Below are 115,343 nucleotides of genomic sequence, written 5' to 3'. Positions count from 1 at the left end.
AAGGACAGTACGTTGGAACCTATTTGGGAGTCGGTGTGAACAACATAGGCTGGTGGGGAGAAGGCGAGATCAAATTCTTTATGGATGGCGATAAGGATTATGCCACTATCGTAGGTACCGGATTGGAGGATTATTTCTGCGGGTCCTATAATTTTGAGAATAAGGCTACCCGTCAATATCAGGAATACTCCACAGCTTATGCCGGATTACATCAGGTCATCCGTCCGGATGGGCTATATGAATCACAACAACGGTTCGGGATGTATCGCTGGCATATCATGGATCCCGTTCGTTTTGAAGGTGATCTGAAGGTCACCATCCAAGATCTGGGCTGGCGTTCTGAAGGAAGGTATCTGCCACAAAAATCAGATATGATATCCGTGGCCTTCTGGTACCAGTCCGAACCCCATCAGAAATTCCCGAATCTTCCAGTAAAAAATGATCTAGAAGTAAATTAAAAGAGCATGAGACATCCGATAGCAATTGGTATTCTCTTCGGAATAACCGTGTTGGTGGCAGCTTGCCAACAAAAAACAGGAAAAACGACCGAAAATCAGCAAGACAGTATGAAAGTAAGCTATGAAAAAGGAAGCTTTGGCTATGATCTGGATTTCTTGAATAAGTATGATTCCGTCATCTTGTTGCAGAACGAAAGTGGATTGGGACAAATCATTGTTTCCGCGAAATATCAAGCAAAAGTTTTTACTTCCACAGCCAATGGGGCGGAGGGGAAAAGTTTTGGTTGGGTCAATTATAAGGCTTTCGATGCCGAAATAGATCCGCATATGAATGCCTATGGTGGCGAAGACCGCTTATGGTTGGGCCCTGAAGGAGGACCATTTTCTCTGTATTTCAAAAAGGATACGGAGATGGTTTTCGAAAATTGGAAGACTCCAGCTGCGATTGATACCGAAGCCTGGGATCTGGTCGCAGCAGACAGCAAAGAAGTCAACATGGAGAAACGCAGTGTGATAACTAATTATAAAGGTACGCCTTTGGATATCAAGCTGCAACGCAAGGTGCGGATATTGGAAAATGCCGAGGTTGAAAAGGAATTAGGCATCAGTTTGAGCCCAGGTTTGAAATCGGTTGCTTTTACTACCCAAAATACCATTAGCAATGTAGGCTCAGCCGCTTGGACAAAAGAAACCGGAGCTCCCTGCCTTTGGAACCTGGATATGTTCAACCCGTCTGATTCAACGGTGATCCTCATTCCTTATCAGGAAAACGCCAGCGGAAAGGTTGCTACGACCGATTATTTTGGGGAGATTCCAACCGACAGAATCGTCTATAAACAAGGGGTATTGTTCTTTAAGGCGGATGGAAAATCCCGTGGTAAATTAGGACTTACGGCACAGCGCGCTAAGCAGATTGCCGGAAGTTACGACCTGGAAAGTGGCGTGTTGACCATTACCAAATACAGTTTAGATCCTTCAAAAACCTACTTAAACCAGGAATGGACTACCAAAAAAGATCCATTTGTGGGCGATGCTGTCAATGCCTACAACGATGGGCCATTAGCAGATGGCGGTCAGATGGGACCATTCTATGAGATCGAAAGTGTTTCTCCTGCAGCATTTTTAAAGCCGAACGAAAGCCTCACGCATCAGCATGCCGTTTACCACTTTATGGGTGACAAAAAGGAGATCAATCAATTGATCAAAAGTTTATTCCAGATAGAAATCAACGATATCCGTACAGCCTTCAAAAATTAATACATATGAACAATTATCCTAAAATCGGAATCCGTCCAATCATTGATGGTCGCTGGGGAGGAATCAGGGAGTCTTTGGAGGAAACAACCATGAATATGGCGAAAGCCGTCGCACAGTTATTTGAACAAGAATTAAAGTATTTAGACGGGACACGCGTATCCTGCGTCATCGCTGATACTTGTATCGGTGGGGTGAAAGAAGCAGCGGATTGCCAGGAGAAATTCGATAGGGAACAGGTCGGCGTTTCACTTTCTGTAACCCCATGCTGGTGTTATGGCTCCGAAACAATGGACATGGACCCTTTACGTCCCAAAGCGATTTGGGGCTTTAATGGCACAGAACGTCCAGGTGCGGTATATCTGGCTGCAACCGTTGCGGCACATAACCAGAAAGGCCTGCCTGTTTTCAGTATTTATGGACATGATGTACAAGACCTTGGGGATACAAGCATCCCCGATGATGTGAGAGAAAAATTATTGGCATTTGCCAAAGCCGGGCTTGCTGTAGCCTTTTTAAGAGGCAAAAGTTACCTTTCCATTGGTTCGGTATCAATGGGGATTGTCGGTTCCATCGTCAATGCGGAATTCTTTCAGGAATACCTGGGAATGCGCAATGAATATGTGGATTCGACGGAAGTTCTCCGCAGGATACAACTGGGAATATACGATGAACAAGAATTTGAAAGAGCCATTGCTTGGACCAAGGAACATTGCCAAGAAGGCGAGGATTTCAATCAAACACATAAGGTAAAAAGCCGCCAGGAAAAGGATGAGGACTGGGAGTTTGTGGTCAAAATGACCATGATCATCCGAGACCTCATGCAAGGGAATCCAAAATTGGCGGAAATGGGCCATGCCGAGGAGGCGATGGGGCATCATGCATATATTTCCGGTTTCCAAGGTCAACGGCAATGGACAGACTTCCTGCCGAATGGCGATTTCTCGGAAGCCATGCTGACCTCTTCCTTCGATTGGAACGGTATCCGCGCACCGTATATGGTCGCTACGGAGAACGATTCCTTGAATGGAGTTTCCATGGCCTTTAATCATCTACTCACCAATACCGCCCAGATTTTTGCTGATGTAAGGACCTACTGGAGCCCAACTGCCGTCGAGCGGGTAAGCGGATGGCAACCGGAAGGAAGAGCAAAAGATGGCTTTATCCACCTGATCAATTCAGGTGCAGCTACCTTGGATGGTTCTGGACGTCAGTCAAAAGATGGGCAAGCAGCCATTAAACCCTATTGGGAAATCTCGCAGCAAGAGGTGCAAGATTGCCTGGATGCCACAACCTGGTATCCTGCAAATCGGGATTACTTCCGCGGTGGTGGTTATTCCTCCAACTTTTTAAGCAAAGGCGGTATGCCGGTGACCATGTGCCGGGTTAACCTGATCAAAGGTTTAGGCCCAAGCTTACAACTGGCCGAAGGGTGGACCATAGACCTTCCAGATGAAGTACATCAATTATTAAACGATAGGACAGATAAAACTTGGCCTACCACCTGGTTTGTCCCTCGTACCATGGGGCAAGGGGCTTTCCGTGACGTATATTCTGTGATGGCCAATTGGGGATCCAATCATGGCGCCATCAGCTATGGACATATCGGTGCAGACCTGATTACCATGGCATCCATTCTCCGTATTCCGGTTTGTATGCACAATGTTGCGGAAGATAAAATATTTAGACCAGCTACCTGGGCAGCATATGGAATGGATTCAGAAGGATCCGATTACCGCGCTTGCCAAGCCTTTGGACCATTATACCGTTAAGCAACATGGAAACTAAAAAGAAATTATTTACAGACGATCAGGGTAATCGACTACTTATACCTTTCCTGTTCATATGCAGTTTGTTCCTGCTATGGGGTTTTGCCCATGGATTTTTGGATGTATTGGATAAACATTTCCAAGACCTGCTTCATGTGTCTAAGGCACAGTCGGGTTTTGTACAGTTTTCCCTTTACATCGGTTATTTAGCCATGGCCATCCCTGCGGGATTATTCATCAAACGCTATGGATACCAAAAGGGGATAATCTTTGGGCTGGTATTATTTGCACTAGGAGCTTTTATGTTCTATCCAGCAGCAAAATTAGCAGCCTTTATCCCTTTTTTAACCGCCTTATTTGTTATTGCCTGTGGTTTGGCGTTTTTGGAAACAGCCGCTAATCCCTATTCCATTGTTCTGGGCTCGAAGGAAGGTGCCGCCAGAAGGATCAATATTTCCCAATCATTTAATGGATTGGGATGGATCTTAGGCCCGCTCATTGGTGGTTTAATGATCTTTGGCACTGAAGCAGAAGGGGAACATGATAAATTTGACTCTCTGGTAACCCCATATTTGGCCATAGGTTGTATTGTGGTGGTCGTCGCTTTGGTCTTTCTGGTCATCAAGCTGCCCGAAATAAAAGAGAAAAAAGAGGGCGGCGAAATGGAGGAGAACCCGCCGATGCGTCGACTTCTCAAACATCCGGTTTTTATTTTTGCAGTCATCGCGCAATTCCTTTACGTGGCAGCACAAACGGGAACAAATTCCTTTTTTATCAATTATGTGATTGATGCGATCCACGATCTACGAACGCCAATAGCCGGAATTATGGAACATCTGGGTTACTTTGGGGAATTTTTTATGCCCAAGAACAACGAACAGGCAGCTTCCCTGATCCTCGCAATAGGGGGAATGGGTGCCTTCTGGATTGGTCGATTAACTGGATCTTATCTGATGAAATTTGTAGCACCACAACGATTGCTTGCCATTTATGCGGTAGTCAATATCATCCTTAACATATTGGTATTTATGAACCTGGGCTGGCTTTCGGTAATTGCTTTGTTCAGCACCTACTTTTTCATGTCCATTATGTTCCCGACCATATTTGCTTTGGGGATCTCCAATTTGGGGACTTTAACCAAAAAAGGTTCCTCCTTTTTGGTCATGGCGGTTGCCGGAGGGGCATTTTGTCCACCCATCATGGGGCTGATCGCAGATCATAGTACCATGGCGAGGGGTTTTATCATTCCGGTGCTGTGCTATGTGGTCATTGCTGCATTTGCTATCTGGGGAGTTAGGAAGATAGAAGGAAAGTTAGACATGTCGAACCCAACACATTAAAAAGCTATGGAGAAGGGGTATGTTATAGGCGTAGATTTCGGGACCGATTCGGTTCGTGCCATTCTGGTAGAAGCGGAGACTGGAAAGGAGATAGGTGCTCATGTTTCCTTGTTTAAGCGATGGCGGGAAGGAAAATATTGTCAACCGAACAAACATCAGTTTCGCCAGCATCCATTGGATTATATCGAATCTTTGGAAGCCTGTCTGATGGGATGTTTGGGGGGACAGCCACAAGCGGTAAAAGACGCTGTATTGGCGATTTCTATTGATGCGACGGGCTCAAGTCCTGTGGCTGTAGATGAAAAAGGAATACCCTTAGCCCTACATCCGGAATTCGCGGAAAATCCAAACGCCATGTTTTTCTTATGGAAGGACCATTCGGCCATTTCGGAGGCTATGGAAATCAATGAGAAAGCGAAGTTATTTGAAAAAGATTATTTAAGCCATGTTGGCGGAATGTATTCGGCAGAATGGTTCTGGTCAAAATTATTGCACGTTTTACGTCAGGATAGGGAAGTGGCAGAAGCCTGTTTTTCATGGGTGGAACAGAGCGATTGGCTTCCCTATTTTTTGACCGGGACCCAAGATGCCAACCGCATGAAACGAAATGTATGTGCGGCAGGGCATAAAGGCTTATGGGCAAAGGCCTTTGGAGGATTTCCGCCCTTGGCATTTTTCGAACATATAGACCCAGCATTAACCCGGATTTACCAAAGCTTACCGAAGGATTTATATTCTGCGGATGAAATTGCTGGCCAACTTTCCAAGGAATGGGCTGATAAATTGGGTTTATCCAGCTCTGTGAAGGTGGGAGTAGGCGCCATTGATGCCCATGTAGGTGCTATCGGTGCTGAAATTCAGCCGGGCGTGCTCTGTAAAGTGATGGGAACTTCCACTTGCGATATGTTGGTGATTTCCCAGGAAGAATTGGATGGGAAATTGGTCAAAGGGATCTGTGGACAGGTAGAAGGATCGATCGTTCCGGGACTTGTAGGGCTGGAAGCTGGGCAATCTGCTTTTGGAGATGTGTTCAGCTGGTACAGAGACTTGCTCCTATTTTCGGTCAACGAATTGGATCTGGATGAAAACATTGCAGAAACATGGAAAGATCAGATATTACAGCGATTGGCTGAAAAGGCCGAAAGCCGACCGGTAGAACTTCATAATCCCATTTCGCTGGATTGGTTCAATGGGCGAAGAACACCTTACGTGGATCCACATGCCAAAGGGGCTATGGTAGATCTACATTTAGGTTCGGATGCGGTGAGTTTGTTCCAGAGTTTGGTGGAAGCCACCTGTTTCGGATCGCGCGCCATAGTGGATGATATGGAAAAACAGGGAGTAGAAATAAATTCGGTGACCGCCATTGGCGGTATAGCCAAAAAATCCAGCTATGTGATGCAGACCTTGGCCAATGTATTGCAAAGGCCCATTCAGGTGCATCAATCGTTGGAAACCTGCGCCTTAGGGGCCTGCATGTTAGCGGCTACCCTTGCCGGGATCCATCAGAATCTTCAAGAAGCCATGGAGAAGATGGGATTGGGATTTGAGAAAACATTTCTACCCGATGAATCCTTAAAAACAATTTACGAAGATAGGTATCAACGCTATCAACAGATTGGAAATGAACTATACAACAGAAATAGACCTATATAAACAGTTTAAAACAAAAAAAACCATATGACAGCTAGGCTCTCATATGGCTGATGAAAATTATCAATTTATTAATCATTAAATAAAAGATAGGTTCGGTCTGGACAATCTTGCCTATCGATTATTAATAACCAATTTCTAATATATGGAAAAAAGATCTCGCTTGTCTTTTCAGTTGCGTGTTTTTCTCCTTTTCTCGATTCTTTTAAGTAATAGTGGAAATTGTTTTTCGTTCGGAAAACATATCGCTTCGATCTCCACCAATTACCAGCAGCAATCTTGGGTTTTGAATGGACTGGTTACCAATGAGAAAGGTGAACCCTTAGTTGGTGCTAGTGTGCTGGTCAAAGGCACAAATCGTGGGACAAAAACAGATAATGAAGGCAAGTTTATCCTCGAAATTACAGCTGAAACAGAACAGCTGATGGTCTCCTACCTGAGTTATACCAGTCAGGAAATAACCGTAGGAAGCCGTAGAACCATCACCATCAAGATGGAACCCAATCTAAAGGAACAGCAGGTGAACGAGGTGGTGGTCGTTGGGTTTGGAACACAGAAGAAAATCACGGTTACTGGTGCTATTTCGGAAGTTCCCGTTCAGAATATCCAACGGATATCCACACCCTCCTTATCGAATTCTTTAGCGGGCAGTATGCCAGGTATTGTTACCCGACAGAGCTCCGGAGAACCGGGGTATGATGGTGCCGCCATCTTCATCCGAGGTTTTGGAACCTGGGAAAACCGTTCGCCACTGATTTTGGTTGATGGGGTAGAACGTGACCTCAACAATATCAATACCCAAGAAATTGAAAGTTTCTCCATTTTAAAGGATGCTTCCGCAACAGCGGTCTATGGTGTCCGTGGAGCAAATGGAGTTATCCTGATCACCACAAAAAGAGGGAAATTAGGAAAACCTTCGGTGGTATTCCGTACGGAGAATGCCCTGCTTACTGCTCAACGCCTACCGAAATACATCGATGGTCCACAATATGCCGGGTTGATCAATGAAGCCCAATTGAATGAAGGGAAGAATCCGATCTATTCGCAATTGGAACTGGAGGCATTTGCCGATGGTAGAAACCCCTATCTATACCCTAATGTAGATTGGGTAAATACCATCTTAAAAGAAAATACCTTCCAGACCATCAATAACTTAGCGGTTACCGGTGGTAGTGAAATCATCCAATATTATACCAATGTGGGATACACCGTACAGAACGGTATCTACAAACAGGATCCGGATAATTTCTGGAACAATAATGCCCAGATGCAGCGCTATAATTTTAGATCCAATGTGGATATCAAGTTATCAGAATCCATTGCTTTGCAACTGGGGCTTGGGGGAATCATCCAACGGGGTAATTACCCAGGAAGATCCGCGCCGGATATTTTCAGGGCCTTGAAAATAACCAGCCCGATCAACTTCCCGATCACCAATCCGGATGGGTCGATCGCCGGCGGACAGACTTCCTATCTCCAAGAAAATCCTTATGGATTGGTGGTGCGGTCGGGTTATAGTACACAGGATAGAAATACCCTGCAGGGAACATTTGGTGGTAAATGGGATCTTTCCAAACTACTGACTCAAGGCTTGTCCCTGCGCGGACTATTTTCCTATGACCATTATTACCAAGGATGGAACGATCGTTTCAAGCCGTATAGAATCCGACAATATCTGGGATTAGGCACCAATGGGGAAGAATTATACCGAAACCCGGATATTCGTGAAGAAGGTGCTATGGGTTATGGATCAGGTAGTTCCTCGAATAGGGCATATTACTCTGAAGCCAGTCTGAACTATAACCGTTCCTTTCAAGAGGCGCATAATGTAACGGCCATGTTCCTATACAACCAACGGGATTATGTACACCTAACGGCAGGGACCAGTTTGGCGAACCTTCCATTTCGCCGTAGAGGTTTTGCCGGACGTTTGACCTATGATTACAAGATGCGTTATCTCTTGGAGCTGAATGCAGGGTATAATGGATCGGAGAACTTTCCGAAAGGAAAGCGTTATGGATTTTTCCCGTCCGTAGCCGCAGGTTGGGTGCTCAGCAATGAACCTTTCTGGAACAGTGAAGTCATCAACCACCTGAAGATCCGTGGGTCTTATGGACAGGTCGGAAACGATCAGATTGGTGGTCGTCGATTCTTATTCCTGACCAACATTATTCGTGGTGGACAGGATTATCCTTTTGGCGAACAACAGACCTGGTTGGCCGGCTATAATGAAGATCAGATCGGAAATGAAAATGTAACCTGGGAAGTTGCGAATAAAGCCAACCTAGGCTTGGATCTCCAGTTGTTTAATGGAAAAATAAACCTTCAGGTAGATGGTTTCCGGGAAAATAGGCAGGATATCCTATTGCAGCGTGGGGTGATCCCACGAGTGGCTGGTTATTATCCTTGGGTAATTCCTTATGCGAATTTAGGAAAGGCCAAGAACTACGGTATTGATGGATTATTGGAGGTGAAGCATACGACCCAGGCAGGGTTCTACTATAATTTCAGGGGAACCATGACCTATGCAAAAAGTATCCGGGTCAAGGATGATCTTCCGAATTACCTATACCCTTACCAAAATCCCATCGGGCATTTAATTGATCAGCCATTTGGATACATCTCCATGGGAATTTTCCAAACACAGGATGAAATCGATAATAGCCCTAGACAAACGTTCATCGAAAATGTGCAGCCTGGGGATATTAAATACATGGATGTAAATGGCGACGGTGTGATTGATATCTTCGATCGTGTTGCGATAGGATACCCAAGGACTCCACAATTTATTTATGGAGCTAACTTTACGGTGGCCTATAAAGGAGCGGAGTTAAGCCTCTTTTTTCAAGGGACTTCCAAAACCTCCATTTTTATCGATGGCCCTTCCATGTATCCCTTCCAGATGGGTTTAGGTACCTACAATATCCTACAGGAATATTATGATAATCGTTGGACCACAGAAAATCCCAACGGCAAATACCCTAGGGTATCGAGCATGGATAACCTGAACAATAACCAGACATCCACACATTTCCTTCAAGATGCCAGTTTCATTCGGTTGAAGAGTGCAGAGATTGCCTATTCTTTTGCGCCCGAGTCCTTGAAGAGAATCGGTTTGAATGGGATCCGGGTATTCTCTAATGGAACGAACCTGATTACTTGGGATAAGATCAAGATCATCGATCCGGAAGCAAATTATGGTACTCCGGGATATCCGCTGCAAAGGATCGTGAATTTTGGTGCACAATTGACTTTTTAAACCTAAATGAACTAGTCATGAAAAAAAGAAATTTAATCTTCAAAATACTGATAGCTGGAGCCTGCTTACTATCCTGCGAGCGTGATTTCCTGGAAAAACAGCCGGATGAAAACCTCGATATCGATAAGGTGTTTTCCGAAAGGCAGTTTGCAGAAGGCTTCCTCTCTTCCGTATACCATAATATGCCGCCCATGCTGGAGATTTCCCGTTGGGAGGAAAGAAACCCATTTACCGGTGCCAGCGATGAAATGGAGATCACCTGGACAGGAGCCTATTCGCATCTGCTGAATTCCGGGGCTTGGAGCCCTGCCGATTTTCATCCCGATGTATGGGGTTTTATGTATGAAGGTATCCGGAAGACCAACATCTTCCTGGAAAATATAGATCGAGTTCCGATGGATGAACGGGATAAAGAAGTTTGGAAAGGAGAGGCTATATTTTTAAGGGCCTACTACCATTTTAATATTATGAAAATGTATGGCGCTGTTCCTATCGTGGATCGCACCATCAAATTGGATGAGGATTTTAGTAAGATCAGAAGAAATCCAGTGGATAAGGTTGCCGAATTTATTGCGGCGGAATGCGATAAAGCGATCGCCATTTTGGATTGGAATGTGGAACCCATAGATTATGGACGGATCACCAAAGCTGCAGCAATGGGCCTTAAATCAAGGGTATTGCTGTATATGGCGAGTCCTTTATTCAATGGGAATCCCGATTATCGGAATTTGAAGAACGATGATGGAACCCGTTTGTTTCCGGATTACGATGCCAACCGATGGGCACAGGCAGCTGCAGCAGCAAAAGCCTGTATCGATGGAGCTGAACAGAATGGTTATGGCTTATATTATTCTCCAACGAATGACCCGATGGATAACTACCAAAAGGTATTTACGATAAGAAATAATAGGGAAGTTTTATTGGCTCGGAACAATGGTGTCAAACAGCATTTTGAACGTTGTGCTAATCCCACCTCCTATGGTGGATATTCCATTTATTGTCCAACCCAAGGCTTAGTGGATGCCTATGAAATGAACAATGGCGAGAAACCGATCAGCGGTTACAATTCAGATGGTTCGCCTATTATCAACCCCCAATCCGGTTATCGCGAAGATGGATTTGTAGCAGCAAAACATCCTAAGGATTATTACCCCGCAGGAGTTAGCAATATGTACATCAATCGTGATCCACGTTTTTATGCTTCCATAACCTTTGCCGGTTCGCGTTGGAAAAATGCGGAGGTTCAGTTTTGGTTCACGGGTAAGGATGGACGTGAAAAGGCAGGTTCAGACTATTGTATTTCGGGCTATCTGATGCGCAAAATGGTGAACCATACCAGTAACATCCCTCAGAATCAATTTGGATTGAATACCTGGGTGGAAATCCGTCTGGCTGAAATCTATCTGAATTATGCCGAAGCATTGAATGAATCCCAAGGTCCTGTAGCCGATGTGTACAAATACCTCAACCTAATCCGGACACGTTCGGGCATGCCTGATCTTCCTGCCGGATTGAGTAAGGAAAGCATGCGCGAACGGATACAACAGGAAAGAAGGGTAGAGATGGCCTTTGAGGCGCAACGTTATTTTGATGTGAGACGTTGGAAAATTGCCAGATCGTATGATTCTGGACCCATCTACGGCATGAACATCATGGCCGGTACCCACCTAAAAGATCCTGCTTATTATAAAAGAACGGTGATCGAAAGAAGGGTATTTACCTCACCAAAACATTATCTATGGCCAATTCAGATCGGGGAGATCGAAAAGAATCCATATATGGTGCAGAACGTAGGCTGGTAAGCTATAAATGATATTATTATGAAAAGTAAGATAAATTATATACTCGGATTGCTTTTGATCGTAATGATGTTTTCCTGTAGCAAGGTGATCATTTACGAAACAACAGCAGAAGAAGATGCGCTTTATGGAAAATTGTACATTCCGAAAGCGGAAAGAGGAGTGGTTCAACAGGCTGTTAGCCCTAGTGGTGAGCCTATAGACCTCGATTTCAATGTGTATTTAGGTGGGCCAAAGGATGCTGGGCAGGATATCCAAATCACGGCGGCGGCAGATGCCTCCTTGCTGGATTCTTTCAACAGGGCTAATGGTACTAATTATGAATTGCTCCCCGCTTCCAATTACCAATTGACAGGCAGTAATTTATTGATTACAGCTGGCCAAAGGATGAGCAATAAATTACAGGTTCAGATCAAACCGGATGCGAACCTGCAATTGTTCAAATCTTATTTGTTGCCCATCACGATCCAATCGCAGTCTTCTGGAATTGCTACCAACCAAAAATTCCAAACGATTTATTATGTTATTCAGGTGAGTTATCCACGTGGAGAGGTACCAAGGGATAAGGTATTGAGTTTGGGCGCCAATTGGGGATTGTTTATTGGTCCAGGTTCACGCGGTAGTCTATTGCTTAAAAAGAATAACCACGATATCATGTCCTATGTTCCAGATCAGGCAGGAGTCTTCAGCGATCCGCCTAAAGTGGTCGGGGTATTCTGGGATGCTTCGGAATCCTGGTATTTGATAGACGATCAATCCATTGTTTTTAGAAATCATCCTTATTGGGCAGGATTATTTAGTTTCAGGATCAATGCGGATTATACCATGGCACAAGCCAATCCTTTCTGGTTGGGCGATTTTTGGAATAAATGGACTTTGGTCCCATTCAAGAATTACCTGTTGACCGTAGATGCCAATGGAATCATGAATAGACAACCTGTCTTGAGCAATGTTTCTGCAGCAAAAACAGAAGTGGCTACTGGCTTCAAGGGTTACAAACAACTGATGGCCTTTAAGGATGAATTATTGGCCTTGGAAAGTAATGGGAAACTGTGGGCTTATAGCATGTCGGAATTGGCTGTGCCTTCCAATAGGCGATTGATCGGTGAAGGGTTTGATATGTACCAGAAAATCATGGTGCTAAAAGGGGATCTCGTTGGTTTGGATGCAGCAGGTGATATCTATCGCTATAAGGATTTTAGAACAGATGGTTTTTACCCTTTAAAATAATTGGAAGATGAAGTTTAAATATAATATATGGGGAATCTTTTTGCTGTTGCAGCTAGCTTGCAACAAAGCAGAAAATATAGCGCCGGTAGTATTGGATCTTCAGGTAGATGTGGAAGATCAGATCCAAAAGCTAAGCTATGTCAAAAACCTAGTGGAATTCAAAGAAACAGCTGTTCTTGATGGACTGAAGTTATATTCGGTCAACATACAGAACCAAACCGATGCGCCGCTAGCATTTCATCTAATAGCGATGGATCGCGCTAAGGCAAATCTAAAATTAAAGACCATTTCCTTGACCAAGGATTCCTCGGATTATGAATTAGGTACGGTGAAGGAAATGGCGACACAATCGCCCTACGCATCCAAGATACAGTTTGCTGTAAATGGGGATTTTTTCTACTGGAAGGGGAACCCTTGGGGACCTTTTGTACAGGAGGGAAAGATCATTCATGATAAGTTTTTTGATACCTGGCATAGCTTCTTTGCGGTTAAGAAAACAGGCGAGTTTCTGATTGGAGGGAACCTGAATTATACAAAATTGAAGGATTCTATTTCGGAGGGGATTGGAGGTGTGGAAAAATTAATGAGCGATTATGCCATGGTCAGTCATGCCAATTCGGAAAGACATCCACGTACATCCTTGGGCTTTAATGCCGAGAAATTCTATCTCTTGGTGGTGGATGGCCGAAAGGCGGAACATTCCATCGGCATGAGTTTCCGGGAAATGTCTGAATTGTTCTTCAGCCTGAAGGTTCAGCATGCGCTGAATCTGGATGGTGGGGGTTCCAGTACCTTGATTCAAAAGGAAGGGACTGGTTTTCGGGAGATCAATGTGTATTCGGATGCCGAACCGCGAAAAGTTGCCAATGGTTTAGCTATTGTCGTGGATTAATTGCTTAAATTGTTTCAACATTAACCAATTGACCAAGTTTCAGAAATTATGAGAAGTCCAGTCTATTTACTGACCAGTATATGGATGTTTTTGCTGCTAGGGATTGTCCAAGCCTCTCCTTATGGAGAGAAAGGTTTTCACTTTGTGGCGGAAGATTCGATCAGCATGGATATTCCGAAGGATCTTATACCGTATATCCAATCGATAAGCTACTTTGCTCCGCAGGGGTTTAAACCAGAAGGAGAAATCCGGAAGATGGGCAAGGGGGTTTATTACATTGCTTTTGAGTGGGATTGTGCTAACGATCTATCTCTGGCTTTCTGGGAGGTACAGATCAGGCCAATGTTTATGCCTTTATTCCATTGGGCACCTCATCTGACGCCTACGGATAACCATATCATGCCGCAGCATGTTTTTCGCTCACCGGCCATGATCAATACGAGTGAGGATAGGTTCTTGGCCATCGTTCCAGATCTGGATCTGCTGCAGCATCAGGATAAAGCACCTTGGTTTATGGATATGGATGCCATGAAGAATCTACTTTCCCTAGGTTTTTCTGCATCTAAGATTACAGATCATGTGCTGTATGAAAAACTGGGGAAAACGAATTTTCCGAAAGGGAAAAATCAATTGGCAGCTTATATCCTGATCTCCGAAGAGGAAGAGGATATCCGAAACCCCTTTGCGAAAGTGAACCAGTTCTTATGGCAAAAATGGGGGGAGAAAGCGAATGAGAAGAACAAAGCCTTGCTAAAGTCGGATTTAGATACTTATGTGCAGCATACCTATAATTGGGCATTCAAAAATTGGAAGGATGCGGTTTGGCAGGAGTTTGATCTCCATGGGAAAAGGGTCGGAGCCCCCACTTTTATTGTCAATGTAACCCAAAGTCCCAATTACAAGGGCGAGATCAATGAGCGGGAATTTCGATCCATCTGGAACCAGGCCTGGTTTAACTCATTCCGTTCCGCATCTGGATTGATGCGTTATGCCTTGAGAACCCATAATGATTCCTTGAAGGGGTATGCCTTAAAAACCAAAGAGTTGGCTTTGGCATTTCCTCAGCAAGATGGATTTTTTCCTGGTTTGATTGCTACCGAAATGGAGTCTCGTGAAATAGCCGGAAAGAGTTATTGGCGGTCCAAAGGCTGGCAACATTATTATTACGGCAATTCGGATAGAAATCCTTTTGGAAAAGCGGCAAAGGAAGCGCCATTCCATGTCCTCGATATGAGTTTTACGGCCTTTCTTATGTTGGAGTGGTATCAGGATTTGGAAAAGGATGAAAGGTTATTGGACTTTGCCCGAAATTATGGGGAAGGCTTGTTGAAGATCCAACGAGAGGATGGTTTTTTCCCTGCCTGGATCGATGTACAAACGCATCAGGACCTGCAGGTCCTCAGCAAGAGTCCAGAATCGGCCATGTCCGTGACCTTTTTACTGAAACTATCTGAAATCACGAAGGAAGAAAAGTTCAAGAATGCCGCATGGCGCGCATTAAAAGCCGTTGATCAATTATGTTTGGCGCATGGACAATGGGAGGATTTCGAGACCTATTGGTCCTGTAGTAGGTTTGGATCGGTGGATTTGGTCGGGCGGAAGGTCATTCGGAATAATATGTACAAACAGAATACCTTGAGTATGTATTATTTAGCCCAGGCCCATTTTCAGGCGTACAGGATAAGCAGGGATGAGACTCATCTACGATTAGGAGAGCGTGTGATGGATGAACTATTGATGTGGCAAGCGGTTTGGCAGCCGGGATTCATCCATATTCCTGCTGTTGGCGGTTTTGGGGTGATGAATGCGGATGCCGAATGGAATGATTCGCGACAGAGTTTATTCGCCGAGCTCATTCTTCAATATGGGAAGGCCTTGAAAAGAAAGGATTACATGCAGCGGGGGATAGCGGCCTTACGGGCATCTTTTGTACTGATGTATTGCCCGGAAAATGCCCTTAGCAAAGTGCAATGGGAAAAAAGATGGCCTTTTATGAATGAACGGGATTATGGTTTTATGATGGAAAATTATGGTCATGATGGGCATACCTCGGCTGAGGGCATTGGAATTGGGGAATTTACCATCTACGACTGGGGAAATGGGGCAGCTTCGGAGGCCTATAACCGAATACTGGATAATTGGGGGGATCAAATCTTCCGGAAGTATTAACAAGTGTTTATTTTAATTTATCTTTATAACATGGCTAAGAAAGTTTCATTAAAGGATATTGCACAGCATTTGGGTGTTTCAACTGCCTTGGTATCCTATGTGATCAGTGGCAATGAGGAAAAGGGAAGAGTGGGCAAAGAAACAGCCATGCGCATCAAGCAGGCCGCTTTGGAATTGAATTACAAACCCAATCACATCGCCCAGAGCTTAAAATCAGGAAAAACAAATACCATTGGATTGATCGTTGCCGATATTTCCAATCCATTTTTTGCTTCCATTGCACGAGGGGTGGAGGATGAATCCAGCCAATTTGGGTTGACCACCATTATGGGAAGCTCTGATGAGAGCCCTGAAAAGCTCAAGAAATTAGTCGATGTGTTCATTAAAAGGCAGGTAGATGGTTTTATCATCTCTCCACCGGAAAATTCGGAGGAAACTATTGAATATATCATGTCCTTGGGCATACCACTGTGCTTGATTGATAGGCATTTTAAACATATCCATAGCAGCTATGTCATCACGGATAATTACCAATCGATGTTCGCAGGGGTAAAGAACCTGATTGAAAAAGGTTTTAAACATCTTTCGTTGATCAGTTACAATACCCAACTTCAACATATGATCGATAGGAAGGCTGGATTTAAAGATGCAGCAAAAGATATGGTAACCGATGTTTTTGAAATTGATTATGCAAATCAACATCAGGAACTGAAATCGGTGGTATATGAAATCCTGGATGGACAAAAGACGGATGTGATGGTGTTTGCCACCAACACCTTGTCGGTTGCAGGATTGAAAATATTGACCCAGAGAGGGGTTCAGATTCCAAAGGATTTAGAAGTCTTGTGTTTTGATGCCAGTGAAGTGTATGATTTTTTCTATCATCCCATCAGTCATGTGAAACAGCCTACCGATGTATTGGCAAAAGAAAGCGTTCGGATATTAGTGAATCAGATGAAGGATATTGAACGGAAGGAAGGGCTGGTATTCAACTCTAATTTGGTCAGTTACTAAGGAAAACTTTTCCTAAGGAAAGTCCTGCCCAAACCGCCAATAAACCTAAAGCCACACATAAAACCGTGTAGAGGATAGCGTATCCGATCTGTTGGTTTTGGATCAGGTTGATGTTCTCGGCTGCAAAAGTGGAAAAGGTGGTATAGCCACCACAGAAACCGGTGATCAATAGGAGTTTCCATTCATTATTTAGCCATTGCTGTCTATCCGATAGACCGATCAACAAGCCAATAAGTAGACATCCGGTAATATTGATAAGCAGGGTTCCCATAGGAATATGCGAAGGGTAATTCTTGCTGATAAATTGTGCACCAAAATACCGCATTATACTGCCGATTCCACCGCCTAAAGCTATTATTAAAACATCTTTCATCCTTCCAAGTATATGATGGACCAATTTAGGAATATCTTTTTAGATTCACTATGGAAGAAATGTCTAAGCAAGTTGTAAGTGAGTTGTAAGTGACTAAAGGCACTTACAACTCACTTACATCTCACTTAGACCTCACTTAGATGAAGAATCAAACTTGGATTCCGGTAGATTTAAAATATTTCAACAAGCTAAGAACAGTTTTCTTATTTTTTCCAATAAAAATGATTGTTTCTTAAATTTTTGACAATAAAAAGTGTAACAATAACTTTTAAGAGAAAAAAGTTCACTTTATGTTTAATCCTATGCTAATAGGATAAAAAAAAATCTTAGATTTGTTAAACTTAGTTATGAATTTTAACACCAGACTTTTAAACCATTTGAATTAAATTTTCTCTCTAGTATGGAATCGATTAAAAACATGGAGGTGAAAACACCTATCGAATTTACTGCCCCAGCGGGTGGGTCAGGATCATTTTATGTACAAGAAGATATCCTTGAACAATTTTATAGCCACTATCACCGGCATAAAGAAATTCAGATTTCATACATTGTTAGGGGTAGGGGTTCCGTGGTGATCGGGAATTTAATCCAACCGTTTGTAAAGGATGAGATTTATATCCTGAAGGCGAATGATCCACATGTTTTTATTAAAGAGAATGATTCCATAGAATTAATCCATGTTGTTCATCTATTCGTTGGGTTTGAAAAATTAAGATCCCTGTTCGAAATGTCGGAACTTCGTTCCATTCGCGATTTCTTCAAGAACTTGGATTCTTCCAAAAAATTAAGCCCTAAGCATAGTCTGGAGATTAAAGAAGTGTTCCTGGATTTATTTAGATCCCAAAATATCAGCAAACTCAAAAAGGTATTTACCGTATTTGATTTCCTTTTTACCCAGGAATCGAATATGATTTCCCTATACTCTGGATTGCAGGATTCCAATTTCAACGACCGGGTCGGTATCCGAATCAATGAGGTGTTAAGATATACCCTGGAAAATTATGCGAAGGATATTACCATTGATGAGATTGCGAAGTTAATCCACATGACCCCTTCGGCCTTTTGTAAGTATTTCAAGAAACACACCATGAAAACCTATGTTACTTTCTTGAACGAGATACGGATAGAAAAGGCTTGCCAATTATTGGTCAACCATTCTACGGAGAATATATCGGAAGTGGCCTATCTTTGTGGTTTTAATACCGTAGTTCATTTTAATAGGGTATTTAAACATATCATTGGATGTTCGCCAACAGATTTTACGTATAAAAGAAGCGTTCCTTTAAAGGAAGTGTATCGTTAAATTTAAAAGAAATATATCCCTAAATTCCCAATATTTTAGTTTAATAGCTTATTTAAAAAAAAATAAACCATTTCTTTGGAAATTGGACTGGTTTTTGCTATATTATTGCCGTAACAATAAAAGAAAGGAAATAATATGATTAAAAAAGAGAAGAAGAAAAAACAAACCCTAGTCAGAAACCCATATTTATATTATGTAACGAATTGGGGTTTTGTCGGAGATCAATCCAAACCAAATCCTAGAAGTGTTAACAATAAAAGTTAACCTTCTAAAAAACAAAAATCAATAATTAAAATTTAGATGTGCTTTTTTAACGAAAAGCATTTTGTGTTTATAGGGGGTTAGGTTTTTACCAATTCTATCATTCATCCATTAAAAACTGAACGAAGCTACTCGCTTTGGATGATCTAACTTGTAACTTTTCTTTGTTTTCTCAACCTGCACATGCATAATGTTGGATTGCCTCTTAAAATCCTGATATAATAGTTGATTGGTCACCTCCAGTCGATTAATGGAACTGATCTGTTCGGAATATAAATAACACCAAGCCACATCATCAATGATTTCATATCCTAGGTACCTGAGCTCAACCGGGTTACCATTTACTTTCATCCGAAAATTGTTCCTTATATACTGAGATATCGTAGAATCGGCCTGCTGTTTATTCTTCGGATTAATAACATCAATGCGTTGGTTCATCTGATTTTTTATGGCCAGTTCGAGATCATCATAAAAGAGCCGACAGGATATTTCTACCTGTTTCTTTTGGGGGTTGAACGTGATGGAACTGATGCTAACGTAAAATGGATGTGCGAAGGCAATGCTCGTTACAAATATTAAAACGAAACATAGGACTTTCCAATTGTATTTTAGGTTTTTCATATTTTTATCACACTAAAGTATCCAATATTCAGGAAAATTATTAATTTTCCATGCCAAAACTAATTAATTAACTGATGAACAAGCTGTTATTATTATTAAAACAAGCTAAACCTTTGAAAAATATAGTTGTACTGTTGTTGGGATGTTGCCTTTTACTGACCTTCAATTCCTGCCAAAAGGATGAAAATGACCGGATTGCCTATAAGGGCACCCTGTCGGAATCCTATATGTTGACGATTGCACTTAATGGTCTGGCAGAACCGAAGGCCGTTCTTGTGGTTAAGGATGCTGTTATCACTGTTTTTCAGGATCTGAACATCAATGTTGGCCGGCAGATCGATGTTTCCCAACCGATGCCGAACTATTTCCAATTTTCTGTGCAGCTTTCAGAACAAGAGGTTAAACTGCTGCAGGCTGATGATCGAATCAAAAAGTTAGTATTGGATAAATAATTGGTTAGTTTAAATCCTTGAACTATGTAATTATTTAGTTATAAAATATTCCTTATTAAAATAATATTAAATTTGTGTGATATTATTGGAATAACCTAAATCATGAGCGATTTCTCCATTTACTTTCAACTTGGTTGGCAACATATTCTGGACCTCAATGGCTATGACCATATCCTATTTGTCTTGGTTTTATGTTGTAGCTATACCTTAAAGGACTGGAAACGCCTGCTTTGGTTGGTTACAGCTTTTACAATCGGCCATTCCATTACCCTTGCCTTGGCAGCCTTCAAGATTATCAAGGTTGATATGAGCTGGATCGAATTCCTGATTCCTGTCACTATCCTGATTACGGCGCTTTATAACCTGCCGAAAAGAAGAAAGCAGCGAAGCGCTGCTATTCTCTACAGTATGGCCCTCATCTTTGGTCTGATCCATGGATTGGGCTTTTCCAATTATTTGCAATCACTTTTGGGAAAAGAGGCAAACATTGTGGTTCCTCTTTTATCCTTTAATATAGGTTTGGAATTTGGACAACTAATTATCGTTTTCTTTGTTATCCTACTGTCCGAACTGATGCTGAAGATCTTCCGGGTCAATAATAGGGACTGGAGTTTCTTTTTATCATCTGCAGTGATCGGTATTTCCTTTATTATGGCTATTGAACGTATTCCACTATGAAAATATTTGGCAACCTAAAAACCCAAAGCTTAGTAATCGCTGGCTCCCTGTGTTTAGCATTTGCTCAGGCTCAACAAAATCCTGGGTCAAATCATGGCAATAAATTTGAACAATTGGGCACCTTGTTGAGTGATCCGAATATCTTCCGGACCGCTTCTGGTGCTCCTGGGTCCATGTATTGGCAGCAGAAAGCAGATTATGTCATCAATGTGGAGATCGATGAAGTGAACCAAATCCTTAAAGGCTCTGAGGTCATTACCTATACCAATAATTCTCCAGACCCCTTGACCTATTTATGGGTTCAGCTGGATGAAAACGAACATGCAGATGGTTCAGAAAGCAAAAAATTCAATCAAAGTAGTTTGAGCGAACGCATGTCGATTGAGCAATTGAAAACATTAGTCCCTGAAAAGAAGGGGTTTGGCGTAAATATCCATAAGGTGACGGACGGATCCAATAAACCTTTGAAATACACCATCAATTATACGATGATGCGCATCGACCTTCCAACCGCTTTGAAGCCGGGTGCAAAAATGAATCTGCATATCGATTGGGATTATAAGATTACCAATCGCATGGAGCAGGGTGGCCGCGGCGGATACGAATATTTTGCGAAAGATGATAATTACCTCTATACCATCGCACAATGGTTTCCAAGAATGGCGGTCTATTCGGACTTCCAAGGTTGGCAGAATAAACAGTTCACCGGTAGAGGAGAGTTTGCCTTGGTATTTGGAGATTATAAAGTGAATATCACGGTTCCCGCGGACCATATCGTTGGAGCTACTGGTGAATGTCAGAATTATGGGCAGGTATTGAATGCTACACAACTTAACCGATGGAAGCAAGCCCAAAGCAGCCAGGAGCCAATTGAAATCGTGAGCTTGGCCGATGCCCAAAAAGCGATGGGTGAGAAATCCAAAGCCAAGAAAACTTGGGTTTATGAAGCCAAGAATGTCCGTGATTTTGCCTTTGTGAGTTCCCGTCGTTTGGTATGGGATGCGTTGAAGGTGAATGAAGGTGTTCCTGGAAACCAGCCCATGGCCATGTCGTATTACGGGCCAGAAGCTTATCCTTTATATCGAAAATATTCCACCAAAGTGGTGGCACATGCTTTAAAAACCTATTCCAAATTCTCGATTCCATACCCTTATCCGGTAGCCATTTCAGTGGAAGCGGCCAATGGGATGGAATATCCGATGATCTGTTTTAATTATGGTCGTGCTGATGAGGACGGGACCTATTCGGAGGCGGTGAAATATGGGATGATCGGGGTGATCATCCATGAGGTAGGACATAATTTCTTCCCGATGATCGTGAATTCGGATGAAAGGCAATGGACCTGGATGGATGAAGGTTTGAATACCTTTTTACAGTTTTTGACAGAGCAGGAATGGGATAAGGATTTTCCATCGCGTCGCGGACCGGCGCATAAGATCACGGATTATATGCGTTTGCCGAAGGATCAATTGGAACCTATTATGACCAATTCGGAGAATATTGTGCAGTTTGGGCCTAATGCTTATGCAAAACCGGCCACCGCACTGAATATTCTTAGGGAGACGGTAATGGGTAGGGAGCTGTTTGATTATGCGTTTAAGGAATATGCCCGTCGTTGGGAATTTAAACATCCTACACCGGCTGATTTCTTCCGGACGATGGAAGATGCTTCGGCGGTTGATCTGGATTGGTTCTGGCGGGGTTGGTTCTTTACAACGGATGCAGTGGAGATTGAATTAGCGAATGTTACCCAATATAGGATGACGGGTGCAGATCCGGGGAAAACGCAGAAAGATCAGAAGGAAGCCTTTGATAGGGATTTGAATACGATTACTCGGAAGCGTAATATGGAAGAAAATATGGCTTTCTTGGTAGAAAAGGATACTTCCTTGTTGGATTTTTATAATAAGTGGGACCGTTTTGCGGTGAAACCGGAGAATGAGGCAAATTATCAAGCTTTTTATGCGTCGTTAAATGCGAAGGAGAAGGATATTTTTGATGGAAAGATTTCTTTTTATGAATTGAAATTCAAGAATAATGGGGGGTTGGTTATGCCATTGATTATTGAATGGACCTTTGCTGATGGAAGTAAGGAAGTGGATAATATCCCGGCTTATATTTGGAGGTTGAATGAGAATGAGGTGACGAAGGTGTTTGCTAAGGGGAAGGAAGTGGTTTCCATTCAGTTGGATCCATGGCGAGAAACAGCAGATATTGATGAGGATAATAATGCTTGGCCAAGAAAATCGCAACCTTCTAGGTTTGAGATTTTTCAGGGGCAGGGCAGAGGGGTGAGAGGGCAGTCGTCGGAGTCAAATCCGATGAAAGAAGCGAGGAAGAGGTAACCGCGTCATTGCTGGGGGGCTTGCGTGGGCCCTGCTTAATTGAGAGGCCCTGCTTAATTGAGAGCCCCCGCGTCATTGCGAGGAACGAAGCAATCTTTCGATTAGTGCAAAGATTGCTTCGTCGTACCTCCTCGCAATGACGCAACTACTTATCAAAAATCACCTTTCAACAAACTATACACCTCCAAATCCCTAAACTCATAATTCCCTATCCATTCTGCATTTCTCTTAACCCCCTCCTTCACAAAACCCAACCTCAGCGGAATATTACTGCTCTTCACATTTCCAGTTGCACAGCAAATCTGAATCCTTTGCAAATTAAACTCCTCAAACAAATGCTCAATAACCACCTTAACCGCCTTTGTCATAATCCCTTGATGCTGTACTTCCTCCGACAACCAATACCCTATCTCCGTAGATTTATTCAAATAATCAATTTCTTTCGTTCCAATCAATCCAACCATCCGATCATCCAAACAAATCTTAAACACAAAATCTTTCATGTTCTTCCAATTCTGTATACACATCTCCACAAAACCCTTACTATCCTCCAGCTTATTGGTAAACTGCACAAAAGGCAACCATTCGCCCAAATAGTCCCGTTGGGAATCAATTATCTGATACATCCGAATCGCATCAGCCGAAACTAAGGCCCGAAGTGTAAGTTTTTCATCAATTTTGATTCTTTTTTTCATCTAATTTTTCCAAAATATCCATCAAGGTCTTTTCAATTCGTTTTCTTCCCTCTGCCTCATTGATATCAATCCCACAAAAAGTGCTTCCATTCGATTTGGCATGTATCGCCAAGTAATACAAACCGGCTGTCTGCAGAGCCAATACCGCACGGATATCCAATCCATCCTTCCCAATATTCTTTTCCAATTTTTGAATCAGTTCTTCGCCCACTTCCTCCCGCGCATCCGCCAATTTGCGAAGCGATGTATTCGGTTCGGAAAGTTCCCATTGCAAAATCCGCTGCAAAGTCTTATCCTGCAGGACCGTTTCAAATTGTCCAAACAATAAGCCATGCATTTCCTCTTTACTCATTTGGTCCTGCTCCAGCAGCTTGGCAATCTGTTTTTTAGCCTTGGATTTCCAATAATCCTGTTCGGTGATATAGGTCTCCACTAAATTATCCAAGTTTCCAAAATAAGCATATACTAATTTCCGGTCCACTTTTGCTTCCACCGCAATATTTGCGATGGTCAATCCAGGATATCCTTTTTTCTTCAACACCTTGCCAACGGCCGCCACCAGGTTTTTCATCGTTCTGGCCTTCTCCCTAATTGGTCCAGCGGTGGTTTTTCTTGGTTTCTTACCTGTTTTCGTTTGTTTCATTTCTTTTTAACTGTTCTGTTTCTCCACTTTAGGTTCCTTCTGGTATTGTTTATAAGCTCTGAACAATCTTCTTTTAATGTAGTTCTTTAGCTGTTTTGGCGCGAGCACTTCGACGCATTCCCCAAAACCTAGGATCTCCCTTTCCAATTCAAGGTTCAAGACCACATCAATGCGGAACAATGCCGATCCATCCGGATATCGCTGCACGATTTCTTGGGAATCATGTAGGGGCTTAGTTTCCACATAAGGGACATTTTTGGCGTCAAATTTTAACAAAACAGCCTGACCACGGTCTTTTTGACTTTTCGTAACGCCGATCGTATCCGAAAAATAGCGTTCAAAATCTATCCCTTCATAAGCTTTAAAAGAAGATTTTGCCATCTCTTCAATCTCCAGAATACGGTCTAATGCCAAGGTTATTAGGGTGTTTCCGTTTTTTGTATAGGTCATTAAGAACCATCGGTTCCTGTATTCTTTCAATAAATAAGGATAGTAAATCTGTTCGGTTGCAGTTTGGGATTTGAATGATTTATATTTGATCAAAAGGGGAATTTGATTTTTGATCGCTTGGTAGATCTGATTGATCCACTCCAGCCCTCGCAACAATTTATTGCCTTCCATTTGGACAATATTTGGCTTATTACTTTCATTTACCAATATTTTGTCCTCCAGTCGGATGATCATGTCACTCATCTCCTCAAAAAAGGAAAAGCCATTAAGATGCTTCAATACATCCAATGCTTCTTTCATCTTCTCCATATCCATATGGGATAATGGGGAGTTGCTGATGCTATAGGTAGGATCATCATAGGCATAAAATTTTCTATCCTTGACAACTATCGGTGCATTATAACCCAATTTGTTACTACGCATCAATTGGATGTCTCCCTGTATGGTCCTTTTGCTAACGCCAGAAGTTATCCCCTCCAATTCGTACAAGGCATCCGATACTTTTTCCATCAGGTCTTCCAAGGTCCATTTTCGATGCCGCTGCTTTAAGCATTGGTCGATCGTTTTATAGCGTATTAAGGCGAGTTTATTGCTTGACATGTTATTTCATCTGGTTATTCGCTAACATAAATGTAATGAAATGGATTTCACTACGCAATCTATTTGCGTATTTGTTCTGTTACTTTCCAAGTGATAATGAAATATTAAAATATATGTTTCATTAAATCAGGTGTTTAGCATATTTTTTAAAAATTTTTAGCATTTTCCTCTATTGCGCAATTACCCTGCGCAGTAGTAGCCCCATCTTTGTAGTGTCAGGTATGACCAAGTTCTTTGATTCATTTTACTGTTTCTGAATAGCAGGATAGTGCAGCTATAGATTTATAGACTGTATACTGATCAAGAGTTGGCTTGCTGACTCCATTCAACAAAGGGATTGTTGAATTATATGCAGGTTCGAGTCCTGTCTTTGCGAAAGCAATGTTGCTTAATTGGTAAAGCTAAAATACATGAAAAGCAGATCGATTCCTTGTTCCGTTAGGATCTTCTAACCTGCAGCAATGCGGACGAAAGGATCTGTAACAATCCATTGAATGACCAGCGGATTTGAGCTATTCCTTCGGATTTATACCCTAAATCATAAGCGTATATAATTGCAAAAGGATTTACCTCTTATCCCCGTTGTCCAAGGGATGAACAAGGAAAAGAGAAGCTGTAAAATGAAAAAGAGGTTGTCAACAAATGGAATAAAAACCAAAAATGAAATAAAATGAAAAGGATTAACATCAACAAAAACGAAGTAGGCTTGGTATTGAAAAACAATGCCGTAGAACGCATCTTAACCACTGGGAAATATTGGTTATGGATGGGCGAGAAGCTTGCTGTTTATGAAATGAGCGGAGTGGTGCAAATGCCATTCGACATGGATCTGATGTTAACCATTCCAGGCTTTGCCGAATTGGTTGATGTCATCGAGGTTCCGGATATGGAAATTGCCTTACATAGGATCAATGGTAATTTATATCAGGTCTTGGGTGCCGGACGGTATTTCTTTTGGAAAGGTTTGCAAAAGAACAGTTTCGAAAAGTATGATATAAGCACATTGGAAATCCCAACGTCTATAAAGAGAGATTTGCTTGAAAAATCCCAATTAAAGTGTTTTGTGCGAATGTTTACCATAAATCCAGAAGAGAAGGGTTTGCTTTTTGTGGATGGTATGTTTAAACAGGAATTGTTGCCGGGAAGCTATTATTATTGGAAAAACAGCATACAGATCGAAATCAAAAAAGTGGATTTGCGGATCTTACAGATGGATGTTCCTGGACAAGAGATCTTAACCAAGGACAAAGCCCAGATCCGGGTCAATTTTATCGTGCAATATCAAGTTGAAGATATCTATAAAGCCCTTTTGGATAATAGGGATTTTAACAATCAACTTTATGCATTGATGCAATTTGGATTGCGGGAATACATTGGAAACTTTAGCTTGGATGGCTTAATGGAAAATAGAGAAGGAATTTCTTCCTATTTTTTCAAGAACTTTCAATTGAAGGTGGAGGAATTGGGATTGAAATTGTTCTATGTAGGGATTAAGGATATCATTTTACCTGGCGATGTACGGGATATCATGAATCAGGTGTTGATTGCTGAAAAAAGGGCGCAAGCCAATATCATCACCCGGCGGGAAGAAACAGCTTCGACCAGAAGTTTGTTGAACACGGCTAAATTATTGGAAGAGAATAACATGTTGTTCCGGTTGAAAGAAATGGAATACATGGAGAAGATCTCCGAAAAGATCAATAACATCTCGGTTTCAGGCAATGGCCAGGTATTAGACCAGTTAAAACAATTGTTCGTAAAATAAAGAAGTTTGCTAGGGAAATTCGTCCCTAGCAATTTTAAAAAGAAGAAAGGAAAACAAAAAATGGAAAATAAACGTATAAATGGGAATGATTTATTAGCCTTAGGTTATAAAGAAAACCGTGCATTAGGTATTGCCCTAAAGATCAATAGCAAGCGTCATGGATTAAAACGTGATGAAATGCTTCAGAAATTTAAAGAGGTTTTAGCTGATCCGGAATCCTTTTCGGAAGACGCGATTTTCGAACCCTTGGCGAAAGCTTTATTGTTTCCCGAGGAAAAGGACACCAACATCATTCCATTAAAAGAATCAACGGATGCCTACGCCGTATATGGGGAAGAACATATTGAAGAGGGGGCAAGAAAGCAGATGGATGTTGCTATGCGATTACCGGTGTCGGTAGCGGGTGCTTTGATGCCTGATGCCCACCAGGGATATGGTTTACCAATCGGCGGGGTATTGGCAACGGAAAATGCCATTATTCCTTATGCTGTAGGGGTGGATATCGGATGTCGAATGGCCTTATCCATCTTTGATATGGAAGATGTTGCCTTACTGGAAAAACACGATTGGCTTAAAAAGATCATTTTGCAGAACACCCGGTTTGGAGCTGGCAATGGTTTTTTAAAGCATGAGCGATTGGATCATGAAGTGTTGGAAAATCCTTTATTCCAAGAAATCCCCTTTATTTCGAATTTGAAGGATAAGGCTTGGACACAGTTGGGATCCTCAGGAGGAGGGAACCATTTCGTAGAATTTGGGTCGATTAATTTTGAGCAAGAGGACCAGGAATTAGGTATCCCTGCAGGGAAATACCTCGCTTTGTTGACCCACTCTGGTTCTCGTGGACTTGGCGCTACCATTGCCGGACATTATACCAAATTGGCTAAAGAGCTGTGTAAACTCCCTTACCAAGCACAACATTTAGCATATTTGGGGATGGATACAGAAGCCGGTCAAGAATATTGGAACGCCATGAACCTGGCGGGTGATTATGCATCAGCCTGCCATGAGGTGATCCATGAAAAGGTGTTGAAGGATCTGGGGGTAGATAGGATGGCCAAGATTGAAAACCATCATAATTTCGCTTGGAAAGAGCAATATAAAGGCAAAGAACTGATGGTGCATCGAAAAGGAGCTACTCCTGCTGCAGAGGGTGTCCTTGGGATTATCCCAGGATCCATGGCATCCGACGGCTTCTTGGTTCGAGGGAAAGGAGTGGAGTCGTCGATCAACTCTGCTTCCCATGGGGCTGGTCGTCAAATGAGCCGTACCCAAGCCATTAAAAACCTGAAAAAACAGGACATGCTGCAAATGTTGAACGATCAGGGAGTTACCCTTATCGGTTCCAATATGGATGAGGCACCAATGGCTTATAAGGATATTCATACCGTGATGGCCGCCCAAGAAGATCTGGTGGATATTGTGGCCAATTTTTCACCAAAAATAGTTCGAATGGCCGATGACGGTTCCCGAGAGGATTAATAATTCACCGTCGTAAATCGCCAATGGTAGCCATCAACGATGGTCAGCTGGTTTATCGTAACAGGTAAACCAGCTGATATTTTTAGGGCCTGTAAAGCCATCATGTTCCCAACAATGCCTGCTAAAGGTCCTAGTACGCCGAGGCTATCACAGGTTGGCTGGTAACTTGGCTCTTCTGGTTGGGGAAATAGATCCCTCAGATTTTTTCCGCCTTGATAATTGAATACAGTTTGTTGCCCCTGAAAGCCTTCGATACTTCCATAGACTAATGGTTTTTGATATTGAACACAGCCATCATTGATCAAATAGCGTGTTTCGAAATTGTCTGAGCCATCCAAGATAATATCGTACTTATTGATTATGGATTCCATATTGGTCTGATCCAGAGCAAAAGGATAGGTGTGGACCATTAAACTGGAGTTCAATGCTTTGACAAAATCGCCTGCACTATGAGCCTTAGGATGCCCGATGTTTTTTTCTTGATGGATGATCTGCCTTTGAAGGTTATGCAATTCCAACAGGTCATGGTCCATAATTCCAATGCATCCAACCCCAGCGGCTGCCAGATAAGGAATAATAGCCGAACCTAATCCGCCAGCGCCGATCACCAGAACCTTGGAGGCCATAATTTTGCGTTGCCCAGCGACACCAATCTCCTCGATGAACACCTGACGGCTATATCGTAAAAACGGATCTTCCTTTTTCATGCAAATGAGGAGTAAACCTTATCCCAATCTTTCATTACCGGTTCATATCCCACTGTTCGAATCAACTGTCTGATATCATCCATCGATCGCTCATCCGAGATCTCGAATTGTTCCAAGGATTCCGGGTCGACCACATAGCCCCCTGGGTTGGTCTTGGAGGCGGCACTCATATGGGTAATTCCTAAAGGAATGATATGATCCCTGAATTTTTGGTCCTCTCGTGTGGAAAGGGAAATTTCCAGATCGGGATTCCATATCCTATAGGCGCAGATCAGCTGAAGCAGGTGCCTATCCTCCATGATAAAATTAGGTTCTATGATACCTTGGGCCGGTCTCAAGCGGGGAAAGGAAACCGAATATTTGGTTCGCCAGTAGGTTTTTTGTAAATATTCCAGATGGAAGCTGTTCAAAGCACTGTCGATACGCCAGTCTTCCAGGCCCAATAAAACGCCCAAGCCCATTTTGTGGATTCCAGTCTTTCCGATGCGATCGGGGGTATCCAATCGATAGGAAAAGTTTGATTTTTTGCCTTTTGGATGGTACTGTTTGTAAACCTCCTGATGATAGGTTTCCTGATAGACCAGCACGGAATGTAGTCCAGCTTTTTGCAACACTTCATAATCTGCTTGGTCCAAAGGCTGTACTTCCAAGGAAATATGCGCAAAATGTGGCCTCAAAAGTTCTATGGCATGCAGGAAATAGGGGGTATCTACGATTTTATTGGCTTCTCCGGATACCAACAGCACATGGTTAACACCCATGGCCTTTAAAGCAAAAGCTTCCAAGAGCAATTCGCTGTCGGACAGTGTCTTTCGTTTTATCTTGTTGTCCATACTGAAGCCACAATAAGTACAGATGTTCTGGCATTCATTGCTGAGGTACAACGGAGCATATAACTGTATGGTTTTTCCGAATCGTTGTTGGGTCAGTTGCATGGATCGAAAAGCCATCTCTTCCAAATAAGGTTCGGCCGCTGGTGAGATCAGGTTCATGAAATCGGAAACATCCAACCTGGTTTTGCCCAAGCTTCGGGAAACATCATTTGCTGTAGCCTCATAGATCGTTGCTTTGATATCTTCCCAGGCATATTGTTGGAATACCTGCTGATACTTTGATTTGTTTAACATAGCTACTGATAAATTGACTGGTTAAGCATAACTGCTGATGATCAATCGAATAAAAAGGAAGTTAAAGGGGAAGAAGCTGCTGCATGCTTGCTTTTCGTTGCGGCTAATCCCGATTCATAAGCAATTCTTCCGGCATTTACTGCCTCTTTGAAGGCTGTGGCCATTAGGATTGGATCATTAGCTGTCGCAATGGCTGTATTGACCAATACGGCATCTGCTCCAATTTCCATGGCTTTGGCGGCATCAGAGGGCGCTCCGATTCCGGCATCCACAATGACTGGAACCTGGCTCTGTTCGATGATGATCTCTAAAAAATCCATGGTTTTTAGGCCTTTATTGCTACCGATAGGGGCCGCAAGCGGCATCACAGCTGCGGTGCCTACATCTTCTAATCGTTTACAGAGAACAGGATCGGCATGGATGTAGGGCAGGACAATAAATCCTTGTTTTGCCAATTCTTCCGTCGCCTTCAATGTTTCGATCGGATCGGGAAGTAGATAGCGGGGATCGGGATGTATTTCTAACTTCAGCCAGTTGGTGCCTAATGCTTCTCGCGCTAATTGAGCGGCAAAAATAGCTTCCTCTGCAGTTCGAGCACCTGAGGTATTTGGTAGCCAGTTCATACCTGGGATTTCCATCGCTTGTAAAAAGAAATCTTCCTTTTCTTGCATGTCCAAGCGCTTTAAGGCCATGGTGACCATGTTGCAACCGGAGGCTAATATGGATTCACGCATCAGTTTATGGCTTCCGTATTTGCCTGTTCCCAAGAATAGGCGTGAATCAAATGTTTTATCGGCAATAACTAAGGGTTTCATAGAATTAGTTCTGAAGGTATCGGTTCTTTTAAAAATAATTTGGAAGCCGCAAAGCCGTAAAGGCCTAAATGCTGTAGGATATCCGTGTCTTCCCATTCCACTCCACCAATGGCAAAGATGGGAGGGCAGGAAAGTTCATGCAGCCTGAGGTTTTCGAAGATTTCTTCATAGCCTTGATAGCCAAGGATGGGGCTTAATGATTTTTTGGTGCTGGTGAATCGTAGCGGGCCCAATCCAATATAATCCACTTTTTCTTCGATCCTTTGTTTTACATCCTGGAAGGTATTTGCGGTTCCTCCAATCAAGGTGTCCGATCCTAAAATTGCCCTTGCTTGTATTATGGGGGAATCATTTAGGCCAAGGTGTAAGGCATCTGCTTCGAATTCCTTTGCCAATGCCACCTGATCATTGATGCATAAATAAGCATTATAGGATTGACATAGAGGTTTGACTATTTCCAGAAGATTTTTTAGTTCCGCAAGGTCGGCCTCTTTCCATCTTACCTGAACCCATTTGATTCCAGCATCCAGAACTCGCTGTATGCCTGTGAGCTGATCGGTTTCTGTAAGGCCTTGGGAAATATATTGTAATCTAGGAATTGATTTTCCCTTTTTCATTTAGATATTGTTTTTGTATTTCTTTAAAACTTTGTGCTGGGTTTTCAGATTTCCAGATTCCTCCTTTTAAGGCTATTCCATCGATATCTAATATGGATAGTTTTGTGATTTGCTTTTTGGAGATTCCACCCAGCGCAATCAGTTTTGTATGGTAGTTTTGTCTTTGGGTAATCGCTAAAGCATTGGCCAGATCCGGGTTTGCTTGGTATCCCGGTTTGGAAATACTCGAAAATAAAGGTCCTAAAAAAGCATATTCCCAAAAGCTGGTCAATTGGTTAAATTCTTCCAGGCTATGGGTGGAACAGGATTTCCTGAAGGTTTGATATTCCATTTCGATCGATCCCTCTCTTTTGAGATGTACTCTTTCGATTCCTAATTCAGCAGCCAAATGCTGGTGGCTATGTAGTACCAGATATTTCCGGAATACAGTTGGAATTTGGTTCAGAAGGGACAGCAGAAGTTGATCTGGTAAGCCGTATTTGCGCAGATGGAGATTTTCCAGTCCTGCATCAAATAAGGCCAACCAATGCTTCAGTTCCGAAGGAACATACTGCTCTTCTGAAATCACGATGATCATATATAGATCTCTTTTCCAGATTCAATAAATTCTTTTGACTTCTCCAACATGCCTTCTTCCGTGGCCTCCCGAATTTCCTGAGTGATTTTCATCGAGCAGAATTTCGGTCCGCACATGGAGCAGAAATGCGCTATTTTCGCCCCATCAGCAGGTAAGGTTTCATCATGGAATTCCCTTGCGGTATCCGGATCCAAGGAGAGGTTGAATTGATCCTCCCAACGGAATTCAAATCGCGCCTTGCTCAATACATTATCTCGGTATTGGGCTCCAGGGTGTCCTTTGGCCAGATCAGCGGCATGGGCAGCTAGTTTATAGGTGATGACTCCATCTTTCACATCTTTTTTATTCGGTAATCCCAGATGTTCTTTGGGAGTTACATAGCAAAGCATGGCACATCCGTACCAACCGATCATGGCCGCTCCGATTGCTGAGGTAATATGATCATAACCTGGCGCTATATCGGTGGTCAATGGTCCTAAGGTATAGAAAGGCGCTTCATCACATTCCTCCAACTGCTTTTCCATATTTTCCTTGATCATGTGCATAGGCACGTGGCCAGGACCCTCAATCATCACTTGTATATCGTGTTTCCAGGCAATTTTGGTCAGTTCTCCCAAGGTTTCCAACTCTGCGAACTGGGCCGCATCATTGGCGTCAGCAATGGATCCCGGTCGCAGACCATCGCCTAAGGAAAAGGCCACATCATATTGTTTCATGATCTCACAGATCTCCTCAAAATGCGTATACAAGAAACTTTCCTGATGATGGTATAAACACCATTTTGCCATGATGGATCCACCTCTGGATACAATCCCAGTTACCCTATTGGCAGTCAGGTGGATGTATTTCAATCGTACTCCCGCATGGATGGTGAAATAGGAAACGCCTTGTTCGGCCTGTTCGATCAGGGTGTCCTTGAAAATTTCCCAGGTCAGGTCCTCTGGCACTCCATTCACTTTTTCTAAGGCTTGATAGATAGGCACAGTACCGATCGGAACAGGCGAGTTGCGAATGATCCATTCTCTTGTTTCATGGATGTTTTTTCCTGTCGACAGATCCATGATGGTATCTGCACCCCAACGGCATGCCCAAACAGCCTTTTCCACTTCTTCCTCGATGCTGGAACTTACCGCGCTATTGCCAATATTGGCATTGATTTTTACGAGGAAGTTACGTCCGATGATCATTGGCTCACTTTCAGGATGGTTGATGTTATTGGGAATGATCGCACGTCCTGCTGCAATCTCCTCCCGAACGAATTCAGGGGTGATTCTAGTTTTCGGGGTTTTTGCACCAAAACTTTCGCCTGGGTGTTGTTGCTGCAATGCGGCTGGAGCAGCTTCTATCTGCTCTATACGTTGGTTTTCCCTGATGGCGATATATTCCATTTCCGGGGTGATGATCCCTTTTCGTGCATAATGTAATTGGGTCACATTTTTGCCTGGCAAAGCCTTTAGGGGCTTATGTGCGTAGGAAAAACGGAGTTCATCCAATTTAGGGTCTGCTAACCTGGCTTTTCCATATTCGGAGCTGATCTGTGTTAACTCTTCCACATCACCTCGATCGATGATCCATTGCTCCCGAACCCTTTTCAGTCCTTTGCGTACATCAATGGTTTCGTTGCTATCGGTGTATGGACCAGAGGTATCATAGACCGTAATGGCTGGGTTTTCCTCCACGCCGCCTTTGCTTAGTTTTGTTGGGCTAAGGCTGATTTCCCGCATGGGAACCTGGATAGGGAACAGTTCTCCAGAAACATAAATCTTTCTGGAATTGGGAAATGGGCTCGTACTTATGCTTTGCTCGTTCATAATATGGGGGTATGAAAAATGAATATTAACCACCTTGGGTGGCCGAAATGATTAGTATTTGATCTTGAGATTGGATAGGGGTGGATTTCCAGAGGTCCCTCGGCACTACCTGTTGGTTGAGGGCAATGGCAAAACCTGATGTTAAAGTTGGGTAATGTTGTTCCAGTAATTCTTGGATCGACGCTGGAGCAATTTCAAAATGAATTTTTTCTTGGTTGATGCTGATTTCCATTCCTATGTTTATCTTTTTTGATAAACTTTAGGAACGCCGCAAGGTTGCAGATACGCACCCATGTTGAGTTCTACTTTTCCCTACGCTAATATGAATTAGATCAGGTTCAAAGGGTAAAATCTCAGCCTGCAATCCTTGCAGACACCCCTAAAGTTTCGACTAAGCTAGGGATTATTTCATGGAAATAAAAATTATTTAAAATTAATTGTTGCCAGTGTGGGTTAAATATCATTCAGAAAATCCGCAAGATTGGCCTGCTGATCCAAGTTTAGTTTTTTCCGTAATCGATAGCGAGCGACCTCCACACCTTTAGGCGAAATATGCAATATCTGGGCAATTTCCTTGCTGGACATATTGAGTTTGATATAAGCACAGAGTTTAAGATCGGTTGCTGTTAGGGCAGGATATTTATTCTTTATTTTCTTCAAAAAATTAGCATGGATGGCATCGAAATGTAGGGAGAACTGCTCCCAATCATCCCGCTGTTTCGAATGGTCCACTAATTTTTTGACGATTTTTTCCACTTCGTTTTTCGTCTCCCTGTTATCGATATTGGCGATTACTTCTTCCATTTCCAGTTTCATTCGATCCATTAGACGGCTCCTTCTAAAAATATTCATGGTGATGGAAGCCAATTCTTTGTTTTTGTACATCAGATCATTTTGTAACTTTTCCTTTTCCAGCTCGGTAATCTTATGTTCTTTATCCCGACTTTCCAATTCATGAAGGTAGGTGAGGTCCCTTTGCTTTTTTTCAAAACGTTCTTTTTGCTTCCAAAGTTGGTTAAGGTAAAGTGTATAACCGAGATAAACTAATCCTAAACCAAGACAGCAATAAATGATTATCGCCCAAAGACTTTGGTACCAAGGTTTATTGATGTTGACGGTATAGGAAAGTGTTTCGGATTCTTGATCATATCGGTTTTTTGCCTTCACCTCAAAAACATATTTTCCAGGTTTTAAGTTCCCGAAGGTCCGAGTAGATTCCGATGTCCAGTTAGACCAATCACCCTGCCCTTGTATTCGATAAGCATACTGCATGGCATCTTTTTGGAAATCATGGTTACAGATATCCAAAATAATGGAATTGAAAGCCGGAGGCATCCATAATTCCTGATCCTGTTTTTTGGTTTCACTTAACTGGCTACTGAAATAACCGTTCATCAATATGCTGTCTTTTACCTGGTTACTCACTAAAATCTTATTGAAGGATATGACCGGCTTCTCCATTCTGGAGCGGTAAACCTCATAATTGATGTGAAATAACCCATTGTAGGACCCAACTAAGATATTCTTCCCGTCAACAGGATTGATATGGTAGAATCCACCTATCATATTCTTTTCGAGTTCAGGAAAAAAGGTTATTTTTTTAGTGCTTAAATCTAGAACTCCTAATCTTTCTTCACTAACGAACCATACTCGATTTTGTTGATCTTCTTTCAGATAGATGATAGCATTATTTCCGAAGAGCGCATTCCAATATTCATCTCTAATGAACCGGTTCTTATGGTGGTCGAAACGATAAATCCCTTGAGGGTTGGTGACCAAAATCTGATCTTTGATTTTGTAGACGTAATTGTTGATTTGGGCTGGCAAACCATCTTCATTACCATATAGTTTCGCTTTTTCTTGTGGATTTTCCAAATGATATCGATATACCCCTCGATAAGGATGCGAGGTCCAAGCATATCGTTCATCTTTCTCCAATTGTAGAAAACGCATGGATTCATCCATTTTTCCTAGCAGCATCAGGTCTTTTAAACCATTAGAAGAACTAAAAAGACCATTATATGTCCCGATCAAAAGTTGTTTATCTTTTGTCTCCTTCACTAGCCAGGAACCTAATTGGTTCATCTGTACAAAGTTATTGTTCTGATAATGGTAAGTCCCTGTGTGGTGCAGCATGTAGAATTCACCGGATGTAATGGCGAAATTCCATACCTGTCCTTTGCTATTCTGCATTTTTTTGAATGCGTGGGAGGAATAGGATAAATCCCTTGCATCAGGATCAATAGTCGTTTGATAGACCCCATCGGTGGTCCCAATGAATAATTTATTGTCATATACCGAAGAGGTATAACTGGCCATCGGAACTTGAGGTAGAGGGTATATATTTCTGATGGCTGAATTGGCATCGATTATCGCGATGCCATTGTCCAAACCAAGCCAAAGCCTTGCATTTTTATCCACTAGGCTCGATAGCACAGTGTTGTTCCTTAAACCATCTGAGCTATTGATATTCTGTATGATTTTCCAATTTTTATCAACAATATAAAGACCATTAGAGACAGTTCCGATCGCATATTGCTCGTTTTCCAATTCACTGATACTATTTACTTGTTGGTTGACTATTTCCGAGGGTAAATGGAAAGGACTCGTTCCATTATCTTTGATAAGAAATGCTTGTTCTGTCAATAAACTTACCAAAATGCCCTCCTTACCTAGATCGGTCAGCCCGGTGATATAGGCAAAAATATCTTTTCGAATAAGGGTAAGTTTCCCTTGTTTCCCTTGTTTCCATTCATAAAGTTTGTCCTTTTCTGCTATGAATAACCGTCCCTGATTTTTGGCAAGGAAAGACCATTCTGTTCCTCTTGCTGCAGGTAAAACTGTTATCTTCTTTCCATCATATTGAAAAATATATCGGGATGTTTGAAAGAATATGTGGTTTTCAAATTGTTCAATTCTCCAAGTGTCTCCAAAATCTTGCTGTTCCTTCGGTATTAGTTTTGTTAAATCGACATACTGTAAACCTGAATTGTGGGGGATAAAATATCCGAACATACCTTGACCACCGGCGTAAATTCTTTTCTGATCTATGATTTTCAGCGAACGAAGAATAGTATGGTTCGGAATGGGGTAGGATTTCCATTCTTTCCCGTTGAAGGTGATCAGCCCATTGTTATTGGCAATATACATAGTACCAGCACTATCTTGCTGAATCTGCCAATTTTGGGTACCGGCATCCATATCAAAATGGCTGATGTTAACAATCTTGGCTACACCAATGTTCTTCTGTCCCATAACAGTCAAGCAGGGTAGGAGAGTTACTAATAAAAGAAAAACCCTAGAATAGAAATTGGTCATATTTTAATTGGTTAGATTCTCTTTTTTTTAATACAAATATATGTAGTATTTTAATTATCTGATTTACAATGGTATAAATTTATTTTGTAGTGGCATTATAGGGTGTAAAAAATTGGTGGATAAAGCATTCTACATTAACTTTGGGATATTGATGTGCGACTGCTAAGTATGCCTTCAGAAATTTTAACCATTTATAAACAGCAATTAAACATGATGTTATTTTACCTAATCAACAAATGCAAGTGGCATATGTATGTTTGCAACCTGATGCTCCTATTGACCTTTGTGATGCCTTCTATGGCCAAAGCCCAAGTGCAGGAGCAATCTTATACTGGTGTTGTGAGAAATGCGCTTGCCGAAACCATATCTGGGGCTACTGTCCGGATTTTGGGTACCAACAAAGCGACCAGTACTGATGGTCAGGGTAGATTTGAAATATCTGCTCAACCAGGTAATCAATTGATCATAACTTATGTAGGTTATGAAGACAGAACCATTACTTTAACAGCAAATGCGAGGAATTTAAACATCCAATTGGAAGCCAGTGATGCCAGTCTGATTGAGGATGTTGTTGTAGTTGGTTATGGAACGCAGCGAATTACCAAGGTTTCCGGTGCGATTTCGACAGTGAAAGGTGAAGATATTGAAAAATTGAGACCTACGCGCGTAGAGGAAGCATTGCAGGGAAGAGCATCTGGGGTTAATGTTATACAAGGAGGAACTCCAGGATCTAAACCGACCGTCCTTGTGCGTGGTATCCCATCCTTTTCAGGGACAGATCCGATGGTTATCGTTGATGGGGTACCGCAATCCTTGGACGATCTCAATGCCATATCTTCCACGGATATCGAGTCTATAAATGTTTTAAAGGACGCTGCTACAACTGCAATTTACGGAGTCAAAGGCGGCAATGGGGTTATTGTTGTCACCACGAAATCTGGACGTAAGAATGCTCCTGTACAAATTGGTATCAATACAAATGTCGGCTACCAAGAGGCTGTGAAAAAAATTAACATGCTCAATGCCACAGAATATGCAGGAATCATTAACGAAGGAAGCATTGCTGCTGGTGGAAACGCTATTTTCCCGGATATCACTGTTTTTGGTGAAGGCGTTGACTGGCAGGAGATGGTTTTTGAAAAACCATTGGATCAATCCTATACCCTTACAGCAAATGGTGGAGGTGAAAAAACCACTTACTTTCTATCAGCCGGTTGGTTGGGGCAGGGAGGTATTGTTGGTGGTTATGATAAATCCAGGTTCAACCGTGCCACTGGTACGGCCAATATGAGTTATGATTTGAGCAATAAACTGAAATTTACATTAAATACGAGCTATGTATTGATCAATAGTAAAGGTATTCAGGAAAACTCGTTTAACTCCATTCTTGGTAGTGCGTTGAATTATGACCCTACTGTCCCTTTGTACAATACTGATCCGAATATCGTCGGTCAATATGGTTTCAGTACCTTATTGTTATCCGAAATTTTCAATCCTTTGACCAAATTGGAAAACACTTATAATACCTACCGGGGTAATAAGATCTATGGGAAGGGTGAGCTCACCTATAGTCTCCTTCACAATCTTCGATTTACTTCCAGGTTTGGTTATTCCCGATATGATGATAATGGAAAAACCTTCAATCCTTTGGTGTTCTATGGTGTAAATAATGTGGATAATTCCATGAATGCGGACGGTTCTACTGTTACGGGCAAACACAATAGTGTGAGCCATAATAAGAATGAATACTTTAATTATACCTGGGAAAACTTCGTGAATTATGATTTTAAGGTGAATGAATTGCATAATTTTGAGACTGTTTTAGGGATGTCGGCTTTTAAGGCTACTGGAAATGGTATGTCTGCAACCAGACAAGATGTTCCCTATAATTCTTGGGAGTTCGCGGATTTCAGTGCAGCAACTGGGGCCAATTCTTCCGAACGTACGGATGGACGTGATGGAAGTTATGGACAATATTTCCGAAAGAATCTTTCATATTTTGGGCGTGTCAATTACGATTATAACGAACGTTATTTGGCTTCGGTGTCCATGCGTAGGGATGGATCCTATGCTTTCGGATCTAACAATAAATTTGCGAATTTCCTATCTGGTTCTCTTGGATGGGTTGTTTCAAATGAAGATTTCTTTCAATCGGAATTCATAAATCTATTCAAAATCAGAGCAAGTTACGGTACGATCGGAAATGAAAATGTAAGTCCTCAATTTGCTGGAATCAGTACTGGAGGACCAGTTTATGGACCAAATGCAAATTCCAATGGATATAATTTCTCGGGTGTTTTTTATTCGGGATCTAGCCTAACCTCCATTGATAATCCAAGCTTAGCTTGGGAAAAACAGGTACAGGCCAACGTGGGATTCAACCTTCAATTTGCAAATAACAAATTCAGCTTGGATGCTGATTATTTTCATAAAACTGTTGATGGTCTGTTGTTTACCCCTTCTGCCTCGCTTTACCTGGGCACAGTTGCCATCCCTACGGCAAATATTGGTTCTACCCAAACAGATGGTTTGGATATCACCTTCGGGTATAACGACAATTACGGATCCAACTGGAAATTTGGTTCTGCATTGACCATTACCACAGCAAAGAATAAAGTAACAGCGACCAATGACGATGGCACTGCAAAAATCATTGGCGGGGGTTATTTCAATGGTCAATCGCAGACAGTAACCGTTTTTGAAAAAGGGGAGACACCAGGTTATTTCTATGGATATAAAACTGTTGGATTGTTCCAAAATCAAGATGAAATTGATGCATGGGCTCAACAGGAAGGCGCTAGACCCGGGGATATCAAATTTATGGATATCAATGAAGATGGCGTGATCAATGCTTCGGATATGACCAAAATAGGCGATCCATTCCCAAGCATGACTTTGGGTTTGAGCTTGAACCTTTCTTATAAAATGATTGATTTCTCCGCCTTCTTATACAGTTCTTTCGGTAATGATCTGTACCGCGCATATGAACGGAATGCCAATTATTCCAATAAACCGAACAGTATCCTGAACCGATGGACAGGTCCAAACAGTACGAATGACGCTCGTTATCCAAGATATTCCTTTACGGATGCGAACAATAACAATAGAGTTTCTGACCGATTCGTGGAAGATGGATCCTTCCTAAAGGTGAAGAACCTTCAATTGGGTTATACATTGGAAAATCCACAGCTTTCAAAATATGTTAAATCTATCCGCCTGTTCGCGCAGGTTAAAAATGCATTCACGTTTACCAACTATCTAGGATATGATCCGGAATTGCCTGGAGGAATCATGAATACAGGTGTTGACCGTGGGGCATATCCACAAGCGAGGACTTTTTCTTTTGGTGCTAATTTTAAATTTTAAGTCATGAACATTCAAAAACATACCTATAAATTCGCAAAACCTTTAGTTTTCATTGCCTTGCTGGGATTGGGTACAACTTCCTGCAAGAAATGGGTCGAATATAGTCCTAAAGATGATTTCAGAATTGCTGCGACAACCTACCTGCAGGATGAGAATGATTATCGGACAATGACAATCTCGGTTTATACTCCTTTGCAATGGTTGAACCAAGTTGTTCCGATCGGAGATATTGCTTCGGACAATGCGGTAGCCGGTGGAGAAAGTGCCTCTGATGTGATTGCATTGCAACAGGTGGATGATTTTACGGTGAATCCTGAAAATGCTACATTGAGGGAACTGTGGCAGTCTGCTTATGAAGGGATTAATCGGGCAAATTTCATGACCCAATATCGGGATCAAAATCCATTGGGCCGAGCAGTCAATTTTAATGGAAAGGATGCCCTTTATGGCGAAGTCAGTTTTCTGAGGGCATATTATTATTTTACGTTGGTCCGTTTATTCGGAAGTGTACCTTTGTTTGCGGATCGACGATTAAGTCTAGATGAGTCCCGGCAAATCCAGCGTTCCAGCAAGGAGCAGGTTTACGAACAGATTGAAAGGGACTTGTTGGATGCTATTGGAAATCTACCTCCAGTTCAAGAGCAAAAGGGTAGAATTACAAAATACGCTGCACAGGCATTGTTGGGAAAAGTTTACCTCTACCAGAAAAAATATGATCAAGCGGCCCCTGTTTTGGAAAGTATAATCACATCGAATGCTTTCTCTTTGGTTTCAGATTTCGCTTCCATTTTTCTCCAAGCTGGAGAGAATGGTCCCGAATCCGTATTTGAAATTCAATATACCAATACCTTCCCTTATTATAATTGGGATGCACCGATGCGCGGACAGGGTAATTTTGCGGTTCAGCAATGTGGAATCCGCGGTTTAGCAGGAACTGATGCTATGCCTTATGCGGCCGGATGGAGTACCAACCTTCCTGCAGGTAATCTAGCTTCAGCTTATGAAGTAGGCGATCAAAGGAAAAATGCAACCATCCTGGATATCGATGCCTATGCTGCCGCTAATCCATCCTATGGTATTTCCTATCAGGTTGCACCATATAAAAATACAGGATTGTATTCCCAAAAATATCAGCCTAGAAAAGGTCAGACATCAGGTCAGGTGGAATTGAATTACCTGAACAATTTTCGCATCATACGTTATAGCGAGGTGTTGTTGATGGCTGCTGAGGCTTGGAACAAAAGCAGTTCGCCAAATGATATCAAAGCTAAGGATTATCTTAACCTGGTTCGCAGGAGAGCTTTTGGAAATAATAACCATGATGTTAATGCAGCAGGAGCATCCTTATACGATGCAATTCTGTCGGAACGTCGATTGGAATTGGCCATGGAAGGCGACCGTTACTTCGATCTTGTGCGCACGGGCATGGCAGCTTCCAGGTTGGGATCCTTGGGATTCGTAGTCGGTAAGCATGAAGTCTATCCTATCCCTTTGGATGAAGTGCGAATTTCAAATCTTGAACAAAACCCTAATTATTAAACCATGAGAAAGAATTTTTTAATAGCCATGATTTGCTTCTTGGGGCTCTATAGCTGTAAGGAGGAAACCTTTACCTTTGGAAACATCGATACACCTTCAACGCCTCAACTACAGCTTGATATCAAAGGAAAGGATGCAACCCATCCCAATGGGGATGGATCTGGGGAAGTATCCCTAACTGTAAATGCCGATCATGCATTTACCTATCGGGTGGATTTTGCAGATGGTTCCAATCCCATCACTTCCACCACCAATAGCTTCCAGCACGCCTATAAACACGTAGGTGTAGAAACATTTAAAGTAAAGGTAATCGCTTATGGAAGAGCGGGCGTTTCTTCTGAAACGACACAGGAAATAACCGTTCAACGTGATTTTATTCCTAATCCAGAATTGGTAGCCATGCTAACTGCCGGGTCCAGCAAAACTTGGGCTTTAGATTCCTTAGCCTCTGGTCATCTTGGAGTAGGACCTAGTGATGGAATGGAACCCATATGGTGGGCTGCACCACCATTGGATAAAAAAGGCTTAGGCATATATGATGATGAGTACACCTTTACAGCCTCTGGTAGTTTTACGCACAAAACCAATGGTTCCATTTTTGGGAATAAGGATTTTCTGCGTGATTTCGATAATACCTTAACTGGAGGTGGGGATTTTACGTTATTAGGACCAAAAGCAGCAGATTATTCGGAAGCATTTGGATATGATGGTTCCGAAACAACAGAATTTATCGTATTCTCAAAATTGGGTTTTGTTGGTAATTATATGGGATCCCATCGATACCAAATCCTAAAACGAACGGATACGGAAATGCAATTGCGGACCATTGGTCGAGATGGTCTTGCCTGGTATGTTAAACTTAAAGCAAAATAACGATGTATAGATTTTGGATATTGATCATTGCCTTGTCAGGGGTAATCAGTTGTAGTAATAAGGGGAGTGATCCAGCAGGAGATGCGCCTTCAAATTTAACCTTGCAAATTACGGAAAAGGAAGCCGGAAGTGGAACGTATATTTTTGAAGCAAAGGCGGATAATGCATTATCCTATGAAATCAATTTTGGCAACAACCAAAAGGAAGTAAGTAAAACCGGAAAAGTAGAATATACCTATCCTATCGCAGGGAAGTATACAGTTACTGCTACTGCACGTTCTGCCAACGGAATTACCATTTCTAAAACGGAGGAATTGGAGTTTTCAAGACCAGAAAAGCTGGTTTGGGCAGATGAATTCAATGTTCCTGGAGGCTTGGACAGCAAGAAATGGACCCATGAAATTGGGAATGGTGAGAATGGATGGGGAAATGCCGAAAAGCAATATTATACCGACCGGTCAGCAAATTCCTATATTTCAGATGGCACCTTAAAGATCAAATTGATTAAGGAGAACTATGAAGGTTTTGGATATACCTCAGCTCGAATAGTGACGCGCGGAAAATTTGATTTTACGTACGGAAGGGTGGAGATCCGTGCAAAAGTGCCTGTTGGAAAAGGAACTTGGCCAGCCGGTTGGTTGCTTGGTAGCAATTACCAAACAAAAATCTGGCCTGCATGTGGGGAGATTGATATACTGGAACATGTGGGTAAGCAACTGAACACGATACATGGAACCTTACATTATCCAGAACATCATGGGGAAAATGCCACGACCAAGACTACAGAGTTGGCTACAGCAACAACAAACTTCCATGTGTATTCTGTGGATTGGAATAAGGATGAAATTATTTTCAAGGTGGATGGAAAAGCTTACCATACTTTCAAAAGTTCGCCTCAGTACCCATTTCACCATGATTTTTTCATCATATTGAATATGGCCATGGGGGGGTATTTTGGTGGTGATGTTGATCCTTCCATCAATGAAGCCATTTATGAAATTGACTATGTACGTGTTTATCAATAGTATTTGACAATCCTGTCCATATATGTTTAGTTAGCTAATTCTATTCCCCGTAGGATATAGCTGTTGAAGGAGCCTGCCAAAATATCCTTCAATACGAAGGAAGCGATATTATCGCTTCCTTTTTTCTTTGTGCTTATATTTTTACTTTATTTAATCTCTGATTTTACTAGGTGTTTATATACCTAAGCATTCGAAAAATAAACATTTCTTTTCCTTTAATAAACAAGGCATGGAATACCTATATTTGCCATGCAATTTCCATAGCAATGAAATTAAAACACGCCAATTTAGCTGTTACAGCTGCTTTATTATCCATGGTCTGCGTGCAGGGTGGGGCATCCATTGCCAAACAACTTTTTCCCGCTCTTGGTCCAATTGGAACAAGTACCTTAAGAATTGGTTTATCAGCTATATTATTGTTGTTGATCAATAGACCACCCATATTTTCCTTCAATAAAAAGCAATGGTTGTACTGTGCGATTTACGGTTTGGGGATTGCCGCAATGAACCTGATCTTTTACATGGCCATTCAGCGCATACCTTTAGGTTTGGGTGTAACCATAGAATTTATCGGTCCTCTTTTCCTGGCCTTTGCCTTTTCCCGTAAATGGTTGGATGTGATTTGGGCCTTACTAGCCTGTTTAGGGATCCTATTGATCGTGCCCTGGCAGAATAATTCCATCGATATCATAGGATTGGTATTGGCCTTTGTAGCTGGTACTTTTTGGGCGGTGTATATTGTGGTAGGAGGAAAGGTTTCCAAAATCATGGATGGCCGACATGCTGTAAGTACGGGCATGCTGATTGCTACTTTTTTTATAGTTCCTTTCGCCATATGGGATGGCGCCATTATGGATGTTACCCCAAGTTTATTCCTTAAAGGACTTGGAGTAGCGATCTTTTCTAGTGCCCTGCCATTTTCTTTAGATATGTTTGCCTTGGGTCGATTGCCTGCAAAAACCTTTAGTATCCTGACCAGCTTGCAGCCTGCCTTCGGGGCATTGTCGGGTTTGATCTTTTTAGGGGAATTCTTGACCGGTATGCAATGGGCATCTGTGGCCTGTGTGGTTTTGGCAAGTATTGGAACTACGGTTTTCAACAAGGAGGAAAGTGTGAAGGCTGAAGTTAATTAAGCTTAAGTTTAATATCGATTAAATCTATGTTAATTCTCCTTGACATGTAATGTGTATTACCTTATATTTGATTTAATTAAATAACCAAATTCAAAACCGCAAGGTGGACATTATTTTTAGATAAACTAGGTTTAACAATTACTTAATACGTTATAACTAATTTTGGGTAGAGAAGGAGCCTAAACTTTGGACTATATTTCAGACATTAGTTTAAATTCACGATTAAAAAACAGTGATCATGATGCTTTTGTATTCATCTACAATAGCCTGGCAAAAGAATTGTATTATTTTGTCAAAAAATATATAAAAGATGAAGCAATTTGCGATGATATTATTCATGATTCTTTTTTGAATCTTTGGAATGCACGCGAACGTATACAAACCACTCATCCCATTCGGCATTACATCTTCCGAATAACCAGAAATTTAGTTTATAAAGAAATCAAAAAGCAGATCAGTGCCTCCATCATGTTAAAAGTTGATGCCACAGAACATGAACAGATCGAAGGGGGAGAATGTGTTGAACGAACGATTTTGGATAAGGAATATGCCAATATCTACAATCTCGCGATAAATACTTTACCACCTCAGCGGAAACGTATATTTAGAATGTCTCGAGAGGAAGGTTTGACTTATAAAGAAATTGCAGGTAATCTGGAGATTTCCACCCAAACGGTAAAGGAACATATGTCCTTAGCGATGAAAAGCATTAAAGATTACATCGCTAAAGAACATGATATCCTTTTGAAAACCATTTTAATTCTGGTTTTTTTCAATAGGATCTAACGAAATTTCTTCCAGTAGATCCTAATTCAATTAAAAGTTTATTTTAAAATTCGCGATTACAGGGTAATGGTCCGATTCTTTATTCGCCCACGTGAACACCGAATACATTTGAGGTGTAAAGGCATTCAGAGGTTGATAGATCAAATAGTCAATGGTTCTGTTTGGCGTTGGGGTAGGAAAAGTAAACTGGCTACAGTTTCCATTTAAACAGCCAACGGTAAAATAGGTCTTCAGGATGTTCATCGTATTAGATGTTGGTAGCGCATTAAAATCGGAACCTACAATCATCGGTTTCCCAAAGGTTTTACATAGTGCATTGAAATCATTTGCCTGCTTGATCCTGTTTCGTTCATCACTTAAGTGGTCAAAATGCGTACTGATGAAATAGAATTCTTTGCCGTCTTTTTCTACCAACATGCGTGCAACAGATCTTCTTTCTCCTCCCAAAGCAGGATCGACTTCCAAGTTAAATCCTTTCTTTTCTTTTACGGGAAGTTTTGAAAGTACGGCATCTCCATATTCACCACCTGCTATATCAATAGCCTTCACAAAATGATAATCCATACCTGTCATTTCGCCCAATGCTTTGGCAATATCGCCATTGTGTTTGTTGCGGTCGGAGTTTTTATCGACTTCCTGAAGCGCAACAAGATCTGGATCTGCTTTTTTGATGACCTCCGCAATGACCTTTAGATCTGGAATTCCTCCAGATCTAGCGCCAAAGATATTATAGGTCATTGTTTTTACAATGATATCCTTTTTTGGAGGGTCGATAACAGGTTCATTACCTCCACCGCCTTTTCCGCATGCCAAAACCATGCTGCCCATTATGATTAACCCAATTAATTTCTTCATGTTATCTATAGATTAAATCCCACATTAGAATGCTACCAATTCGGCAATCGAAGTGGTATCGCCATTACCCGCACTGCTTAATACCGTTACTTTGTAATAACGACAGCTTACACTTTTCTCAAAATACATGGTTGCAGATGTATCTTCTGAGGAGGCTACAATGCTGAATAGACCAGCATCAGTCCAGGTATTTCCATCGTTGGATGTTTGTATAAGTACATTTTTTGGAAAAAGATAGGCATTATTAGCACCTGTTCTTCCGTATAATGTAATTCCATGGAGCGTATGGGTGGCATTCATATCAATGGTCAAGTAATGCGGATGTGGCGGCCTCCAACCGTTAACTCGACGATAGGTGGATAACCAAATCATTTCCTTGGTACCATCAATGGCATATTTCGCTCTTCCACCGGCACCATCGTAATCATCATCCGAATAATCGTGAATCTCCCAACCTTCAATGGAGATTGGTGTAAAAGGATTTGATTCATAGACTCCATTTACCAGATAAAAGGTAGTCCTAAGGTTTTCTTTAACCGGTAGGCTGGGTTGAACATCACTGATTGAAACAGGAATGATATAGGTTTTTGTACCGCCCAATTTTATAGGGTTTATCTCCAGGTTACTATTATTAGATCCGGCATTTCCCGGTTGAATGATAACAGACGGACTGGAAATTTTATAACTTTCGACAGGTGGCAATTCATAATTTGTATTGTTCTGTTGGTTATATTGATCTACCTTTTCTTGGTCAATCTCAAAATTTACGGTTACAGGGTTGCTTAATATACTGAATCCGCCATAGCCAGCTCCAAAAGCAATATTGGTCCATTCATCTTTAATGGCCAAACTTTTAGGTACAGCACCGTTACTAGCGGATTGCATGAAAACTTTGGTATACTGATCTTGGTTTTCGACATCCAAAGCCTGTTCTTTACAACTTTGTAAGAAGAACAGCGGGGAGGATAATAACAGTAATGCGGATAATCGCATACTGTTTTTTATGTTTTTATTAACTAGACTTTTCATTGATCCTTTCATTTTTGGGTTAGATTTACCAACCTGGGTTCTGAACTAAATTTGGGTTACGTTGAATTTCCGCTTGTGGAATAGGAAAATAATAAAAGCTTTTGCGGAAAACCCGGCTTTCAAACCTTGTCCTTTTAAAGAAGGCAAGATCGGTATTGGAGGTTCCTCCTTCTGCATTCATACCATACATTGGTCCCGCATCAGTCTGTTCTGCAACCTTCCATCTTCTGGTATCAAAATAACGCAGATGTTCCATGGTCAATTCGATACGTCTTTCCAATCGGATCTGGTTTCTCATCTCCGATTGCGATAAACCTGCAGATAATGCAGGGATTCCACCGCGTTCCCTGATTTGGTTTAGATATTTTAGGATATCTGGATTGTTAGGGCTAGACTCATTTAGCGCTTCTACATAGTTCAAAAGTATTTCTGCATAGCGCATCATCACATGAGGTCTCGCGACGTTATTCTGCGTTGGATGATAGGTTGGCGATACGTTCTTACGGAAAAGATATCCAGTCTCTGAATAATCGTGTGATCCCCCTTTTCCAGATTCTCCAGTATAATACAGTTGGATTTCTCGAACCCCCAAGCTGGAGGTTGTATTGATCCAATCACTGCCGGAATAGGTTATAGTTGCATAAAAACGTGGTTCGCGATTCTTGTACATATTGAACGTGTTCTTTGCACGTGTGGAACCAGGTGCCTGAAAGCTACTAAATCCTGTTTCGGAATAACCACTTGCGGAATTGATGTTGGGAACTCCTGCGGCATTGTATCCGGTTATTGGAGACTCCCCATTTACCATGCGGTAAGCATCCACCAATTGCTGGGTTGGACCCATGGAAGCATATCCACTCGCTAATCTTGGGGTACAGGATCTTTGATAGCTTGATAAACCATTGTTATTCCTACCTATAATCCATTCAATGTTCCAAGAATCCAGAAAAAGGTCACGATAGGATAAAAACGGATCCAGTTCACCATTTGATTTATTTTTTCGGTAAAGGCCTAATTTTCCAGATGATTCAGCATAATTAATAACCTCTTTTGCAGCTTCAGCCGCTTTTGCCCACTTATTTACATCATAACTAGAACTGAACAATAATTTTCCATCCTTATTAGCAAGAGTTAAATAATCCTGATTCCCGTTATTCAATGGACTTGCCGCATAAAGTAATACACGGCTTTTCACGGCTCTACAAAGAATTTTACTCGCTCTTCCCATGTCATTCTCCAAGACATTATCTCCATTGGCGTAATGTTCCACATCTAGGTCAGCTTCTGCTAAGTTTAGCTCAGTGACAATATAATCTACACATTCATCATAGGAGCTACGTGGCATCTGCATATTAGGATCCGTTAAAGGGAGATCCGGTGCAATTTCCTCATCACCAATGATAATGAAAGGCCCATATTGTTTTAGGATTTCTGCGTAGAAGAATGCTCTTAAAAACCGAGCTTCTGCTTTTCTCTTTTTGATTAGAGCTGCACCTTCTCTTTCTTGGAGAATTTCCTCGTTTCCATCAATGTTATTAATGAAGGTTGTAGCAGTACGAATGCCTTTATAATAATGGTCCCAGAAGTTCCAATAATTGGAGGAGGCATTCCAGTTACCAAGATTCACTTGAAAAGGAGTTCCTCGTTGCGATACGTCGTTGTCATCCGAAATAACATCCCAAGGAGTAGTGTTGGTTCGGTGTGCTTCATCGCGTATAAAATTGTACGTTCCTGCCAACCAATCCTCGGAAAGTTTTCTTCTATTAAATACTTCCTCCAGCGATAACCTGTCATCAGGTACCTGGTTCAGGAATTCTTTTTGACAGGAGCTTCCAAGCATCAAAAGAGCTGCAGCAAGGACAGGTGTTATGGTATTTTTTAAATTAAATTTCATGATTGGAAGGATTAAAAGTTAACATTTAGACCTAAACTATACGTTTTGACATTTGGATAGCGGGTTCCACGGCCATCCCCTAATTCCATATCCCAGAATTTGAAAGGTGTCCAAGTAACCAGGTTGTATCCTGCGAAAAATATATTCGCATTGTTCAGACCGATGGGATTTGTCCAATTTTTAGGTAACATATAAGATAACTGAACGTCTTTTAATCGGATATAGCGGCCATTTTTCACCCACCAGGTGGATGTTTGGTAGTTTCCGTTCGGGCTACCATCTGATAAACGAGGGTAGAAAGCATCCTGACGAGGGTTGTCAATAGTCCAACGATCTTCAATATTGCTCAGCAGGTTACCACGGCTCATGGATACTGAGAATGGCATTAAACCTTCACCGTTCATATGTACATCCACATTACCTACACCTTGGAATAGGGTAGATAGGGATAGGTTTTTATAATTTACACTAAATCCAAATCCATATACAAATTCAGGAATTGTTCCATATCCGATTGGCACTTTATCAAAATCATCAATCTTTCCATCACCATTAACATCTTGAAATTTGATGTCTCCTGGTCTTACAAGTCCCGAATGTAATGGACCATTGGCAATTTCTTCTTCCGTTTCGAATAGACTCAGAGCTACAAGACCCATACGTTGACCTAATTTTTGACCCTTTTGATCTAGCCAAGGATATAATGGATCAGGTTGGTCATTTTCCACGATTTTATTTCTGTTCAACGTGAAATTTCCTAAGATTTGGAATCCGAAATCATTGAACTTTTTGGTATACGTGATGGATCCATCAAAACCTTTATTATCAATGATTCCTAAGTTACCGAATGGTGCCGTCTGTAAACCTACATAGGTTGGAACATTGCCACGACGAAGGAAAATACCTTCTCTGCGCTCTTTGAACAAATCAAATTGTAGGCTAAATTCATTGTTTTTGGTCTGTAAATCTATACCTAAGTTGCTCTTGATAGATGTTTCCCAAGTCACATTAACACCATATTCACCAATATTATACCCCGTAGCAAAATTGGTTCCTCTATTTTTTCCGAAGTTATATCCACCAGTATTGGCAATGGTGGAGATATAGGCAAAACGGGTCTCGCCTGATTCACTTAAGATTCTGCTGCTTCCTACTTTACCATGGGAAAATCTCAGTTTAGCAACGGGCAATGTTTCCTTCAAACCCGCAAAGAAATTTTCCTCGCTCAATACCCAGGCCAAGCCAACGGATGGGAAGAATCCAAAGCGATTCGCTGGAGCAAAGTTTTCAGAACCATTGTAGCCAAAGTTGGCCTCTAAAAAATATTTATCAGCATAGGAATAGGTTCCTCTTCCCGACAAACCTAAAAATCGGAAGGGTAGGGAAGAAATCAATGTTCCTGCCTGCGAATTCAACTCGTCGGACTTGTTGAACAACAACATTCCAGTTGTGGTATGTTTTCCAAAAGTACGATTGTAATTGAAAGCTCCTTCTAAATAGATGGTCCTAGTTCCTTGTGAAGATCTATCGAAGCTTAAGAAACGATCGCCTTCAAAGGTTTGCTCGTATTGCATTTCACCATTTTCATCCCTACCGGTAGCCAAATAAGAACTTGGACGTTTTGTTCTTCGCATACTCGTATAGTTGTAAACATCGAAGGAGAACATCGCCGTAGCGGAAAGTCCTTTGGTGATAAATGGTAATTGTTGGGTTGCCCGAAGGTTAGAAAACAATTGATTTCTCCACTGATTGGCATATCCTGTTTGGGTTAAGTGGGCATATGGATTGACCAAGGAGCCAGCTCTTTGGTCAGGTACCGTCCCGTTTTCATACATGGCCGGGTGCAGGACAGGAGTTACCATCCACGCATTGGCAAAGATATCGCCATTTCCCGTTGCCGGATAATTGGCATTGGCCAAGTAACCTTGGATTCCCAATTCAATCTTTGTATTGATGGATGGTCTTACTGTCAGGTTGGAGGTTAGGTTGTACCTCTTATAACCTACTTGTTGGTTATAATTCACACTAGGGTCTTCAGTATATAAACCATTTTCGTCGTAATAGCTGGTACCAACATAATAGGTTGCCAAGTCAGATCCCCCGCTGATGTTCAGGTTTCCTCTACGTTGCTGACCAAAATCCCGGAAAAGGACATCCATCCAATCCACATTTGGATAGAGGTATGGATCTTCTCCACTCGCCGTTTTTTCAATTCTTTCTTCACTATAGATTGGAGCAGCTCCTCGGTTCGTCAATGCTTCATTTGACATGCGCATATAAGTTATACCATCTGCGAATTCTGGTAATTTGGTGAATTGGGTAACCCCTTCATAATACCTGAAGCTAAATTTTGGTTTTCCTGCTTGTCCAGCTTTGGTTTTGATAATGACAACCCCGTTGGCACCACGAACACCATATACGGAAGTTGCAGCTGCATCTTTTAGCACCGTAAAGCTTTCTATATCTTCTGGATCTACGTTGGACATACTTCTAGGTGTACCGTCCACCAAAATCAATGGAGCACTTAATCCTTGGCTGAAAGTCGAAATTCCTCGGATCCAAATCCCCGCATCATCAAAACCAGGCTCTCCTGTACGTTGTACTGCAATAACCCCAGAAACCTTTCCAGCTATAGCATTGGTGAGGTTTGCTGCTGGGACCTGTAGTTTTTTCGCTTCTACAGTTGACTGCGAACCCACAACAGACAATTTCTTTTGCGTACCGAATCCGACAACCACCACCTCATCGATTCCTGCTTCCGTGATTTCCATGGTAACCTCGATGGATTTATTCGTTCCAATATTTGTTTCAATAGTCTTGTAACCTACAATCTGAAAAACAAGTTCACTATTGTTTGGAACATTCAGGATGAACTTACCGTTCAAGTCAGTAGTGGTCCCATTGGATTGTTTTCCTTTTTGGTATACAGTTACCCCTGCTAAGGGATTACCATCTGTATCTTTTACGGTACCCGTAATTTCACTTTGAGGAGATGTAGGGCCGGTTTTTCGTGGCGCTGGTTTGCTCACGATGCGAACAAAATCATGTTTGGTTTCAATGGTGAGGTTATGTTTTGCCAGTATGGCATTAAGCACCTCTCGAGCGGTGTTTTTCCCCGAATAGTTCACCTTGGATTTCAAGTAACTCGCATCGTTATTATAGGCTAAAGGAATATTGTATTTGGTTTGCAATTCTTCCAATGCCGTTTGCAGACTGATATTCTTAAAATCTACTTTTATTGTTTTTAGCAACTCCTTCTGTCCGTAAGATTCTGTACTGGCGAATACGATACAGCAGGTAAGGAGAAAACTCCAGAGCATAAATGATTTACGCATAATCTGTCGTAGGTTAGGGTTATATAAAATGAGTCGAATTTTTTGCATCTTTGCATAAATTAATAAAGGTTAAAACTTTGTTGATTGTCTCTGCTAATCAGTTAGTTTCTCAGGCAAGTTGATTACAGAAAAATAATTGCAGGGGTGCCTGGCACTCCTGTTTTTTTTAAAGTGTTAGCTATTATTTCTTTTTAATTTCCCATAGTTGATCAGATTTTTTAATGAGGTTAGCATTATTCATTTCCGCAAGTGTTTGTAATACTTGTTCAATACTTTTTCTTTTGAAGGTGATGGTGGTTTTTGTATTGGCAATCTCCGGTGAAACGGTGATGGAATCGCCATAATACCTATACGCCTTTTTAAGGATAGTGCTCAGTTTTTCTCCGAAATGCACCAATTCCTTATTGTACCAATTGTTATTATTAAAAGATTTGACTTCCCAATTGTTATTTGTTAGCACAGCTCTTTCGCCTTTGTTCAGCTCAACTTTATGGCCTGTTGATTGGGTTATTTGTGTTTCAAGACTGGTAAAATCTTGGTTTAACAGGGTTGAATAACTCTTTTCGTCCATTTGAAAAACTTTTACTTTTCCCGAATTGACTTCTACAGATTTTTCAATATCAGAATCGATATTGAAGGAGGTACCAACTACTCGGGTTACAAAATCTTTGGATAAAATGAGGAAAGGTCTCTGCGGATCTTTTGCCACATCGAAGAATGCTTCTCCTTGTAACTTAACGATTCGAAGTTGACCGGTAGTAGATTTTGCATAGGTAATGCTGGAATTTCCATTAAGCTTTATTTCAGTACTGTCGGAAAGCCTGAAGTGTTTTTGTTCGCCATGTAAGGTACTGATGGTTTCCCAAACGATTTCTTGTTGCTTTGTTGATTTTTTAGGATATAGGAATATTCCTGCAATTACAAGGGATGCAACCAAAGCCCAACCCAAGTAATGGAAAGGAAACCGTTTTGTTGATCTGTGGGAATTTTGGTTTAATATGGATTGTAATATGCGGTTTTTAGTTTTTTCTTGGTTAGGGTAGATTGGGTATTCTTGGATTTGTACTTTCAATAGGTCATAATCCATTTGCATGGATTGGAGGAGATCTTTGAGAGCGGATGATGATTCAAATAGTTGTTTTAATCTGGATAGCTCTTGGTTATTGAGTTTTCCAGACTTAAACTTTTCAAGTAAGGTCAATATTTCTTTGGTGGTCATACCTATATATATCCTGAAACTGGATTATAGTAGGGTTGTGGGATGATAAAAGTTTGTAAGTTATTGATTTTCAAGTTTATTATTTTTACGTCATTGCGAGCCACCCCGTCATTGCGAGGAACGAAGCAATCTTTCGACTTTGTCATCCTGAGCATCGCCGAAGGATCTATACGGGTACCAACGAACAGATGCTTCGACTACGCTCAGCATGACATGCGGGAAGATTGCTTCGTCGTGCCTCCTCGCAATGACGGAAGGCTCCTCGCAATGACGGAAAGGTCCTCGCTATGCCGGATGGCTCCTCTCACGACATAAAGCCTCCTCGCAATGACGTAGGCTTATAATTTAACACCTTTATAAAAACAAAAATCTTAACTAAATTAGACCTCAAGTTTTAGATTCGAACTCAATTTTTACATTAAATCCCAAGTTTTAAATTTTACCTAAACTCAATCATCAAAAAAACCATCACCATGAAAAAATCCCTAACCCCAGAAAGATCCACAGAACTTCTCCAAATCCTTCAAAAACGATTTGAAAAGAACATGGTTAGACATCCAAATATCACCTGGGAAATAGTTTCAAAATCCCTTCAGGAAAAACCTGAAAAACTATACATCATCAATGAAATGGAAGAAACTGAAGGAGAACCCGATGTCGTTTCGTTATCCAAATCCTCCGAAGACATTATTTTTGTCGATTGCGCAGCGGAAAGCCCCAAGGGTAGAAGAAGTTTCTGCTACGATCAAGATGCTTTAGACTCCAGAAAAGAACACAAACCCAAACACAGCGCAATTGGCTTTGCCAAAGAAATCGGTATCGCCCTATTGAACGAAGAAGAATACCATACCCTTCAGTCCTTCGGGAAATTTGACCTCAAAACCAGCTCCTGGCTAGCAACTCCAGCAGCAGTTCGGGATTTGGGAGGCGCTATTTTTGGCGATAGACGCTATAACCGAGTATTCATATACCACAACGGAGCAGAGTCATATTATGCTGCAAGGGGATTTCGCGGAAAAATTATCCTATAATTTTATATACCTAAGAAAATTATGTATATTAGATTTATAAATACTAATCTACATGAAGGATTCCAAATTATTGAAAGGTACTTTGCAGACCATCATCCTGAAATTACTGTCAGGTACGGATCGGATGTATGGCTATGAGATCACCCAACAGGTCAAACAATTAACCGAAGGTGAATTTGTATTGACCGAAGGTGCATTATACCCAGCTCTGCATAAATTAGAGGCTGAGGGTTTGTTGGCCACGGAGTCGGAGATAGTAGATGGTAGGGCAAGGAAATATTACTCCTTAACAGCAAAGGGAAAAGAGGAGCAAGTGGCCAAAGTGCAGGATGCACTCACTTTTGTGGAGAAACTTCAGCTGATCTTGAATGCAAAACCAAGTATATCATAATGGAAAAGAAATTGAATAAAACGGAGCTAAAGGAGCTTTTGGCCTTTATTGAGCATAAAGGATATACCTTTGTGGATGTTCAATTAGAAATTCTGGATCATTTTGCCTGCAAGGTGGAAGAATTGATGACAGAGAATCCAACTTTGAATTTAAAAGGAGCCATGATACAAGCCCATCAAAGTTTTGGGGCAATGGGTTTTTCTGAAATTGAAGATTCCTTTGACCTTGGTCTTCAGAATAAATTCGTAAAGAGTCTTCCAGGAGATTTTTGGCTATTCATGAAAAGCTGGCGATCACCAGTTTATATCCTCTATTTTACTCTTTTCGCATATTTCATTCCGTTTACTGCAAGTCCGTTTTGGGACGGGATTAAAATGGGATTGGTTGCTAGTATTATCATATTCGTTCCGGTTTATCTACTTAAATACAGGCCTATTTACAATAAATATAAGCTTTACAGATCTTATATTGGTATGATGATCCCTATGTTTACCATATTGGTTTTGTTGATTTCCGGAGAATGGCTCAGCAAATATATGCCATTAGCTTTATCCAATATTCTTATTCTAGTTTTTATCTATGTGGCTCTAGGTATCTTGGATATATTCCACCGAAATTTAAAACTGATCGTTAAAAGAGTAGATGAAATGGAATTTGAGACACATTATTCCTAAAAAGCCATTTAAATCCTGTTAACTATGAATAGAGCCTCCTCAAAAATCACTTGAGCTTGGAAATTTTGCCTATCGAATAATAACTAGTCTTTACTGTGAATTCATTAACCTAATTATTACGGTGTTGTAAATGTACCTAACAAATATCTTCAATGATAATCGAACGGCTAAAGTAAACCTAAAGTCTTTATTTGCTGATAAGGTTAAAGATGGGCGGGTGTACGCAGAATGGTTTTCGGATACAGTGACTGCATACAGAGGGAAATTTCTATATTCTATGCATATGGGCTTTTCCTAATTTTTTGAACATGAATTTGAATACAGCTTTGAAAAAGGATTATTAAAAAATGCTTCTTATTTTGATAATTCCTTATCTATAAACACACCTTTTTATGGGCAAATTCGGAAACTTAATTCAACTATCGACTCCCTTATTAACTGGCAAGCACTTCCTCCAATCACAGAAACGATTACATTGCAACTTTCTGTTGAGGCCAATGAATTGGGACATGTGGATTCTATATTATCAATTTACGGAAACAACGAGATCTTTATTCAAGAAGCGATCCGAGTTTCAAGGTTATTAAAAAATATTCCCGTAATTTATAAAAGAGGTAAAATCATGAAAATTTCATTTTATTTACCTTTTACTTTTTCCCAGAAAAAACAAAAAGAGAATATGTAATGGAATTCGATTTTTTAAATTGCGCAGAATCGCGTTTTTTGACAAAAAAAAACGAGGATCCTAAAATCCTCGTTTCTCTTCTGTACCCAGGGCCGGGATCGAACCGGCACGAATTGCTTCATTGGTGTTTGAGACCAACGCGTCTACCAATTCCGCCACCTGGGCATATTCCGTTTGGAATGATGCAAATATAGGGCTTCTACTTTATTCTCCAAAAATAATTTTATCCTATGCCCTAAACTTATTGATTTTAAGCCTATTTATTTTTGTATAGTTGAATTTTATAGCTCAGATTCTAAAATAATAAATGATTTTAATAGGTAAACATGAGTAAAATTGAAGGAAATTCCCCTTGCATTACATACATTTTTCCCTATCTTGTAAACATGGTAACCGAACAATTAGCCTTTTTAATCTTAGCTGCGATATGTATCATTGCAGGTGTAATCTTGCAAAAATCTAATAAGCCAGGCAGGTTTTACAATCGCTTATATTTCATAGGAGGGGTTCTTATTATTTTTTTCCTTTATAGCTATTTTTTCAGTTAAAGTTGGGATAGCCTCAATTCTAGCTGGAATAACCTCAGTATAAACAGATAAAATTCCAATTTCTCTATAAAATATACTATTTATTCAATTCTCCTTTTCCCATAAACTTAATTGATTTGGAGATAAAGCACTATTAGACTACGTGAAACCCTTTCTTTTACCTTTACTAAGTACCAATCAAAAAAGCAAATCTATAGGTTCCAAGACATCCCTCTTGAACGAACCTTTGATTCATAATGAATCCATAATCCAAGTATATTGTAAGTGAGTTGTAAGTGCTAAAAGTCACTTACAACTCACTTACATGTCACATACACCTCACTTAATCCCCGAACCAAACCTTAACAAAAGTTAACATTGATTAACATACTTCCAATTAAACGTTTTGATTTTTCCTCCCTCTAAAAGAGTATAAAACAAATTTGAAAACGATATAAAAATAGAATCATATGAAAAAGATATTCACTATAGCAGCATTGGTCGCAGGGATTTCATTCTCCGCATTGTCGCAGGAAAAGAAAGAAGAAGTACGTCAGGATGTTAAAAAAGAACGCCGTATGAAAATTGACCGGAAGGAAATGAAACCAAAATCTCCAGAAGAGATTGCGAAACTGAAGACTGAACATATGGATAAAGAGTTGAAGTTTACCGAAGCTCAGAAAAAGGAAGTTTATGTTTTCCAATTGGAGAAAGCTAAAAAAATGGAAGCAAAACGCAATGAGATGATCGCAGCGCGAGAAATCCACCGTAAAGAAATGAAAGCGGAGCAAGATGCCTTCCAAAAGCTTTTGACACCAGAACAGTTGGCGATTTTTAAAGATAAATTGGCAGATGGTAAAAGAGGAAGATTTGAACGTGGTGGGAAAGAATTCAGAACCCGTGAAATGCGCCATAAACGCATGGACCGTAAAATGCCTATAGAAAAAGAAACAAAAGAGGTTAAAGAGAATAGTTCAAATAGTTAAGCGAATAGAACAGTTCAAAAAAACAGAATAGTTCAAATAGTTAGTTAGATTAGTTCAAAATAATAAAAAGAGGTTAGTAATTCTAATTGGTTGATTAGGTTAGTAATATTAGTTAGTGGTTATATGTTTAATTGAAGAAGGCCCCGCAGCGATGCGTGGCCTTTCTTTATTTTTATAAACGATTTTTTATTCATGAGTTTTATTCATGAGTTTTATCTCGAATTATGAATTCATAGTATTGATCTTGGAACCATCCTCAAGGTCCTTGGTCACCGTAACAGAACTTGGTATCCTTTCTTTCAGTTCTTCCACATGCGAAATAATCCCAACCACGCGGTTTTCCTGCTGCAAATATTGCAGCGTATCAAAAACCGTATTGATGGAATCAGCATCCTGCGTTCCAAAACCCTCATCGATAAAGAAGAAGTTCCTATCCGCTTTGTTCAAGGATTGAATGTTTTCTGCCAAGGCTAAGGCCAAACATAAGGATGCCTGGAACCCTTGCCCTCCTGAAAGGGTTTTTACCGATCTCCTATAACCATTGTTCAAATAATCGATCACTTCAAACTCATTGCTTTCATTGATCGTCAGACTCAACTGGTTCCGGGTCAAACGATGGAAACGATGATTCGCCATCTCACACATCTGCCTTAAATGAATTCCCGAAACATAATTCACAAAACCATTACCCTTGAAAAGGTTTTCCATGGTCTTTAGATTGCTTCCGCGATTGCTCAAGGCATCAAACTCCTCCAATAATTTTTCTTTCTTGCCAAACTCCACCGATAGATGGTTCAATTCCTTTTCCAATCCACCCGTTAAGGAAAGCTGAAGTTCCAATTCCTCTTTTTTCAGATTGAATAGGGCATGGGTGGTCTCCAATTCCTCTTCTGAGTAGGTTTTTTGAACCAGAAAATCTTTTAAAGCGGCGATCTGCGTCTCCAACACCTCCAAACGGACATAAAATTGCTGAATCCGTTGACGGATATTTTCTACATCCAATGGCCGTTGGATAATCTGTTGCACCTCAATAATATCATTGAACCTGAACTCCTGCAATAATTTTGTCAACTGCTCTTTTCGGGTTTTCAATTGAAGGTTGAAACCGCTCAACTGGTCGATAGCGGATTGGTATTGACCCACCACCTCTGCCAATTTTGTGCGGAAGGTGTTGACCTTTTGGTTCAAGCTTAAATAGGTGGTTTCTATATGAACAACCGAAGTCTCCAAGGTCAATTTGGACTTTTTTACCTCATCCAAGCCCTGCGCGACAAATTCCGAAAATTGGAATTTCTGCAGATTATTCTGGTTCTGCTTGTTGACACCCTGAAAAACGGAAATTTCATTGCGAATGACTTCCAATTCCTTTTCGTATTTCTGGATATTCTCGCGAGTTTTTGAAAGTTCGGATTGCGTCTGTTTTATTTGGGCCTCCAGATCAAGGATCTGCTGCTCATTCTGTTTTAATTTCTGTTTCTGCGCCTCAAACGCATTCGGATCTTCTGTAGAATATCCTTCCCAGTTAAACTGCTGGATGTGGTTTTCCATTAACGAATCCAATCGCTGAAGATCCAACGTCAACCGTTCTTCTTGTACTTTACGCGTGCCCAACGAATGTGCATTTAAGCTAAGTCTTTGTCTTAAGGTTTGGAAATCAGTACGGCTTACTTCCAGGTTTTTCCGAAGATCTTTACTTTTCTGAAGCTCTTCCTGGATATGTTCCGCCACCATGGGTTGAGGGTGGTCCAAGGCGCCACAGAGCGGACAAGCTTGCCCAGATTGCAGTTCATTGGCAAATGTACTCAGTTTTGCCTGCACCTGAAGCTGTGTTTCCTGTTCCCGTTGCTGTAGGAGCTGGTTTTCCAGCAATTGCAGCTCTTTGGAAATCATATCCTCATAATTGTCCAAATGGTAGCCTTCCTGACTGAAGGCTTTCAGCTCGCTTGCGATGTCGTTTTTGCACTGTTCCGATTGTTGTTTGACCTGTTGGATCTGCTGTTGGAAATTTTCCCGTTGCTGATACCATTTTTCCATGGCAATCAATTGGCTGCTGTCTATTTTTTGGGCTTTCAGCTTTTCCAGCTCTTCTTCGAAGTGCTGGCTTTTTGCTGCCAGTTCCAACTCAGCTTGCTTGGTCCTTTCCACAAAAGGAGTGCCTTTCGCCAAACGTACTTCCGATTCCTCGATCTTACGTTCATTCTCTTTAATCTGTAGGATCAGTTTGTAATCTTCGACCTGTGTCCTGAAATTGTTAAGGTTCAGGTAATCGGATTGGATCGCATGGATTTCCCGATCGATCACATCGATCTCATGGGATTGACGATCTTTTGTAGCACGAAGATTCTCGATCTTATGGATCAGGGTCTCCCGCTCGGTATTCAATGCCTGCAGGTTGTTCAGAGGCTCACGGAAGGCATTTGCCGTTTGCTCGTATTTGTTCAGCTCTTTTTCCTGCTGTTGTATTTTATCCTTGCTCTGCTGGAGCTCGGCGAATTGCGCTTGTTTTTGCTGCAATTCGATCTGCTTATCCTTGAATTCCTGGATCTGCTGCACCTTATCCAAAAGTTCCTGATAGGTTTCGCGGGTCTGCACCAACGTTTCCTTCGCTTCTTTCACTTCCAGTTTTTTCTGCTCCAAGGCTTCTGCGGAGATGCTTTCAAATCCGGAGAGCGCTCCTCTGAGGTTTTCCAGTTTGCGATTGTTCGCAGCTTGAAGATGGGATACTTTTGGTCCCAGGTCAAACTTGTTCAGGAAGAAGATTTCCTTCATCATTTCGGAACGTTCCTTTCCTTTAAGCTCCAAAAATTCCTTGAACTGTCCTTGTGGGATAATGATTGTACGACGAAAGTTGGGGTAGGAGAGGTTAGTGATCAAAGCACCATCCGCCGATTCCATGGGAATCCAGGCTTCCTCTTTCCATTCGTAGGCGGTACGTTCGATAGGCGTGGTGTCCTCGAAGTTCTTCCTCCGTTTCCATTGGGCAACAAAGCGGAACTTTCGGTTCTCGTAATTGAGGAATTCAAATACAATCTGTGTTTGATTGGATTTGAGGTTCATCATGTTGTAGGCGCGTTTGTCGGTTTTGTTCAACCGTTCCGTATCGCCGTATAAGGCAAAACTGATGGCCTCCAAAATGGATGATTTTCCGGAGCCAACAGCGCCAAAGATGCCGAATAATCCGGCATCCGTTAATTGGGTAAAATCTATGGTTTGCTTCTCCTGATAGGAGTAAAGCCCTTCAATGCTCAGTGATAATGGCAGCATAAATTAATCTTCCTTTTCTAGGTTAATCTTCCTTTTCTAGGGTATTCGTAGATACCTCATCAAATAATAACATTAATTCTTCGTTAGGTTCCTGGCCGTATTTTGACTTGAAGTAATCGATGAACAAATCCTTCATATCTTGCTCCAGGTTAACATGTTCACAAGTGCTGGCAAGTTGATTGGCCTGCTTGACCACTGGAATAATATGGATGATGCCATCATGGGCTTCATGCAGGCGTTTCATATCCTGTGCCGTCAGGAAGGTATCACTCTCAATGGTCAATTCGACCAGGCTATTCGGGTTTTCATGCAACCAAACGACTGCCTCATCAATGGAGGTGAATCTTTTTCGGAATAAGGATCGCCCTTTTGTCAATGGAATTGTTCGTGTCAATGCGTTTTTATTAGGTTCCAGATCTACAATGACCACCTGTTTTTCCTGTCCGCTTTCAGAAAAGGAGTAGCACAATGGGCTACTTGGATAGACCACTGGTCTATCTTCCGGACCAATCTGATGATAGCGGTGCAAATGTCCCAAAGCGGTGTATTGGATCTGCTGGGGGATGCTGTCTGAATAGACCAGATCCGCATAGCCTAATTTGATCGGTTTTTCGCCTTCAGGTTCTTCCAATATTTCCCCACCTCTTTTTAACATGTACAGATGCGTTGTCAGGATATTAACGCCATAGCCGTCGCAATATTGCTGTGCAAGGGAGCTCCAACTCTCTTTAAGGGCTTCCTGCAATTGTGCGGCCTTGTCCTCAAATCCCAGAAATTGTTTTAAACGGATTTCATTGGCAAATGGGGTGGCTAAAATTCTGGCCGGATAATAGTATTTTGGGAGTTTGATTTCCATAAACCCTTTATCCACTTTGATGATATCAAAGGCATTTTCCACGGTTAATGGCCTTACTTCCATATGGGGATATCCAAAAAAGAAGATGCCACAGGCTCTAGCCAACGGATCCGGGGAATCTATACGATCGGGCGAATCGTGATTGCCTGCAATGGCAATGACCGGTCTTTTGCCCTCGTTTGTCAGTCTTTTTAAGGTTTTATATAATAATTCCGTGGCTTCGACGGTAGGATTGAAGTTATCGAACAGATCGCCTGCCACAAGTACTAAGTCCACTTCTTCACGTTCAGCGATCTCGCAAATCTCTTCCATGACCTCCCGTTGTTCCTCCATTCGGGAAAAGAAGTCGAGCTTTTTGCCAAGATGCCAATCTCCAGTATGTAATATGCGCATGAATCAATTTTTTGTTAAGGTGATGGTTAAAAGTACAGTTTTTTCAACAGCTTAGGCGTTAAGAAATGTCAAAACTTATCCGCTCGTGCAAAAGAAAATGTGGTCAGATGGTCTGAACTATATACCTAGTTCCGAACAACCGACCACATCTAAAATCCTATTCCTGAGGAATATGGACTTCTATTTAGGGTGTTACCTGAGTCTTTTTGGGACGTTTATACTAATCTTTTAAGATGGTATGAGGTTCTGTTTTACCATTATGGCAAGTGTTACAGGTAATGTTCATTACTTTACCCTCATGCTCATGCTTGAAATGCTTTTTGTTGATCTGATTGGTCATTTTGATCATGTACCGCGCTACATCTTTGTTTGGATTGGTATCCAAAGCGAAATCCAATCCGCGTTCGCCATTTGCTTTTGGGGCATGGCAGTGGTTACATTTTACGCCCAATGCCATGTTGAATGATTTCATGACTTTGTCCAGCTCCTCGTGAGAGATATTTTTAGGTAATACTTTTAAGTTTTTAGGTCTTTCTTCTTGTTTTGCCTGATTAAAAGCTGTTAATCCAACGACGATGGCGAAGACAGCTAGCAGGGTAATCATTGTTCTTTTCATGTGCAATTTTTTTGATAGGTAATGCAATATACTAAGTATTTTAAAGAAATGTAATAATAATGTCATGAGAAATTATATTACATTGGAAAACAGCGTGTTGTATCGTTTGGTTTGTCGGTAAAAATTGGAGTTGCTATCTTGCGACCCTATTTTTATAGATAAATCACCTGAAAACCCTAGGTTTTCCTATTGAAAAACATGAAAAGAATCGTTATTGTTTTAGCTGTTATTTTATCGTTTACAGCATTTTCTGCACAGGCTCAATTGAAGGCTGTGAAAGCTAAGTCCGGTTATTCGTATTGGGTAAGAGTTCCAAAAGATATCAAGGCAAAAGAGAAATTACCTGTTATTGTTTTTTTGCATGGGCGTAGTCTTTCGGGGCATGATTTGAATCGGGTTAAGCGGTATGGTGTTCTGAGGGCAATCGAGCGGGGTAAGGATTTGGATGCGATTGTGGTTGCTCCGCAGACTTCCAACGGATGGAATCCGGATAAAGTGGTTAAAGTGTTGGATGAGGTTTTGGAGGATTATCCTGCTGATAGGCATCGTGTTTATGTGTGTGGGATGAGTATGGGTGGTTATGGTACGTTGGATGTGGCTGGAAAGTATCCTGACCGTTTTGCTGCGGCGGTGGCTATCTGTGGGGGTGGAACGGTTTCCTATGCGTGTAATTTGACGCAAGTACCGGTTTGGATTCAGCATGGAAGTGCGGATACGGCCGTGCCGGCTTCGGAGAGTAAGAAAATCTATAATGCAATCAAGAAGTGTAATAAGAATGCGGATGCAACTTTGACGATAATTCCTGGTGGGACGCATGGAAGTGTGGAAAGGTTATTCCATGGGGAGAAGATTTATGATTTTATGTTTAAGTATTCGAAAGGGGATAATTTTAATGGAGGGAAGTAGGTTGTTTTTGGTATCCTGATCGGCGTCATCCTGAGCGTAGTCGAAGGATCTGTTCGCTAGTAACCGTACAGATCCTTCGACTTCGCTCAGGATGACATGGGGAAGGCAAAGCCTGACAGGTAGAAGGTCTGACATGGGGAAAGATTGCTTCGTCGTGCCTCCTCGCAATGACGCAACAATCTTCCAATGATGACGCTGTGATGCCTCCTCGCAATGACGCTGGGGACGATAAATTCTACAAAGTTCCCATAGCAGCAAATAATCCACCCAACATGCTAAACACGATTATCAAGCCATACAATACCAAAAAGCATATGATCAAGATTCCTACATACTTATAATGCTTTTTCAGAAATCCAAAAGCTGATTCCAATTCCGCGGAATTATTCATATCAATCGCTTTCTTTAAATTATCCCCAAATCTATAAAGCCATAAAATTGGCAGGAAATAAAGCGCCATAATAAATACAAATCCAATAAAACCTGCAAATCCAGCGAATATATTTAAGCCTTCGGCAGCAAACGGAGACATGTTTGGAGCTAATAAGAAGAAAAATCCTAAACCCAAAACATTTAATCCAATGCCGACAAATCCAATAATGGCCAAGAATTTACTCCATTTGGCAATTTCGCGGAGATGTTCGATGGAAAAAATCGTTAATTCCAGCTTAGATTTGAAAGAGGGGTTTGTTACATGCTGATCAGGTTGTCCATAAGCGGATTGCTCCGGTCTATGTTCATTTGGCTGTTGCGGATTGAATTCATTTTCATTTGATTCCATAGTACTTGTGGATTTAGTGGTTGAATAATTGTCTCCCTAAATATAAAACATATTTGCTTAAAAAATTGTTCCATTAACGGAAAATCAAAACATTTTTTGTATTTTAAGATTTATAAACCAAAGGAATAATTATGATTAGAGTACTGTTGATCGCGTTTGTGCTATTGATAACCGATGATATTAAGGCGCAAAAATTGGACTTGAATGCTGTTCGGAACGATTTCAATAAAGGGGTGAAGGATGAGAAATTATGTAAACGATATTTGGATCTTTTGGATGACCAAGCCGACACACCGGTCGAACGCGGATATGCAGCAGCCTTTCATATGTTCATGGCCAAACATACCTCCAATCCGTTCAAGAAAATGGGGTTCTTTAAGGATGGCAGAGACCGCTTGGAAAAAGAGTTAAAGTCCAATCCCAACAATGTAGAGCTTCGCTTCATCCGACTCAGCATACAATACCACATACCCAAGTACTTAGGCTATCACGATGCCATCAAAGGAGATAAGGATTACCTCAAAAACAACCTCCATAAATTGGATGATAAGTTTACGAAAGAAAAAATTTACAAATATTTAAAGGGTGCAAATATGTATACTACCGAAGAATTAGCGTTATTAGGTAGATAAACAAGTATATTAGCACAATGAACATTAAATTCCTATTCGTAGTAGCCCTTAGCTTATGCGCTCAATTTGCCCTTGCACAGATTAAACAGGTCATCCCTGAAGTTACTTCCCTCGATATTACCGATCGATTATCGGTAACCGTGATCCCAAGTGATAGCAGTCAGGTGGAGATCAAAGGGGAATTGGCAGATAAAGTAGAAATCATTATCGCTGGAAACAGCCTTCGTTTAAAAATGAAAGCCGGTTTCTTGATGAAAGGAAATCAAGCCCAGGTGATGGTCTATTCGCCAAGCTTGAACCGTTTAACCGCACGTAAAGGCTCCGAATTATATGTGGAACAGGAAGAATTACAGGGTGATAGCCTGTTCTTTACTTCGCTCGAAGGGGCTAAGATCCGGGCTAAAGTAGCCAGTAACGCTGTTGAAGCTATTGCAGGAACCGGAGCAAGCATCGACTTATTAGGTTCCAGCCAATCCTTATCCGCAACATCCACAGCCGGAGCTTCCATTTTCGCGAAGGATTTACAGGTTAAAAGTGCCTTTGCCAGGTTGAATGCAGGTGGTAAAATCGAAGTGAATGCCTCAGAATCGGCAGATGTGGAAACCAGGATGGGAGGGAGCATTGAAGTGTATGGCAAACCTGCACAAACCAAACAGCGTAAAATTGCCGGAGGAAAGATAAATTTTCATTAATAATGTTTAATTTTCATTAATTTATCTCCTTAAAAATCGTCCGTGATTTGTAACTTTGCGCCATGTCAGAAAAAATAATCATTCTCGATTTTGGATCTCAGTATACGCAGTTAATTGCACGTCGCGTTAGAGAGCTTAACGTTTATTGTGAAATTCATCCCTTCAACAACCTTCCAGCATTTGATGATACGGTAAAAGGAGTGATCTTTTCAGGTAGTCCTTATTCTGTTCGCCAGGAGGATGCGCCTCAAATCGATTTCCAAGCCATCCAAGCGAAATACCCTTTATTGGGGGTTTGTTATGGAGCGCAATATATTGCCCAGAAATCTGGAGGAGATGTTTTACCATCAGAAATACGTGAGTATGGACGTGCTAACCTACAGTTCGTAGACCAAGAGAATGCATTATTAAAAGGTATCCCTACGCAATCCCAAGTATGGATGAGCCATGGTGATACCATCAAAGAAGTTCCTAGTAATTTCACTATTATTTCCAGTACCGATAAAGTGCGTGTTGCAGCTTATCATGTACAAGGAACGAATACCTACGGTATCCAATTCCATCCGGAAGTAACCCACTCTACCGATGGCCAGGTTTTATTGAAAAACTTTGTGATCGATATCTGTGGATGTCATCAGGATTGGACGCCAGATGCTTTCGTTGAAACGACCGTGCAGGAATTGAAAGCGCAGTTAGGAGATGACCATGTGATCATGGCCCTTTCTGGAGGAGTAGATTCAACCGTAGCAGCGGTGTTGTTGCACCATGCAATCGGCAGTAAATTACACTGTTTCTTTGTAGACCATGGTTTGCTTCGTAAAGATGAATACGAGCAGGTTTTGGCTTCCTACAAGAACATGGGATTGAACATCAAGGGTGTTAATGCGAAAGAATTATTCTTTTCTAGACTAGCAGGTGTATCAGAACCTGAACAAAAACGTAAAATTATTGGTGCTTCCTTTATCGATGTATTCGATGAGGCGGCCAAAGAGATACAAAAAGAACTTCCAGAAGGAGCAGAGGCAAAATGGTTGGGTCAGGGTACCATTTACCCAGATATTATCGAATCCATTTCGGTCAAAGGTCCTTCAGCAACCATCAAGTCTCACCACAATGTGGGTGGATTACCTGATTACATGAAATTAAAGGTTATTGAGCCTTTAAAAACACTTTTCAAAGATGAGGTACGTCGAGTTGGTAAAACATTAGAAGTTGATCCGGCCATCCTTGGAAGACATCCTTTCCCAGGACCTGGACTTGCAATTCGAGTTTTAGGAGATATTACAGAAGAAAAGGTACGAATTTTGCAAGAGGCAGATGACATCTACATTCGCAATTTAAAAGAATCAGGATGGTACGATAAAGTTTGGCAAGCAGGAACTATTTTCTTGCCTGTACAATCAGTGGGCGTAATGGGCGATGAACGTACTTACGAACATGTTGTTGCCCTTCGAGCTGTAGGCTCTTTGGATGGCATGACAGCTGATTGGATTCATTTACCGTACGATTTGCTAGCTAAAATTTCAAATGAAATCATCAATCATGTCAAAGGAATCAACAGAGTCGTGTATGACATCAGTTCAAAACCACCAGCTACCATTGAGTGGGAATAAACTAAAAAATATTTCTAATCGTGCATTCACAGCAGTATGCCTTGGGGCAATACTTGCTGTGAGTTCATGTACGCCAAAAACAACAGGTGTACTTCGTAATCCTACCGTCCACGGAGGTAATGTAGGTTCAGAAACCACGAAACCTACCACCAAAGCGGAAGAAAAAAAGAATGAAGAAGCCAAAAAAGCAGAATTAAGCCCTAACATTGCCCTATTACTTCCTTTCCAATTGGATAAGGTAGCAGGGCACAATGTGGTGGAAGCCGATGTGAAACGTTCGGCTTTGGCCTTGGACTTTTATCAAGGTTTTCAATTGGGCGTAAATGAAGCATCCAAGAAAAATGGGAACATTAAGATAAATGTGATGGACTCCCAGGATTCGGAGATTCGCAATGTGACTTTGGCGGCAACGAAGGATGTAACGGAAGCGAGTTTGATCGTTGGCCCTGTATATCCAAAGGAGATCCGTTCTTTTGCACGAGCGAATACCAACAAAAAAGTACTTCAGGTTAGTCCTTTGGCAGCTTCTATGCCAACGGAATTCAATATCAGCAACCTGGTTTCCATTACGCCACCAATCCGCATCCACATGCGTGCCGTAGCGAATGAGATCAATGCGAAATATCGCGCAGGCGATGTGGTAATCGTTTTTGATGCCCGTGATAATGATCACCGTCAGTTTATCGATGGCTTTGATGCTGAACTAAAAAGGATCAATCCAAATGTTATCATCAAGCATATTGCTTCCACTTCCCAATTGGGATCGGCGATGCCTGATGTTGGCTATGCTTTTGTGGTCTGTGGAACGACTGAAAGAACCCAATTGCGCTCTTTTGTAAGTACCTTGGATAATTTGGTAAGCAGTGGAAACAGCATCAAATTATTCGGACATCCACTTTGGGAAAGGATAGATTTTAGTCCTTACGATAATTTTTACCGCATGGATCCAACCATTACTTCCGAGAGCCATTTGAAAGTATGGAGTTCCGAAGTACAGAATTTCCAAAGAAACTATAAAACGCAGTTTAAAGTTGATCCTTCGGATTATGCCTATAAAGGCTATGATGCGGGACGCTTTTTCACGACGATGTTGAATAAATATGGTCAGGATTATGCCGAAAAGATTGTGGATGAAAAATACAATGGGATCTTTTCCAATTATCAATTCAGCTATAATCCGCAATGGGGTTATGTAAACCAATCGGTGAATTTTAGGACCTATAGGAACGGTTCTTTTCAATAATCATTTCATGCTGGAGTTTAATCCGAAACGAGTTCAGGGACAGGTTCGTAATTTTGAGAGATGCATGGCGTCTTACTCGTTTAATGAACCGTTCTCCCGATATCTGACACAATTCTATAAAAGTAATAAACAGATGGGTTCATCCGATAGGCGGATGAATTCCAGGTATTGCTATCATTTTTTCCGTTTAGGAAAGGCCTTGTCGACATTAAGTCTGCAGGAGCGATTGGTGGTTGCCGAGTTTTTATGTGAAAGCGAAAGTGCTGCTGTTGCGTTGTTTCAACCGGATTGGATTTCCAGGATTTCGGATGATCTTCCTAGTAAGATTGCATTTATCAGCAGTATCTATGGGGATTTCCTAGGAGATGTATTTCCGTTTTTGGAAGATCTTTCTCCGGCGATCAATAAAGAAGAATTTATAACTTCCCATTTTGTTCAACCTGATCTTTACATCCGTCTACAAAAGGGCAAAGAAGATGTGGTTAAAAAGGAACTGGATCGTCAGGGAGTGCAATACCAGATTATTGCACCTCAGACCTTGGCATTGGCCAATGGGACCAATCTACAGCAGTTCAGGAAAATTGATGGGGCCTATGAGGTTCAGGATCTATCTTCCCAACAGACTTTAGATGGGGTAGAAATTATGCCTAAAAGCTCCTGGTGGGATTGTTGTGCAGCATCTGGGGGCAAATCCCTTTTGCTATTGGATAAAGAACCTGATATCAAATTAATGGTTTCGGATATCCGTTTGAGTATTCTTCGGAATCTGGATGAGCGCTTTGAAAGGGCGGGGGTGAAGACCTATTTCCGTAAAAAGATCTTGGATCTGAGTACGCCGGTAGAAAACCTGATGTCCGGAGAAGCCTTTGATGGGATTCTTTTGGATGCGCCATGCTCTGGTTCTGGAACCTGGGGAAGAACGCCTGAAATGCTTTCCAAAATTGAAAAGTCGGATATTGATGCTTATGCTGATTTGCAGAAGAATATTGCGAGTAATGTGATCCCTTATCTGAAAGTGGGTAAACCGCTGATTTATATTACCTGTTCGGTGTATGCACAGGAGAATGAGGAAGTGGTGAATCAGGTGGCTGCCGAGTTTGGGTTGGAGGTGGAAGAAATGCGGACCATTGCAGGGTATAATAAAAAAGCGGACTCCATGTTCGTTGCCCGCTTGAAAAAGTCTTCTTGATTAAATTCTTTATAATGCTGATTGCATTCCTTTTTTTGGTTAATCACAATTTAAGGGATTGACCAAACTATTAATCACAGTTCAATGGAATAACCAAAACTGGGACTGTTGCTTTACGAATCAAGGCCTCAGATACCGATCCGGAAAGGAAATGATCAAATCCTGTTCGGCCATTGTTGCCTACGATAATGAGATCGGCAGTCCATTCTTTTGCCACACTAAGGATTTCATCCCTGATATCTCCCACACGGTTAAATGTAAATGTTTCTTTTGCGTCCAGGAATTCATCTGCCACTCTATTCAGGTAGTCTTGGGATGCCTGTTGTTGGATCTCTGAAACTTCAGGAACAATGATGGGTTGCTGACCTAAAAGTGGATCTACACCATAAGCAGTCGGGGAGGTAGGCGGAACTACGGTAACCAATGCCAAGGATGGTTGGATATTGGTGACGATCTGTTTGGTATAGTCGATAGCCCGTTGAGAACATGGTGTCTCATCGATAGCTAATAATATGCGGGAGAATTTTAATGATGCCATTTTTTTTTAGTATTTAGTAATTAGTATTTAGTAGTTAGACTGTAGGGTCTATAATCTAGTGTCTATTATCTATAATCTAGTGTCTATTATCTATAATCTTTAATGCTATAAACTAATGTACGAAAAAAAAACGTGGTTTACTTGGGAAAAAAAAACGTCATTGCGAGGAACGAAGCAATCTTTCGATAGGTGTAAAGATTGCTTCGTTCCTCGCAATGACGGTAAAATCCTCGCAATGAGGGTGTGTTCCTCGCAATGACGATTTAAAACTTTATCAATTAATCGTTAAAACGACTTAAACATTGAATCTGAAGTGCATAATATCACCATCCTCAACGACATACGTCTTTCCTTCAACAGCCAGTTTTCCGGCTTCTTTAACCGCTGCTTCCGATCCATAATTCACGAAATCTGCGTACTTGATCACCTCCGCACGTATAAACCCTTTTTCAAAATCCGTATGAATCACACCAGCTGCCTGCGGTGCAGTAAATCCTCTTTCAATCGTCCAAGCACGTACTTCCTGCACACCTGCCGTAAAATAAGTCGCCAAGTCCAACAACGAATAAGCCGCACGGATCAATTTATAAACACCAGATTCTTCCAAACCAAGATCTTCCAAGAACATCTTACGCTCTTCATAATCTTCTAACTGCGCAATCTCCGATTCAATCTGTGCTGAAATGATCAATACCTCCGCATTTTCATCCTTCACAGCCTCTTTAACACGCTCCACATACGCATTTCCTGTATTCACAGAAGCTTCATCCACATTACATACATAAAGCACCGGCTTGATGGTCAACAAGGTAAGATCCTCAATAAACTCAAAGTCCTCAACCGAAATAGGAGCAGTACGGGCTGATTTTCCAGCTTCCAAATGTTCCTTCACAACAGAAAGGATCTCAAAAGTGCGTTTAGCATCCTTATCTCCACCTGTCTTCGCCATCTTCTCTACCTTTTGGATGCGTTTAACCACTGTATCCAAATCTTTCAGTTGCAATTCGGTATCAATGATCTCCTTATCACGGATTGGATCTACCGAACCATCCACATGGATCACATTTCCATCATCAAAACAACGTAAAACATGGATGATCGCATTGGTCGTACGGATATTTCCCAGGAATTGGTTTCCTAGACCTTCACCTTTGGAAGCCCCCTTAACCAAACCAGCGATATCAACAATCTCAATGTTGTTCGGAACAATACGTTGAGGATTTACCAATTCTGCTAATTTGTTCAAACGCTCATCCGGAACAGTGATCACACCCACGTTCGGTTCAATCGTACAGAACGGAAAGTTAGCTGCCTGCGCTTTCGCATTGGATAAACAGTTAAATAAGGTTGACTTGCCCACATTCGGTAGGCCTACGATACCACATTGTAATGCCATAAGTAATTTATGTTAAAATTGCGACAAAGATAAGAAAATGAAGCCACAATTTAGAAGGTCATTTTTCTATTCCCTAAAGCAGGCTTCCATCAAAATTTTACAAAATTTAACATTTTACCGATTAATCCTTGGCGGTCATTTCAAAGTCATAGAATCAAAATAAGGCAGACCAAAAGGTCTTTAATAGAAGATAGATCAAGAGGTCTTTAATGATAAGGAGGATATTATGAAAAAATTATTTTACGCAGCATTATTTCTTGGAGCTTTCGTTTTTGCTAATCCAGCAAATGCCCAAATCAATGTAAGCTTCAATATTGGCGTACAACCTAATTGGGGTCCGGTTGGATACGATTATGCCAGGTATTATTATATCCCCGAAATTGATGTCTATTACGATGTGTCGAACAGGTATTACCATTATTACGACGGTAGACGCTGGGCAAGACAAAGATCTTTGCCGGGACGTTATGGACATGTAGATCTGTACCGCACTTACAAAGTGGTGATCAATGATTCCAATCCTTGGCGGAACCACCGTTCGTACTACGATCGTTATCATAGATACTCCAGGAATTATTCCCAGGTAAACCTTAGGGATGGCCGTGGAAATAATAAATATTATAAAGACCGCGAAAAGCATTACCGTAAAATGGAAAAAGAACGTAATAAATACCATAAGAAAATGGATAAACATTACAGAAAACATAGAGGGAGAGATTAGTGTGTAAGTTTAATTGTAGGAAAGCCGCTTCTTAACGTAAGTTCTGAGGCGGTTTTTCTTTTCCATGTAGCCGAAAAACCACTTTTAAAAGGCTTGGATTTTCCTGCTTTTGGTTATATCGGATAATTCGTACTTTTGTGAAAATTTAAACGTATTCATTGGCTATGTTGAAGAAGTATTTTGTTGGTATAGTCGCCATTTCTGTTTTTACAACCCTTTTTTCCTGTCATAATATTATTGGCTCCACCAAGGATGACCTTCAGGATTCCGTATTAATAGAAAATGAAGAGGAAGAGCTGGTTGCCAAAAAGGATACGGTAAAACTTATGGATATCCTGGATTCCTTAAACCGGGGTAAAATCACTTTCCCAGCATTGGATTCCATCAATAAGATTGATCCTAAAGTTGCCAAACGTCGATTCAGGGATAGTATTTACAACGAATTGAATAAAAAAGAAAAACATATCTACCTGACTTTTGATGATGGACCTTTGATCGGTTCTCGAGCTATTGATTCCATCGCCACCTTCAAACATGCCAAAGTGAATGCATTTGTGGTCGGGAGACATGCCAACATGAGCAAACGCCTCAAGAATGACCTTCAACGGTATAAAGACAACCCGTTGGTGGAAGTCTATAACCACAGCTATACGCATGCTGCAAACCGTTTTCATGCCTTTTATTCCAACCCGGATATGGCTTATGCTGATTTTGCCAAGTGTGAAACTGATCTGGGTTTGACCCATAAGATCGTGCGCATGCCGGGAAGAAACATCTGGTTGTTCGATGATACCAGAAGAATCGACCTCGCATCAGGCGGTCAGACAGCTGATCTATTGGGCATCAATGGATTTAAGATCTACGGTTGGGATGTGGAATGGAAGATCAATGGGCTTTCAGGAAATCCTGTTCAGTCCGTGAATGAGATCTATACGCGTATAAAAAATATGTTGGGCAATAAATCAACTTTAAAACCCAATAATGTGGTGTTGCTGATGCATGATGATATGTTCCAAAATGTGAAAGGACAGCATTTGCTAACCAGTTTGATCGATAGTTTGAAACAACATAAAGACTATAAGTTTGAATTTATGAGCAATTACCCGGTAAAATACTAGGTTTTTAGCCCCTTGTTTAAACTTTTGTGGTCAATTTAGGTTTAATGAGATATGACCATCAAACAACTGTTCAAAAAAATTCTTCCGTTTGCCAAACCGTATAAAAACCTCATTTTTTATACTCTTTTATTAACGGTGGTAGGGTCATTCGCCGCACAGGTAAATGCCTTTATCCTTAAATATACTGTCGATACCATCAGCGAGCTATTGGTGAATAAAACCCCGCTCCGACAGGGCTTGTCCTTGCTAGGCGTGATTTCAGCCATCCTTTTAGGAAAGGAAATCATCTATTCCATTGTGCAGTTCGGTCAGAAGTTCTATGGAGAGAAATTGCGAATCATGATTGCCCGTGACTTTTCCCAAGCCATTGTCAATAAGATCCTGACCTATAAAATGGCCTTCTATACCTCGAGCATCAATGAATCCGGAAAACTACAGACCCGTATTGATGCCGGTATCAGTTCCCTAACCAGATTGGTCCAAAACTTTTTCATCGATATCATGCCCCTGTTCGCCAATGCGATTGTCGCTTTGGTCTGTATGTTCTTGGCCAATTTCTATGTGGGTTTAGTAGGACTTTTTATCATTCCCATCTATTTCTATGTTTCCCAAATGCAGGCAAACCGCCTTTCGGGATTTCGGAGGAACATGCGGAAATACCGGGAGAACAAAAGTAACCAGATCATCAACCTGATCGATTCCATTACCGTTATCAAATCTTTCGTCAGGGAAGATATCGAAGCGGAAAGGCATAAAGAGATCCAATATGAAATGACGGAGAACCAGATGGCGACCCGCAAGACCAGTTTCCTTTTTGATAGCATCAAAGGATTTGTCGAGCAGATCGGGGTGGTTATCGTGATTATCCTAACGGCCTATTTTGTATTGAACGAGCAGATGTCCATCGGGGCTATCATGTTCCATATCATGTTATTCAACAACGTTTCAGCACCGATCAGGCAGTTGCATAGGATCTATGATGAGGTCAATGATGCCTTGATCTATTCGGAGAGCTTCTTCGAAATCCTGGAAGATGAAGGTCAAAAGGAACCATCTGGAAATTATAAACCTGCCCATATCCGCGGGCTGATCGAGATCAAGGATGTCACATTCTCTTACCCGAATGGCCATCAGGCATTGACCGATGTCAACATGACCATCCAACCGAACCAGAATACGGCTTTGGTGGGATTATCTGGTGCAGGAAAGAGTACCATCATCAATCTTTTGGATAAATTCTATGAGCCTTCCTCCGGACAGATTCTGTTGGATGGGGTCGATCTTAAAGAATATGACACCGATTTTTTAAGGGAAAATGTAGGGTTGGTTTTGCAACGAAACCACATCTTCAAGGGCAGTATAGAAGACAATATTCGCTATGGAAAAACGGAAGCCAGCTTTGAAGAGGTTCAGGAAGCTGCAAAAAAAGCCTATATCCATCAGCAGATCCTGGAATTACCAAACGGATACGATTCAGAAGCACATCTGTTATCAGGTGGGCAGCAGCAGCGGATCGCCATCGCCCGAATGTTCCTGAAAAATCCACCAATCATCTTTTTGGATGAACCTACGGCTAACCTGGATGCCATTGCCACCGAGCAGATCAAGAACAGCTTGGATGCGATCAAGGTCGGTCGAACCGTGATCATTGTTTCCCATAGTATTTCGCAGATCATTGATTCTGAGCATATCATTGTGATGGAAAAGGGTAGGGTTGTGGAAGATGGAACGCATGAAGAACTGTTCGATCAACATGGAACCTACCATCAGATTTTCAGTGCGATGGCCAATAGCTTGAACATCCACAAGATCACCGAGTCCATGAAAGAAGATTAGCATTATATTTTCCAGTCCAAAATCAATTTTAGGCGTGTTTTTTGTGTAACAACAAAAAGATCGTTAGACGGAAAGTTATATGCTATACCCACTATTAAAATCCTTTGTTAAGTTTGGATTGAACTGGTATGTCACAGAATGGCAAATCAAGAACCTGGAATTCGTCGACCAGAAGAATCCTGCGTTGATTGTATCCAATCATCCCAATTCCTTTTTTGATGCCTTGGTGATTGCTGTACACTCACCAGCAGAAATCCTTTTTCTTGCACGTGGGGATGCCTTTAAAAAACCGATCGCCAATTGGGCATTGCGGACCTTCTTTATGCTGCCCATCTACAAAAGGAACGACGATGAGCAAGCCGATATCATGAATGCTTTTACCATGGATGAATGTGTGAAGGAACTGAGTAAGGGCAACAAGATCCTGATCTTTCCGGAAGGCGTATCCCGAAATCAATTGACCTTACAGCCCTTTATGTTCAAAGGCATGACCATGTTGATCGAAAGGGCAATCCAGCGGGATATTCCCTTACAGATTCAGCCTTACGCCTTGGGTTATAGTTCCTTTGATGAAGTACCTAAAGCGGTGTCCATCGAAGGCATGTCGCCGATCGACTCCACCAATTACCTTTCCGGACCTAACCAGGTGGAAACCGAGAGAATCATGATGGATCTTCGGGAGAAGTTGGAATTTAACCTGACAGGCGAATTTCTGACGCTCAGCCAGACAAGACAACAAAAAGTATGGATGAAAATCCCTGCCCAGATTGGGTATTATACCCATAATTGGTTCTACCAATTGGTGAAAAAACAGATCAAGAAAAAGACGGAAGGCAGCATATTTTATGATTCCCTTCTATTTGGGGTATTGCTGTTCGGATATCCGATTCTGATTTTCCTATTGAGCATCATCCTGGGAAATATATTCAATTTCACCACAGGATTCCTGTTCTTTATCCTGATGCCGGTATTTTCTTATTGCTGGGTGAATTACAGCCCCATAAAAAAGCAAGAATATGTTCCGGAAGGAAGAGGGAATGCCCTTAGGAAATAGCTTTAAGAAATAACCTTTTGAAATTTCCTTAAGAAATAGCCTTTTTACCCGGTCTTAATTTTTGCATCAGTCTCTTGCCGAATTTAAAAGCCAAATACAGCAGGATTAGCACGATGATAATCGCAAGTACAGGCAGGAAAACGGCGAAAATACTCATGATGGTCGAGAAGATAGTCTCTACAGTAGAGATCAAGGGATTGGCGATTCCCGCGGTTGTTCCAGTAGATGCAGCACGTGTACCGGCCAGTGCCGAACTGATAGTGGCTGCTGTTCCACCGCCAGCAATAATGGCCAATGCCCATTGTGTCCAAGCATTCAATTCCGTAAACTGGGATGCCACCAAAAGCGAACCGGCTACTGTGGCCAATGGTACTGAAATACTGTCCAACGCGTTATCGACATAAGGGATATAATAGGCAAGAATTTCGATCAAAGTGGCGATTCCAGTGGCAATCACAGCAGGTAGACCTCCGATCCAAGCATAGGCATCATTCACAGGAATCCAGCCCATGAAAGTTCCCAGACTAATGAAAAAGATAGGTAGAAATATCCGAAAGCCAGTTGCAGCGGCCAACCCAACACCAACAAATAGCGATAATATATAGGGAATGTATTCGGTCATAAGAGGATTTTTGATTTTCTACATCAAAAATCCATCCAATTATCCTTTTAAATTAACCTTCCAGTTCCATGATCTCTTCCGCCAGATTCTCCCAATCAGCTTGAAGTTTATCAAAGCTTGCTTTCTCGGAATTATAACGACGGGTATGATCTTGCAATTTAACAGCATCGCTGTAAATTTCTTCTTTCGCCAGTTCCACCTCCAAATCCTTCACCAAGATTTCCTGTTGCGCAATCTTTTCCTCTAAAGCAGCCAATTCCTTGTTCTTTTTCTGCAGTAATCGCTTGTTATCTTCCGTTGGTGCGGCCTTAACTTTCTTCGGTTCCTCTTTCACTTTCTTTACCGCAGGTTCTTCCGCTTTCACGACCCGCTTAGCAGACCAAGCCTCATATTCCTGATAGGTTCCTGGATATTCCTTGATCTTTTTATCCTCGATATACCAGATTTTATTCGCAACATTTTCCAGGAAATAACGGTCGTGGGAAACCACAATGAATGTTCCTTCGTATTGTTGCAACGCTTGGATCAGGATGTTTACCGAAGCCATATCCAAGTGGTTGGTCGGCTCATCCAGCACCAAGAAATTCGCATCTGCGGTTAGGGCTTTTGCCAAGGCCACCCTGGATTTTTCACCTCCAGAAAGCACCTTGATCTTCTTGAAAACATCATCGCCCGTAAATAAGAAACAGCCTAAAATGGAACGCAATTCCGTTTCGGTATGTTTTGGTGCAAAGGCCACCAGTTCTTGCAGGATGCTGTTTTCCAAGTGCAGGGCCTCTAATTGATGCTGCGCAAAGAAGGTCTGCGAAACATTGTGCCCCTTGGTGGATGTACCTTCATAATCGTTGTCGGCATCGGCTACAATCCGTAATAGGGTGGATTTACCTTTACCATTCGCACCGATCAAAGCAATCTTGTCGCCTTTTTCGATCAGCGCATCGGTATTCTTTAAAATCTCCAGGTTAGGGTATGATTTGGAAATGTTTTCCATGGTCACGACATGCCTGCCTGAAGGTTTGGAAAACTTAAAGCTGAAGTTTACTTCTGGGTTGTCATCATCCACCTCGTCCACCTTTTCCATCCGATCCAAGGCTTTGATCCGCGATTGGACCATTTTCGCCTTACTGGCCTTTGAACGGAAACGCTCGATCAAACGCTCTTCCTGCTTGATCTTGGCCTGTTGGTTTTTGAATTGATTACTCTGAATCTCTTCCCGCAGGGATTTCTCCTCCAGGTAGAACGTGTAATTCCCCGCATAGATGGTCAGTTTTCCTTTTCGGGATTCCACGGTTTTATTGATGATCCTATCCAAGAAATAACGGTCATGGGATACAATAACGATTGCCCCCTCGAAAGCCTGCAGGTAAGTTTCCAGCCATTTGATGGACGGAAGGTCCAAGTGGTTGGTAGGCTCATCCAGTAGGAGGATATCAGGAGTCTGCAATAAGATCCGGGCAAGCATCACGCGCATCCGCCAACCTCCAGAAAAGGTAGCTAATGGACGTTTTTGTTCCTCTTCTGAAAATCCCAGACCGGCGAGGATCTCATGGGCGCGAAATTCAATGCTATACCCATCCAAAGCCTCAAATTCCATCTGTTTATCGCTCAATTTGTTGAGGATATCATCGGAATAATCGGTCTCTAGTTTTAGCAATAACTTTTCGATTTCGGTATGCAGCTGGTTCTGGCGCTCGAAAGCTTCCATGGCAACATGCAGAATGCTCTTATCCGAATGGTAGGACAATAGATCCTGGTTCAGATAACCGATCTTCAGGTCCTTGGCCATGGAAATGCTACCACTGGTCGGCGCATAATCGCCCACGATGAGTTTCAGCAAGGTTGATTTTCCAGCCCCATTGGCTCCGATTAAACCCGCTTTGTCTCCAGGTTTGATGTGCCAATTTGCTTCATCATACAATGCACGTGCTCCAATTTCGAATGTTAAGTTATTTATAGATATCATTTCGGATGCAAAAGTAATGAATATTTCTCCATCTTTGGCTACATTTGCAGGTATGTATAAGCTCGTAAAACCATTTTTCTTTTCAATGAACCCGGAGAAGGCGCATCATACGGTGACCGGAGGGCTTCATGTATTCAATAAAATCTGGGGATCTAAGGCCTTGTTGAAATCGCTTTACAGCGTGGAAGATCCGCGATTGGAGACCAAGGTATTCGGATTGACCTTCAAGAACCCGGTGGGTTTAGCTGCAGGATTCGATAAGAATGCGGAGTATATTGAGGACATGGCGAAGTTGGGATTTGGTTTTATTGAGATCGGTACGGTTACTCCAAAGCCACAGCCGGGAAATGATAAACCACGGATGTTTCGATTGGTTAACGATTCGGCCTTGATCAATAGGATGGGTTTCAATAATCAGGGAGCAGATGTGGCGGCGGAACGATTGAAACATCTGAAGGATCGGAATGGGCTTATCATTGGGGGGAATATCGGAAAGAATAAGGTGACGCCTAATGAAGAGGCGGTCAATGATTATATCTATTGTTTCCATGCGCTGTATGAGCATGTGGATTATTTTGTGGTGAATGTGAGTTCGCCAAATACGCCTGGATTACGGGATTTGCAAGAGAAAGAGCCATTGAAGCATATTCTGAACACCTTGCAGCAATTGAATCTGGAGAAGGCTTCGCAGAAACCGATTTTGTTGAAGATTGCACCGGATTTAACGGATTCGCAGCTGGATGATATTGTGGAGATTGTGATGGATACGAAGATTGCGGGAGTGATTGCTACGAATACGACGATTTCCAGGGAAGGGTTAAGGAGTGATGCGGAATTGGTCAAAGAGGCTGGGGGAGTGAGTGGTGCGCCATTGACGAAACGTTCTACGGAGGTGATTAGGTATTTGTCGGAGAAATCTGGGAAGGCTTTCCCGATTATTGGGGTAGGTGGTATCCATTCAGCGCAGGATGCGTTGGATAAGTTGGATGCTGGAGCGAGTTTGGTTCAGGTGTATACCGGGTTTATTTATGAGGGCCCGGGATTGGTAGGGGATATTTGTAAAGGGATTTTGAAGAGACGGGGGTAGGGATTGCGTCATTGCGAGGAGGTACGACGAAGCAATCCATCGTCATTGCGACTATATCGTCATTGCGAGGTACGAAGCAATCTTTACACTAATCGAAAGATTGCTTCGTGCCTCGCAATGACGCAAAAAACATCCTCATTGACGCCTAATAAAACCAAAAAAGCCGGAGAACTCCGGCTTTTTCATTATTAATTGTTAGTGTAAAAGACTTTATTGTTTTTCCAGGATATACTTATCCTTCAATGGTCCCTCAATAGGCTTCCCATCCTGATCCAAAGAAAACAACCTGTTTTCTCCGACCCTCAACTTCATGTTCACTTCCTTACCCATCAGGTGCACCACACTTCCATTGTCATGCCACATAAACTTCCCGGTATCTTCCACCTTGGTATCTCTTTCCTGATAAACACCCGTATAACTAAACGTCTCATCATTATTCAAAACAATGGTCGTCTCTATTCCCGGACAATCCGCACAAGGAACAACCCCTTTATAGGTTCCATTCCAATCCAAGGAATTCTGCGAATTGTGCGCATGATCTGCATGAGCAGTGGCTGTCGTATCCGGAGATACCAATTCCGAAGTGTCCTTCGTTTCAAATTGCTTTTTATTATTGGAGGTACAAGCGCTAAAAGAAATCAACGCAATGGCCCCCATTGCCAAAAATGTGTTTCTCATACTTTTATTAAAAGTTTACCTAATTTACTAAAATTCTTCGATTAAGATGTAATATATAGGAGTTTGTTACATAATTTTTCTTATAATATAATGAAAAAGCTACATTGTGTTCAATTTGCGCCCATTAAATTATTTATTAGTTCAAAATTGTAAAATAATCGATATTTCCTGTTTTATTATTCAATTGTAACAAAGGAAATCCAAACCTATACTTACTAAAAAAATCATGATTAATTAACAATTTCCACACGTTAGAGGTAGTGAATGAAGTAAATAAACTTATAAATCAGCTTGTATAAGAAAAACAGGTTAAATCTTTATTAATTTCTTCGGATCAAAGGCATGGTTCAATGGGCCATTTCCCTTTCCGATCTCCAGGTCTACCGCTGTAGCAATTGCCCTGTGCGTATAAACAATCCCTTTTTCACAAGCCGTTTCCAAATCTTCGCCTAGTGCCAAATAACTAGCTATGGCCGATGAAAGTGTGCAACCTGTCCCATGCGTATTCCGACTTTCTATCCTTTCCGTTTCAAAAATCTTCACATCCTTATCCTTTTGTACCAACATACTACTAAGCACATCCAAATCCAGATGCCCCCCCTTCAATAGCACTGCTTTAGCACCCAAATCCAAGGCCGCAGAGGAAATACTTTCCATGTCGGCCAACTCCTTAACCGTTTCTCCCAACAAATAGGATATTTCGGGAAGGTTCGGGGTCAACAGGTCCACTAAAGGAAAAATATCCTGCTTTACACGCATCAAACAATCTTCCTCCATAAGCCTATGCCCACTACTGCTGATCATCACCGGGTCCATCACCACTTTACCCTGATAATCCTGCAAAAATTCCGCTAAGAAAGCAACATCATCCGCCTGATACAACATCCCGATTTTTATCACATCCGGATAACAATCTTCAACTATCGAAATAAGCTGTTGTTGGAAAATAGCAGAGGGTAAGGCGAAGACCGATTTAACACCTAGGCTATTCTGGATGGGTAAAGCCGAAAGGACATTAACAGCATAACAGCCCAATGAACCGATGGTTTTATTGTCGGCCTGAATGCCGGCACCTGCAGACCCATCAAAGCCTGCAATGCTCAACACGATAGGAACCCGAAAGCTGGTCTTTTCCTTCATGCTTCCAAAGATATTCTGGTCTTCTCCTTCATGCTCCCAAAGATATTAAACTTTCATCAACTCTTTTAGCCTTAACACCGTATCGCGATCCTTTTGCCGCTCACTTTCCGATAGGATATCCCAAGGGATCATAGAGGGATGAAGTTTCAACTGATCATCCCGCACTTCGCCAAAATCCCATCCCTGGATATAGCGATGTGCCATCCAACGGTTATGTTCGATCATGGCCAAAGTTTCCAGCTCATCCCCTTCAAAATCCAATCTGGATGGATCTGGATCAACCAAAGGTTTACCTGTCAGCAAAAATTTATAGATGATATGATCAGCCTGCGTCCTGGAGGCATCCTTCGCATCTTCCGATAAGGTCAGCCAATCCGAAGTATAACTTGCACTCTCCGACTCGGTGCCAGCCAATAATTTCCTGTAATCATCATGGATGGCCTGTGCCAATCGATCCTGTTTTTCGCCGGTAATAAATTCGATATGACAGGTCTCCTCCATATTTCCAAAAAACTGAATCCGCTTCAGTTCCTCTTCCTGCGCAATCAATGACCTTAGGCCATCACCCTCGGTATTCAGACAGAAAATAGGGAAGTCCTGACCTTTGGTCCGATCCAACATTTCCAATGCCAGGTTGAGGTTGGTCTGATCATCCGCATCGGCATGGATAACCAAACTCCGATTCCCTTGTTCCAATAATCCCGATTCCTGGAAGACGTTATTGAACGATCCCTGGAACGGAACAAATGAATAATCAAAAATATGATGCGCCTTAGGGAACTGTTCTTCAAAAATGAGCTGCTCTGCTGCTGTATTGTTCGAAAAGACCAAAATCCTAAAATCTTGTTGGGGATCGAAGTGCAAGATCCGGAAGGCCTGAATCATCAAAGCCTTGGCATAATCAGAATAACCGATAAAAACCAATTGCTTCAAGGTGTTCAACTCCAGCTGTTGTTCCCGAACCAAATGAGGAATTCGATTGAAAAATGAACGAGCGACCATCTTATGGATATTGAAAAAATGAAGCTCCATATTACTGCGTTCAAACCGGAGGCCGGCATTCTTCAACAGATCCACCAACCGCGGGTTCCGAAGGTGGATGTAGCATTTCAACAACTGATCCGAAGGTTTCTTCTTCAAGATTTCCTGCACCTTTTGAACGATTTCGATGACCGTCTGTTCGTTTTCCAGAAAAACGATCAATCGGGAAGCTCTACGGATGCCCGCCTCCAATAAGGTCAGCTCATCTTCCGCATTCCCATTGATGAGCAGATGTCCTTCCTTTTTGATGCTGCTGCTATTTACATGTTCCAATTCCTTTTCGATCGCGATTGCCTTTTCCTGTTTGTCTTTCTTCACGCTATGCAATAACTGTTTTCCCTTTTTCGAAATCCCCACCGAAATGGTATGCCTGTTTTTTAAAGAAGCCTTCAATAAATTCAGCTGTTCCGAAAAGACCTTTTGGATAATCTTGTATGCCCCAAACAATAGGATGAAAATACTGCCGATCTTGACTAGGATCAACTCCCAGGGAACATGATCTGGTTCCAAGGAACTTGCCGAGGGATCCCCACCAAAAACGATCTTGATGATGCGGTAGATGCGGTCCGGTATATACCGAAGCACATTACTCTCCGGAAAATACTTCGCCAATCCTATCCAGGACAAAATGATCATGGCTATGATAAATAAAATGCCTAGGAGGCCTTTCTGTCTGCGGGTTAACTTCATGCGTCGTTATCTTTTTTTCGCTGCTATTTGTTCAGGTTCTGTTTTGCTTCGTTCAACAGGTTTTCCACTTCGGTCTTCAAGCCTTTATCCTTGATTTTTGCTAATTGGATTTCCGTGACGGCCAACAATCTTTTTCCAAGGTATTTCTGTTCCGGATGCTTTGAAAAATGTGCCGCCAGCATGGCTCGGGATAGGGGATGATGGTTATAGGCCACCCCTAAGATCTGCAGGTTCGCATCGTTCTTGATGGGGTAGTTCTTTCGAAGCACATCCAAGATATTATTGTTGGAGTTTGGCGAAACTGTCCGTGTATAAGGATCCTCGAAATACCAAGTGTTGAAATCGGCTTTATTGCCAACATAAGGAAGGATAGAGCCGGTTTCTTCATCGTATTTCTTCCCATAGAACAATTCCAAATCATTCGCCAGTTTATCCTTGTTGATATCGACCAATCCAGGGATTTCCCAGATATTAATGCTATTGCCTTCCATCAGGCTGGTCCAGGTCATGATCTTCTTGTCGCCTGGCATGATGTACATTCTATCAAAACGTTGGTTGATAAAGGGCATGGTCAAAATATTGCCCGTTTTGGCATCTATGACTTTTACAACATAGTTCAGGTTGTCAGTGTCATCCTGAATGATGATACGTTGGTCATCTTCGGTGAAATGGAAATTCGTGGAAGTTTTGCTGACCCGGATGTTCTGGCCAAAGGATTTCTTTTTATCCAGATCCCATAACCGCATATGATTGGCATCTTCCGAAATGGCCATGACATTACCTTTGTTATTAAACGTGATAAATGGGAATTCAATCGTTTTCAATTTAAGGATGGGTTGGAAGTTTTGGGTTTCCAACACCTGGGTATTACCATTTCCTTCCACCAGAACCAAATGTTTTCCTGCGGGATTGAACTTCCCAGAACTTAAATTTTCCTTACCTTCCTTAAGCACCTTTTTGCTGGCAATATCGATTACTCTCCATTTCCCAGGTTCTACGATAATCGCTTTGCTAAAATCTGATGAAACCGAAAAACCAACTAAAGGCTTACTCTCTTCATAGGTTAATAATTGTTTTCCGGTAGCTACATCCCAAGCAGCGAAACTGTTTTGCGAAGTTCGGGTCAACACCTGACTTTGATCGGCATTGAATAGATAAAGTTTGGCCTGGGTTGCAAAAGGTGTTCCTTTCTGTTTACCGGTTGCTGCATCAAATATGTAGGTCTTTCCGCTGGAACCCTTTACCAAAATATGTTTTGATTTATAAAGGACCATCATGGTTTCCATTACTTCCGGTATCCGGATAAACCCTTCGGTCTTTTCCTGGGTGTCCAAGTTTATCTTATCGATCTGCTTTTTGTTTTTATAGGAGATCAAGGCTTCATTTTCTAACAGCCCAGGAATGAAAATCTTCATGTCCTTTGGCCCAAACAGTTGGGCAAGGTTCAACGGCAATGCCTTTACATTTTCAATAAAAGTCTGTTTATTATTGCTGACCAAAGTTTGGGTCCAATCAGGAGAAGTAAAATCCAGATTAGATGGGTCATTTTCGATGATCTTATTCAATTTGGAAAGGTAGAATAGGTTTTCCGGTAGGGGGCTGCTTTTCAATACCCTACCGGAGTTGGGATCCAATCGGCTTATGGAATTTCCACTCCCTGCAAAAAGCTCTTTGTTTACAAAACCAGCATATTGATAACCTGCGCCATTGATAGGCCTTAAACTAGCCCAGGAAGCCCCAGTGCTGAAATTATAGGCATATAATCCATCCAGGTTATTGACCAAAATCTGGTTCCCGTCGTCTGAAAAGGTTGCTTTTGCAATACTGGAATTTAAGGGCTTTTCGGTCAGCTCATTGGCATTCCCAGCTTGGATATCAAAGAATTTAACCGTTGTTAAATCACTGTTTAGAGTATGGCTTAACACAAAGTTTTTAGAATTGCTGGAGAAATAAGCACTGTTGGCACCATACTGTGGCATATTCCATATTAATTGTTCCGACTTGGTTTCTGTATCCAATAAATAGAATGCCGTTTTAACAATAAAAATAACGTATTTGCCATTTGGCGAAACCGCTAAATTATAAACAAAACTAGAATCCTGATTCGCTCGGAGTAATTCCTCCTTATCCTTTTCGATATCATAGCGAACAATATTGTTCCGATCTTTTGCTGTAACATAGACCCGTTGCTGCGCATCGAACAAAGGATATCGGATTTGATTGATATAAATGCTATCCACCTGTTTATGGAACTTTCTATTTACGGCATCCCAAACCTGTAGTACATTTTTGAACCCGCCTACATTGGCAAATCCAACGAGCCATTTACCATTCGGGCTGAATCGCAGATTCCCATAGTTCATATTGGGCATCAGGGTCAGATCCTCTTGTACGGCCAGCATGGAATTGGCAAATAATTTGGCGCTTTCATCCCCACGGCGGGTTGCTTCAGCAATATATGCGGCTCCATCGCCATATTCGCTTTCGGTCAATTTATTGATGCCAGAGGTATAAAGTGATTTCGCCAGATTCCTTAAGGCAGAATTTCGCTGGTTCCAGGCAAATATCCCAGCAATGATAGCCATGATGGCCAAGGCCGAGATCGCTGTAGCAATGCGTTTGATGTTGCGGTTCTTTTGCTTCATCTTCTCCATCTGATAGGCCTGGTCGCGCTTGGTCAATTCGCCCAATGGAACCCCTAAAATGCCGGAGATGATCTTCAACAAGGCCAAATCCAACCGCTTTTTGTATTCCTCCACTTCCGCTTTGATCTGCTGTTGGGGAACATTATTATCGTGCAGTTGCCTTCTTAGCGCCTCGGCGGAGGTAAAACCTTCTTCTTGGCTGTGGGGGATGCGAACATCCGCTGCCAACACCTCTTCCGGTTTTGTTTCATCCACTTTCCCATCGGCATCCACATGGAATCTCAATTCTGGCGGGAAACATTGGGCATCGGTCTGAACCTCTCCGTATTCGGGTTCTCCACTGATGATCAATGCCATAACCTGTTTGGATTTTCCCGTTTGCTTGAAATAGCGGATCTCATCCCTTACATACGTGGATTTCGCCGAGCGGGGTGAGCTGAGGTAGATCAGAAATTCGGAATTGTCCAGGGCAGAGGTCAAGGAATTGCTCAAACTGGAACTTGCTGAAAGTTCCTTTTCATCCTGAAAAACAGGGTAGATCTGCCGCGGAATTTCCTGTCCGGCCTTATTTTTCTTACCGATGAGATCCTCCGGGATTTCATAGGTCTCTAAAGCATGATGTAGCCAGTCTGCCCATTTGCGCCCTTCCCCCTGATTGTTTGCATGACTGTAGCTAATAAATGCTTTATATCTCTTTTCGTTTTCTTGGTTCTCCATAATTAGCTCCTTTCTCTAACACAAAAATTAATCCACAAAGTTTTTGTAACTTCTTAATAGGCTTGAATTGTTTTTATCCCGAATTTGCTACCTTTAAAAACCTTTTTTAAAACATACGATTAAACATAAACAGCAGACAGAATTAAAATATTGATCGTATTATATGCATAACAAACATTCAAAGATGTACTGGGCATTGGCAATCTCCTTGCTTTTTGCTGGTCCATCCATGGCGACTACATTTTCAGAACCTATAGCCCAACATATCCAACAGCAGGATAGCGTGTCGGTTGTTTCCATCAGTAAGATAAACCCAACAACGGTAGAGCTATTATTATCCAATAAGCAGCGTATTGCTTTGGATTTTTATGGGAACAACATCTTTCGGATCTTTCAGGACAACCATGGCGGAATCCTTCGCGATCCGCAGGCAAAACCTGAAGCCCAGATCCTGGTCGATAATCCTAGGAAATCCGTGAACCAACTCCAAGTATCATCTGATGCCAACGTAGCGAGCATCGAAACAGCAGAACTGAAGATTGAGGTCGATAAAAAAACAACCACCTTTAAAGTTTATAATAAAAAGAACAATCAATTGGTCTTGGAATCCCTTGCCGCTTTCGCTTTCGATAAGAAGCAGGTGGTCTTGAAATTCAAGGAAAACCCGGATGAATATTTTTATGGGGGTGGGGTGCAGAACGGCAGGTTCTCCCATAAAGGAAAGACCATTCTGATCGAAAACACCAACAGCTGGACAGATGGGGGAGTTGCTTCGCCAACACCTTTCTATTGGTCAACCAAAGGCTATGGCTTTATGTGGTACACCTTCAAAAAGGGAAAATACGACTTCGGGAACAAAGAGAAAGCCGTTGTCAACCTATCCCATGAAACCAATTACCTGGATGCGTTCATTACGGTGAGTGATTCACCGATCGGTTTATTGAACGATTTCTATCAATTGACTGGCCATCCGGTTTTGATTCCAAAGTTTGGATTCTACCAAGGCCATCTGAATGCGTATAACCGCGATTTTTGGAAGGAAGATGAAAAAGGGATTCTTTTTGAAGATGGTAAACGGTATAAGGAGAGTTCCAAGAATGAGGGCGGAACGAAAGAGTCCTTGAATGGAGAAAAGAACAATTATCAATTTTCTGCGCGAGCGGTGATTGATCGCTATAAGAACCATGATATGCCATTGGGTTGGGTACTTCCGAACGATGGTTATGGAGCGGGTTATGGGCAGACCGAAACCTTGGATGGTAATATCCAAAACCTGAAAGAATTTGGGGATTATGCACGTCAGCATGGGGTGGAGATCGGTCTTTGGACCCAATCGGATCTACATCCAAAGGATTCCATTGGAGCCTTATTGCAGCGTGATATCGTGAAAGAGGTGCGTGATGCCGGTGTTCGCGTCCTGAAAACGGATGTGGCCTGGGTTGGAGCTGGATATTCCTTCGGATTGAATGGTGTGGCCGATGTGGGGCATATCATGCCTTATTATGGCAATGATGCCCGACCATTTATCATCTCCTTGGATGGCTGGGCCGGAACCCAACGTTATGCCGGAATCTGGTCCGGTGACCAGACTGGCGGGGTGTGGGAATACATCCGTTTCCATATTCCAACCTATATTGGTTCCGGTTTATCCGGACAGCCGAATATTACTTCGGATATGGATGGTATCTTCGGCGGGAAAAATAAAACCGTCAATACCCGCGACTTCCAATGGAAAACCTTTACCCCAATGGAATTGAATATGGACGGTTGGGGATCCAATGAGAAATATCCGCATGCCTTGGGCGAACCGGTAGCTTCCATCAATAGGCATTACCTGAAATGGAAATCGGAACTTATGCCTTATGCTTATAGTATTGCCAAAGAAGCTTTGGACGGAAAACCCATGATCCGCGCCATGTTCCTGGATTATCCTAATCCATATACCTTAGGAACATCTACCCAATATCAATTCCTTTACGGACCAAATATTTTGGTGGCTCCGATCTATCAGGAGACCAAGGCAGATACCTTGGGGAATGACATCCGGAACGGGATTTACCTGCCGGAAGGGGAATGGGTGGATTATTTCTCTGGTGAAACGTTTGCAGGGAATCGTATTGTGAACAATTACCAGGCACCGATCTGGAAATTGCCTGTTTTTGTGAAGCGTGGCGCCATTATTCCATTGACCAATCCGAACAATAATGTCAAGGAGATCAAGAAAGATCATCGGATCTATGAAGTCTATCCATTCGGCAAAACCATCTTCAACGAGTACGATGATGATGGGGCAACGCAGGCATATCTGTATGGACAAGGGGTGACCACCTGTATCGATTCGGAGCTGGATGATAAGGGCAAGGCCAAGATCACTGTACACCCGACGGTTGGTGAATATCCGGATTTTGTTGCAGAGAGATCGACGGAATTTAGGGTAAATGCTACGGCTAAACCGAAAAGAGTTTTGGCTTTTATTGGCAAAAAAAGGGTGAAATTAACGGAAGTGAACAACTTGGAGGATTTCAGTAGCGGTACGAATGTTTATTTTTATGAGGAGCGTCCGAATCTGAATCAATTTGCGACCAAAGGAAGTGAATTTGAAAAAGTGGCCATCATCAAGAATCCATTGATCCATGTGAAAGTGGAGAAGGTGAATACGCAAGAGGAGGCAGTTTCTACGGAGATCCAAGGGTATGTTTTTCAACCTATGAATACCTTCCTGAAATCTACCGGTGCTGTTGCGGCACCTGCCCGTGTGCAGGTCAGCGAGGCAAATACCAAAGCTTATACGCTGAGCCCAACCTGGGATTTGGTGAATAACGCAGATTATTACGAGATCAGTTTTCAGGATATGTTGTATTCACATATTCAGGACAGTACCTTGTTGTTTGATGGGCTGAAAGCGGAAACGGATTATCAATTTAAGATCCGTTCGGTGAATAAGGATGGGGTTTCGGATTGGAAGGATTTCCAAAAGAAAACCAAAGCGAATCCATTGCAATTTGCGATTACTGGTATTACGGCGAGTACTTCTGTGCCTAACCAGGGGTCAGAAGGGGTGAACAGGTTGTTCGATTTTGATGAGGGGAACATGTGGCATACTAAGTGGGGTCAGAAAGCGGTTCCATTTGATATGATCATTGATCTGAACTCCTTTAATCAATTGGATAAGTTCCATTATTTGCCGAGATCTGGCCGTGGAAATGGAATTCTGTTGAAAGGAAAGGTGTATTACAGTTCGGATAAGAAGAATTGGACGGAAGCAGGGGATATCAACTGGGAAAACAATGATAGCGAAAAGCAGTTTGTGTTCTCGGAAAAACCGAATGCAAGGTTTATCAAATTGGCAATCAGCGATGCGGTTGGCGGATTTGGATCGGGTAGGGAATTGTATGTGTTCAAAGTTCCTGGAACAGAGAGTTACCGTCCGGGGGATATTAATAATGACCGTTTGATCGATCGGAATGATTTGACTTCTTATCTTAACTATACAGGTTTGAGACAAGGTGATGCGGATTTTGAAGGTTATGTGAGCAATGGGGATATCAATAAGAATGGCTTGATCGATGCTTATGATATTTCGAATGTGGCAACGCGTTTGGATGGGGGAGTAGAGATTAATTCGGAAGAGAAATTAGGTGGTTCTATTAGTATCAGTACGGATAAAGTGAATTATGCGAAGGATGAAATCGTGGAGATCCATGTGAAAGGGAATAAGCTTGTTGGGGTTAATGCGTTGAGCTTTGCACTCCCTTATAGTTCGCAGGATTATGAGTATGTGGGGATTGAGAATATGCTAGTGAAGCAGATGGATAATATGACGAATGATCGATTGCATACGAATGGTCAGAAGGCGTTATATCCGACTTTTGTGAATGTAGGAAATCAGGAGACGCTGAAGGTTGATTCAGGGGATATTTTTGTTATTAAGTTGAAAGCCAAACGAGCTTTGAAATTTAATTTGAAGATGCTGGATGGGATATTGGTGGATAAGGGCTTGGATGCGGTGAGGTTTTAGCCATACGTCATTGCGAGGAACGAAGCAATCTTTGAACTAATCGAAAGATTGCTTCGTCGTACCTCCTCGCAATGACGAAAACTCCTCGCAATGACGGGAAATTTTTTAAAAAGTATACCCTAAACTCAAATGCGGAAAATAAGGCATAAAGAAACCTTTACCAAACGTCGGAGTAAAACCTGCGCGGAAATTAAATCCGCCATCTACCGGCTGAAGGCGATATCCGAAAGTCAAATTCCCCACCATACTGGATCTATTTCCTTCAATAAATAACAATTCATTGTTCGGATCATTCTGCTCATCCCAGGAAACATTATAATAAGTAGCACCTACGCCCATCTCAAAGTAATGTTTGTTCTTACCCAATAGGTAATTTAATCCTACAGGCAATGTAAATACACCTTCATCGTCAATATTTAAATAACTGACCCCAATACGGCCACCAAAACCATTACGTGTGTTCTGAAAACGCGTGTCGTAGTTTACGGAATAGGTAATCCCAGGTCCTAAAACCTCAAAATAGATGGTCTGTGCTCTTGGACCCTCTTCATGGGTATTTGGATTTTGTGCAAATGCCATACTGCTCAAACATAGGGCAGCTAAGGCTAAGGTAATTGATTTTAGTTTCATAACGTACGATTAATAGATGGTACAATGTTAATAAAAAAATAGATATATAAGGTTATTTTATTTCCTTTAAGCGATATTTTGTTTAACTTGTTGTTTAAACAATCAGCCTATCAACTATACAAACGTATATTATCAAAAAAATGAGACAGTCACCAACCACCAAGGTTAATTTCACTCTAAAAACACGGTTAAAGCAACCATAAAGCATGTTTTTGTATATAAAACATAGTAAAAACATACTTTCACATTACTTTCAGTATGGTTTCACTTCGAAGCCAACCCAAAAAATAAGGGGCCATCCGTATCGGACAGCCCCTTTGTTTTTAGTTTTGAATGATATTAATCAGCTAATGGTAGATATTGTCGATCAGCCAATTTTAAATCATTAATTAGCTAAAATAAATTGTACTTCTGCTTGGAACTTCACCTCGTCACTTACCATCACACCACCAGTTTCCAAAGCCGCATTCCAAGTCAAACCGAAATCATTTCTGTTGATCTTTCCGGTTACAGTATAACCTGCTTTTTGGTTGCCCCAAGGATCTTGGCTTGTACCACCAAATTCCACATCAAATGTTACAGATTTTGTATTTCCTTTAATGGTCAAATCACCAGTCAATTTATACTCTTCTTCATCTTCTTTCACGATTTTCGTGGAAACGAACGTGATCGAAGGATGGGAAGCAGCACCGAAGAAATCTTCACTTTTTAAGTGTTGATCGCGTTGTTCGTTGTTGGTGCTTACGGAATCAGTTTTGATGTCTACCGAAATTTTTGCGTTTTCAAGCCCTTCACCATCATTTTCAACGGTAATGTCGAAATTGGTGAACTGACCTTTAACGGTAGAGATCATCATGTGTCTTACTTTAAATTCAATTTCACTGTGTGCTGGGTCTAAGTTCCAAGTTGCCATAATATTTTCTTTTTTAAATGATATAAATACTTTTCTTTTGATTTTGTTTGTTGCAACAAAGATAGGGCAGGAAAAAAAGCTGCACATTGATGTATGTTAAGAAATCTCTTTTTTCCGTAAAAGCTTTTCATAGAGCTTTTCCGAAGCCTTGTGTTTGGCCATGCGTATGGTCAGCAGGTAGATGAGGATGGATGCGAAGATAAAGAAAAGGGCGGCTAGGATGGTAAAACTGCTCAGTACCTGATAGAAAACAGAGCTGCGCAGATCGATATAGGAAATGGGCAGGAATAATATCGCTTGGTTTGGGTTTTTTGAATTGACCAAGCAGCTATAGGATTTCTCGACCAACATTTTTTCCGCAATCAGCAGTGTCTCCTGTTTCTTTTGGCTGGTACTCCGCTTGTCCCAGAAAGGGAAATATCGTTTTAAGGTATATTGTTGGATATGGTTATATTCTTTTCCATTGGTCCTGCTCTGAAAACAAATCTCCACAAAAGCATGACCATTGCTTTTGAAGCCTCTAAAATGATGGGGTTCCAGGTCTAGGATTTCCACTTCTTTCTTTTTCCAGCTAGGATGTGACCATTTGAATTCCTGAATCTTGAGGTAAGGGGAGATGCTTATCGTGAGCAAAAAGAGTAGGTAGACAAATACAAAGGTGCTGAACAGCTTGATATAGATCAGTTTGGAGAAAGTGAATCGGAGATTGTTTCGGATAAATATGATGACTATACTGATTGGGAGGCAATATAAGGCGTAGCGAAACGGGAAGATATATCCCACAATAACCAACACGAACAACATCATGATGGTTTTACCCACATTGTCGCTTATTTTATCTCTTTTACGTTTAAATTCCAAAATTACGGTTACTAATTTTCAGCAAAGATAAAGGCTGTCTAAAATTATCATAGAAAAATAAAAAAATAATTTATAAAAAATTCTTTTGGGTGTTAATTTACCTGTTGGAAGTTAAAAATGATGCACTCTTTGCTATGATATGACTAATGTTTTCGATAGGCTTAAGCCGAGGTTTAAATTTTTAAATCTGTTTTCCCAAGCTGGAGATATATTTTATGTTTTAAGGAAAGGCCTGTAGATACATAAATGGAACAATTTATGTAGTATATACCTAGGCTGCAGATTATGGAAATTTGAGGAAGATTAAGGAGATTAGATGAAGATCAAGGTAATTATAACAGGTTCAACAGGAATGGTTGGAGACGGAGTACTGCTGGAATGCTTGCAGAACCCAAATGTAGAACAAATTTTATTGTTGAATCGGAAGCCTTATGGTATCGATCATCCGCAGGTGAAGGAACTGATCCATAGTGATTTTAATAACCTAAGCAGCATCAAAGAGGAATTGATGGGGTATGATGCCTGCTTCTTTTGTGCAGGAGTTTCCTCGGTGGTCATGTCTAAGGAAGAGTATTTCCGCCTGACCTATACATTGACCTTGAATTTCGCCAAGGATTTGGTAGCTATCAATCCGGAGATGGTTTTCTGTTATGTTTCTGGCCGAGGTACAGACAGTTCGGAACAGGGCAGGGTGAATTGGGCGAAGGTGAAGGGGAAAACAGAAAATGACCTGATGCGTTTGCCATTTCGGGCGGTGTATAATTTTAGGCCTGGGATAATGGGCCCAACCAAAGGGGCCAAGAATGTAAAGGGCGCTTTTAAGGTCATCGAATTTCTGTACCCATTCCTGCGTCCATTCAATAAAACCTACTTTTTGACCTTAGCGGAAGTTGGCCGTGCCATGATCAATGTGTCGTTGCATGGGTATAATAAACATGTGCTGGAGATTCAGGATATTTCCTTTTTGGCCAACAATAATCAATAATCGTTTTTTGAACAAATAACCGAATCCTTTTCTAACTTGGTTTTATAGGAAATTAAAGATCACCTTTAGCACCGCCATTCTACCCCGGAGCTGATACAGGTTATGGCTCTGCCTATTAGCGCTGATGGAATAGGTTTCAAAGGATTTGACATTGGCGAGGTTGGTCATGTTCAATTCCAGATCTGTCTTCCATTTGGCAAAACGATATCTTGCAAATCCATCCAAAAACACATAATTGATATCTTTTAAGCCTTCCTGTTGATTAAATAGGTGCCGCGCCGTGATGCGCAGGGTCAATCCCTTGAAGAGGTATACTGGCAATCCAACGGATTGGTTGACATTAAAGGAGGTTCGATCGAGGCTTCCATCGCCTGATCCAGCTTGATTATCCGACCAGCTCGCCAAACCGAAGTAAGATAGGTTCAGGTTCTTCCAGATCTTGGTTTCCACCTGGGTCCGCAAGCTATAGCTGTACTGTTTAAAGGGGAGGAGCTCCTGATTGAACAATTGGTTGTAGTCGGTCATGCTCCAGTTGGCATTGACTTTTAGGGAGCTTGCCCATTTGAAGATGTACTTATCGATCCCAAAGCTGGTGGATAGGGAATTGACTTGGTTCTCTCGGTCCAACAATTGGGTATTGGTGCTGTTTTCTCCCACTTCGTTGGATATGATGTTGGAGGAGATATTCTGGGAATAGCTGATTCCTGCGTTCATGAAGAACATCTTCAATGTTCTGTTGAACTTGTAATTCAGATTGGCAGACCGGGATTCATATTCGGCTAGTCCGGCCAAGTTATTGGACAGGCTGCGGTAATTGCGGAGGACGATTCCCCGGTATACATTGTCGATATTTCCAAAAGATTTGGTACGGTGGATACCTAAGCTCAGCTCATCCTCCGACGCCACCCGCAATTTGGCATTCAGCGAAGGCTGGAAAAGCAGCTGCTGTTGTTTATTGTTGATATCAAAATTCGGGTCGGCAAAGTGGGTGAACTGCAGCATGAGGGGTAAGGTCAATGTTACTGCCAAACGTTTCTTTTCCCAATCGTATCCCGCTTCTGTAGAGAGGCTATACCGTTGCCAGTCCATCTGGTTAGTTAGGGAATCCTGTGGGAAAGCCATGCTGCTGCCTTCTATTTCCTTTTCTAATCGACTATTGAACTGCTGTTTGTCGAGGATAGCGCCCAGTCTATAACTCTGTCGGATCTTGGTGGTTGGGATGCGGTAGCCTAGATTTGCCCTGGAAAATAGGGTGGGCACTTCCACAAATTGGAGGCTGGCGTCGTAGGGCAGGTTATTGTTTAAGCGATCGGCAAATACACCAGGGGTTAAACGAAGAGTCTGCGGTTTATTGCCATAATCCAGGTACCATTCCAATTCTATGAGATTATCTTTTTTGGTTTGGGGTATATAGAAGAAATGATTGGAAAAGCCTTTTATCTTTTCGTTCAGTCTACCGCTGTTGTTCGTGTTATTGGCCATTATATCCGCCATACCTTCATCCTGCCTGTATTCGAGGGCCAAAATGTTGTTGATGTATTTATCCTTACTGTTCATGCTGGCCGTAAACCTCAAGGAACTGATAAACTGTTCGTTATCCTTATCCTGGACCTCTTGAAGAACGAACTGCTCATTTTCGGTGAGGTAGGTATTGGTACCTTCGAAATGGTTTTCATCGCGACCCAACATCAATTGGATATTGGATTTCAACTGCCAGTCGTTTTTCAGGTTGACCAGGTTATTGGCATTCAGGCTGGCATGGTCGTTCAGGAAGTAATTGGCTTTTCCCAGCATTGGCGGTCCTACTGTTCCCAGGGAGAGGAGGTTGTTGATGGCGGTACGGCCAAGTTTTCCCATAATGGAATTGCTGTTGAAGCCTGTGAAATCCTGTTCCAGATCGCGACCTACATTGTTCCCTTGTAGCACATTGAGCACCTTAAATTTCTTGTTGAAAAGGATGCTGTTGAGTTCGGCATCGTATTGTTTGGGAATTCCAGCCCCTAATTTCACTTCGCCGGTCATCTTCATTTTCGCTTCATCCTTGATGACCAGATTAAGGGCTACAGCATCCGTAAATTTCTTGTTTTTTAGGACCTTGAGGTGTTCATGGTTCTGCAATACCTGGATGTCCTTGACCATTTTGTATGGAATGGTGCGGGTTCCGATGTTGTACCGGTCTTCCAGGAGATCATCTCCATCGATATAAAGGTGGGAGATGGACTTTCCTTGGAATTTGATGTTTCCATTGTCGGAAACCTCCATACCGGGCAATTTTTTGAGCACATCCCCAATGGAACGGTCCATTTCGTTGGCAAAGCTATCCACGTTGTAGCTGATGGTATCTCCGATACGCTGGATCGCCGGTCGGGATTTGACCATGATGGAATCCAGGAGGGTGGTATTCTGTTCCAGCTCTATTTTTAGATTTTTAAGGTCAGGTTGTTCTTTGGATTGATCTGCAGGTGTTACTTCCGACAAGGACATACTAAATTTTTTATAGCCTAGGTGGTTGATCTCTAACCGACTTCCTTTTGTTGCGGCATTGTTCTGCAGTTGAAAATAACCTTTGCTATCGGTCTGTTTGAAGGCCAAGATCTTATTCTCTGCTGATTTCAGCAGGATACTGGCGGAAGGAATGGCTTTTCCGGATTGCTTGTCGATCAGGTAGCCTTGTATGCTTTGCCCTTGAGCAAAGCATAGGGAGGCCAAACAGGCTAATATTAGCGAGGTTAAATAACGTAGGAACATGGTTGGTTTTAGATCTTCTGTTTTGTGAATTGTTTATGGTTTTAATTCAATGGGATTATTCACAATAGGCGATGGTTTGTAATTGCTGTTATCGCTTTTCACCGTAAGAGATTTAATCTTACTTGGATCCATGGAACCAGAAATAGCCGATGAAGAGGAAGAGCCTGAGGGCCTTCCACTAACGATAGTCATGCCACCTCTTCCTCCTGAACTACCACTGCTGATCGTCGTGGAACTGCCTCCCGTTTTTGCCTGCATATAGGCCATCGGATTTGCCCGGTATCCCTCTTCTTGTTTTTTAACCTCCGCTGGGGTAGATTTGATCGCATAATCCGGAGCTTCTATCAGGACGTTGTTGGTTTCATCCAATTTATCGAAGCCGGCATATTCAAAAACCACTTCTTTTTTGAGGTCTTCTGCCGATAGGATCAAGCCTGGAAGGCCATGTAATTTCCAAGGACCGAAGGAAAAAGGCAAGTCGGTGGTGAACCAGGCGGTGTATTGTCTGCCCTTGTAGTTGGTTGTCGCTTTTTGGCAGGTATAGCCTCCAATGGTCTTGGTTTCGTCATGGATCTCCCATTCCGGTACATCGTAGGCATTATCCATCAAAAAAGTATTCCCTCCAAATCGGGCAATCTCCAAGATTTTCTTTTCTTCCGGTTGAATGATAAAGTTGCGGTCTATGGCTGTTGAGCTTTTGCTCAGCACCAGATTACCATCAAAACTTGGGCTTTCCATCTGTTTTTTCACTTCCTGGTTCAATCGCTCTGAAGAATAGGAAGTATAATAGGAACCTTTCTGTCCAAGGTAAGTAACGACTTCATCCAGCCGGGGATTCGTTCTTTGGTTGGTGTCGTTGATATGTTTGAACTGGTAATGTACCTTGGCGACTGGTTTTTCCTGTGCGGAAAGGCCTATGCTGAAGGCTAAAGCGGCAAAAAATAGGATCGATCTTTTCATGGTTTATTAATTTTTAATAAACCTACGAAATATTAGTAATATATACAAAAAGAAAATAATTACATTTGTTAGGAAGGATAAAACAAAAAGAAACGTGGCAAAACTGAAGATAAATTACCCTAAGGATAAATTGCAGAACAATTCAACGGTTTGGAAGTATGGGATGGTGGTATTGACGATCATTCTGATCTGTATATTTTTGCCTAAGCAACCACGATTTCGGTACGAGTACCAGAAGGGGAAACCTTGGAACCATGAGAACCTGGTATCTCCCTATAACTTTGCGATCTTAAAGACGCCGGAGGAGCTGGCGCGGGATAAGCAGTATATCCTGAAGACGGTTCAGCCGATCTACAACCTGCACGATGTGGTGAGCAAGGAGCAGATCGACCAGTTCAATACGGACCTGAACGAGAAATGGCAATCCAGCCAGTTGGACTCCGTGGAGGGAGCCGATATCAATAAATATCGAGCAGTAGGGACCGCGCTTTTGGATTATGTTTATGGTCGGGGGGTGATCTCTTTGAATAACCGGTTTCAGGTGAAGGGGGATGATTCCTTGAAGCATGATCCGACGGCGATGGAGTATAATTTTGTGCTGGTGCATGATAATATTGCGCAGCAGAAGAATACGGTGGATTGTTTTACGATCGAAACGGCGAACCAATATATCCGGAGTGCACTGGAGCGGAATACGGAGATAAGCTTTAAGCCTTGGTTGGCGGAGATCCTGAAGAGTTACATTACGATCAATTTTGTTTTTAATGAAAGCCAGACGAATAAGGTGGAGCAGACGGCGCTTTCGAATATTTCGACCACGCGAGGGATGGTGCAGAAGGATGAGCTGATCGCGGAGCAGGGCAAGATCGTGAACAACGACAGTTACCAGAAGCTGGAATCGTTGCGGAAGGTCTTTGAGGATGAATCGCGGATATCGGGTGAGCAGAACCTGGTGACCTTCGGACATTTTATCCTGATCTCCCTGGCGATGACCTTGTTAATGGTTTTCCTGTACTTCTTCCGGATCGATATCTTTAATAATAACCGGCTGTTGTTCATTATCTTTCTGGTGATCCTGGTGATGCTGGGGGTATTGAGCTGGGCGATCAAGATGAAGATCCCAAGCCTGTATTACATTCCGTATTGTAGTGTACCTATTATCTTCCGCTTGTTGTTCGATACGCGGATTGCATTGAATATACATATCTTGATGGTGCTGGTGGCAGGACTGTTTGTTCCGAATAGTTTTGACTTTGTGTTCCTGCAGTTTACGGCAGGTATGGTGGCCATCTATAGCATCAAGACCTTGGTGAAAAGGGAGCAATTCCTGGTTTCCTCGGTCATTATTCTGGCGACCTACATCATGGCCTATGTGGGGCTGGTATTGACGCGTAACGGATCCTTTAGCAGCATCTATTGGCAGGATATCCTTCCTTTTACGGTGAGTGTAGGCTTGACCTTATTGGCCTATCCATTGATCTATGCGTTTGAGAAGTTGTTCGGCATTGTGTCGGATCTGACCTTGATGGAGCTGACGAACTCGAACTCGCGCTTGTTGCGGGAGCTTTCCTTGAAGGCACCGGGCACTTTCCAGCATTCTTTGCAGGTGGCGAACCTGGCGGAGGCAGCGATCTATAAGATAGGGGGGAACCCTTTATTGGTTCGTGCGGGTGCTTTGTACCATGATATCGGGAAGATGATCAATCCATTGTATTTTATCGAGAACCAGAAGACGAATGATAATCCGCATGAGGAGCTGACGCCGGAGCAATCGGCACAGATCATTATTTCGCATGTGCTGAAGGGGATCGAGATGGCGCGGAAGCATCAGATGCCGGAGGTGGTGATTGATTTTATCCGTACGCACCATGGTACGACGAAGGTGGATTATTTCTATAATTTGGCGGTGAAGGATAACCCGGATAAGGTGATCGATGAGTCTATCTTTAAGTATCCTGGCCCGGTTCCTTTTTCGAAGGAGACGGCGGTCTTGATGATGGCGGACTCGGTGGAGGCGGCTTCCAGGGCATTAAAGGAACCTACGGAGGAGTCTATCAATAATCTGGTGGACAAGATCATTGAGCATAAGTTGATGCAAAGGCAGTTTGCGAATGCGAATATTACGATGCGGGATATTACGGAGGCATCGAAGATTTTTAAGGCGATGTTGAAGAGTATTTATCATGTTAGGATTGATTATGATCTGACGAAGAAGAAGGAGGGATAAAAAATATATTGAGATTCAGATGGGGGTGGATTATTTATTTTGAGATTCAGGAGGAGGTGGAAAAAATATATTGAGATTAAGTGGGAGGTAGAAAAAATATATTGAGATTCAGAAGGTTGGGATTTTGGCGGGGAAAAAGTTAAAAAATGTGTGTAAACGGCTTTGAAGAGTGAATTAATTACTTTATGTTTGCACTGTCGAAACCCGGAGAGGTGCCTGAGTGGCCGAAAGGAACAGTTTGCTAAACTGTCGTACTGGAAACGGTACCGCGGGTTCGAATCCCGCCCTCTCCGCAAAGATAACAGCCTTATCACCAGATAAGGCTTTTTTTATGGATTTAAGCCATTTTTTAAAGTCCATGCAATTGAGAAAAATCAACGATATTATTGGTTTAAGGAAAAGAATTTTGTGATAATAAACCGTCAAATTACAATAAACCTAATGCTCGTGATTGCATTTTTCATTGATTTTAAGGTGAAAAATAGATACAAAAGATTTTATGACGAATTTTACTCATGAAAAACCCCACTTCGTGAGTGGGATACGTAACTTAAGGCAATACGATTGTAGCAATTAAGCCAAGCAAAGTCCTTCGCCCTTTGGGTGATGATAATACGAATGTATTGCTTATATATAATAGTTCATAACAAATTCAACATTGTTTACCATCATTTAACAAATTGGTATTAAATAATAAGTTTATCGGCCAACAAATCAATACAAAATCCTGAGACTGGGAATCTGGATTTTCACCTAGTAATCATTCAAAAATTACCAATTAAGACTTTAAAAAAAGCAATATTGACAATTCAATTCAATGAACGCTTTTGAATCATTCCTTCCAAGCTTGTCCCTCCGCAATATCTTTCAACTCTTGATTCCTAATTAATAAAAACTTCCGCATATAGTTTTTCAGAAACAGTTGGTTCGCTAAGCGACCTAGTAAACCCAATGGAGAGGTAAATTCAAATCGATCAATCATTTTAGTACCATTAATTGTTGCTACAAATTCATGTCTATGTTTCATGGAGGCAAAGGCACCCTGAATCATTTCATCCTCGAAAAAATGTGGTTTCTCCATCTTAGTCAACTTGACTGTCAGATTTTGATACACTCCGAAATGCTTTGCTCGCCACGTAACGGTCTCCCCTAATTCCATGAGTCCTGATGTTCGACCAGCTATAGCTCTTTCATTAGTCTGTTTGGTAGAATACTGATGCAAATCGATGTTTCTTGCCAGATCGAATACTCGATTTACAGGTGCATTAATGTGGGTTTCGAGGTGAATGATTGGCATATTATTGTTTTATTCGTACGTATTCTTCTTGAATTCCACTGATATTACTCGCACCGAAAAACAAAATCCACAAAGAGTGCTCCTGATGGCTGCTATATCCAATCCTTCCGTTCTGTAGTGCTGAAAGAATACTTATCTCTTCTTTGACTTTAAAATAGATAAATGGGAGGGGAATTAGGTTTCTTTTCTTTTCTAGGATGAGATAATTATTTTTTGGGGTTACAGGAATTCGAAAGGTAGCTATTTGTTGTCCTGAATCAACAGCATCCACTTTTAATTCATCCGTATTTAAAAGTGTCAATCTGACTTGCATATCTTCTCCACCTTCCATAATACTATCTTTATCGACCCTGAATGTCGATAACAGTCTCCATAAACTTATACTATTTTTTTGGTATGGTTTTGCTCTATTAACGGCCTTATTTGAATATAATTCACTTTTAAAATTTCCGCTGACAGAAGCCGTTTTGGTCGAAAACTTCTTGCTTAATTTTCGGGTGGATGTACAAGAACTTAAGGATAGAATTAATATTAAATAAAATAGATATCTCATGTAAATTGGTGTTAAAACAAACAAGAATGATACTGTTCTCAAATCCTGTCAGAAGGATTTCTCTATAAATCTAAAAAACAATAATCAATGTTTACAGCAAATTGTTCGAAAAGTAAAGTAGCACAGAAAAATGCATTAAAGAATTTCAAAAGACAGAGAGAATTAAGGAAAAATCAGATTTAATCCTGCATACAAAAAGGATAAAGCTATGATATCACAAATAACGGGAAGTAATTATACAATATGTGCTTAAAAAACCTTTCCAATTATCTTGAATCTATCGATAAAATTTTGGAAAGAATCCCAATTGACAACAGGTTGTAGCCATATCTTTCTAATCCCTATGAAAAAATTGACAAAAACACCTTCACTGCAGCATAAAATAATCTTTTTATCCATTGGATTCGATGAGCTATCATCATCAGGTTGACAATGGCTGTACCGATCGTTTAAAAACGAGCCTAATCCACTAACTACTTCAAACGAGGTTAGAATGTCGAGATAATTATTTGATCTATTTTCTGCTGGATTATCGATTTCAAATATGAAAATTACATCAATGTTTTTTAACAACTCTCTTTCTTTTTCTACATTATCTATCTGATGGCAATACGATCTTAAGTAGATCTTATTGCCCGAATTCCACAAATAGTCAGCTGCTTCGAGGCCTAATGCCCATCCTTTTTCGTCATTTCCTATTATTAGACATTGCATATCATTTCTCTATTTTACTTAAAATTCTGTGATCGATGTAAAAGGTTCCAAAAGGAATCAGGCAAGCCAACAATACTTTCCAAGTAGTTGATTTGAATTCCCACCTTTGCGCAATACCTACGTTGATCGTATTTAAAATAAAAAGCACAAATAATACTCCATGGATAGGACCGAGGGCCTTAACCATATCTGGGAAATCGAAAAGATACTTGAGTGGAACAGCGACAAAGACGAGTAGCAAAAGGGAAATACCTTCCAATATAGCCAATAGTCTTAGCCTTCCTACATTTGTTTTAAGTGAAATGGACATAAATTATCGTGTTAATGGTCTAATTGCAAATGGTGAAAATGGCCAAGGAATAGCTAGAAAAATAAGAATCAACCCTATGGCAAAGAAAAGGACAGTAGTTCTGTATTTATCCCCGTCATCTGACTTTCGCTTAGCCAGTGCCGATCCTATGCTTATGACTACTGTGGCCAATATCATGGTGAATGGATGCAAAATATTATAGAAGGTGAGTTCCATGTTTCCAAATGGCAGCTTATCTGATTTCCAGAAAACTTGACGTAATGGTGCCTGAATAAATAGAACAATTCCAATGAGAAGCTGGAGATGGATTATGGTGGCCGTGCCATGTCTGAAAAGATTATCCAGGTTGGTGAATTTTTTCCTTTGGAATAATCGAATGGTAAATCTTGTTAAGGTAAAAAGCAAACCGATGAGGACGAGCCAGCGCATGTAGGTATGCGCTATTAATAGATAATGATACATATTGAAAGTTTTATTCTTTATTTTAAGATTTAATAACATACTAATCGGTATGTTATAGGGCAAAAAAAATTATTTTAAGAGATTCAGATAAGCTTCAAACTGTTTCAGGTAATCTTTATATACCTTCGTGGAGTTAACTAGTTTTCCAAGATTTCGAATGCCCCAATATCCGGACATGATAAAAATGGCTACCTGTTCCGTATCTATATCTTTTCGAATTAAATTTTGTTCGATTCCTTTTTGAAGACATATTTCCAGGCACATTTTCCATTTGAGTGCCAGTTCGTTCAATACTTTAGTGAAATTTGTGTTCCAAGGAGCCATTTCTGTCGTCAAATTCGATGCAGGACAGCCATATTCAACTTTTAAGAATTCGTTTTTCAATAAAGCATCATGCATCATCTGATAGAGTATTGTCGAAGGATCTTTTTCCTGCAATAAGGGCTTTATGAAATAATGTTCAAAATTGGGCTTTATTAATTCCTGTATAATAGCTATGCCCATTTCATCCTTATTCTTAAAATGGTAATAAAATGCACCTTTAGTAACCTTTGTTTTTGCAAGGATATCATCAATACTCGTTGTTTGATAACCCTTTGTATAGATGAGGTCAAATGCCTGTTCTAAAATAGTCAGTCGGGTAATTTCTGCTTTCTTCATATTACATACCAATTGGTATTTTTTTTACAAATAAAATGTATTTTTTTTGTATTGGAAAACAAATTTTACAGCAAATCTCATTCTAGTGTCATTTGTGCTTTCTAAGTCCAACCTTCATAAAAATATGATCTCGATAATTCTGTTTTTTTTATCGGCCATTATCTTCAATTATACAGTGTAAGGATATGTTTAGGGATAATTTCAAGATTTCTCTTGAAATGAATACCATACCATTATCTTTGCAGGGAATTACACAAACTAAAAAATACTGATTATATAGCTAGGATTTAAAATCTAATCCAAAAAAGTAGATGAAGAATCAATTAAAAAATTATAGCATTCATTTTATTAAAGAAATTATTCCAGTTATTGCGGGGATTTTAATAGCGCTTTTCATAGATAATTGGAATTCCCAACGAAAAGATAAAATTTATATCAATCAAGTTCTTACGACCATCAACAGTGAACTAAAGGATTCAAAAGAGGATATCAGAACAATAATTCCACAACATGAAGCTTTAATTGATTCATTGGAGTTTTATGAAAATGACTCAAATATTTCCATTTTAGAAGTAGTGAAGAATGCCATGGGGATAAATATTCCGCAGGTAAAATCAAATGCATGGAAATCTGTTTCAAATGCTAAAATTGATCTAATAGATTACGAAAAAATCACCTCCCTTTCAAACATTGAAAATGAAAAGGAACTGTTGAATAAAAAAAGTGACTTCCTAATGAGTTTTCTTTATTCCAACATCAATGAGAAAGATAAAAATGTTAAGCAAACATTGAAAATGATCATTATGGATATCCTTCAAACAGAAAAAACAATGTTAAAGAGGATTGAGCATTTTGAAAACCTAAAATAATTGCTGGTTAAGATTAAGGACTAATTTGGTAAGGGATTTAATAATTTCTTCAACCCATCAGTATTGCATAACCATTTTTGCCTTTATCATAAATAATGCAATTTAATCATACCCTCCATTCAACAATATATTCACTTTAATCTCCTCATTTGCTTTCCAAATCACCCATCCTAAAACCTCTTTATCACCCGCTAACACATTTCCTCGGGTACTAACCTGCGCCCAATCCCCATCCACTTCTGTAACCTTAAAATATAAATTCTGGATATTGGAAAGGTGAGACCCTGTCCCATTGGGTTTGTCGTAGATCAGAGTGCCAGATGGAACGGTAACCATATAAGCACGTTTCAGTGCCTGTTCCCAACTTTCATAATAATACCAATTACTGATTTTTGTGTCCACAAAGTTGGGGTCAAAAAATTCAGGATGCTCTTTACCATTCCGGTAATCATTCTTAGGATCCAATTTTATAAAACTGGTTTCTCTGGTTTTCTCATTCAGGAGTACAATCACCCCATCCGATAATTTCTCCATAACCCGAAAGCTGAGCTTTGGCGCAAAACGGAATAATCCCATTTGCTGATTTTCCTTTCCTTCCTTTTCCGAATCACCAACATTTAAATCATAAGGTTGCAGTAGGTTTTTCTGATTTGGAATGTAGATATGTGTAATCCCTTTATCTTCGCCTTTTTCTTCCACTTTAAATTGAATGCTATTGTAAGCATCTTTTTCTGTTGGATTTTTGAACAAAGGAATGGCGTGCTGCGTATTGAAATGTATAAGACCAACACCGGCATTCGGCGGATATTTAGGTAGGTCAATGTCGATCTTCGTAGTATCAGATCGATTGCAGGCAAGCAATACCCAATAACAGCCTAGTAACGCTGAGAAAAAGAAAAGCTTATTTATCTGCATATGATTAAGTTTTATAGAGGGTTAAGGAATGGTTTCAACACCCGAAAAAAGCAAACCATTTTTGCCTTTTTTGAACCATATCCCAAATTGTCCACCTTCATGGCCTTCCGTTAATTCATCCTTTCGGTAGATGGTATACCAAACGATATAATCTGCGTGATCGGAATACTCAGCAAATAAAATTTTCTCCTTTCTTTCTAATCTATCCAGCAGATCCTTCTGGAAAATATCTGAAAAATGTTTATTAAAAAATGTCTGTTTGGAGATCAGGTAATTTCTTGGTTGACTATCCTCAAACTTAAAGCACAAGGAACAATAGATCGTATTGCTGGATAATGAGGCTAGTTTCTTTGTATCCTTCTTAAGGATCAATTCCACAATATGATCTGTTTGTTTGAAAATATTCAAGGTATCAAGCTGAGCATATAGATTTGCTGAAAGTAACAGCATCATGCTGAAAAAAAGTGTAATAATCTTGAGTTTCATGTTTTCTGTTGATCTATATTGTTAGCTACTGGTATTAAATATAAATATAACGTATTTTATTTGAGATTAATTTCTTTCCCATCCTTGTTATTATTTGTTTAAAAATTTGTAGATTCATAGCACACTATTATTAAACACATAAAACCCAAAAAACTATGAAAAATCTAAAAATTTTTTCCCTGCTATTATTAACATTAACTTTCGTTTTTTCATCATGCAGTAAGGATGATGATGATACACCTGGGACAGGAACGAAGAAAGTACAGTACAAATTGATTGGATCCACTGGTGTGAATATTTCTGTCATTGTATATTACGATGGGGATAATCCAGTAAGCAAAACCGGAAATTTCGGAAGTGAGTGGACGAGCGAAGCAAATATTTCTTCAAAAACTCCCACTATTTCAGCGAATGCAATTGGACCAAACGACAACTCCACATTGAAAGCACAGATTTTAGTGGATGGTAAAGTAGTAAAGGAAAGTGGTGTTTCAACTGGAAAAGTCCTTACGACGAATGTTTCTTATTATTAAGGCCAAATGATTTCCTTAGAACATTTCTCTTGAAGAATTTATTCTTTCTGAGGATAAACATGAAACCCCACTGAAAATCAGTGGGGTTTTGTGATTCTTAATTCATTTGTTTGATTATATTATCAATCAACTCTTTTGCTTGATGATATTTCAAAATGGGAGCGGCTTGGCCGGCCCAAAAAGCTTTCAACTCAGGATTACTTTCCGTATTAGCCGGATATGCGCCAAGTTTACCCACAATTTTTCCTTGTAAGGGATACGGAGCGAGATGATGTTGAAACTCTTTTAATTCTTCCGTAAGCCTATTTTTAATTCCACGGGACAACCTGCCTGTAAATACTTTTGTTAATGTGGTATAACGAGCATCTTTTGAAAATAATTTTTCACGATGGATGTTGCTTGTCCCAGATTCTTTGGTAGCTAAAAATGCTGTGCCAATTTGAACGGCATCTGCTCCGAGCGCCAAAGCCGCTTTAACGCCCCGATAATCAGCGATTCCTCCGGCAGCAATGACTGGAATTTTCACATGATCTGCAACTTGAGGAATTAAAGAAAAGGTTCCAATCAAGCTTTCTTCCGCATGGTCTAAAAATGAAACACGATGTCCACCAGCATCAAAACCTGTTGCTACAACGGCATCTACTCCTGCATTTTCAATGGCTATGGCCTCATCTAAAGTTGTTGCTGTTCCTATCGTTTTGATATTAAGTTGTCTACATTTTTCTAAAATATCCTTGGAGGGAATACCGAAAACAAAGCTAAATACATCAGGTTTGACCTCAAAAATAGCTTCTATTTGATTATCGAAAGTAGGACTTTCTGGCAAAGGAAAAGTTGGAGGTTCGACGCCAACTTGCTCAAAATATGGATGGAATATTTCTATTACTTTATCAAATGCTTTGCTGTCAAAATCCTGGATATGATCATCTTTATCTTTAACCCAAAGATTAAGATTGAAGGGTTTGTCCGTTTGCTTTTTGATGTTGTTCGAAATTTCTACAATTTCATTGGCATAGAATGGTTGACATCCGTATGATCCTATCCCACCTAAATTAGATACTACAGAGGTCAATTCTATAGAGGAAACCTTTCCTCCGAAAGGTCCTTGAACTATGGGTAAATCCAAACCCAGTAATCTAGTAAATTTTGTATCTGACCACATAATTGTATGTTTATTTTTGTCCAACTAATTTGAATTGTAATACAAATTCATCATAAATCAATTTATTGCCCAGATTGGGAATAAATTTACCGGATCCATATTTGATATTATATAATGTTCTATCAACCTTTATCTCTCCTAATGCATGAAGAAAATCCGTGAAAATTTCGATTGTAGCGGGAAAAGAAATAGGATGTGTAATATCCTTTATGGTTAGGTCTCCAAATATTTGATAATGATTGTTTTCCTTTATAGCTTTATTTAACTTAAATATGGCAGTCTTAAAAATGTCCACAGCAAAAAAATCTTCATGATTTAAGTGATCAAAAAATTCTTTGTAGATGGATCTATCCGCTATATCAGTTATGACGATTGATGTCATATCAATAATGATCTCGCCCGCTATTAATTCTTCGTTTTCAAAACTTAGAAAACCATTCTTGATATTAATGGTTCCGGTATGTAATCCTAATATTTTTTTTCCAGTCCAATTGACTAAACTACTTTTTGTTTGAATGCTGAATGTTGTCATTGTATTATTTTTTAAAATGTTACAACACAAAATTCAAGTAATAAAAAACGAAATCGAAGGATGTATATCACAAATAAAATGTGAGATAGATCAAGTTATTTAGTGGAATATAAGCGGCTTAAAGTTTCGCGAGTTACGCCCAAGTAAGAGGCTAAAATATGCTTAGGTAATTTTTGGACCAATGATGGGTAGTCCTGGATAAATTTTTCATACCGTTCTTTAGCACTACTACTTAGTAACGTTAAAATTCTGTTTTGTAGTGCTACATTTCTACGATTAGTTTTTTTTCTAAAGAAATGCTCTATTCGATGGAATTCCTTACACAATTTTTCCCTGTTTTCAAGACTTAGGCAAAGGACTTCTGTTTCTTCTAAACAATCTATATTTACCCTTGCTTTTTTCTTAAAGTAATAAGCTTCATAATCTGAAATCCACCAATCCTGCGTGCCAAAAAGCAGAATATGCATTTTGTCGTTTTCATCCGTATAATATGATTTTATGCAACCTGAAAGCACAAAATAATCATAAACAACAACTTGATCTTCCTGAACTAAAAATTGATGTTTTTTAAATTTTTTCGTAATAAAATGACTTAAAATATAATCATATTCATCATCCGTAATTTCAATGATTTTTTTAAATTGATTTTTTAAAAGCTCACTCATCAATTTTTTGTTTGTCGTTTTGGTAAAATTAAGGAAAAGTCTTTTAAATAAAATTGGTTTTAGAAGGGTAGGTATATATTCATTAAAAAAGAGGATCGTGGAGATCCTCTTCCCTTAATAATCCTCTTCGTCCGCTTCCATATTGATGCTTCCTTCAGCGATTTCCGTTAGATAAACATCCGTAGCTTCCTCTTCTTCCAATGTCCTTTCCAAAAGATCCGCCACTTTATCCATATCCATGGTAATGGCCAGTTGCGCTAATCCACCATAGGAAGCAATTTCATAATGCTCCAACTTTTGGGCCGCAATGATCAAGGCTACATCCCGCGTCACTGTTCCTTCTTCGGTTGATTTGATGATTTCCTTGGCTTCATCCAATAATCCCAAAATCGCTTTACATTCTTTTTCCTCTTCCTTTTCATTCAAAAGGGCAAACACCTTTTTCAATCGACTCACATGTTTTTTGGTCACCAGGTGATGGTCTTCAAACGCATCCTTCAATTCCTCCGTGGTAGCTGCCTCTTCCATTTCCACCAAGGCATCCACCAGTTTATTCTCTGCATAGAGCATATCCTTTAAACCGGAAAGGAAAAATTTATACAAAGGGCTATCCTTCTGATCACTACCTTCGTATTGTTCTTCGTTTTGGTTCTTCATGGAAGTATTATTTGTATCCTCCGAATCATTGCCGTTTTTCCTATTGTTAGCAGCTTTGCCATTCGTATTTTTAGCATTGGATTTGTTTTCCGTTGCTTCTTTATCTTGCTTTGCCATAAAATTTGTTTTAAAGATTAAATGCCTCCTAATGAAAGGAGACATTTAATTTACTATTGGTAATAATAAGTGGGGAGATCTTAAGAAGATCTTCGGCCACCATAACCAGATCTACCTGAACTTCTACTGCCTCCATGTGATGCCTGTCCACCCATTCGGGCAATTCTTGTGCGTTCTTCTGGACTCATCGCTGCAAAACCACGTTTACCTGAATTGGTGCCCGAACTTCTGGAGCTTCGAGTACTGGATGAACTGGAAGTTCGTCCCTGACTGCCTCTATTGGAACTGGTTGATCTAGATCCTAAATTATTACCGCTTTGGGATGATCTTCTACGACCGGATGAACTGGAACGATCGGAAGTATATCTTCCATCACTGTCCCTTCTTCTATTCGATCTTCCATCATCGTAATCGTCTTCATCTTGGTCATTATCATATTCGGAGTCGTAATCCTCCTCATAATCGTCCTCATTATCATAATAATCCTCTTCGTCAAAATCATCATCGTAATCCTCATCGTTGGATGCATCACGAAATCCATGGCTATAGCCTAACTGATAGATATCCTCCATGGAATGTTGTTGGTTCGAAGAAGAAGATTGCCTTGATTTTCCTCTGCTTGAATTGTTTCTTTTCATAACGTTTCTTTATTTCTTTCCTTGCTGCAATGCAGGGAATTTAAAGAGGCTTTGTCTAGAATCAGCTCTCATAAATCGAAACCTTGAATTATCAAAAAGTTTGATTTATTTTTAAATTATTGAAAGTCGATATGGGAGTATTTTTTGTCCTTTTGTTATTCAAGTCAATTGCAATAAGATTGTCCGATTGGACTATATTGATGGATTAGGTCTTTTGATGCATCAATTCATAGCAGTCTACGACCTTAGAAAAAACGTAAAACATTTCCTGCGCAATTTCTAGGCTTTTTTCCCAATAAACGGTATCCTGAATATCCGTTCCATCTGATGATTTTGGATCAGCATATGTAATAGGAATTCGGGTATCAGCACCTGGGATAAATGGACAGCCGGCATCAGCTTGGGAACAAGTCATGATGGCGGCGAAATTTGTCTTTGGGTTTAAAGGATGGTTATAAACTTTTGAAAAAAGTTTGAGTTGTACCTTTTTTTCTGGTAAATCCAATTCATAAATGGGATTAACCTCATCTTCGTTTTTTTTCAACAAAAGACCTTGATTCCTTAGCGTTTCCACAATTTTGGGATAAACGGCTGTTTCTTCAGTTCCTCCTGAAAAACATTTGATCAATGGTATCCTAAAATGATCCGCTGCAATTGATGTCCAGACCTGTGCCAAAATACTGCGCCGAGAATTATGGGTGCATATAAATTGAAGATTTACAGGATTGGAATGCTTCACCTGTTCCTGGATATAAGTAACCAAAGGTGCAAGCAAAACTTTTCTATCATCGGAAATATCCAAATCACTAAGGATATTTCCGATAGTTTGTTGAATAGTATGGTTCATCATGTCTCTTAGCAACAGCCGGAACCAGGAGAACAAGAATTGTTCGAATGCTGATTTAACTCAATAAATTTGATTTTTGGTTTTTCGGTTGGAATACCGCATGCATCTTCTGCCAAACAGGCCGTTTGTTTATTCTTCAAAAGAAAATGCTGGCCATTGAAATCCAGGTCAAACTTACCAATGGTCTGCTGTTGGAATTCTACTTCAATTTCCGCGTCCTCGATTCCTAATTGCTTTTCCGACAGGTTAATAATATTCAATAATTTATCTGGATATAGTCGATGGTCAACATCATGTGAGTGCCATAATTGGAAACTGACAGTTTTATCATGACGGATCGTCCCGCCACAATCAATATAATTTTTATTAACTTGTCCAACTTCTGTTACATGGAAATGGGTTGGAACAAAACTGCCATCCTCGAGTTGAAAGGATACTTCCGAAAGGGTAGGAAGGATTTCTTTAATTGCTGATAATTTCATTTTAAATTTATTTAAAGACAAACAAGTATCGTAATATTACGATGTTATAGTTCAAAAAAAACTTAACAACAGGTTTTTGTTTGGATATCCTGATCTAGGAAATCCGAAACATCATTTTTTATGCTATTCCATATCTTCTCATCGATACAGTAACAGATCGACTTTCCCTCAATGGAACCTGTAATGATGCCAGCATTCTTCAATTCTTTCAAATGTTGGGATATGGTCGCTTGGGCTAATCCGAGTTCATCAACAAGATCATTACAGATACAACTTGGCTGATCGATGATATATTGCAGGATAGCAAGTCGAGCTGGATGCCCCAAAACCTTGAAAAGCTTGGCTAAGTTATTCTGCTCTGCACTGAAAATTTCGCTCTTGGTGATTCCCATTTGATGAATTGATTTAATATCGCAATATTACGATATTAATTTTGCATTATTATTCTTTTACAGGGATAAATTTTGATTCACAAAAAAACCTACTGGGAATGTTACAAAGAAACTGTCTAAATTGACTTCTTGGAGGAAGCAAAATGTAGGCAGGGTGTAAGTGCGTTGTAAGTGCCTTTTAGCACTTACAACTCACTTACATGTCACTTACAACTCACTTGAACTTCGAAGATTTCCTGATCTTTTTCTTGTCTAGATTTTATTATTAAACATTTAGATTCAAATAATTCCTTTGAAATTTAAAATAATCTTTATAATTTAATATTTTAATTGAATTGCTGATCTGAATCAAGCATATCTGCCTTTCCCTTTCTCCACTGCCGAAGACTTTTTCCAATTGTTAATTTCTTTACCTAAATAAATTGTCATGGACTTTCTAGAAAAACTCCTGAACATTAATTCCAATTACATCGTAATCGGATTATTGACCATCTTCTTTTTGATGGAACAGTTATTTGCCAACCCTTTCGCTTTTCGAAAGCGAGGGAAGCACCTCTTCCAAAACATCCTCTTCCAGATCACCCTAACCTTATTGAATATCTTTGTTATTGTCCTGCAAGTGAAAGCTATCGACTGGTTGAATGCCCAAAAAATCGGGATGTTATTCTGGTTGGAATTACCTTTATGGCTCAAATTGATCGTTAGTGTGATGCTGTATGATCTCACGACTTATTGGATCCACCAAGCAGCCCATAAGGTGCCTATCATGTGGAGATTGCATCGTGTTCATCATAGTGATACCAGCATGGACTCTAGCACCACCTTCCGTTTCCATCCTCTGGAAATGATCCTGGTCTATCAGGTCGGAAATGTGATCACTGCCGGAATCTTCGGAACCGACGTCTTCTCCATGGCGCTGTATTATTTTATTCTCAACATCTTTCTCTTTCTGGAACATGCCAATCTACATTACCCGAACTGGATCAATAAGACCCTGGGGAAGATCTTTGTCATGCCAGACCACCATCGTGTTCATCATCAACAGGAGCAGTTTTATACAGATAGTAATTTTGCGGATATCTTTATCCTGTGGGATCGGATTTTCGGCACCTTTAAGACCATGCCTGTATCCCAAATGAAATATGGCCTGGAAGAATTTGAAGGGGATAGGAAGCAAAGTTTCTGGTACCTGATGAAAAGCCCTTTTATTAATGTTAAAAAACGTTAAAGGATGTTTTGATTAAAATATCGGCACAGCTCTTGCGTTAATGATAGTGTTAAACAAATAAAGAGTAATAGAGTAAAAATTTCATAATTTAGGTTAATAATTGGTTTGGTAAAATGAAGGTGTCTAAAAAGGCACCTTCTTCTGTTTTATAGCTTTCTGGAGCTCCATTATAATTTCATGAGCAATATTAGGCTGCAAGTCGATGTTTTGTACTTTTCAGCATGTT

95 protein-coding genes, 2 tRNA genes and 1 riboswitch (1 of these 98 running past the window's edge) are annotated in these 115,343 nt (G+C 41.0%); of the genes, 45 read left to right on the top strand and 52 right to left on the bottom strand.

From position 1 onward, the window contains the following. The 11 genes from VJ786_RS03245 to VJ786_RS03195 all read left to right on the top strand — a co-directional run. Positions 1-458: the end of a glycoside hydrolase family 172 protein gene (locus tag VJ786_RS03245; RefSeq protein WP_134776821.1), read on the top strand. The gene continues 709 nt to the left of window position 1, outside the view; 458 of the gene's 1,167 nt are visible here — the last part of the coding sequence; its start codon lies off the left edge, out of view; the stop codon is at positions 456-458. 6 nt (positions 459-464) lie between these two features. Further along, positions 465-1,715, top strand: coding sequence for a DUF6786 family protein (locus tag VJ786_RS03240; RefSeq protein ID WP_209023113.1), 1,251 nt, complete (start codon positions 465-467; stop codon positions 1,713-1,715). A 5-nt stretch (positions 1,716-1,720) separates the two neighbouring features. Further along, the gene (locus VJ786_RS03235; protein WP_134776820.1) at positions 1,721-3,484 is read left to right on the top strand and encodes an L-fucose isomerase; all 1,764 of its coding nucleotides are present in this window, start codon (positions 1,721-1,723) and stop codon (positions 3,482-3,484) included. A 5-nt stretch (positions 3,485-3,489) separates the two neighbouring features. Beyond that, entirely contained in the window at positions 3,490-4,821 is a 1,332-nt protein-coding gene (gene fucP, locus VJ786_RS03230) for an L-fucose:H+ symporter permease (protein ID WP_134776819.1), read from the top strand. Between the two features lie 6 nt (positions 4,822-4,827). Beyond that, entirely contained in the window at positions 4,828-6,477 is a 1,650-nt protein-coding gene (locus tag VJ786_RS03225) for a ribulokinase (protein ID WP_134776818.1), read from the top strand. Between the two features lie 142 nt (positions 6,478-6,619). Continuing rightward, the gene (locus tag VJ786_RS03220) at positions 6,620-9,733 is read left to right on the top strand and encodes a SusC/RagA family TonB-linked outer membrane protein (RefSeq protein WP_134776817.1); all 3,114 of its coding nucleotides are present in this window, start codon (positions 6,620-6,622) and stop codon (positions 9,731-9,733) included. Positions 9,734-9,750: 17 nt separating this feature from the next. Next, positions 9,751-11,535 carry a RagB/SusD family nutrient uptake outer membrane protein gene (locus VJ786_RS03215; protein WP_134776816.1) on the top strand — a complete coding sequence of 595 codons (1,785 nt, stop codon included), beginning with the start codon at positions 9,751-9,753 and terminating at the stop codon, positions 11,533-11,535. Positions 11,536-11,553: 18 nt separating this feature from the next. Then, entirely contained in the window at positions 11,554-12,762 is a 1,209-nt protein-coding gene (locus VJ786_RS03210) for a DUF1735 domain-containing protein (RefSeq protein WP_134776815.1), read from the top strand. Positions 12,763-12,769: 7 nt separating this feature from the next. Then, positions 12,770-13,654 (top strand): phosphodiester glycosidase family protein, encoded by an 885-nt coding sequence (locus tag VJ786_RS03205; protein WP_134776814.1) that lies wholly within the window; start codon positions 12,770-12,772, stop codon positions 13,652-13,654. A gap of 48 nt (positions 13,655-13,702) precedes the next feature. Further along, the gene (locus tag VJ786_RS03200; RefSeq protein WP_134776813.1) at positions 13,703-15,823 is read left to right on the top strand and encodes a hypothetical protein; all 2,121 of its coding nucleotides are present in this window, start codon (positions 13,703-13,705) and stop codon (positions 15,821-15,823) included. 30 nt (positions 15,824-15,853) lie between these two features. Continuing rightward, positions 15,854-16,837, top strand: a complete 984-nt coding sequence (locus VJ786_RS03195; protein ID WP_134776812.1) for a LacI family DNA-binding transcriptional regulator — start codon at positions 15,854-15,856, stop codon at positions 16,835-16,837. Here VJ786_RS03195 and crcB read toward each other — a convergent pair. Further along, positions 16,827-17,210: a fluoride efflux transporter CrcB gene (crcB, locus tag VJ786_RS03190; protein WP_134776811.1), complete on the bottom strand. Its 384-nt coding sequence runs from the start codon at positions 17,208-17,210 to the stop codon at positions 16,827-16,829. The two genes, VJ786_RS03195 and crcB, sit on opposite strands and share 11 nt — an antisense overlap. Before the next feature lie 418 nt (positions 17,211-17,628). Here crcB and VJ786_RS03185 point away from each other — a divergent pair, with 418 nt between their 5' ends. Next, positions 17,629-18,513 (top strand): AraC family transcriptional regulator, encoded by an 885-nt coding sequence (locus tag VJ786_RS03185; protein WP_180268441.1) that lies wholly within the window; start codon positions 17,629-17,631, stop codon positions 18,511-18,513. Between the two features lie 372 nt (positions 18,514-18,885). On the opposite strand, the gene VJ786_RS03180 is transcribed toward VJ786_RS03185, so the two are convergent. Further along, positions 18,886-19,395 carry a DUF6702 family protein gene (locus VJ786_RS03180; protein ID WP_134776809.1) on the bottom strand — a complete coding sequence of 170 codons (510 nt, stop codon included), beginning with the start codon at positions 19,393-19,395 and terminating at the stop codon, positions 18,886-18,888. Positions 19,396-19,469: 74 nt separating this feature from the next. Between VJ786_RS03180 and VJ786_RS03175 the strand changes: the two genes are divergently transcribed. The 3 genes from VJ786_RS03175 (at position 19,470) to VJ786_RS03165 (ending at position 22,870) form a co-directional block, all read left to right on the top strand. Further along, positions 19,470-19,847, top strand: coding sequence for a hypothetical protein (locus VJ786_RS03175; protein ID WP_134776808.1), 378 nt, complete (start codon positions 19,470-19,472; stop codon positions 19,845-19,847). A 102-nt stretch (positions 19,848-19,949) separates the two neighbouring features. After that, positions 19,950-20,525 carry a HupE/UreJ family protein gene (locus VJ786_RS03170; protein WP_134776807.1) on the top strand — a complete coding sequence of 192 codons (576 nt, stop codon included), beginning with the start codon at positions 19,950-19,952 and terminating at the stop codon, positions 20,523-20,525. After that, the gene (locus VJ786_RS03165) at positions 20,522-22,870 is read left to right on the top strand and encodes a M1 family metallopeptidase (protein ID WP_134776806.1); all 2,349 of its coding nucleotides are present in this window, start codon (positions 20,522-20,524) and stop codon (positions 22,868-22,870) included. The genes VJ786_RS03170 and VJ786_RS03165 overlap by 4 nt, the downstream gene beginning before the upstream one ends. Before the next feature lie 152 nt (positions 22,871-23,022). Here VJ786_RS03165 and VJ786_RS03160 read toward each other — a convergent pair whose 3' ends face one another. Genes VJ786_RS03160 through VJ786_RS03150 form a run of 3 tightly spaced genes read right to left on the bottom strand, consistent with a single transcriptional unit; the run spans position 23,023 to position 25,258 of the window. Next, the gene (locus VJ786_RS03160; protein WP_134776805.1) at positions 23,023-23,565 is read right to left on the bottom strand and encodes a GNAT family N-acetyltransferase; all 543 of its coding nucleotides are present in this window, start codon (positions 23,563-23,565) and stop codon (positions 23,023-23,025) included. After that, complete coding sequence (locus VJ786_RS03155; RefSeq protein WP_134776804.1) at positions 23,543-24,208, bottom strand: TetR/AcrR family transcriptional regulator; 666 nt, start codon at positions 24,206-24,208, stop codon at positions 23,543-23,545. The genes VJ786_RS03160 and VJ786_RS03155 overlap by 23 nt, the downstream gene beginning before the upstream one ends. 6 nt (positions 24,209-24,214) lie before the next feature. Then, entirely contained in the window at positions 24,215-25,258 is a 1,044-nt protein-coding gene (locus VJ786_RS03150) for a helix-turn-helix transcriptional regulator (RefSeq protein WP_134776803.1), read from the bottom strand. A gap of 670 nt (positions 25,259-25,928) precedes the next feature. Here VJ786_RS03150 and VJ786_RS03145 point away from each other — a divergent pair. Next, entirely contained in the window at positions 25,929-27,023 is a 1,095-nt protein-coding gene (locus VJ786_RS03145) for a slipin family protein (RefSeq protein WP_134776802.1), read from the top strand. Between the two features lie 60 nt (positions 27,024-27,083). Further along, positions 27,084-28,505 carry an RtcB family protein gene (locus VJ786_RS03140; RefSeq protein ID WP_134776801.1) on the top strand — a complete coding sequence of 474 codons (1,422 nt, stop codon included), beginning with the start codon at positions 27,084-27,086 and terminating at the stop codon, positions 28,503-28,505. On the opposite strand, the gene VJ786_RS03135 is transcribed toward VJ786_RS03140, so the two are convergent. The 8 genes from VJ786_RS03135 to VJ786_RS03100 all read right to left on the bottom strand — a co-directional run bounded on the left by VJ786_RS03135 (position 28,502) and on the right by VJ786_RS03100 (position 37,414). Beyond that, entirely contained in the window at positions 28,502-29,212 is a 711-nt protein-coding gene (locus tag VJ786_RS03135) for a HesA/MoeB/ThiF family protein (protein WP_134776800.1), read from the bottom strand. The two genes, VJ786_RS03140 and VJ786_RS03135, sit on opposite strands and share 4 nt — an antisense overlap. Beyond that, positions 29,209-30,339, bottom strand: coding sequence for a 2-iminoacetate synthase ThiH (thiH, locus tag VJ786_RS03130; RefSeq protein ID WP_134776799.1), 1,131 nt, complete (start codon positions 30,337-30,339; stop codon positions 29,209-29,211). Before thiH ends, VJ786_RS03135 begins: the two co-directional genes overlap by 4 nt. A gap of 41 nt (positions 30,340-30,380) precedes the next feature. After that, a complete protein-coding gene (locus VJ786_RS03125; protein ID WP_134776798.1) occupies positions 30,381-31,154 on the bottom strand; it encodes a thiazole synthase in 774 nt (257 codons plus the stop codon). After that, positions 31,151-31,771: a thiamine phosphate synthase gene (locus tag VJ786_RS03120; protein WP_209023112.1), complete on the bottom strand. Its 621-nt coding sequence runs from the start codon at positions 31,769-31,771 to the stop codon at positions 31,151-31,153. Before VJ786_RS03120 ends, VJ786_RS03125 begins: the two co-directional genes overlap by 4 nt. Then, positions 31,746-32,348, bottom strand: a complete 603-nt coding sequence (locus VJ786_RS03115) for a thiamine phosphate synthase (protein WP_134776797.1) — start codon at positions 32,346-32,348, stop codon at positions 31,746-31,748. Before VJ786_RS03115 ends, VJ786_RS03120 begins: the two co-directional genes overlap by 26 nt. Further along, positions 32,345-34,159, bottom strand: a complete 1,815-nt coding sequence (gene thiC / locus VJ786_RS03110) for a phosphomethylpyrimidine synthase ThiC (RefSeq protein ID WP_167554245.1) — start codon at positions 34,157-34,159, stop codon at positions 32,345-32,347. The genes VJ786_RS03115 and thiC overlap by 4 nt, the downstream gene beginning before the upstream one ends. Positions 34,160-34,184: 25 nt before the next feature. Then, positions 34,185-34,391: a sulfur carrier protein ThiS gene (gene thiS, locus VJ786_RS03105; protein ID WP_099366213.1), complete on the bottom strand. Its 207-nt coding sequence runs from the start codon at positions 34,389-34,391 to the stop codon at positions 34,185-34,187. A gap of 60 nt (positions 34,392-34,451) precedes the next feature. Further along, positions 34,452-34,550, bottom strand: a riboswitch (TPP riboswitch). A gap of 62 nt (positions 34,551-34,612) precedes the next feature. After that, entirely contained in the window at positions 34,613-37,414 is a 2,802-nt protein-coding gene (locus tag VJ786_RS03100; protein ID WP_336557239.1) for a triple tyrosine motif-containing protein, read from the bottom strand. A gap of 273 nt (positions 37,415-37,687) precedes the next feature. Here VJ786_RS03100 and VJ786_RS03095 point away from each other — a divergent pair, with 273 nt between their 5' ends. The 6 genes from VJ786_RS03095 (at position 37,688) to VJ786_RS03070 (ending at position 46,199) form a co-directional block, all read left to right on the top strand. Continuing rightward, the gene (locus tag VJ786_RS03095) at positions 37,688-40,843 is read left to right on the top strand and encodes a SusC/RagA family TonB-linked outer membrane protein (protein WP_245153294.1); all 3,156 of its coding nucleotides are present in this window, start codon (positions 37,688-37,690) and stop codon (positions 40,841-40,843) included. A gap of 3 nt (positions 40,844-40,846) precedes the next feature. Beyond that, complete coding sequence (locus tag VJ786_RS03090; protein ID WP_134776795.1) at positions 40,847-42,382, top strand: RagB/SusD family nutrient uptake outer membrane protein; 1,536 nt, start codon at positions 40,847-40,849, stop codon at positions 42,380-42,382. Positions 42,383-42,385: 3 nt separating this feature from the next. Then, on the top strand, positions 42,386-43,255 hold the full coding sequence (locus tag VJ786_RS03085; protein ID WP_134776794.1) for a hypothetical protein: 870 nt from the start codon (positions 42,386-42,388) through the stop codon (positions 43,253-43,255). Between the two features lie 2 nt (positions 43,256-43,257). Next, complete coding sequence (locus tag VJ786_RS03080; protein ID WP_134776793.1) at positions 43,258-44,280, top strand: family 16 glycosylhydrolase; 1,023 nt, start codon at positions 43,258-43,260, stop codon at positions 44,278-44,280. Positions 44,281-44,546: 266 nt separating this feature from the next. Next, a complete protein-coding gene (locus tag VJ786_RS03075) occupies positions 44,547-45,413 on the top strand; it encodes an EamA family transporter (protein WP_134776792.1) in 867 nt (288 codons plus the stop codon). A gap of 186 nt (positions 45,414-45,599) precedes the next feature. Beyond that, a complete protein-coding gene (locus VJ786_RS03070; RefSeq protein ID WP_099366219.1) occupies positions 45,600-46,199 on the top strand; it encodes an RNA polymerase sigma factor in 600 nt (199 codons plus the stop codon). 30 nt (positions 46,200-46,229) lie between these two features. Here VJ786_RS03070 and VJ786_RS03065 read toward each other — a convergent pair whose 3' ends face one another. The 5 genes from VJ786_RS03065 to VJ786_RS03045 form a co-directional block, all read right to left on the bottom strand. Continuing rightward, positions 46,230-47,054 carry an endonuclease/exonuclease/phosphatase family protein gene (locus VJ786_RS03065; protein ID WP_134776791.1) on the bottom strand — a complete coding sequence of 275 codons (825 nt, stop codon included), beginning with the start codon at positions 47,052-47,054 and terminating at the stop codon, positions 46,230-46,232. Positions 47,055-47,078: 24 nt separating this feature from the next. Then, the gene (locus tag VJ786_RS03060) at positions 47,079-48,083 is read right to left on the bottom strand and encodes a BT_3987 domain-containing protein (protein ID WP_167554244.1); all 1,005 of its coding nucleotides are present in this window, start codon (positions 48,081-48,083) and stop codon (positions 47,079-47,081) included. 25 nt (positions 48,084-48,108) lie between these two features. Then, positions 48,109-49,977 (bottom strand): RagB/SusD family nutrient uptake outer membrane protein, encoded by a 1,869-nt coding sequence (locus VJ786_RS03055; protein ID WP_209023111.1) that lies wholly within the window; start codon positions 49,975-49,977, stop codon positions 48,109-48,111. A gap of 11 nt (positions 49,978-49,988) precedes the next feature. After that, positions 49,989-53,312: a SusC/RagA family TonB-linked outer membrane protein gene (locus VJ786_RS03050; protein WP_336557238.1), complete on the bottom strand. Its 3,324-nt coding sequence runs from the start codon at positions 53,310-53,312 to the stop codon at positions 49,989-49,991. Positions 53,313-53,493: 181 nt separating this feature from the next. After that, positions 53,494-54,531, bottom strand: coding sequence for a FecR family protein (locus tag VJ786_RS03045; protein ID WP_134776789.1), 1,038 nt, complete (start codon positions 54,529-54,531; stop codon positions 53,494-53,496). A gap of 473 nt (positions 54,532-55,004) precedes the next feature. Here VJ786_RS03045 and VJ786_RS03040 point away from each other — a divergent pair, with 473 nt between their 5' ends. From VJ786_RS03040 to VJ786_RS03030, 3 genes are read left to right on the top strand one after another with little or no spacing between them, the layout of a single operon-like run. Continuing rightward, positions 55,005-55,562: a DUF4256 domain-containing protein gene (locus VJ786_RS03040; protein WP_209023109.1), complete on the top strand. Its 558-nt coding sequence runs from the start codon at positions 55,005-55,007 to the stop codon at positions 55,560-55,562. Between the two features lie 52 nt (positions 55,563-55,614). Beyond that, positions 55,615-55,953, top strand: a complete 339-nt coding sequence (locus tag VJ786_RS03035) for a PadR family transcriptional regulator (protein WP_099367159.1) — start codon at positions 55,615-55,617, stop codon at positions 55,951-55,953. Next, complete coding sequence (locus VJ786_RS03030) at positions 55,953-56,627, top strand: hypothetical protein (RefSeq protein WP_134776787.1); 675 nt, start codon at positions 55,953-55,955, stop codon at positions 56,625-56,627. The genes VJ786_RS03035 and VJ786_RS03030 overlap by 1 nt, the downstream gene beginning before the upstream one ends. Positions 56,628-57,395: 768 nt before the next feature. On the opposite strand, the gene VJ786_RS03025 is transcribed toward VJ786_RS03030, so the two are convergent. Further along, positions 57,396-57,477: transfer RNA gene (locus tag VJ786_RS03025), tRNA-Leu, on the bottom strand. Positions 57,478-58,309: 832 nt separating this feature from the next. Between VJ786_RS03025 and VJ786_RS03020 the strand changes: the two genes are divergently transcribed. Beyond that, complete coding sequence (locus tag VJ786_RS03020; protein ID WP_134776786.1) at positions 58,310-58,825, top strand: DUF4890 domain-containing protein; 516 nt, start codon at positions 58,310-58,312, stop codon at positions 58,823-58,825. Between the two features lie 222 nt (positions 58,826-59,047). Here the strand turns inward: VJ786_RS03020 and VJ786_RS03015 are convergent, their stop codons facing one another. From VJ786_RS03015 to VJ786_RS03005, 3 genes are all read right to left on the bottom strand, one after another. Beyond that, positions 59,048-62,089: an AAA family ATPase gene (locus tag VJ786_RS03015; protein WP_134776785.1), complete on the bottom strand. Its 3,042-nt coding sequence runs from the start codon at positions 62,087-62,089 to the stop codon at positions 59,048-59,050. Between the two features lie 22 nt (positions 62,090-62,111). Then, positions 62,112-63,338 carry a metallophosphoesterase family protein gene (locus tag VJ786_RS03010; RefSeq protein ID WP_134776784.1) on the bottom strand — a complete coding sequence of 409 codons (1,227 nt, stop codon included), beginning with the start codon at positions 63,336-63,338 and terminating at the stop codon, positions 62,112-62,114. A gap of 220 nt (positions 63,339-63,558) precedes the next feature. Next, on the bottom strand, positions 63,559-63,954 hold the full coding sequence (locus VJ786_RS03005; RefSeq protein ID WP_134776783.1) for a c-type cytochrome: 396 nt from the start codon (positions 63,952-63,954) through the stop codon (positions 63,559-63,561). A 198-nt stretch (positions 63,955-64,152) separates the two neighbouring features. Between VJ786_RS03005 and VJ786_RS03000 the strand changes: the two genes are divergently transcribed. Then, on the top strand, positions 64,153-64,860 hold the full coding sequence (locus VJ786_RS03000) for a carboxylesterase family protein (RefSeq protein ID WP_134776782.1): 708 nt from the start codon (positions 64,153-64,155) through the stop codon (positions 64,858-64,860). A gap of 235 nt (positions 64,861-65,095) precedes the next feature. Here VJ786_RS03000 and VJ786_RS02995 read toward each other — a convergent pair whose 3' ends face one another. After that, positions 65,096-65,641, bottom strand: a complete 546-nt coding sequence (locus tag VJ786_RS02995) for a hypothetical protein (RefSeq protein ID WP_099367145.1) — start codon at positions 65,639-65,641, stop codon at positions 65,096-65,098. A 131-nt stretch (positions 65,642-65,772) separates the two neighbouring features. On the opposite strand from VJ786_RS02995, the gene VJ786_RS02990 reads away from it, so the two are divergent. The 5 genes from VJ786_RS02990 to VJ786_RS02970 all read left to right on the top strand — a co-directional run bounded on the left by VJ786_RS02990 (position 65,773) and on the right by VJ786_RS02970 (position 71,010). Next, positions 65,773-66,273, top strand: coding sequence for a hypothetical protein (locus VJ786_RS02990; RefSeq protein ID WP_099367144.1), 501 nt, complete (start codon positions 65,773-65,775; stop codon positions 66,271-66,273). A gap of 17 nt (positions 66,274-66,290) precedes the next feature. Then, positions 66,291-66,965, top strand: coding sequence for a head GIN domain-containing protein (locus VJ786_RS02985; RefSeq protein ID WP_134776781.1), 675 nt, complete (start codon positions 66,291-66,293; stop codon positions 66,963-66,965). A gap of 62 nt (positions 66,966-67,027) precedes the next feature. After that, positions 67,028-68,578, top strand: coding sequence for a glutamine-hydrolyzing GMP synthase (gene guaA / locus VJ786_RS02980; RefSeq protein WP_099367142.1), 1,551 nt, complete (start codon positions 67,028-67,030; stop codon positions 68,576-68,578). Continuing rightward, complete coding sequence (locus VJ786_RS02975) at positions 68,535-69,821, top strand: ABC transporter substrate-binding protein (RefSeq protein ID WP_134776780.1); 1,287 nt, start codon at positions 68,535-68,537, stop codon at positions 69,819-69,821. The genes guaA and VJ786_RS02975 overlap by 44 nt, the downstream gene beginning before the upstream one ends. A 7-nt stretch (positions 69,822-69,828) precedes the next feature. Next, complete coding sequence (locus VJ786_RS02970; RefSeq protein WP_134776779.1) at positions 69,829-71,010, top strand: RsmB/NOP family class I SAM-dependent RNA methyltransferase; 1,182 nt, start codon at positions 69,829-69,831, stop codon at positions 71,008-71,010. Between the two features lie 70 nt (positions 71,011-71,080). Here the strand turns inward: VJ786_RS02970 and VJ786_RS02965 are convergent, their stop codons facing one another. Further along, positions 71,081-71,548: a universal stress protein gene (locus tag VJ786_RS02965; protein WP_099367378.1), complete on the bottom strand. Its 468-nt coding sequence runs from the start codon at positions 71,546-71,548 to the stop codon at positions 71,081-71,083. A 295-nt stretch (positions 71,549-71,843) separates the two neighbouring features. After that, a complete protein-coding gene (gene ychF / locus VJ786_RS02960; RefSeq protein ID WP_134776778.1) occupies positions 71,844-72,944 on the bottom strand; it encodes a redox-regulated ATPase YchF in 1,101 nt (366 codons plus the stop codon). A gap of 226 nt (positions 72,945-73,170) precedes the next feature. Here ychF and VJ786_RS02955 point away from each other — a divergent pair, with 226 nt between their 5' ends. The 4 genes from VJ786_RS02955 (at position 73,171) to VJ786_RS02940 (ending at position 77,673) form a co-directional block, all read left to right on the top strand. Further along, positions 73,171-73,665 carry a hypothetical protein gene (locus tag VJ786_RS02955; RefSeq protein WP_134776777.1) on the top strand — a complete coding sequence of 165 codons (495 nt, stop codon included), beginning with the start codon at positions 73,171-73,173 and terminating at the stop codon, positions 73,663-73,665. Between the two features lie 164 nt (positions 73,666-73,829). Beyond that, on the top strand, positions 73,830-74,783 hold the full coding sequence (locus VJ786_RS02950; RefSeq protein ID WP_245153293.1) for a polysaccharide deacetylase family protein: 954 nt from the start codon (positions 73,830-73,832) through the stop codon (positions 74,781-74,783). A 51-nt stretch (positions 74,784-74,834) separates the two neighbouring features. Continuing rightward, complete coding sequence (locus VJ786_RS02945; protein ID WP_134776776.1) at positions 74,835-76,619, top strand: ABC transporter ATP-binding protein; 1,785 nt, start codon at positions 74,835-74,837, stop codon at positions 76,617-76,619. Positions 76,620-76,698: 79 nt separating this feature from the next. After that, positions 76,699-77,673: a 1-acyl-sn-glycerol-3-phosphate acyltransferase gene (locus VJ786_RS02940; RefSeq protein WP_134776775.1), complete on the top strand. Its 975-nt coding sequence runs from the start codon at positions 76,699-76,701 to the stop codon at positions 77,671-77,673. A 28-nt stretch (positions 77,674-77,701) separates the two neighbouring features. On the opposite strand, the gene VJ786_RS02935 is transcribed toward VJ786_RS02940, so the two are convergent. Together VJ786_RS02935 and VJ786_RS02930 are read right to left on the bottom strand one after the other, a co-directional pair. Continuing rightward, a complete protein-coding gene (locus tag VJ786_RS02935; protein ID WP_134776774.1) occupies positions 77,702-78,295 on the bottom strand; it encodes a DUF4126 domain-containing protein in 594 nt (197 codons plus the stop codon). A 52-nt stretch (positions 78,296-78,347) separates the two neighbouring features. Then, on the bottom strand, positions 78,348-80,258 hold the full coding sequence (locus VJ786_RS02930; RefSeq protein WP_134776773.1) for an ABC-F family ATP-binding cassette domain-containing protein: 1,911 nt from the start codon (positions 80,256-80,258) through the stop codon (positions 78,348-78,350). Between the two features lie 52 nt (positions 80,259-80,310). Between VJ786_RS02930 and VJ786_RS02925 the strand changes: the two genes are divergently transcribed. Further along, on the top strand, positions 80,311-81,345 hold the full coding sequence (locus VJ786_RS02925; protein WP_134778390.1) for a quinone-dependent dihydroorotate dehydrogenase: 1,035 nt from the start codon (positions 80,311-80,313) through the stop codon (positions 81,343-81,345). Between the two features lie 210 nt (positions 81,346-81,555). On the opposite strand, the gene VJ786_RS02920 is transcribed toward VJ786_RS02925, so the two are convergent. The 4 genes from VJ786_RS02920 to VJ786_RS02905 form a co-directional block, all read right to left on the bottom strand. Then, positions 81,556-82,023: a copper resistance protein NlpE gene (locus VJ786_RS02920; protein WP_134776772.1), complete on the bottom strand. Its 468-nt coding sequence runs from the start codon at positions 82,021-82,023 to the stop codon at positions 81,556-81,558. A 309-nt stretch (positions 82,024-82,332) separates the two neighbouring features. Next, entirely contained in the window at positions 82,333-83,163 is an 831-nt protein-coding gene (gene thiD / locus VJ786_RS02915) for a bifunctional hydroxymethylpyrimidine kinase/phosphomethylpyrimidine kinase (protein ID WP_336557237.1), read from the bottom strand. 45 nt (positions 83,164-83,208) lie between these two features. Continuing rightward, a complete protein-coding gene (locus VJ786_RS02910) occupies positions 83,209-84,894 on the bottom strand; it encodes a RyR domain-containing protein (protein ID WP_134776770.1) in 1,686 nt (561 codons plus the stop codon). 23 nt (positions 84,895-84,917) lie between these two features. After that, on the bottom strand, positions 84,918-88,256 hold the full coding sequence (locus VJ786_RS02905) for a toll/interleukin-1 receptor domain-containing protein (RefSeq protein WP_134776769.1): 3,339 nt from the start codon (positions 88,254-88,256) through the stop codon (positions 84,918-84,920). A gap of 163 nt (positions 88,257-88,419) precedes the next feature. On the opposite strand from VJ786_RS02905, the gene VJ786_RS02900 reads away from it, so the two are divergent. Next, entirely contained in the window at positions 88,420-92,274 is a 3,855-nt protein-coding gene (locus tag VJ786_RS02900) for a TIM-barrel domain-containing protein (RefSeq protein ID WP_134776768.1), read from the top strand. Between the two features lie 105 nt (positions 92,275-92,379). On the opposite strand, the gene VJ786_RS02895 is transcribed toward VJ786_RS02900, so the two are convergent. The 3 genes from VJ786_RS02895 to VJ786_RS02885 form a co-directional block, all read right to left on the bottom strand. After that, positions 92,380-92,904 carry a hypothetical protein gene (locus VJ786_RS02895; protein WP_099367670.1) on the bottom strand — a complete coding sequence of 175 codons (525 nt, stop codon included), beginning with the start codon at positions 92,902-92,904 and terminating at the stop codon, positions 92,380-92,382. Positions 92,905-93,289: 385 nt separating this feature from the next. Next, a complete protein-coding gene (locus VJ786_RS02890) occupies positions 93,290-93,817 on the bottom strand; it encodes a YceI family protein (protein WP_099367669.1) in 528 nt (175 codons plus the stop codon). 96 nt (positions 93,818-93,913) lie between these two features. Continuing rightward, positions 93,914-94,678 (bottom strand): hypothetical protein, encoded by a 765-nt coding sequence (locus VJ786_RS02885; protein WP_099367668.1) that lies wholly within the window; start codon positions 94,676-94,678, stop codon positions 93,914-93,916. Between the two features lie 316 nt (positions 94,679-94,994). Between VJ786_RS02885 and VJ786_RS02880 the strand changes: the two genes are divergently transcribed. Further along, positions 94,995-95,663 (top strand): NAD-dependent epimerase/dehydratase family protein, encoded by a 669-nt coding sequence (locus VJ786_RS02880; protein ID WP_134776767.1) that lies wholly within the window; start codon positions 94,995-94,997, stop codon positions 95,661-95,663. A 42-nt stretch (positions 95,664-95,705) separates the two neighbouring features. On the opposite strand, the gene VJ786_RS02875 is transcribed toward VJ786_RS02880, so the two are convergent. Beyond that, positions 95,706-98,411: a carboxypeptidase-like regulatory domain-containing protein gene (locus VJ786_RS02875; protein ID WP_134776766.1), complete on the bottom strand. Its 2,706-nt coding sequence runs from the start codon at positions 98,409-98,411 to the stop codon at positions 95,706-95,708. Between the two features lie 33 nt (positions 98,412-98,444). Then, the gene (locus VJ786_RS02870; RefSeq protein WP_134776765.1) at positions 98,445-99,371 is read right to left on the bottom strand and encodes a GLPGLI family protein; all 927 of its coding nucleotides are present in this window, start codon (positions 99,369-99,371) and stop codon (positions 98,445-98,447) included. 94 nt (positions 99,372-99,465) lie between these two features. Between VJ786_RS02870 and VJ786_RS02865 the strand changes: the two genes are divergently transcribed. Both VJ786_RS02865 and VJ786_RS02860 read left to right on the top strand, forming a co-directional pair. Then, positions 99,466-101,598 (top strand): HD family phosphohydrolase, encoded by a 2,133-nt coding sequence (locus VJ786_RS02865; protein WP_134776764.1) that lies wholly within the window; start codon positions 99,466-99,468, stop codon positions 101,596-101,598. A 206-nt stretch (positions 101,599-101,804) separates the two neighbouring features. Then, positions 101,805-101,891: transfer RNA gene (locus VJ786_RS02860), tRNA-Ser, on the top strand. 539 nt (positions 101,892-102,430) lie between these two features. On the opposite strand, the gene VJ786_RS02855 is transcribed toward VJ786_RS02860, so the two are convergent. The 6 genes from VJ786_RS02855 to VJ786_RS02830 form a co-directional block, all read right to left on the bottom strand. Then, entirely contained in the window at positions 102,431-102,895 is a 465-nt protein-coding gene (locus VJ786_RS02855; RefSeq protein ID WP_134776763.1) for an SRPBCC family protein, read from the bottom strand. A 1-nt stretch (position 102,896) separates the two neighbouring features. Continuing rightward, positions 102,897-103,226, bottom strand: coding sequence for a hypothetical protein (locus VJ786_RS02850; RefSeq protein WP_134776762.1), 330 nt, complete (start codon positions 103,224-103,226; stop codon positions 102,897-102,899). A gap of 471 nt (positions 103,227-103,697) precedes the next feature. Next, positions 103,698-104,162 (bottom strand): hypothetical protein, encoded by a 465-nt coding sequence (locus VJ786_RS02845; RefSeq protein ID WP_134776761.1) that lies wholly within the window; start codon positions 104,160-104,162, stop codon positions 103,698-103,700. A gap of 1 nt (position 104,163) precedes the next feature. Then, a complete protein-coding gene (locus VJ786_RS02840) occupies positions 104,164-104,472 on the bottom strand; it encodes a DUF3817 domain-containing protein (RefSeq protein ID WP_134776760.1) in 309 nt (102 codons plus the stop codon). Positions 104,473-104,475: 3 nt separating this feature from the next. Beyond that, on the bottom strand, positions 104,476-104,934 hold the full coding sequence (locus tag VJ786_RS02835; RefSeq protein WP_134776759.1) for a hypothetical protein: 459 nt from the start codon (positions 104,932-104,934) through the stop codon (positions 104,476-104,478). A 69-nt stretch (positions 104,935-105,003) separates the two neighbouring features. Beyond that, complete coding sequence (locus VJ786_RS02830) at positions 105,004-105,594, bottom strand: TetR/AcrR family transcriptional regulator (RefSeq protein WP_134776758.1); 591 nt, start codon at positions 105,592-105,594, stop codon at positions 105,004-105,006. A 311-nt stretch (positions 105,595-105,905) separates the two neighbouring features. Between VJ786_RS02830 and VJ786_RS02825 the strand changes: the two genes are divergently transcribed. Further along, the gene (locus VJ786_RS02825; RefSeq protein ID WP_134776757.1) at positions 105,906-106,463 is read left to right on the top strand and encodes a hypothetical protein; all 558 of its coding nucleotides are present in this window, start codon (positions 105,906-105,908) and stop codon (positions 106,461-106,463) included. Between the two features lie 102 nt (positions 106,464-106,565). Here VJ786_RS02825 and VJ786_RS02820 read toward each other — a convergent pair whose 3' ends face one another. Both VJ786_RS02820 and VJ786_RS02815 read right to left on the bottom strand, forming a co-directional pair. After that, positions 106,566-107,378: a hypothetical protein gene (locus VJ786_RS02820; protein WP_134776756.1), complete on the bottom strand. Its 813-nt coding sequence runs from the start codon at positions 107,376-107,378 to the stop codon at positions 106,566-106,568. Positions 107,379-107,399: 21 nt separating this feature from the next. Beyond that, positions 107,400-107,864: a hypothetical protein gene (locus VJ786_RS02815; protein WP_134776755.1), complete on the bottom strand. Its 465-nt coding sequence runs from the start codon at positions 107,862-107,864 to the stop codon at positions 107,400-107,402. Positions 107,865-108,019: 155 nt separating this feature from the next. On the opposite strand from VJ786_RS02815, the gene VJ786_RS02810 reads away from it, so the two are divergent. Continuing rightward, on the top strand, positions 108,020-108,397 hold the full coding sequence (locus VJ786_RS02810) for an MmpS family transport accessory protein (RefSeq protein ID WP_134776754.1): 378 nt from the start codon (positions 108,020-108,022) through the stop codon (positions 108,395-108,397). 97 nt (positions 108,398-108,494) lie between these two features. On the opposite strand, the gene VJ786_RS02805 is transcribed toward VJ786_RS02810, so the two are convergent. The 8 genes from VJ786_RS02805 to VJ786_RS02770 all read right to left on the bottom strand — a co-directional run bounded on the left by VJ786_RS02805 (position 108,495) and on the right by VJ786_RS02770 (position 113,889). Next, a complete protein-coding gene (locus VJ786_RS02805; RefSeq protein WP_134776753.1) occupies positions 108,495-109,559 on the bottom strand; it encodes an NAD(P)H-dependent flavin oxidoreductase in 1,065 nt (354 codons plus the stop codon). A 10-nt stretch (positions 109,560-109,569) separates the two neighbouring features. After that, on the bottom strand, positions 109,570-110,091 hold the full coding sequence (locus VJ786_RS02800) for a YceI family protein (protein WP_134776752.1): 522 nt from the start codon (positions 110,089-110,091) through the stop codon (positions 109,570-109,572). A 95-nt stretch (positions 110,092-110,186) separates the two neighbouring features. Continuing rightward, positions 110,187-110,756, bottom strand: a complete 570-nt coding sequence (locus VJ786_RS02795; protein ID WP_134776751.1) for a Crp/Fnr family transcriptional regulator — start codon at positions 110,754-110,756, stop codon at positions 110,187-110,189. A 114-nt stretch (positions 110,757-110,870) separates the two neighbouring features. Then, the gene (locus VJ786_RS02790) at positions 110,871-111,530 is read right to left on the bottom strand and encodes a DUF892 family protein (RefSeq protein WP_245153292.1); all 660 of its coding nucleotides are present in this window, start codon (positions 111,528-111,530) and stop codon (positions 110,871-110,873) included. Between the two features lie 80 nt (positions 111,531-111,610). Next, a complete protein-coding gene (locus VJ786_RS02785) occupies positions 111,611-112,168 on the bottom strand; it encodes a KGG domain-containing protein (RefSeq protein WP_134776750.1) in 558 nt (185 codons plus the stop codon). 205 nt (positions 112,169-112,373) lie between these two features. After that, positions 112,374-113,018: a low molecular weight phosphatase family protein gene (locus tag VJ786_RS02780; protein WP_245153291.1), complete on the bottom strand. Its 645-nt coding sequence runs from the start codon at positions 113,016-113,018 to the stop codon at positions 112,374-112,376. Between the two features lie 5 nt (positions 113,019-113,023). Next, positions 113,024-113,497 carry a DUF6428 family protein gene (locus tag VJ786_RS02775; RefSeq protein ID WP_134776749.1) on the bottom strand — a complete coding sequence of 158 codons (474 nt, stop codon included), beginning with the start codon at positions 113,495-113,497 and terminating at the stop codon, positions 113,024-113,026. 62 nt (positions 113,498-113,559) lie between these two features. Then, positions 113,560-113,889: an ArsR/SmtB family transcription factor gene (locus VJ786_RS02770; protein ID WP_134776748.1), complete on the bottom strand. Its 330-nt coding sequence runs from the start codon at positions 113,887-113,889 to the stop codon at positions 113,560-113,562. A 427-nt stretch (positions 113,890-114,316) separates the two neighbouring features. Here VJ786_RS02770 and VJ786_RS02765 point away from each other — a divergent pair, with 427 nt between their 5' ends. Beyond that, positions 114,317-115,117, top strand: a complete 801-nt coding sequence (locus VJ786_RS02765) for a sterol desaturase family protein (RefSeq protein WP_134776747.1) — start codon at positions 114,317-114,319, stop codon at positions 115,115-115,117. Positions 115,118-115,343 lie beyond the last annotated feature (226 nt).

Origin of the sequence: Sphingobacterium tenebrionis (assembly GCF_037126265.1) — a bacterium.
In the GTDB taxonomy this organism is placed as follows: domain Bacteria; phylum Bacteroidota; class Bacteroidia; order Sphingobacteriales; family Sphingobacteriaceae; genus Sphingobacterium; species Sphingobacterium tenebrionis.
The sequence above is the reverse complement of the archived record's forward strand: the minus strand, read 5'-3'. Positions and strand labels throughout refer to the sequence as shown.

What these genes read in the sequence shown, in the direction of transcription:
- VJ786_RS03035 (WP_099367159.1), top strand. Translation starts at nt 55,615, where the DNA reads ATGAAGGATTCCAAATTATTGAAAGGTACTTTGCAGACCATCATCCTG.
- VJ786_RS02935 (WP_134776774.1), bottom strand. Translation starts at nt 78,295, where the DNA reads ATGACCGAATACATTCCCTATATATTATCGCTATTTGTTGGTGTTGGG.
- VJ786_RS02810 (WP_134776754.1), top strand. Translation starts at nt 108,020, where the DNA reads ATGAAAAATCTAAAAATTTTTTCCCTGCTATTATTAACATTAACTTTC.
- VJ786_RS02770 (WP_134776748.1), bottom strand. Translation starts at nt 113,889, where the DNA reads ATGGGAATCACCAAGAGCGAAATTTTCAGTGCAGAGCAGAATAACTTA.
- VJ786_RS03100 (WP_336557239.1), bottom strand. Translation starts at nt 37,414, where the DNA reads ATGGGACAGAAGAACATTGGTGTAGCCAAGATTGTTAACATCAGCCAT.
- guaA (WP_099367142.1), top strand. Translation starts at nt 67,028, where the DNA reads ATGTCAGAAAAAATAATCATTCTCGATTTTGGATCTCAGTATACGCAG.
- VJ786_RS03050 (WP_336557238.1), bottom strand. Translation starts at nt 53,312, where the DNA reads ATGCGTAAATCATTTATGCTCTGGAGTTTTCTCCTTACCTGCTGTATC.
- VJ786_RS02900 (WP_134776768.1), top strand. Translation starts at nt 88,420, where the DNA reads ATGCATAACAAACATTCAAAGATGTACTGGGCATTGGCAATCTCCTTG.
- VJ786_RS03090 (WP_134776795.1), top strand. Translation starts at nt 40,847, where the DNA reads ATGAACATTCAAAAACATACCTATAAATTCGCAAAACCTTTAGTTTTC.
- VJ786_RS03065 (WP_134776791.1), bottom strand. Translation starts at nt 47,054, where the DNA reads ATGAAGAAATTAATTGGGTTAATCATAATGGGCAGCATGGTTTTGGCA.
- VJ786_RS02925 (WP_134778390.1), top strand. Translation starts at nt 80,311, where the DNA reads ATGTATAAGCTCGTAAAACCATTTTTCTTTTCAATGAACCCGGAGAAG.
- VJ786_RS02790 (WP_245153292.1), bottom strand. Translation starts at nt 111,530, where the DNA reads ATGGCAAAGCAAGATAAAGAAGCAACGGAAAACAAATCCAATGCTAAA.
- VJ786_RS02965 (WP_099367378.1), bottom strand. Translation starts at nt 71,548, where the DNA reads ATGGCATCATTAAAATTCTCCCGCATATTATTAGCTATCGATGAGACA.
- VJ786_RS03020 (WP_134776786.1), top strand. Translation starts at nt 58,310, where the DNA reads ATGAAAAAGATATTCACTATAGCAGCATTGGTCGCAGGGATTTCATTC.
- thiH (WP_134776799.1), bottom strand. Translation starts at nt 30,339, where the DNA reads ATGTTAAACAAATCAAAGTATCAGCAGGTATTCCAACAATATGCCTGG.
- VJ786_RS02805 (WP_134776753.1), bottom strand. Translation starts at nt 109,559, where the DNA reads ATGTGGTCAGATACAAAATTTACTAGATTACTGGGTTTGGATTTACCC.
- VJ786_RS03185 (WP_180268441.1), top strand. Translation starts at nt 17,629, where the DNA reads ATGGAGGTGAAAACACCTATCGAATTTACTGCCCCAGCGGGTGGGTCA.
- VJ786_RS03055 (WP_209023111.1), bottom strand. Translation starts at nt 49,977, where the DNA reads ATGAAATTTAATTTAAAAAATACCATAACACCTGTCCTTGCTGCAGCT.
- fucP (WP_134776819.1), top strand. Translation starts at nt 3,490, where the DNA reads ATGGAAACTAAAAAGAAATTATTTACAGACGATCAGGGTAATCGACTA.
- VJ786_RS02950 (WP_245153293.1), top strand. Translation starts at nt 73,830, where the DNA reads ATGTTGAAGAAGTATTTTGTTGGTATAGTCGCCATTTCTGTTTTTACA.
- VJ786_RS02985 (WP_134776781.1), top strand. Translation starts at nt 66,291, where the DNA reads ATGAACATTAAATTCCTATTCGTAGTAGCCCTTAGCTTATGCGCTCAA.
- VJ786_RS02845 (WP_134776761.1), bottom strand. Translation starts at nt 104,162, where the DNA reads ATGCAATGTCTAATAATAGGAAATGACGAAAAAGGATGGGCATTAGGC.
- VJ786_RS03005 (WP_134776783.1), bottom strand. Translation starts at nt 63,954, where the DNA reads ATGAAAAGAACAATGATTACCCTGCTAGCTGTCTTCGCCATCGTCGTT.
- VJ786_RS03155 (WP_134776804.1), bottom strand. Translation starts at nt 24,208, where the DNA reads ATGAAACAAACGAAAACAGGTAAGAAACCAAGAAAAACCACCGCTGGA.
- VJ786_RS02825 (WP_134776757.1), top strand. Translation starts at nt 105,906, where the DNA reads ATGAAGAATCAATTAAAAAATTATAGCATTCATTTTATTAAAGAAATT.
- thiD (WP_336557237.1), bottom strand. Translation starts at nt 83,163, where the DNA reads ATGAAGGAAAAGACCAGCTTTCGGGTTCCTATCGTGTTGAGCATTGCA.
- VJ786_RS03095 (WP_245153294.1), top strand. Translation starts at nt 37,688, where the DNA reads ATGATGTTATTTTACCTAATCAACAAATGCAAGTGGCATATGTATGTT.
- VJ786_RS03010 (WP_134776784.1), bottom strand. Translation starts at nt 63,338, where the DNA reads ATGCGCATATTACATACTGGAGATTGGCATCTTGGCAAAAAGCTCGAC.
- VJ786_RS03160 (WP_134776805.1), bottom strand. Translation starts at nt 23,565, where the DNA reads ATGAAAAAAAGAATCAAAATTGATGAAAAACTTACACTTCGGGCCTTA.
- VJ786_RS03175 (WP_134776808.1), top strand. Translation starts at nt 19,470, where the DNA reads ATGAACAAGCTGTTATTATTATTAAAACAAGCTAAACCTTTGAAAAAT.
- VJ786_RS02890 (WP_099367669.1), bottom strand. Translation starts at nt 93,817, where the DNA reads ATGGCAACTTGGAACTTAGACCCAGCACACAGTGAAATTGAATTTAAA.
- VJ786_RS02930 (WP_134776773.1), bottom strand. Translation starts at nt 80,258, where the DNA reads ATGATATCTATAAATAACTTAACATTCGAAATTGGAGCACGTGCATTG.
- VJ786_RS03030 (WP_134776787.1), top strand. Translation starts at nt 55,953, where the DNA reads ATGGAAAAGAAATTGAATAAAACGGAGCTAAAGGAGCTTTTGGCCTTT.
- VJ786_RS02795 (WP_134776751.1), bottom strand. Translation starts at nt 110,756, where the DNA reads ATGAGTGAGCTTTTAAAAAATCAATTTAAAAAAATCATTGAAATTACG.
- VJ786_RS02850 (WP_134776762.1), bottom strand. Translation starts at nt 103,226, where the DNA reads ATGGAAGGTGGAGAAGATATGCAAGTCAGATTGACACTTTTAAATACG.
- VJ786_RS02785 (WP_134776750.1), bottom strand. Translation starts at nt 112,168, where the DNA reads ATGAAAAGAAACAATTCAAGCAGAGGAAAATCAAGGCAATCTTCTTCT.
- VJ786_RS02895 (WP_099367670.1), bottom strand. Translation starts at nt 92,904, where the DNA reads ATGAAACTAAAATCAATTACCTTAGCCTTAGCTGCCCTATGTTTGAGC.
- VJ786_RS03235 (WP_134776820.1), top strand. Translation starts at nt 1,721, where the DNA reads ATGAACAATTATCCTAAAATCGGAATCCGTCCAATCATTGATGGTCGC.
- VJ786_RS03210 (WP_134776815.1), top strand. Translation starts at nt 11,554, where the DNA reads ATGAAAAGTAAGATAAATTATATACTCGGATTGCTTTTGATCGTAATG.
- VJ786_RS03170 (WP_134776807.1), top strand. Translation starts at nt 19,950, where the DNA reads ATGAGCGATTTCTCCATTTACTTTCAACTTGGTTGGCAACATATTCTG.
- VJ786_RS02905 (WP_134776769.1), bottom strand. Translation starts at nt 88,256, where the DNA reads ATGGAGAACCAAGAAAACGAAAAGAGATATAAAGCATTTATTAGCTAC.
- VJ786_RS03205 (WP_134776814.1), top strand. Translation starts at nt 12,770, where the DNA reads ATGAAGTTTAAATATAATATATGGGGAATCTTTTTGCTGTTGCAGCTA.
- ychF (WP_134776778.1), bottom strand. Translation starts at nt 72,944, where the DNA reads ATGGCATTACAATGTGGTATCGTAGGCCTACCGAATGTGGGCAAGTCA.
- VJ786_RS02855 (WP_134776763.1), bottom strand. Translation starts at nt 102,895, where the DNA reads ATGCCAATCATTCACCTCGAAACCCACATTAATGCACCTGTAAATCGA.
- VJ786_RS03120 (WP_209023112.1), bottom strand. Translation starts at nt 31,771, where the DNA reads ATGAAAAAGGGAAAATCAATTCCTAGATTACAATATATTTCCCAAGGC.
- VJ786_RS03150 (WP_134776803.1), bottom strand. Translation starts at nt 25,258, where the DNA reads ATGTCAAGCAATAAACTCGCCTTAATACGCTATAAAACGATCGACCAA.
- VJ786_RS03045 (WP_134776789.1), bottom strand. Translation starts at nt 54,531, where the DNA reads ATGACCACCAAAGAAATATTGACCTTACTTGAAAAGTTTAAGTCTGGA.
- VJ786_RS03135 (WP_134776800.1), bottom strand. Translation starts at nt 29,212, where the DNA reads ATGAAAAAGGAAGATCCGTTTTTACGATATAGCCGTCAGGTGTTCATC.
- VJ786_RS02990 (WP_099367144.1), top strand. Translation starts at nt 65,773, where the DNA reads ATGATTAGAGTACTGTTGATCGCGTTTGTGCTATTGATAACCGATGAT.
- VJ786_RS02880 (WP_134776767.1), top strand. Translation starts at nt 94,995, where the DNA reads ATGAAGATCAAGGTAATTATAACAGGTTCAACAGGAATGGTTGGAGAC.
- VJ786_RS02800 (WP_134776752.1), bottom strand. Translation starts at nt 110,091, where the DNA reads ATGACAACATTCAGCATTCAAACAAAAAGTAGTTTAGTCAATTGGACT.
- crcB (WP_134776811.1), bottom strand. Translation starts at nt 17,210, where the DNA reads ATGAAAGATGTTTTAATAATAGCTTTAGGCGGTGGAATCGGCAGTATA.
- VJ786_RS02910 (WP_134776770.1), bottom strand. Translation starts at nt 84,894, where the DNA reads ATGAAGTTAACCCGCAGACAGAAAGGCCTCCTAGGCATTTTATTTATC.
- VJ786_RS03165 (WP_134776806.1), top strand. Translation starts at nt 20,522, where the DNA reads ATGAAAATATTTGGCAACCTAAAAACCCAAAGCTTAGTAATCGCTGGC.
- VJ786_RS03180 (WP_134776809.1), bottom strand. Translation starts at nt 19,395, where the DNA reads ATGAAAAACCTAAAATACAATTGGAAAGTCCTATGTTTCGTTTTAATA.
- VJ786_RS03225 (WP_134776818.1), top strand. Translation starts at nt 4,828, where the DNA reads ATGGAGAAGGGGTATGTTATAGGCGTAGATTTCGGGACCGATTCGGTT.
- VJ786_RS03215 (WP_134776816.1), top strand. Translation starts at nt 9,751, where the DNA reads ATGAAAAAAAGAAATTTAATCTTCAAAATACTGATAGCTGGAGCCTGC.
- VJ786_RS02775 (WP_134776749.1), bottom strand. Translation starts at nt 113,497, where the DNA reads ATGAAATTATCAGCAATTAAAGAAATCCTTCCTACCCTTTCGGAAGTA.
- VJ786_RS03085 (WP_134776794.1), top strand. Translation starts at nt 42,386, where the DNA reads ATGAGAAAGAATTTTTTAATAGCCATGATTTGCTTCTTGGGGCTCTAT.
- VJ786_RS03240 (WP_209023113.1), top strand. Translation starts at nt 465, where the DNA reads ATGAGACATCCGATAGCAATTGGTATTCTCTTCGGAATAACCGTGTTG.
- VJ786_RS03040 (WP_209023109.1), top strand. Translation starts at nt 55,005, where the DNA reads ATGAAAAAATCCCTAACCCCAGAAAGATCCACAGAACTTCTCCAAATC.
- VJ786_RS02875 (WP_134776766.1), bottom strand. Translation starts at nt 98,411, where the DNA reads ATGTTCCTACGTTATTTAACCTCGCTAATATTAGCCTGTTTGGCCTCC.
- VJ786_RS03115 (WP_134776797.1), bottom strand. Translation starts at nt 32,348, where the DNA reads ATGATCATCGTGATTTCAGAAGAGCAGTATGTTCCTTCGGAACTGAAG.
- VJ786_RS02840 (WP_134776760.1), bottom strand. Translation starts at nt 104,472, where the DNA reads ATGTCCATTTCACTTAAAACAAATGTAGGAAGGCTAAGACTATTGGCT.
- VJ786_RS03060 (WP_167554244.1), bottom strand. Translation starts at nt 48,083, where the DNA reads ATGAAAAGTCTAGTTAATAAAAACATAAAAAACAGTATGCGATTATCC.
- VJ786_RS02995 (WP_099367145.1), bottom strand. Translation starts at nt 65,641, where the DNA reads ATGGAATCAAATGAAAATGAATTCAATCCGCAACAGCCAAATGAACAT.
- VJ786_RS03000 (WP_134776782.1), top strand. Translation starts at nt 64,153, where the DNA reads ATGAAAAGAATCGTTATTGTTTTAGCTGTTATTTTATCGTTTACAGCA.
- VJ786_RS02815 (WP_134776755.1), bottom strand. Translation starts at nt 107,864, where the DNA reads ATGAAACTCAAGATTATTACACTTTTTTTCAGCATGATGCTGTTACTT.
- VJ786_RS02945 (WP_134776776.1), top strand. Translation starts at nt 74,835, where the DNA reads ATGACCATCAAACAACTGTTCAAAAAAATTCTTCCGTTTGCCAAACCG.
- VJ786_RS02765 (WP_134776747.1), top strand. Translation starts at nt 114,317, where the DNA reads ATGGACTTTCTAGAAAAACTCCTGAACATTAATTCCAATTACATCGTA.
- VJ786_RS02975 (WP_134776780.1), top strand. Translation starts at nt 68,535, where the DNA reads ATGACATCAGTTCAAAACCACCAGCTACCATTGAGTGGGAATAAACTA.
- VJ786_RS03125 (WP_134776798.1), bottom strand. Translation starts at nt 31,154, where the DNA reads ATGAAACCCTTAGTTATTGCCGATAAAACATTTGATTCACGCCTATTC.
- VJ786_RS02940 (WP_134776775.1), top strand. Translation starts at nt 76,699, where the DNA reads ATGCTATACCCACTATTAAAATCCTTTGTTAAGTTTGGATTGAACTGG.
- VJ786_RS03080 (WP_134776793.1), top strand. Translation starts at nt 43,258, where the DNA reads ATGTATAGATTTTGGATATTGATCATTGCCTTGTCAGGGGTAATCAGT.
- VJ786_RS02820 (WP_134776756.1), bottom strand. Translation starts at nt 107,378, where the DNA reads ATGCAGATAAATAAGCTTTTCTTTTTCTCAGCGTTACTAGGCTGTTAT.
- VJ786_RS02780 (WP_245153291.1), bottom strand. Translation starts at nt 113,018, where the DNA reads ATGATGAACCATACTATTCAACAAACTATCGGAAATATCCTTAGTGAT.
- VJ786_RS02870 (WP_134776765.1), bottom strand. Translation starts at nt 99,371, where the DNA reads ATGAAAAGATCGATCCTATTTTTTGCCGCTTTAGCCTTCAGCATAGGC.
- VJ786_RS02920 (WP_134776772.1), bottom strand. Translation starts at nt 82,023, where the DNA reads ATGAGAAACACATTTTTGGCAATGGGGGCCATTGCGTTGATTTCTTTT.
- VJ786_RS02970 (WP_134776779.1), top strand. Translation starts at nt 69,829, where the DNA reads ATGCTGGAGTTTAATCCGAAACGAGTTCAGGGACAGGTTCGTAATTTT.
- VJ786_RS03140 (WP_134776801.1), top strand. Translation starts at nt 27,084, where the DNA reads ATGGAAAATAAACGTATAAATGGGAATGATTTATTAGCCTTAGGTTAT.
- VJ786_RS03200 (WP_134776813.1), top strand. Translation starts at nt 13,703, where the DNA reads ATGAGAAGTCCAGTCTATTTACTGACCAGTATATGGATGTTTTTGCTG.
- VJ786_RS02835 (WP_134776759.1), bottom strand. Translation starts at nt 104,934, where the DNA reads ATGTATCATTATCTATTAATAGCGCATACCTACATGCGCTGGCTCGTC.
- VJ786_RS03145 (WP_134776802.1), top strand. Translation starts at nt 25,929, where the DNA reads ATGAAAAGGATTAACATCAACAAAAACGAAGTAGGCTTGGTATTGAAA.
- VJ786_RS03075 (WP_134776792.1), top strand. Translation starts at nt 44,547, where the DNA reads ATGAAATTAAAACACGCCAATTTAGCTGTTACAGCTGCTTTATTATCC.
- thiC (WP_167554245.1), bottom strand. Translation starts at nt 34,159, where the DNA reads ATGAACGAGCAAAGCATAAGTACGAGCCCATTTCCCAATTCCAGAAAG.
- VJ786_RS02955 (WP_134776777.1), top strand. Translation starts at nt 73,171, where the DNA reads ATGAAAAAATTATTTTACGCAGCATTATTTCTTGGAGCTTTCGTTTTT.
- VJ786_RS03220 (WP_134776817.1), top strand. Translation starts at nt 6,620, where the DNA reads ATGGAAAAAAGATCTCGCTTGTCTTTTCAGTTGCGTGTTTTTCTCCTT.
- VJ786_RS03015 (WP_134776785.1), bottom strand. Translation starts at nt 62,089, where the DNA reads ATGCTGCCATTATCACTGAGCATTGAAGGGCTTTACTCCTATCAGGAG.
- VJ786_RS02830 (WP_134776758.1), bottom strand. Translation starts at nt 105,594, where the DNA reads ATGAAGAAAGCAGAAATTACCCGACTGACTATTTTAGAACAGGCATTT.
- thiS (WP_099366213.1), bottom strand. Translation starts at nt 34,391, where the DNA reads ATGGAAATCAGCATCAACCAAGAAAAAATTCATTTTGAAATTGCTCCA.
- VJ786_RS03195 (WP_134776812.1), top strand. Translation starts at nt 15,854, where the DNA reads ATGGCTAAGAAAGTTTCATTAAAGGATATTGCACAGCATTTGGGTGTT.